General features: G+C 68.2%; 87 protein-coding genes and 1 tRNA gene (1 of these 88 running past the window's edge). 55 read left to right on the top strand and 33 right to left on the bottom strand.

What is annotated here, in order from left to right; all coding sequences use genetic code 11:
• The 10 genes from AB7878_RS06070 to lpxC all read left to right on the top strand — a co-directional run.
• On the top strand, nt 1–662 hold the 3' end of the coding sequence (locus AB7878_RS06070; protein WP_369493496.1) for a UDP-N-acetylmuramoyl-tripeptide--D-alanyl-D-alanine ligase. 721 nt of this gene lie to the left of the window's left edge; 662 of the gene's 1,383 nt are visible here — the last part of the coding sequence; the start codon falls outside the window, past its left edge; the stop codon is at nt 660–662.
• A complete protein-coding gene (mraY, locus tag AB7878_RS06065) occupies nt 652–1,752 on the top strand; it encodes a phospho-N-acetylmuramoyl-pentapeptide-transferase (RefSeq protein ID WP_369493495.1) in 1,101 nt (366 codons plus the stop codon). The genes AB7878_RS06070 and mraY overlap by 11 nt, the downstream gene beginning before the upstream one ends.
• Before the next feature lies 1 nt (nt 1,753).
• Nucleotides 1,754–2,992, top strand: a complete 1,239-nt coding sequence (ftsW, locus tag AB7878_RS06060) for a putative lipid II flippase FtsW (protein WP_369493494.1) — start codon at nt 1,754–1,756, stop codon at nt 2,990–2,992.
• Nucleotides 2,989–4,065 carry an undecaprenyldiphospho-muramoylpentapeptide beta-N-acetylglucosaminyltransferase gene (gene murG / locus AB7878_RS06055; protein WP_369493493.1) on the top strand — a complete coding sequence of 359 codons (1,077 nt, stop codon included), beginning with the start codon at nt 2,989–2,991 and terminating at the stop codon, nt 4,063–4,065. The genes ftsW and murG overlap by 4 nt, the downstream gene beginning before the upstream one ends.
• The gene (gene murC / locus AB7878_RS06050; RefSeq protein WP_369493492.1) at nt 4,062–5,507 is read left to right on the top strand and encodes a UDP-N-acetylmuramate--L-alanine ligase; all 1,446 of its coding nucleotides are present in this window, start codon (nt 4,062–4,064) and stop codon (nt 5,505–5,507) included. Before murG ends, murC begins: the two co-directional genes overlap by 4 nt.
• Nucleotides 5,507–6,475, top strand: a complete 969-nt coding sequence (locus tag AB7878_RS06045; protein ID WP_369493491.1) for a D-alanine--D-alanine ligase — start codon at nt 5,507–5,509, stop codon at nt 6,473–6,475. Before murC ends, AB7878_RS06045 begins: the two co-directional genes overlap by 1 nt.
• Entirely contained in the window at nt 6,472–7,212 is a 741-nt protein-coding gene (locus tag AB7878_RS06040) for a cell division protein FtsQ/DivIB (protein WP_369493490.1), read from the top strand. The genes AB7878_RS06045 and AB7878_RS06040 overlap by 4 nt, the downstream gene beginning before the upstream one ends.
• 13 nt (nt 7,213–7,225) lie before the next feature.
• Nucleotides 7,226–8,464: a cell division protein FtsA gene (ftsA, locus tag AB7878_RS06035; RefSeq protein WP_369495727.1), complete on the top strand. Its 1,239-nt coding sequence runs from the start codon at nt 7,226–7,228 to the stop codon at nt 8,462–8,464.
• Between the two features lie 268 nt (nt 8,465–8,732).
• Nucleotides 8,733–9,911, top strand: a complete 1,179-nt coding sequence (gene ftsZ, locus AB7878_RS06030; protein ID WP_369493489.1) for a cell division protein FtsZ — start codon at nt 8,733–8,735, stop codon at nt 9,909–9,911.
• A 446-nt stretch (nt 9,912–10,357) separates the two neighbouring features.
• On the top strand, nt 10,358–11,272 hold the full coding sequence (lpxC, locus tag AB7878_RS06025) for a UDP-3-O-acyl-N-acetylglucosamine deacetylase (protein ID WP_077482741.1): 915 nt from the start codon (nt 10,358–10,360) through the stop codon (nt 11,270–11,272).
• Nucleotides 11,273–11,423: 151 nt separating this feature from the next.
• Here the strand turns inward: lpxC and AB7878_RS06020 are convergent, their stop codons facing one another.
• Nucleotides 11,424–11,879, bottom strand: a complete 456-nt coding sequence (locus AB7878_RS06020; protein WP_369493488.1) for a DciA family protein — start codon at nt 11,877–11,879, stop codon at nt 11,424–11,426.
• A gap of 203 nt (nt 11,880–12,082) precedes the next feature.
• Here AB7878_RS06020 and secA point away from each other — a divergent pair, with 203 nt between their 5' ends.
• Nucleotides 12,083–14,806: a preprotein translocase subunit SecA gene (secA, locus tag AB7878_RS06015; protein WP_369493487.1), complete on the top strand. Its 2,724-nt coding sequence runs from the start codon at nt 12,083–12,085 to the stop codon at nt 14,804–14,806.
• Nucleotides 14,807–15,052: 246 nt separating this feature from the next.
• Here secA and AB7878_RS06010 read toward each other — a convergent pair whose 3' ends face one another.
• From AB7878_RS06010 to AB7878_RS05970, 9 genes are all read right to left on the bottom strand, one after another.
• Nucleotides 15,053–15,904, bottom strand: coding sequence for a symmetrical bis(5'-nucleosyl)-tetraphosphatase (locus AB7878_RS06010; protein ID WP_369493486.1), 852 nt, complete (start codon nt 15,902–15,904; stop codon nt 15,053–15,055).
• Nucleotides 15,905–15,918: 14 nt separating this feature from the next.
• The gene (gene apaG, locus AB7878_RS06005) at nt 15,919–16,302 is read right to left on the bottom strand and encodes a Co2+/Mg2+ efflux facilitator ApaG/CorD (RefSeq protein WP_369493485.1); all 384 of its coding nucleotides are present in this window, start codon (nt 16,300–16,302) and stop codon (nt 15,919–15,921) included.
• Between the two features lie 52 nt (nt 16,303–16,354).
• Nucleotides 16,355–17,143 carry a 16S rRNA (adenine(1518)-N(6)/adenine(1519)-N(6))-dimethyltransferase RsmA gene (gene rsmA, locus AB7878_RS06000; RefSeq protein WP_369493484.1) on the bottom strand — a complete coding sequence of 263 codons (789 nt, stop codon included), beginning with the start codon at nt 17,141–17,143 and terminating at the stop codon, nt 16,355–16,357.
• Nucleotides 17,144–17,208: 65 nt separating this feature from the next.
• The gene (gene pdxA, locus AB7878_RS05995) at nt 17,209–18,207 is read right to left on the bottom strand and encodes a 4-hydroxythreonine-4-phosphate dehydrogenase PdxA (RefSeq protein ID WP_369493483.1); all 999 of its coding nucleotides are present in this window, start codon (nt 18,205–18,207) and stop codon (nt 17,209–17,211) included.
• A gap of 15 nt (nt 18,208–18,222) precedes the next feature.
• Complete coding sequence (locus tag AB7878_RS05990; RefSeq protein ID WP_369493482.1) at nt 18,223–19,575, bottom strand: peptidylprolyl isomerase; 1,353 nt, start codon at nt 19,573–19,575, stop codon at nt 18,223–18,225.
• Nucleotides 19,576–19,606: 31 nt separating this feature from the next.
• A complete protein-coding gene (locus tag AB7878_RS05985) occupies nt 19,607–22,060 on the bottom strand; it encodes an LPS-assembly protein LptD (protein ID WP_369493481.1) in 2,454 nt (817 codons plus the stop codon).
• A 232-nt stretch (nt 22,061–22,292) separates the two neighbouring features.
• Complete coding sequence (locus tag AB7878_RS05980; protein ID WP_369495726.1) at nt 22,293–23,213, bottom strand: histone deacetylase family protein; 921 nt, start codon at nt 23,211–23,213, stop codon at nt 22,293–22,295.
• A gap of 12 nt (nt 23,214–23,225) precedes the next feature.
• The gene (locus AB7878_RS05975) at nt 23,226–23,798 is read right to left on the bottom strand and encodes a cob(I)yrinic acid a,c-diamide adenosyltransferase (RefSeq protein ID WP_369493480.1); all 573 of its coding nucleotides are present in this window, start codon (nt 23,796–23,798) and stop codon (nt 23,226–23,228) included.
• A gap of 1 nt (nt 23,799) precedes the next feature.
• Nucleotides 23,800–24,399, bottom strand: coding sequence for a hypothetical protein (locus AB7878_RS05970; RefSeq protein WP_369493479.1), 600 nt, complete (start codon nt 24,397–24,399; stop codon nt 23,800–23,802).
• Between the two features lie 98 nt (nt 24,400–24,497).
• Here AB7878_RS05970 and ubiH point away from each other — a divergent pair, with 98 nt between their 5' ends.
• From ubiH to AB7878_RS05955, 3 genes are all read left to right on the top strand, one after another.
• Entirely contained in the window at nt 24,498–25,721 is a 1,224-nt protein-coding gene (gene ubiH / locus AB7878_RS05965) for a 2-octaprenyl-6-methoxyphenyl hydroxylase (protein ID WP_369493478.1), read from the top strand.
• Complete coding sequence (locus tag AB7878_RS05960) at nt 25,718–26,926, top strand: UbiH/UbiF/VisC/COQ6 family ubiquinone biosynthesis hydroxylase (protein WP_369493477.1); 1,209 nt, start codon at nt 25,718–25,720, stop codon at nt 26,924–26,926. The genes ubiH and AB7878_RS05960 overlap by 4 nt, the downstream gene beginning before the upstream one ends.
• Nucleotides 26,927–27,012: 86 nt before the next feature.
• On the top strand, nt 27,013–27,807 hold the full coding sequence (locus tag AB7878_RS05955; protein ID WP_369493476.1) for a dienelactone hydrolase family protein: 795 nt from the start codon (nt 27,013–27,015) through the stop codon (nt 27,805–27,807).
• Between the two features lie 694 nt (nt 27,808–28,501).
• On the opposite strand, the gene AB7878_RS05950 is transcribed toward AB7878_RS05955, so the two are convergent.
• Nucleotides 28,502–30,166: an APC family permease gene (locus AB7878_RS05950; RefSeq protein WP_369493475.1), complete on the bottom strand. Its 1,665-nt coding sequence runs from the start codon at nt 30,164–30,166 to the stop codon at nt 28,502–28,504.
• Between the two features lie 362 nt (nt 30,167–30,528).
• Nucleotides 30,529–31,911, bottom strand: coding sequence for an L-serine ammonia-lyase (locus AB7878_RS05945; protein ID WP_369493474.1), 1,383 nt, complete (start codon nt 31,909–31,911; stop codon nt 30,529–30,531).
• Nucleotides 31,912–31,985: 74 nt separating this feature from the next.
• Here AB7878_RS05945 and AB7878_RS05940 point away from each other — a divergent pair, with 74 nt between their 5' ends.
• Complete coding sequence (locus tag AB7878_RS05940; protein WP_369493473.1) at nt 31,986–32,216, top strand: glutaredoxin family protein; 231 nt, start codon at nt 31,986–31,988, stop codon at nt 32,214–32,216.
• 68 nt (nt 32,217–32,284) lie between these two features.
• On the opposite strand, the gene AB7878_RS05935 is transcribed toward AB7878_RS05940, so the two are convergent.
• The 3 genes from AB7878_RS05935 to AB7878_RS05925 are packed head-to-tail and all read right to left on the bottom strand — an operon-like array spanning nt 32,285 to nt 34,031.
• A complete protein-coding gene (locus AB7878_RS05935; RefSeq protein WP_369493472.1) occupies nt 32,285–32,842 on the bottom strand; it encodes a YceI family protein in 558 nt (185 codons plus the stop codon).
• Nucleotides 32,839–33,411, bottom strand: a complete 573-nt coding sequence (locus AB7878_RS05930; RefSeq protein ID WP_369493471.1) for a cytochrome b — start codon at nt 33,409–33,411, stop codon at nt 32,839–32,841. The genes AB7878_RS05935 and AB7878_RS05930 overlap by 4 nt, the downstream gene beginning before the upstream one ends.
• Nucleotides 33,408–34,031 (bottom strand): YceI family protein, encoded by a 624-nt coding sequence (locus AB7878_RS05925; protein WP_369493470.1) that lies wholly within the window; start codon nt 34,029–34,031, stop codon nt 33,408–33,410. The genes AB7878_RS05930 and AB7878_RS05925 overlap by 4 nt, the downstream gene beginning before the upstream one ends.
• A gap of 182 nt (nt 34,032–34,213) precedes the next feature.
• Here AB7878_RS05925 and AB7878_RS05920 point away from each other — a divergent pair, with 182 nt between their 5' ends.
• Together AB7878_RS05920 and AB7878_RS05915 are read left to right on the top strand one after the other, a co-directional pair.
• The gene (locus AB7878_RS05920; RefSeq protein ID WP_369493469.1) at nt 34,214–37,795 is read left to right on the top strand and encodes a hybrid sensor histidine kinase/response regulator; all 3,582 of its coding nucleotides are present in this window, start codon (nt 34,214–34,216) and stop codon (nt 37,793–37,795) included.
• 169 nt (nt 37,796–37,964) lie between these two features.
• Entirely contained in the window at nt 37,965–41,546 is a 3,582-nt protein-coding gene (locus tag AB7878_RS05915; RefSeq protein WP_369493468.1) for a hybrid sensor histidine kinase/response regulator, read from the top strand.
• 5 nt (nt 41,547–41,551) lie between these two features.
• Here AB7878_RS05915 and AB7878_RS05910 read toward each other — a convergent pair whose 3' ends face one another.
• Nucleotides 41,552–41,974, bottom strand: a complete 423-nt coding sequence (locus AB7878_RS05910) for a DNA polymerase III subunit chi (protein ID WP_369495725.1) — start codon at nt 41,972–41,974, stop codon at nt 41,552–41,554.
• A gap of 158 nt (nt 41,975–42,132) precedes the next feature.
• Nucleotides 42,133–43,620 carry a leucyl aminopeptidase gene (locus tag AB7878_RS05905; RefSeq protein WP_369493467.1) on the bottom strand — a complete coding sequence of 496 codons (1,488 nt, stop codon included), beginning with the start codon at nt 43,618–43,620 and terminating at the stop codon, nt 42,133–42,135.
• Between the two features lie 95 nt (nt 43,621–43,715).
• Between AB7878_RS05905 and lptF the strand changes: the two genes are divergently transcribed.
• The 4 genes from lptF (at nt 43,716) to recQ (ending at nt 49,665) form a co-directional block, all read left to right on the top strand.
• Nucleotides 43,716–44,828, top strand: coding sequence for an LPS export ABC transporter permease LptF (lptF, locus tag AB7878_RS05900; RefSeq protein WP_369493466.1), 1,113 nt, complete (start codon nt 43,716–43,718; stop codon nt 44,826–44,828).
• Nucleotides 44,825–45,919 carry an LPS export ABC transporter permease LptG gene (gene lptG, locus AB7878_RS05895; RefSeq protein ID WP_369493465.1) on the top strand — a complete coding sequence of 365 codons (1,095 nt, stop codon included), beginning with the start codon at nt 44,825–44,827 and terminating at the stop codon, nt 45,917–45,919. The genes lptF and lptG overlap by 4 nt, the downstream gene beginning before the upstream one ends.
• A 107-nt stretch (nt 45,920–46,026) precedes the next feature.
• Nucleotides 46,027–47,046, top strand: a complete 1,020-nt coding sequence (gene ltaE, locus AB7878_RS05890) for a low-specificity L-threonine aldolase (protein WP_369493464.1) — start codon at nt 46,027–46,029, stop codon at nt 47,044–47,046.
• 804 nt (nt 47,047–47,850) lie between these two features.
• Entirely contained in the window at nt 47,851–49,665 is a 1,815-nt protein-coding gene (recQ, locus tag AB7878_RS05885) for a DNA helicase RecQ (RefSeq protein WP_369493463.1), read from the top strand.
• 149 nt (nt 49,666–49,814) lie between these two features.
• Here recQ and AB7878_RS05880 read toward each other — a convergent pair whose 3' ends face one another.
• Nucleotides 49,815–50,072 (bottom strand): hypothetical protein, encoded by a 258-nt coding sequence (locus AB7878_RS05880; protein WP_369493462.1) that lies wholly within the window; start codon nt 50,070–50,072, stop codon nt 49,815–49,817.
• A 484-nt stretch (nt 50,073–50,556) separates the two neighbouring features.
• Between AB7878_RS05880 and AB7878_RS05875 the strand changes: the two genes are divergently transcribed.
• Nucleotides 50,557–52,107, top strand: a complete 1,551-nt coding sequence (locus AB7878_RS05875; protein ID WP_369493461.1) for an MASE1 domain-containing protein — start codon at nt 50,557–50,559, stop codon at nt 52,105–52,107.
• A gap of 24 nt (nt 52,108–52,131) precedes the next feature.
• Here the strand turns inward: AB7878_RS05875 and AB7878_RS05870 are convergent, their stop codons facing one another.
• From AB7878_RS05870 to ftsY, 6 genes are all read right to left on the bottom strand, one after another.
• Nucleotides 52,132–52,593, bottom strand: a complete 462-nt coding sequence (locus tag AB7878_RS05870; RefSeq protein WP_369493460.1) for a hypothetical protein — start codon at nt 52,591–52,593, stop codon at nt 52,132–52,134.
• 193 nt (nt 52,594–52,786) lie between these two features.
• Nucleotides 52,787–52,862 (bottom strand) — tRNA-Phe (locus AB7878_RS05865).
• Nucleotides 52,863–52,943: 81 nt separating this feature from the next.
• Nucleotides 52,944–53,222 carry an oxidative damage protection protein gene (locus AB7878_RS05860; protein WP_369493459.1) on the bottom strand — a complete coding sequence of 93 codons (279 nt, stop codon included), beginning with the start codon at nt 53,220–53,222 and terminating at the stop codon, nt 52,944–52,946.
• Entirely contained in the window at nt 53,219–54,265 is a 1,047-nt protein-coding gene (gene mutY, locus AB7878_RS05855; RefSeq protein ID WP_369493458.1) for an A/G-specific adenine glycosylase, read from the bottom strand. Before mutY ends, AB7878_RS05860 begins: the two co-directional genes overlap by 4 nt.
• A complete protein-coding gene (locus tag AB7878_RS05850) occupies nt 54,262–55,368 on the bottom strand; it encodes an AsmA family protein (RefSeq protein ID WP_369493457.1) in 1,107 nt (368 codons plus the stop codon). Before AB7878_RS05850 ends, mutY begins: the two co-directional genes overlap by 4 nt.
• A gap of 23 nt (nt 55,369–55,391) precedes the next feature.
• Nucleotides 55,392–56,471, bottom strand: coding sequence for a signal recognition particle-docking protein FtsY (gene ftsY, locus AB7878_RS05845; RefSeq protein ID WP_369493456.1), 1,080 nt, complete (start codon nt 56,469–56,471; stop codon nt 55,392–55,394).
• 77 nt (nt 56,472–56,548) lie between these two features.
• Between ftsY and rsmD the strand changes: the two genes are divergently transcribed.
• The 8 genes from rsmD to bla all read left to right on the top strand — a co-directional run bounded on the left by rsmD (nt 56,549) and on the right by bla (nt 63,419).
• Nucleotides 56,549–57,118, top strand: coding sequence for a 16S rRNA (guanine(966)-N(2))-methyltransferase RsmD (rsmD, locus tag AB7878_RS05840; RefSeq protein ID WP_369493455.1), 570 nt, complete (start codon nt 56,549–56,551; stop codon nt 57,116–57,118).
• 30 nt (nt 57,119–57,148) lie between these two features.
• The gene (gene coaD / locus AB7878_RS05835) at nt 57,149–57,703 is read left to right on the top strand and encodes a pantetheine-phosphate adenylyltransferase (protein ID WP_369493454.1); all 555 of its coding nucleotides are present in this window, start codon (nt 57,149–57,151) and stop codon (nt 57,701–57,703) included.
• Complete coding sequence (locus AB7878_RS05830; protein WP_369493453.1) at nt 57,696–58,202, top strand: hypothetical protein; 507 nt, start codon at nt 57,696–57,698, stop codon at nt 58,200–58,202. Before coaD ends, AB7878_RS05830 begins: the two co-directional genes overlap by 8 nt.
• Nucleotides 58,203–58,312: 110 nt before the next feature.
• Entirely contained in the window at nt 58,313–58,573 is a 261-nt protein-coding gene (locus AB7878_RS05825) for a YfhL family 4Fe-4S dicluster ferredoxin (RefSeq protein ID WP_369493452.1), read from the top strand.
• 21 nt (nt 58,574–58,594) lie between these two features.
• Complete coding sequence (ggt, locus tag AB7878_RS05820; protein WP_369493451.1) at nt 58,595–60,319, top strand: gamma-glutamyltransferase; 1,725 nt, start codon at nt 58,595–58,597, stop codon at nt 60,317–60,319.
• Between the two features lie 193 nt (nt 60,320–60,512).
• Entirely contained in the window at nt 60,513–61,379 is an 867-nt protein-coding gene (locus AB7878_RS05815; protein ID WP_369493450.1) for an MBL fold metallo-hydrolase, read from the top strand.
• Complete coding sequence (locus tag AB7878_RS05810) at nt 61,376–62,437, top strand: TMEM43 family protein (RefSeq protein WP_369493449.1); 1,062 nt, start codon at nt 61,376–61,378, stop codon at nt 62,435–62,437. Before AB7878_RS05815 ends, AB7878_RS05810 begins: the two co-directional genes overlap by 4 nt.
• Before the next feature lie 94 nt (nt 62,438–62,531).
• Nucleotides 62,532–63,419 carry a subclass B3 metallo-beta-lactamase gene (gene bla / locus AB7878_RS05805; RefSeq protein ID WP_369493448.1) on the top strand — a complete coding sequence of 296 codons (888 nt, stop codon included), beginning with the start codon at nt 62,532–62,534 and terminating at the stop codon, nt 63,417–63,419.
• 1 nt (nt 63,420) lies between these two features.
• On the opposite strand, the gene AB7878_RS05800 is transcribed toward bla, so the two are convergent.
• Together AB7878_RS05800 and AB7878_RS05795 are read right to left on the bottom strand one after the other, a co-directional pair.
• The gene (locus tag AB7878_RS05800; protein ID WP_369493447.1) at nt 63,421–63,987 is read right to left on the bottom strand and encodes an NUDIX hydrolase; all 567 of its coding nucleotides are present in this window, start codon (nt 63,985–63,987) and stop codon (nt 63,421–63,423) included.
• Nucleotides 63,987–64,988, bottom strand: a complete 1,002-nt coding sequence (locus AB7878_RS05795) for a polyprenyl synthetase family protein (RefSeq protein ID WP_369493446.1) — start codon at nt 64,986–64,988, stop codon at nt 63,987–63,989. Before AB7878_RS05795 ends, AB7878_RS05800 begins: the two co-directional genes overlap by 1 nt.
• 134 nt (nt 64,989–65,122) lie before the next feature.
• Here AB7878_RS05795 and AB7878_RS05790 point away from each other — a divergent pair, with 134 nt between their 5' ends.
• From AB7878_RS05790 to AB7878_RS05695, 20 genes are all read left to right on the top strand, one after another.
• A complete protein-coding gene (locus tag AB7878_RS05790) occupies nt 65,123–66,118 on the top strand; it encodes a VTT domain-containing protein (protein ID WP_369493445.1) in 996 nt (331 codons plus the stop codon).
• A gap of 334 nt (nt 66,119–66,452) precedes the next feature.
• Nucleotides 66,453–66,545: a K(+)-transporting ATPase subunit F gene (kdpF, locus tag AB7878_RS05785; RefSeq protein WP_369493444.1), complete on the top strand. Its 93-nt coding sequence runs from the start codon at nt 66,453–66,455 to the stop codon at nt 66,543–66,545.
• Nucleotides 66,542–68,356, top strand: coding sequence for a potassium-transporting ATPase subunit KdpA (gene kdpA, locus AB7878_RS05780; RefSeq protein WP_369493443.1), 1,815 nt, complete (start codon nt 66,542–66,544; stop codon nt 68,354–68,356). Before kdpF ends, kdpA begins: the two co-directional genes overlap by 4 nt.
• A gap of 33 nt (nt 68,357–68,389) precedes the next feature.
• Nucleotides 68,390–70,477 carry a potassium-transporting ATPase subunit KdpB gene (kdpB, locus tag AB7878_RS05775; protein WP_369493442.1) on the top strand — a complete coding sequence of 696 codons (2,088 nt, stop codon included), beginning with the start codon at nt 68,390–68,392 and terminating at the stop codon, nt 70,475–70,477.
• A 112-nt stretch (nt 70,478–70,589) separates the two neighbouring features.
• A complete protein-coding gene (locus AB7878_RS05770; protein WP_369493441.1) occupies nt 70,590–70,796 on the top strand; it encodes a hypothetical protein in 207 nt (68 codons plus the stop codon).
• An 82-nt stretch (nt 70,797–70,878) separates the two neighbouring features.
• Complete coding sequence (locus AB7878_RS05765) at nt 70,879–72,366, top strand: outer membrane beta-barrel protein (RefSeq protein ID WP_369493440.1); 1,488 nt, start codon at nt 70,879–70,881, stop codon at nt 72,364–72,366.
• Nucleotides 72,367–72,376: 10 nt separating this feature from the next.
• Complete coding sequence (kdpC, locus tag AB7878_RS05760) at nt 72,377–72,979, top strand: potassium-transporting ATPase subunit KdpC (RefSeq protein WP_369493439.1); 603 nt, start codon at nt 72,377–72,379, stop codon at nt 72,977–72,979.
• Entirely contained in the window at nt 72,976–75,648 is a 2,673-nt protein-coding gene (locus tag AB7878_RS05755) for an ATP-binding protein (RefSeq protein WP_369493438.1), read from the top strand. The genes kdpC and AB7878_RS05755 overlap by 4 nt, the downstream gene beginning before the upstream one ends.
• Nucleotides 75,645–76,334: a response regulator gene (locus tag AB7878_RS05750; RefSeq protein ID WP_369493437.1), complete on the top strand. Its 690-nt coding sequence runs from the start codon at nt 75,645–75,647 to the stop codon at nt 76,332–76,334. Before AB7878_RS05755 ends, AB7878_RS05750 begins: the two co-directional genes overlap by 4 nt.
• 400 nt (nt 76,335–76,734) lie before the next feature.
• On the top strand, nt 76,735–79,344 hold the full coding sequence (gene acnD, locus AB7878_RS05745) for a Fe/S-dependent 2-methylisocitrate dehydratase AcnD (RefSeq protein WP_369493436.1): 2,610 nt from the start codon (nt 76,735–76,737) through the stop codon (nt 79,342–79,344).
• A complete protein-coding gene (locus tag AB7878_RS05740) occupies nt 79,341–79,925 on the top strand; it encodes a 2'-5' RNA ligase family protein (protein WP_369493435.1) in 585 nt (194 codons plus the stop codon). The genes acnD and AB7878_RS05740 overlap by 4 nt, the downstream gene beginning before the upstream one ends.
• Nucleotides 79,926–79,954: 29 nt before the next feature.
• Entirely contained in the window at nt 79,955–81,139 is a 1,185-nt protein-coding gene (prpF, locus tag AB7878_RS05735) for a 2-methylaconitate cis-trans isomerase PrpF (RefSeq protein WP_369493434.1), read from the top strand.
• Nucleotides 81,140–81,449: 310 nt separating this feature from the next.
• Nucleotides 81,450–81,962, top strand: coding sequence for a single-stranded DNA-binding protein (gene ssb / locus AB7878_RS05730; protein WP_369493433.1), 513 nt, complete (start codon nt 81,450–81,452; stop codon nt 81,960–81,962).
• A gap of 142 nt (nt 81,963–82,104) precedes the next feature.
• Nucleotides 82,105–84,066 carry a serine hydrolase domain-containing protein gene (locus AB7878_RS05725; RefSeq protein WP_369493432.1) on the top strand — a complete coding sequence of 654 codons (1,962 nt, stop codon included), beginning with the start codon at nt 82,105–82,107 and terminating at the stop codon, nt 84,064–84,066.
• Nucleotides 84,067–84,439: 373 nt separating this feature from the next.
• Nucleotides 84,440–87,010, top strand: coding sequence for a beta-mannosidase (locus AB7878_RS05720; protein ID WP_369495724.1), 2,571 nt, complete (start codon nt 84,440–84,442; stop codon nt 87,008–87,010).
• Nucleotides 87,011–87,033: 23 nt separating this feature from the next.
• Nucleotides 87,034–89,601 (top strand): glycoside hydrolase family 3 C-terminal domain-containing protein, encoded by a 2,568-nt coding sequence (locus AB7878_RS05715; RefSeq protein ID WP_439653821.1) that lies wholly within the window; start codon nt 87,034–87,036, stop codon nt 89,599–89,601.
• Nucleotides 89,598–91,049 (top strand): glycoside hydrolase family 125 protein, encoded by a 1,452-nt coding sequence (locus tag AB7878_RS05710; protein WP_369493430.1) that lies wholly within the window; start codon nt 89,598–89,600, stop codon nt 91,047–91,049. The genes AB7878_RS05715 and AB7878_RS05710 overlap by 4 nt, the downstream gene beginning before the upstream one ends.
• A gap of 157 nt (nt 91,050–91,206) precedes the next feature.
• Nucleotides 91,207–93,654, top strand: a complete 2,448-nt coding sequence (locus tag AB7878_RS05705) for a GH92 family glycosyl hydrolase (RefSeq protein WP_369493429.1) — start codon at nt 91,207–91,209, stop codon at nt 93,652–93,654.
• A 258-nt stretch (nt 93,655–93,912) separates the two neighbouring features.
• Entirely contained in the window at nt 93,913–95,274 is a 1,362-nt protein-coding gene (locus AB7878_RS05700) for an alpha-L-fucosidase (protein WP_369493428.1), read from the top strand.
• A 353-nt stretch (nt 95,275–95,627) separates the two neighbouring features.
• Nucleotides 95,628–98,618 (top strand): TonB-dependent receptor plug domain-containing protein, encoded by a 2,991-nt coding sequence (locus AB7878_RS05695; RefSeq protein ID WP_369493427.1) that lies wholly within the window; start codon nt 95,628–95,630, stop codon nt 98,616–98,618.
• A gap of 169 nt (nt 98,619–98,787) precedes the next feature.
• Here the strand turns inward: AB7878_RS05695 and AB7878_RS05690 are convergent, their stop codons facing one another.
• From AB7878_RS05690 to AB7878_RS05675, 4 genes are read right to left on the bottom strand one after another with little or no spacing between them, the layout of a single operon-like run.
• The gene (locus AB7878_RS05690; protein ID WP_369493426.1) at nt 98,788–100,026 is read right to left on the bottom strand and encodes an AGE family epimerase/isomerase; all 1,239 of its coding nucleotides are present in this window, start codon (nt 100,024–100,026) and stop codon (nt 98,788–98,790) included.
• 11 nt (nt 100,027–100,037) lie between these two features.
• The gene (locus AB7878_RS05685; protein WP_369493425.1) at nt 100,038–101,012 is read right to left on the bottom strand and encodes a carbohydrate kinase family protein; all 975 of its coding nucleotides are present in this window, start codon (nt 101,010–101,012) and stop codon (nt 100,038–100,040) included.
• A 9-nt stretch (nt 101,013–101,021) separates the two neighbouring features.
• Nucleotides 101,022–102,341: an L-fucose:H+ symporter permease gene (gene fucP / locus AB7878_RS05680; protein ID WP_369493424.1), complete on the bottom strand. Its 1,320-nt coding sequence runs from the start codon at nt 102,339–102,341 to the stop codon at nt 101,022–101,024.
• A 29-nt stretch (nt 102,342–102,370) separates the two neighbouring features.
• Nucleotides 102,371–103,429 carry a LacI family DNA-binding transcriptional regulator gene (locus AB7878_RS05675; RefSeq protein ID WP_369493423.1) on the bottom strand — a complete coding sequence of 353 codons (1,059 nt, stop codon included), beginning with the start codon at nt 103,427–103,429 and terminating at the stop codon, nt 102,371–102,373.
• 146 nt (nt 103,430–103,575) lie between these two features.
• On the opposite strand from AB7878_RS05675, the gene AB7878_RS05670 reads away from it, so the two are divergent.
• The 4 genes from AB7878_RS05670 (at nt 103,576) to AB7878_RS05655 (ending at nt 110,050) form a co-directional block, all read left to right on the top strand.
• Nucleotides 103,576–105,924 (top strand): GH92 family glycosyl hydrolase, encoded by a 2,349-nt coding sequence (locus AB7878_RS05670; protein WP_369493422.1) that lies wholly within the window; start codon nt 103,576–103,578, stop codon nt 105,922–105,924.
• 114 nt (nt 105,925–106,038) lie between these two features.
• On the top strand, nt 106,039–107,835 hold the full coding sequence (locus tag AB7878_RS05665; protein ID WP_369493421.1) for a sensor histidine kinase: 1,797 nt from the start codon (nt 106,039–106,041) through the stop codon (nt 107,833–107,835).
• On the top strand, nt 107,832–108,278 hold the full coding sequence (locus tag AB7878_RS05660; RefSeq protein ID WP_369493420.1) for a response regulator: 447 nt from the start codon (nt 107,832–107,834) through the stop codon (nt 108,276–108,278). Before AB7878_RS05665 ends, AB7878_RS05660 begins: the two co-directional genes overlap by 4 nt.
• Nucleotides 108,279–108,487: 209 nt before the next feature.
• Complete coding sequence (locus AB7878_RS05655; RefSeq protein ID WP_369493419.1) at nt 108,488–110,050, top strand: hybrid sensor histidine kinase/response regulator; 1,563 nt, start codon at nt 108,488–108,490, stop codon at nt 110,048–110,050.
• A 564-nt stretch (nt 110,051–110,614) separates the two neighbouring features.
• Here AB7878_RS05655 and AB7878_RS05650 read toward each other — a convergent pair.
• The 3 genes from AB7878_RS05650 to AB7878_RS05640 form a co-directional block, all read right to left on the bottom strand.
• On the bottom strand, nt 110,615–110,803 hold the full coding sequence (locus AB7878_RS05650) for a hypothetical protein (RefSeq protein ID WP_369493418.1): 189 nt from the start codon (nt 110,801–110,803) through the stop codon (nt 110,615–110,617).
• A 72-nt stretch (nt 110,804–110,875) separates the two neighbouring features.
• Nucleotides 110,876–111,325 carry a GFA family protein gene (locus AB7878_RS05645; RefSeq protein ID WP_369493417.1) on the bottom strand — a complete coding sequence of 150 codons (450 nt, stop codon included), beginning with the start codon at nt 111,323–111,325 and terminating at the stop codon, nt 110,876–110,878.
• 73 nt (nt 111,326–111,398) lie between these two features.
• Nucleotides 111,399–111,980 (bottom strand): class I SAM-dependent methyltransferase, encoded by a 582-nt coding sequence (locus tag AB7878_RS05640; protein ID WP_369493416.1) that lies wholly within the window; start codon nt 111,978–111,980, stop codon nt 111,399–111,401.
• A 668-nt stretch (nt 111,981–112,648) separates the two neighbouring features.
• Here AB7878_RS05640 and AB7878_RS05635 point away from each other — a divergent pair.
• Nucleotides 112,649–113,728 (top strand): IS110 family RNA-guided transposase, encoded by a 1,080-nt coding sequence (locus AB7878_RS05635; RefSeq protein WP_369492740.1) that lies wholly within the window; start codon nt 112,649–112,651, stop codon nt 113,726–113,728.
• Nucleotides 113,729–115,343 lie beyond the last annotated feature (1,615 nt).

The following is a 115,343-nucleotide window of genomic DNA, read 5'->3' as shown; positions in this document are numbered from 1 at the left end:
ACAAGGCCGACGTGGGCGCCGATATCGTGGAGCAGCGCGCGGACGGTTCGCGCTTCGTGCTGAGCACGCCGGAAGGCGACGCCGAGGTGAATCTCGCGCTGCCCGGTCGCCACAACGTGGCGAACGCGCTGGCGGCGGCTTCCATCGCGCTGGCGCTGGACGTGCCGCTGGCCACCATCGTGGCGGGACTGGAACAGGCGCGTGCGGTCGCCGGTCGCCTGCGCCGCGTGATCTTGCCCGGCGGCGTCACGCTGATCGACGACAGCTACAACGCCAACCCCAGCTCGATGGCCGCGGCGATAGCCACGCTGGCGCTGGCCGACGGCGAACGCTGGCTGGCGCTGGGCGACATGGCCGAGCTGGGCGCCGACGCCCGCGCGCTGCATGCCGGCGTGGGCGCGAAGGCGCGCGAACGCGGCATCGAGCGGCTGTTCGCCGTTGGTCCGCTGGGTGCGGCAACGGTCGAGGCGTTCGGCACGGGTGGTGAGCACTACGCCGACAAGGCCGCGCTGATCGCCGCGCTGAAAGCCGGCCTGCACGGTGGCGTGACCTGCCTGGTCAAGGGCTCGCACTCCGCGGGCATGGACGAAGTGGTGCGGGCGCTGGAAGGCGCGTCCGAACATGCCGTCACGAAGCCGGAGGGCGCATCCGATGCTGCTTGAACTCGCGGACTGGATGGCGCGGCACTTCACCACGCTGCACCTGTTCCAGTACATCACCTTCCGCACCATCATGGCCGCGCTCACCGCGCTGGCGGTGTCGCTGCTGCTGGGCCCCGCGTTGATCCGCAAGCTGGCGGCGCTGAAGGCGGGCCAGGTGGTGCGCAGCGACGGTCCGCAGACGCATCTGTCCAAGGCCGGCACGCCGACCATGGGCGGCGTGATGATCCTGCTCGCGGTCACCGTCGCCACGCTGCTGTGGGCCGACCTGCACAATCGCTACGTGTGGGTGGTGCTGGCGGTGATGCTGGCGTTCGGCGTGATCGGTTTCTACGACGACTACCGCAAGCTGGTGCTGAAGGACAGCCGCGGCCTCGCCTCGCGCTGGAAGTATTTCTGGCAGTCGGTGTTCGGCCTGTGCGCGGCGCTGTTCCTGTTCTTCACCGCGCCGCACGCGGTCGGCAACGCGCCGGTGGCGGAGACCGCGCTGTACGTGCCGCTGTTCAAGCACGTGGCGATTCCGCTGGGCGCGTTCTTCGTGGTGGTGGCGTATTTCATCGTGGTGGGCTTCTCCAATGCGGTGAACCTCACCGACGGCCTCGACGGCCTCGCGATCATGCCCACCGTGCTGGTCTCCGGCGCGCTGGGCGTGTTCGCCTACCTCGCCGGCAACAAGCTGTTCTCCGAATACCTGGGCATTCCCTCGATCCCCGGTGCGGGCGAGCTGGCCATCTACTGCGGCGCGTTGGCCGGTGCCGGGCTGGGCTTCCTGTGGTTCAACACCTACCCGGCGCAGGTGTTCATGGGCGACGTGGGTGCGCTGGCGATCGGCGCCGCGCTGGGCTGCATCGCGGTGATCGTGCGCCAGGAGATCGTGTTGCTGGTGATGGGCGGTGTGTTCGTGCTGGAGACCGCCTCGGTGATGATCCAGGTGGCCAGCTTCAAGCTCACCGGCAAGCGCGTGTTCCGCATGGCGCCGATCCACCACCACTTCGAGCTCAAGGGCTGGCCCGAGCCGCGGGTGATCGTGCGCTTCTGGATCATCAGCGTCGTGCTGGTGCTGATCGGCCTCGCCACGTTGAAGGTGCGCTGAGATGTTCGGCTTCGGTCCATCGCAGGCGATCAAGCGGCAGGGGCCACGCGGCAGCTACGACCTGTGGCTGCTGGTCGCGCTGGTCGGCCTGGCCAGCATCGGCGTGGTGATGGTGACCTCCAGCTCGATCGCGGTGGCCGACAGCAGCCATGTGGGCGCGTTCTATTACCTGAAGAAGGACCTGCTGTTCCTGGCGCTGGGCGCGGTGGCGGCCGGCATGGCGATGCGCACCGAGCTGAAGCTGCTTGAGAAGTACGCGTTCCACCTGATGCTGATCGCCTTCGTGCTGCTGCTGGCGGTGTTCGTGCCGCACCTGGGCATGCGCATCAACGGCGCGCACCGTTGGCTGAACCTGGTGGTGACCAGCTTCCAGCCGGTGGAGGCGGTAAAACTCATTCTGGTGGTCTACCTCGCCAGCTACCTGGTGCGCCACCGCGACAGCATCGAGACGAAGTTCCTCGGCCTGATCAAGCCGATCGCGGTGGCCGGCATCATCGTGCTGCTGCTGCTGGCGCAGCCCGACTTCGGTTCGGCCACGCTGGTGATCTCGGTGACCATCGCGATGGTCTGGCTGGGTGGCGCGCGGCCGATCTACCTGTTCGTGATGGGCTTGCCGCTGATGCCGCTGCTGGTGATCGCGGCGACCGGCGAGAGCTACCGCGTGAAGCGGCTCACCTCGTTCATGAATCCGTGGGAACACCCGTTCACCGACGGCTTCCAGCTCACCCAGTCGCTGATGGCGATCGGCCGCGGCGAGTGGACCGGCGTGGGCCTGGGTTCCAGCGTGCTGAAGCTGTCCTACCTGCCCGAGGCGCACACCGACTTCATCTTCGCGGTGATCGGCGAGGAGCTGGGTCTGGTCGGCGTGATGCTGGTGATGGGCCTGTTCGCGCTGGCGGTGGGGCGCGGCCTGTATCTGGGCCTCAAAGGGGTCGAGGTGGGCCAGCGCTTCGCCGGCTACGTCGCGTTCGGCATCTCGCTGATGCTGGCGATGCAGGCGATCGTCTCGGTGGGCGTGAACCTCGGTGCATTGCCGACCAAGGGCCTCACCCTGCCGCTGATCAGCTACGGCGGTTCGTCAATGGTGCTGACCTGCGCGATGGCCGGTGTGCTGCTGCGCGCCACCTGGGAGATCAATCGCGCGCTGGACGCGCGGCAGATGGCCAAGCGCATGCCGGAGGCGGTGGCGGCGCCGGACGTGAACGACGCGGTGCGTCCGCGCGAGGCGGCGGTGGCATGAATACCGCGCAGCGTCCCGTGCTGATCATGGCCGGTGGCACTGGCGGCCACATCTTCCCCGGCCTCGCCGTGGCCGAGACACTGCGCGCGCAAGGCGTGCCGGTGGCTTGGCTGGGCGCGGTGGGCGGCATGGAGACGAAGGTGGTGCCGGCGCACGGCATCGAGCTGCACGCCATCCGCGTGGGCGGTTTGCGCGGCAAGGGCTGGAAGACGCGCCTCACGGCGCCGCTGATGCTGGTGCGCGCGCTGCTGTCCGCGTTCGGCGTGCTGCGCAAGCTCAAGCCGCGCAGCGTGCTGTCTATGGGCGGCTATGTGGCCGGCCCCGGCGGTCTGGCCGCCCGCCTGCTGCATCGCCCGTTGCTGGTGCACGAGCAGAACCGCGTGGCCGGTTTCACCAACCGCAAGCTCGCCGCGCATGCGCAGCGCGTGCTGGCCGGTTTCGCCGACGCGCTGCCGAACGCGGAGTGGGTGGGCAACCCGGTGCGCGGCGCAATCGCTGCGCTGGGGTCGCCGGCGCAGCGTTTTGCGGGTCGAGCAGGCCATGCGCGCCTGCTGGTGCTGGGAGGCAGCCTCGGCGCGCGCGCACTGAACCTCACGCTGCCGCAGGCGCTGGCGTTGCTGCCGCCGGAGCGTCGCCCGGAGGTGCTGCACCAGTGCGGCAACCGCGGCCTCGACGAGGCACGCGCGGCATACGCGAAGGCCGGCATCGAGGCGCAGGTGGTGCCCTTCATCGAGGACATGGCGGGCACCTACGGCTGGGCCGACCTCGCGGTCTGCCGCGCCGGCGCGCTGACCCTGGCCGAGCTCACCGCGGCCGGGCTGGGCGCGGTGCTGGTGCCGTTCCCGCACGCGGTGGACGACCACCAGACCCGCAATGCCGAGGCGCTGGTCGCCGCCGGCGCCGCCGAACTGATACAGGAACGCGATTTGAACGTGGAACAACTTGCGCAGCGCCTGGACGCGCTGCTGGCCGACCGCGTGCGCCTGCTCGCGATGGCCGAAGCCGCCCGCACGCTGGCCAAGCCCGACGCGGCCGACGTGATTGCCCGCGCCTGCCTGGAGGTGGCCGCATGACCCCGCGTCGCCTGCTCGCGCACGAAGACCTGATGACCACATTCCGCCGCGTGCATTTCATCGGCATCGGCGGCGTGGGCATGAGCGGCATCGCCGAGGTGCTGCACAACCTGGGTTATGCGGTGTCGGGTTCGGACAAGGCGAACTCGCCCACCGCGCAGCGTCTCGCGCGGCTGGGACTGGTGGTGCACACGGGCCACGACGCCGCGAACGTGGGTGACGCCGACGTGGTGGTGACTTCCAGCGCGATCAAGCCGGACAATCCCGAGCTGCTCGCCGCGCGCGCCGCGCGCATCCCGGTGATCCCGCGTGCGGAGATGCTGGGCGAACTGATGCGCTTCCGCCGTGGCATCGCGATCGCCGGCACGCACGGCAAGACCACGACGACCAGCCTGGTCGCCAGCGTGCTGGCCGAGGCGAACTACGACCCCACCTTCGTGATCGGCGGCCAGCTCAATGCGGCCGGCGCGAACGCGCGGCTGGGCACCGGCCAGTATCTGGTCGCCGAGGCCGACGAGTCGGACGGCTCCTTCCTGCTGCTGTCGCCGGTGATCGCCGCGGTCACCAACGTCGACGCCGATCATCTGGAGAACTACCACGGCGACTTCGCCGAGGTGAAGAAGGCCTTCGCCGATTTCCTGCACCGGCTGCCGTTCTACGGCCTCGCCGTGCTGTGCGTGGATGACGCGGAAGTGGCCGAGCTGGCGAAGACCACCACGCGCCGCGTGATGACCTACGGCATCGCCACGGCGGACGCCGACGTGCGCGCCTCCAACGTGTCGCAGCACGGTTTCGAGATGCACTTCGACCTGCACCTGCCGGGCCGCGCCGAGGCGCTGCCGGTGACGCTGAACCTGCCAGGGCGGCACAACGTGCTCAACGCACTGGCCGCCGCCAGCATCGGCTGGCAGCTTGGCGTGGGTGCGGAGGCGATCGCCCGCGCGCTGGCGAGCTTCCAGGGCGTGGGCCGGCGTTTCCATCGCCGTGGCGAGATCGCGCTGGATCACGGCACGGCCCTGCTGGTGGACGATTACGGCCACCACCCCAGCGAGTTGGCCGCGGTGTTCGCCGCGGCGCGCGGCGGCTGGCCGGAACGGCGGCTGGTGGTGGGCTTCCAGCCGCATCGCTACAGCCGCACGCGCGACTTGCTGGACGACTTCGCGAACGTGCTGGCCGAGGCCGACGTGCTGGTGCTCACCGAGGTGTACCCGGCCGGCGAGGCGCCGATCGCCGGCGCCGACGGCCGCGCGCTGGCGCGTGCGGTGCGCGCGCGCGGCAAGGTCGACCCGGTGCTGGTCGAGCATCCGCGCGAACTCAAGGACACCTTGCCGACGCTGCTGCGCGACGGCGACCTGCTGCTGCTGCTCGGCGCCGGCGACATCGGCGCGGCGGCGGTGGAACTCGCGCAGCTGGGCCAACTGAAGACCAAAGGAGCCGCCTGATGGCCGTCACGACGAATCCTGCCTCGCGCATCTCGAACCCCGCAGACTTCGGCCGCGTCGCCGTGGTGATGGGCGGCAGCTCGGCGGAGCGCGAGGTCTCGCTGGATTCCGGTCGCAACGTGCTGGCCGCGCTCAAGGCGCGCGGCGTGGACGCGCACGCGATCGACGGCATCCCGGCGCTGCTCGACGCGCTGCGCGCCGGCCACTTCGCACGCGTGTTCAACATCCTGCACGGCCAGCACGGCGGCGGCGAGGACGGCGTGCTGCAGGGCGCGCTGGAATCGCTCAACGTGCCGTACACCGGCTCGGGCGTGCTCGGCTCGGCGCTGTCGATGGACAAGCCGCGTTCCAAGCGCGTGTGGCAGTCGCTGGGCCTGCCCACGCCGAAGTTCGTGGCGCTGGCGCGCGGCGCCGACGCCGCAGCGGTGCACGCGGCGGCGCGCACGATCGGCTTTCCGTTGATCGTGAAGCCGGCCTGCGAAGGCTCCAGCGTGGGCGTCACCCGCGTGTTCGAGGAGACGCAGCTGGACAGCGCGGTCGAGCTGGCGGCGAAGTACCCCGGCGACCTGCTGATGGAAACCCTGATCGAGGGCGACGAGCTGACCGTCGGCATCCTCGGTCGCGAGGTGCTGCCCTCCATCCACATCGTGCCGAAGGGCGCGTTCTACGATTACAACGCGAAGTACATCGCCGAGGACACGCAGTACCTGTGCCCCGGCCTGCAAGGCGATGCCGAAAGCGGGCTGCGCGCGCTGGCGCTGCAGGCGTTCGACGCGCTGGGCTGCGCCGGCTGGGGCCGGGTCGACGTGATGCGCGACCGCCAGGGCCGCAACTGGCTGCTGGAAGTGAACACCGCGCCGGGCATGACCTCGCACTCGCTGGTGCCCAAGGCGGCCCGCGCCGCCGGCGTCGACTACGAGACGCTGTGCTGGCGCGTGCTCGAGACGAGCTTCCGGGAGGGTGCATGAGGGGAAGCGTCCGCCTCGTCGCCTGGTGCCTCGCCATCGCCCTGGTGGCGCTGCCGGTCGTCGGCGTGCTGCACGGCTGGTTCGCCGCCGGTCGCTGGCCGGTGACGCAGCTCACGGTGCAGGGCGAGTTCCGGCACGTGAACATGGACGAGATCCGCGCCGCCGTGCTGCCGCGGCTGGGCAAGGGCTTCTTCGCGCTGAACCTCGACAGCGTTCAGCAGGCGGTGGCGGCGCTGCCGTGGGTGGAATCGGTGGAGGCGCGCAAGCGCTGGCCGGACACCTTGCAGCTGCGCGTGATCGAGCGCCAGCCGTTCGCGCGCTGGAACGACAAGCAGCTGATCAGCCGGCAGGGCAAGGTGTTCGACGCGCCGATCGGCGTCGCCGATGCCGCCACGCTGCCGGACCTCGAAGGGCCGGACGACCGCCTCGCCGAGGTGGTGAGCTTCTACGCCGACGTGCGCAAGGCCTTCGCCGGCACGCATCTCGCGATCAACGGCGTGGCGCTCACCGCGCGTGGCAGCTGGAGCGTCACCACGGCGAACGGCGCGCGCATCGTGATCGGCGACCGCGATCTCGCCGGCGCACGGCTGCGCCGCTTCCTCGATGTCTATCCGCAATTGATGGCCGGCCACGACGAGGGTTTCGTCTACGCCGACCTGCGCTACACCAACGGGTTCGCCGTGCGCTGGCCGCAACCGGCACCCGCCGCCAAGACCAACGTGACGCGCCGCTCATGAGGACGCCATGCATATGAAGACGCGCAACGACAAGCAGCTGGTGGTCGGCCTCGATATCGGCACCTCCAAGGTGACCGCGATCGTGGGCGAGTACGAGCCGGGCGAGCCGATCACCGTGATCGGCATCGGCACCCATGTGTCGCGCGGCATGCGCAAGGGCATGGTGGTGGACATCGAATCCACCGTGCACTCGATCCAGCGCGCGGTGGAGGAGGCCGAGCTGATGGCCGGCTGCGACATCCGCTCGGTCTGCGCCTCGATCTCCGGCAGCCACCTGGAAACCCGCAACTCGCACGGCAACGCGGCGATCCGCGACCGCGAAGTGACGCCGGGCGACCTGGAGCAGGTGCTGGAGGCGGCCAGCGCGGTGGCGATTCCGGCCGACCACAAGGTGCTCTACAAGGAGCCGCAGGAATACCGCATCGACGGCCAGGACGGCATCCGCTCGCCGGTCGGCATGAGCGGCGTGCGGCTGGAGGCGAACGTGCACCTGGTCACCGGCGCGGCCGCGGCGGTGCAGAACATCACCAAGTCGATCCAGCGCTGCGGGTTGTCGGTGGACGAGCTGGTGCCCTCGGCGCTGGCCAGCGCGAAGGCGGTGCTCACCGACGACGAGCGCGAGCTGGGCGTGTGCCTGGTCGACATCGGTGCCGGCACCACCGACATCGCGATCTACACCCAGGGCTCGATCCGCTACACCGCCTCGCTGCCGATCGGCGGCGACCAGGTCACCGGCGACATCGCCTACGGCGTGCACACGCCGACCGCGCATGCCGAGGAGATCAAGATCAAGTACGCCTGCGCGCAGACCGGGCTGGCGCACGCCGAGGAAACCATCCAGGTGCCCAGCGTGGGCGACCGCCCGCCGCGCCGGCTGGCGCGGCAGGCGCTGGCGCAGAGCGTGCAGGCGCGCTACGAGGAAATCTTCGAGATGGTGCAGGACAAGCTGCGCAGCTCGGGCTATGACAGCCTGGTGGCGGCCGGCGTGGTGCTCACCGGCGGCGCCTCGAAGATGGAGGGCGCGCTGGAGCTGGCCGAGGAGATCTTCCACAAGATGGTGCGCCTGGGCGTGCCGCAGGAGATCAGCGGCCTCGGCGAAGTGATCAGCAGCCCGTTGCACGCCACCGGCGTGGGCCTGCTGCTGCACGGCTCGCGCCACAACGCACCGGTGCGCGGTGGTGCCGGCCCGGCGCTCGGCAACGTCGGCGGCCTGCTCGGCAAGTGGCGCAGCTGGCTTACGAAGAACTTCTGACCGGGTGCCTCGCGAAATGCGAAGCGCCCGGCAGACCCATGGATGGGTTTGCCCGTGATCAGGCATTTGAATGCCTGATCGCGGAGGCCAGTCCGGACATGCGCCGGACTGGCCGACCCGAACGACTGCCAGGACGGCAGTCGCTCGAGCAACGGAATACGGCGGCGCAGGAGGCGCAGCCACGGGCGGCGGGATGTCCGCCCACCACCACGGAGCGACAGGAGTCGCCACCCGCGGTTACAACGACAACAACTCTGGAGGACGGGAAATGTTCGAGCTGATCGAGAAACTTGCACCAAACGCAGTCATCAAGGTCATCGGCGTGGGCGGCGGCGGCGGCAATGCCGTGGCACACATGATCAACGCCAACATCGAGGGCGTGGAGTTCGTCGTCGCCAACACCGATGCGCAGGCGATGACCAGCTGCAACTCGCGTACCCATCTGCAGTTGGGTTCCAACGTCACCAAGGGCCTGGGCGCGGGCGCCAATCCCGAAGTCGGCCGCCAGGCCGCGCTGGAGGACCGCGAGCGCATCGAGGCGATGCTGGAAGGCGCCGACATGGTGTTCATCACCGCCGGCATGGGCGGCGGCACCGGCACCGGTGCGGCGCCGGTGGTGGCCCAGTTGGCCAAGGAGAAGGGCATCCTCACCGTGGCGGTGGTCACCAAGCCGTTCCCGTTCGAGGGCCGCCGCCGCATGCAGGTGGCGATGAAGGGCATCGAGGACCTCAGCCAGCACGTCGACTCGCTGATCACCGTGCCGAACGAGAAGCTGCTCAGCGTGCTGGGCCGCGAGGTCACCCTGATCAACGCGTTCAAGGCCGCCAACAACGTGCTGCAGGGTGCCGTGCAGGGCATCGCCGACCTGATCACCGCGCCGGGCCTGATCAATGTGGACTTCGCCGACGTGCGCACCGTGATGAGCGAGATGGGCCTGGCGATGATGGGCACCGGCACCGCCAGCGGCGACGACCGCGCCCAGGCCGCGGCCGAGGAGGCGATCAAGAACCCGCTGCTGGAGGACGTCAACCTCAACGGCGCCTGCGGCATCCTAGTCAACGTCACCGCCGGTCCCAACCTCACCATGCGCGAATTCGACGAGATCGGGCGCATCATCCACGACTTCGCCAGCGAGGACGCCACCGTGGTGATCGGCACCTCGCTCGACGCCGAGCTGAAGGACGAGGTGCGCGTCACCGTGGTCGCCACCGGCCTCAACCGCGCCCCCGCCTCGCGCAACGTGCGCATCGTGGAGCAGAAGCAGGTCGAGATGCGCCAGCGCCCGCGTCCGGTGGTGCTGCGCACCGGTACCGGCAACGAGGTGGTGGACTATGCCCAGCCGGAACCGTCGATCAGCGCCAATCCGCGCAGCGAGGCTCCGGCCCGCCAGGACAGCGGGCTGGAATACCTGGACATTCCGGCCTTCCTGCGCCGCCAGGCCGACTGAGGTCGTCGACGCCTGAACCGCACGTCCCGTGCTTGTTAAGAAGGAGTGGAACAAAACACCTGTCCAACGGGTCATTGCAGAAACATGAAGGGTGGACTCGGGTCTGTTGCCGCAGTGCGCAGCCGCGCCGGTCAGCGAATGACCGTCTGGCGCGTTCGGGCCTGGAATCCGCAAGACGATGCGTCAGGGAGGGCGCATGACCGGCTGCTTGGGCGAAAGCCCGGATGGCCGATCCGTTACCCCGGTGCCGGAATCCCGTCCCGGCCCGGGGTATCGTGTCGCCCCGCTCGCCTGGCGAGCGGACCATGTTCACGGGTGTGCCTTCCGGGATGAAGGGCGCATGAAGGCTCGACCAGACTGTACGGTACGGTTTGCTATTGCAGCTGGTTAAAACTGTGTTAGCATCCGACCCCTGATTGGCTGCTACTTGGCAGGTACCAACGACAATGATCAAGCAGCGCACGCTCAAGAACATCATCCGCGCCACCGGCGTGGGCCTGCACACCGGCGACAAGGTGTACATGACTCTGCGCCCCGCGGCGCCCAACACCGGCATCGTGTTCCGCCGCACGGACCTCAATCCGCCGGTGGACATCCGTGCGCGGCAGGACAACGTCGGCGACACCCGCCTCTCCACCACGCTGGTGAACGGCGAGGTGCGCGTTGCCACGGTCGAGCACCTGCTGTCGGCGATGGCCGGCCTCGGCATCGACAACGCCTACGTGGATCTGTCGGCGCCGGAGGTTCCCATCATGGATGGGAGTGCCGGCCCGTTCGTGTTCCTGCTGCAGTCCGCCGGCATCGAGGAACAGAACGTGGCCAAGCGCTTCATCCGGATCAAGAAACCGGTGAAGGTGCAGGAAGGCGACAAGTGGGCCAGTTTCGAACCGTTCGAGGGCTTCAAGGTCGGCTTCTCGATCGAGTTCAACCATCCGATCATCAGCAAGCGCACCTCGCGCGCCGAGATCGACTTCTCCACCACCTCGTTCGTGAAGGAAGTGAGCCGCGCGCGCACGTTCGGCTTCATGCGCGACATCGAGATGCTGCGCGAACACAACCTCGCGCTGGGCGGCTCGATGGACAACGCCGTGGTGCTGGACGACTACCGCGTGCTCAACGAGGACGGCCTCCGTTACGAGGATGAGTTCGTCAAGCACAAGATCCTCGACGCGATCGGCGACCTCTACCTGCTCGGCCACAGCTTGATCGGCGCCTACCACGCACACAAGTCCGGCCACGAGCTCAACAACAAGCTGCTGCGCACCCTGATGGCGGACGCCACGGCTTGGGAAGAAGTCAGCTACCAGGACGATCCGGCCACCTCGCCGATCTCCTACGCCCATCCCGCCCAGGCGATCTGATCGCGCATAGCGCGGCCGTCAGCGGGCAAGAAACAGAAAGCCGCCGCATCCCACGATGCGGCGGCTTTTTTCGGCTTTCTTGGATGTGCAGCGATTGATGGCTGCCCGTTTGATCCAGGCGATCAGGGATGATCGCGAAGACGTTGCCGATTCAGCGAGGTGATTCGTCGGGTTTGGCCAGAGCGGCCAGCTTGCCGAACAGCTCCTGCCATTCGGGATCGGCCGCGGCGGCAGCCGCAGCGCGCAGATGGGTCGCGGCCGCGGGCGACAGCGTACGTGTGCGCTCGGGTTCCAGCTCGATCCGCGGCAGCGGGCTCACCTTGACGCCAAGGGTCTCGGCGCGGATGTCGAGGTGGCGGGCGGTCGCGAGAATCTGCGCCTGCAGCAGGCGCAGCCGCGTGGCCCAGGCGGGCGTGGAGGCGAGGAACAGCAGCCGCCCGCCGCGCAGGTTGGCGAAGCGCACCTCGCCGCGCAGCGGCATCGGCAAGGTCTGGCGCAGCGCACGATCCAGTGCATCCAGCGCGGCGGCCTTGCCGGCCAGCGTGGCGAAGGATCCGCAGGCGCCGAGTGCTTGCGGGCCGCGAGGGCGCGAGGCGGCGCGGGACATGGTCCGACGGCTCCGGGTAGGGTCGATGTGTCGATGATACCTGCCGCAGGCCGCGCGCGCCGCTCTTGAATCCGCGTGCCGGCGCCGCCATCCCGGGAGATCGCCGGCGCCTTCGTCATGCCTGCCGTCCGGGCCCGTGTAGTAATATGCCCGTTTGGTTCGCGCCAACGCGCGGCCCTTTGTCCTTGTCATCCGGAAGATCGATGCTCAATCGTGCCCTCACCAGCATTTTCGGCAGCCGCAACGAGCGCGTGCTGCGCCAGTTGTCGCGGACCGTGGCGCGCATCAATGCGCTGGAGCCCGAGTTCGAGAAGCTGGACGACGAGGCATTGCGCGGCAAGACCGAGGCGTTCAAGCAGCGTGTCGCCGCGGGCGAGTCGCTGGACAAGCTGCTGCCCGAAGCCTTCGCTGTGGTGCGCGAGGGCGCCAAGCGCGTGCTCGGCATGCGCCATTACGACGTGCAGCTGATCGGCGGCATGGTGCTGCACCAGGGCAAGATCGCCGAGATGCGCACCGGCGAGGGCAAGACCCTGGTGGCGACGCTGCCGGTGTACCTCAACGCGCTGGCCGGCAAGGGCGTGCACGTGGTCACCGTGAACGATTATCTAGCCCGCCGCGACTCGGCGCAGATGGGCAAGCTGTACAGCTTCCTCGGCCTCAGCACCGACGTGGTGTGGCCGGGCATGGACCATGCCGACAAGCACAAGGCCTACGCCGCCGACATCACCTACGGCACCAACAACGAGTTCGGCTTCGACTACCTGCGCGACAACATGGCGCTCAGCAAGGAGCAGCGCTACCAGCGCGGCCTCAACTACGCCATCGTCGACGAGGTGGACTCGATCCTGATCGACGAGGCGCGCACGCCGCTGATCATCTCCGGCCCGGCCGAGGATTCGCCGCAGCTGTACCTCGCGGTGAACAAGGTCGTGCCGCGCATGATCCGCCAGCAGGAGGAAGAGGGCGCCGGCGACTACTGGGTGGACGAGAAGCAGAAGCAGGTGCACCTGTCCGAGGACGGCATGCAGCATGCCGACGAGCTGCTGCGCGAAGCCGGCGTGATCAGCGCGGACAGCGGCTTGTACGACTCGAAGAACCTCGCCGTGGTGCACCACCTCAACGCCGCGCTGCGCGCCAACGCGATCTACCAGCGCGACGTGGACTACATCGTGCGCGACGGCGAGGTCATCATCGTCGACGAGTTCACCGGCCGCACCCTGCCGGGCCGGCGCTGGTCGGATGGCCTGCACCAGGCGGTGGAAGCGAAGGAAGGCGTGCCGATCCAGCGCGAGAACCAGACGCTGGCCACGGTGACGTTCCAGAACCTGTTCCGCATGTACAAGAAGCTGTCCGGCATGACCGGCACGGCCGACACCGAGGCGTTCGAGTTCCAGAGCATCTACGGCTTGGAGGTGGTGGTGATTCCCACCCACAAGCCGATGATCCGCAAGGACAACGCCGACCTGGTCTTCCTCGGCCAGCAGGCCAAGTACAACTCGGTGATCGAAGACATCAAGGACTGCCACAAGCGCGGCCAGCCGGTGCTGGTGGGCACCACCTCGATCGAGGTGTCCGAGTTGCTGTCGGAACAGCTGCGCAAGGCCAAGGTCGCGCACGAGGTGCTGAACGCGAAGCAGCACGAGCGCGAGGCGCACATCGTGGCCCAGGCCGGCGCGCCGGGGCAGGTGACGATCGCCACCAACATGGCCGGCCGTGGCACCGACATCGTGCTCGGCGGCAGCCTGGAGGCGGCGCTGTCCGCGCTGCCGGCGGAAGCCACCGAGGTCGACCGCGCCCGCGTCAAGGCCGACTGGAAGAAGCTGCACGAGCAGGTGCTGGCCGCCGGCGGCCTGCACATCATCGGCACCGAGCGCCACGAGTCGCGCCGCATCGACAACCAGCTGCGTGGCCGTTCCGGCCGCCAGGGCGATCCGGGTTCCTCGCGCTTCTACCTGTCGCTGGAGGACAACCTGCTGCGCATCTTCGGCGGCGAGGGCCTGATCCGCTGGATGAAGCGCTTCGGCATGAAGGAAAACGACGCGCTCGAAGACCGCATGATCAGCCGCCAGATCGAGAAGGCGCAGCGCAAGGTCGAGCAGCACAACTTCGACATCCGCAAGCACCTGCTCGAATTCGACGACGTCGCCAACGACCAGCGCAAGGTGATCTACCGCCAGCGCGACGAGTTGCTGGAAGGCGAGGACGTCTCCGCCACCGTGGCCGACATCCGCCACGACGTGGTCGAGAGCATCGTGCGCGAGCACGTGCCACCGGACAGCATCGACGAGCAGTGGGACGTCCCCGGACTCGACCGCGAGCTGGAAGGCAAGTTCGGCCTGGCGCAGGACCTGCCGCGCTGGCTCGAACAGCAGAGCGAGATCGACGCGACGATGATCCTCGAACACGTGCGCGGCGGCGTGGACGAGCTGTTCCAGGCCAAGGAGGCGCAGATCGGCGCCGAAACCATGCGGGCGCTCGAGAAGCACATCATGCTGACCGTGGTCGACAACGCCTGGAAGGAACACTTGGCGAACATGGACTACCTGCGCCAGGGCATCTACCTGGTGGGCTATGCCCAGCAGGATCCCAAGCAGGCGTTCAAGCGCGAGTCGTTCCGGCTGTTCTCCGACATGCTCGACCGCATCAAGGCCGAGGTGGTGCAGATGCTGGCGCGCATCCGCATCCGCAGCGAGGAGGAAGTCGCCGCGATGGAGGCCGAGCAGCAGCGTCTCGCCGAACGCCTGCAGCGGCAGATGCTGGCCAGTGGCGGCGGCGCGCCCGATGCGGCGCTGGATGCCGATCCCGCCAGCGTGGCCGCCGGCGCCATGCACCTGCAGCAGCCCGACACGCCGCGCGTGGGCCGCAACGAACCCTGTCCCTGCGGCTCGGGCAAGAAGTACAAGCACTGCCACGGGCAGCTGGCCTGAGGCCACGGGTCGTGAAACCGCAGGAGCGCGCTGGCGCGCGATGGAGCCTTTTGCGAAAGGCATCCGTTGCGCGTCAGCGCGTTTTTGCAGGTGCGGGCTTTGGACTGAAACGGCAGTCAAAAGCTCATCTTGTTGGTGTCAGGGAAAGCGCTTCCTGCACTTTCCCTGACTCGCCCAGGCCTTGCCTGGGCTCCGCCCCGCGTTCGCGGGGCGTGCGATCCATCCATGGATCGCCGGCGGCGGCTTTCAGTCGCCGCCGCCGGGCGGCCGCTTGCGGTGCGGCTCGGCGTCCACGGTGATGTACTGCGGCTCTTCGCTGTCCAGCCGCAGCGCGGTGAGCTGGCCACCCCACACGCAGCCGGTGTCGATCGCGTAGACGCCCAAGCCGGCGAAACGACCCAGCGCCGACCAGTGGCCGCAGACGATGCGCGTCTCGCGCCGGCGCATGCCGGGGACCTCGAACCAGGGATACAGGCCCGGTCGCTGGGTGCCGGGCTCGCCCTTGCCCTCGAAGTCGATGCGGCCGTTGACGTCGCAGTAGCGCATGCGGGTGAGCAGGTTGATCGTGGCGCGGTGGCGGTCCAGCCCCTGCAGGCGGCTGGACCAGCCGGCGGGACGGTTGCCGAACAGATTCCGGAGGATGCGCGGATGGCGCGGGCTGGAGAGCTCGCGCTCCACCTCCTGCGCGGCCTTCTGCGCCTGGCGCAGCGTCCACTGCGGCGCGAGTCCGGCGTGGATCATGGTCCAGCCGAGCTGCTCGTCGTGGTGCAGCAGCCTTTGCGAACGCAGCCATTCGAACAGCACCGGTGCGTCGTCGGCGAACAGCACCTCGCGCAATTCGGGGTTCACCTTGGCCTGGGCCTCCGGCTTGCGCAACGCAATCGCCAGCAGGCTGAGGTCGTGGTTGCCCAGAGTGACGACGCTCTGCTCGCGCAGGCCGTGGATCAGCCGCAGCGTGGCCAGCGACTCGCCGCCGCGGTTGACCAGATCGCCGCAGAACCACAGCCGGTCGGTCGCCGGGTCGAAGCGGAGCTTGTCCAGCAGGCGTTGCAGTTCCGGGTAGCAGCCCTGCACGTCGCCGATTGCATAGGTGGCCATCCGTGTGCCGTCCGTCAGTGCAAGGTGCGCGGGATGGCGAGCGTGAAGCGCGGGATCGGCGCCTCGAAGCGGGTACCGTCGTCGGCCAGCATCAGGTAGCTGCCGCCCATGGTGCCCACCGGAGTCTCCAGCACCGCGCCGGAGGTGTATTCGAAGTTGTCGCCCGGGCGCATCCAGGGCTGCTCGCCCACCACGCCGTCGCCGCGCACTTCCTCCACCTTGCCGTTGGCGTCGGTGATCACCCAGTGCCGGGTCAGCAGTTGCGCGGGCACGCTGCCCGCGTTGTGCAGCGTGATGGTGTAGGCGAACACGTAGCGGTTGTCGTCGGGGCGGGACTGGTCGGGGACGAAACGCGTCCGCACCTGCACATCGATCGTGTAGGGATGGTTTTCGCTCATGTGCCGATTGTAAGGCTTGCGGCGTCGCGCGTCGCCCGTGCGCCGGCGGGATTCAGCGCGCGGCGAGGCGCTTGGCGAGGCGCACGAAATCCCCGGGCGCCAGCGTCTCGGCGCGTGCGCGGGGATCGACGTCGGCGCTGCGGATCGCCTCGGCGTCCAGCAGCTGCCGCAGCGCGTTGGAGAGCGTCTTGCGGCGCTGGCCGAAGGCGGCCTTCACCACCGCGTGCAGCAGCTCGGGATCGGCATCGTGGCGTTCGTGCGGCGCCAGCGGCACCAGCCGCACCACCGCCGAGTCCACCTTGGGCGGCGGCCGGAACGCTTCCGGCGGCACCTCGAACAGCGGCACCACGCGGCAGGCCAGCTGCAGCATCACCGACAGCCGGCCGTACACCTTGCTGCCGGGTTCCGCGGCCATGCGGTCCACCACCTCCTTCTGCAGCATGAAGTGCATGTCCTCGATCGCCGCGGCGTGCTCCACGCAATGGAACAGGATCGGACTGGAGATGTAGTACGGCAGGTTGCCGGCGATGCGCAGGCGTTCCACGCCATGGCGGTGCGCCAGCGCGGCCAGATCCACCTTCAACACGTCGGCATGGATCACGGCGAGTTCGCCCACCTCCGCCGCGCGCGCCTTCAGCGCGGGGATCAGGTCGGTGTCCAGCTCGATCGCGGTGAGCGAGCCGGCCGCGGCCAGCAGCGGCAGGGTGAGCGCGCCCTCGCCGGGGCCGATCTCGACCAGGAAGTCGCCGGCGCGCGGCGCGATCGCGCGCACGATGTCGTCGATGTAGCGCCGGTCGTGCAGGAAGTGCTGGCCGAAGCTTTTCTTGGGGCGAGCGTTCATGGGGCAGCAGTGAGTGGAGAGAAGTGAGGAGTGAGAGCGGCAGTCTTGCAGGTTTTACTCACTTCTCACGCCTGTTCACTCTCTTTTCGCCGGCGTGCTGCCAGCGTCAAGGCCAGCTTGGCGGCAGCGATCAGGCTGGCGGGATCGGCGCGCCCCGTGCCGGCCAGATCCAGCGCGGTGCCGTGGTCGACCGAGGTACGGATGAAGGGCAGGCCGAGCGTGAGGTTGACGGTGCGGTCGAAGGCTTCGCTCTTCAGCACCGGCAGCGCCTGGTCGTGGTACATCGCCAGCACCGCGTCGTAGCGCGCACGCTGCGCGGGCACGAAGGCGGTGTCGGCGGGCAGTGGGCCGAGCAACTGCATGCCTTCGGCGCGCAGTGTGTCCAGCAGCGGGATGATCGTGTCCAGTTCCTCGCGGCCCAGGTGGCCGCCTTCGCCGGCATGCGGGTTGAGGCCCAGTACGGCGATGCGCGGCGCGGCGATGCCGAACTTTGCCTGCAGTTCGGCGTGCACGATGCGCAGCGTGCGCTCCAGTGCGGTGCGGGTGATCGCGGCGGGCACCGCGCTCAAGGGCAGGTGCGTGGTGGCCAGCGCCACGCGCAGCTCGGGGCTGGCCAGCATCATCACCACGTCGGTGCGGGTGCGTTCGGCGAAGTATTCGGTGTGGCCGCTGAAGCGGACGCCGGCCTCGTTGATCGAGGCCTTCTGCAGCGGCGCGGTGACCACGGCGGCGTAGCGGCGGGCCAGGCAGCCGTCGGCGGCCTCGGCGAGGGTGGTGAGCACGTGCCGTGCGTTGCGCGGGTCGGGTTGGCCGGGGATTTCCGTGGCAGCCAGCGGGATGTGGTGCACGCGCAGGCTGCCGGCTTCACGGTGCTCGCGCGGCGTGCCATCGTCGTCGTCGAGGGTGATGGAAAGCCCGCAGCGGGCGGCGGCGCGGGCGAGCAGAGCGCGGTCGGTGATCGCCACCAGGTCGGCCGCCAGCTCGGTGGCGGCCAGTCGCGCGATCAGTTCCGGACCGATCCCGGCCGGCTCACCGGCGGTGACGGCGAGCCGTGGCAGCGCCATGCCGGCGGCTCCCGGTCAGGAGGCTGCCGGCGTATTGGTGTCGTCGCGCAGCGCGGGCACCAGCACGTTGATGAAGGCATTCGCGCGCAGGTCGCGCAGGAAGTCGTCGTAGGCCTGCTCGGCCTTGCGGTTGCCGATCGCCTGGCGTGCCTGGTCGCGTTCCATCTGGGTGGTGAGGTCGCTCTGGCGGGTGCCCAGGAGCTGCAGGATGTCCCAGCCGTTGCCGGTCTGGAACGGCTGCGAGACCTGGTTCTCCTTCAGCTGGGCGAGCTGCTGCGCGATCGCGCTGCCCCAGGCGTCCTTGGCGAACCAGCCCATGTCGCCGCCGAGGTTGGCGGTGGTGTCGTCCTTGGAATTGTCCTTCGCCAGCTTGGCGAAGTCCGAGTGCTTGGTGGTGAGCTGCTCGTACAGCTCCTGCGCCTTCTGCTGCGCCTGCTCGGGCGTCATCAGTTCGCTCGGCTTGAGCAGGATCTGCCGTGCGTGGTACTCGGTGACGATCTGCTTGGACGGCTCGCGCTGGCCGATCAGCTTGATGATGTGGAAGCCGGTGGGGCCGCGCAGCGCGGGGCTGACGTCGCCGGGCTTCATGTTGGCCACCGTGTCGGCAAAGGCCGGCGGGATCTCGTCCATGCGGCGCCAGCCGAGGTCGCCACCGTCCAGCGCGTCGGATGCGTCGGAGTAGCGGATCGCCGCGGCATTGAAGTCCATGCCGCCCTTGATCGCGTTGATCGCCGCCTCGGCCTTGGTGGCGGCGGCCTGGATCGCGGCGGCGTCGGCGCCGGAGGGGATGCTGATCTGGATGTGCGCCAGGTGCACCTCGCCGGCCTTGTAGCTTGGGCTGGCAAGCAGGTTGTCGATCTCGCTGTCGGTGACCGAGACCTGGTCGTGCACCACGCTCTGGTGAAGTTGCTGCACGGTGAGCTGGTCGGCCAGCTGCTGGCGGAACGCGCCGAAATCCTCGCCGCTGCGCTGCACCTCGGCGCGCAACTGGTCGGGGCTCATCTTGTTCTGCTGCGCCACCTCGGCCACCGCCTGGTCGACCTGGGCGTCGGAGACATGCACGCCCTGGTCGTCGGCCTTCTGCAGCTGCAGCTTCATCAGGATCAGACGGTCCAGCACCTGCTGCTGCAGCACGTTCATCGGCGGCAGCTGGCCGGGCTGGCTGGCGTACTGTTGCTGGATCGAGCGCACGGCGTTGTCGAGCTCGCTTTGCAGGATCACGTCCTCGTTCACCACCGCGACGATGCGGTCCAGCGACTGGGTCTGGCCGGCCGGTGCGGCGTTGGTGCCGGCACTGGGCAACAGCTGGGCCTGCGCGGGCAGCGCGAGCACGAGGGCGGGCAGGAGCAGGGCGAGGAATCGCTTCATCAGGGAGCAGCCGGAGGATGGATACAGCGGTTTATTGATAGCCGAGAATATCACGGTGCAGCAGCGGGTCGATCTGGCCGCCGGTCGAGCCGAGGCCCTTGAAGACGACTTCGAACATGATGGCGTTGTCGCGCAGGTTGGTCTGGCCCGGCGTCGTGGGCGGCGCGACGCCGTAGTAACCCTGGTTCACGTAGCTGCGGTCGACCAGCCGCAGGGTGACGCAACAACTGTCGTATTCGATGCCGGCCAGCGCCTCGATCGTGCCCTTCAGCGGGTTGGCCACGCCCTTGACCGGTTCCGCATACGTCCACGCGCCGATCAGGCGCCAGCGCTCGGACAGCGGGTAGACCGCCGAGACGCTGTATTGTTCCATCAGCCCGCGGCGGTAGCGGTAGGCGAAGTTGACCACCCCGTCCAGGCCCAGCCGCCCCTGCAGCTGCAGCATCGCCATGTCGGTGCGGCGGGTGTTCGGGCTCCACTGGTAGGAGCTGCTGGCGCGCCAGCGGTCGCTGAGCTGCAGGTCCAGTTGCGCCACGTAGGACGAGCCGGACCAGTCGGTGGCCGGGGAAGACGTGTTCGCGCCGTTCGGCATCTGCACCCGCTGCGGGGTGAAGTAGCGGATCTGGCCGAAGCTGGCCGACAAGCGCTCCACGCCGCCGTCGTCCAGCAGGCGGGTGGTGACCGCCGCGGTGAGGTTGTTCGCGTTCATCTGGCGATCGGCGCCGGAGAACTGGTTGGTCGAGAACAGCTGCCAGTAGTCGAACGACATCAGGCTGGTGTCGAACAGCGGCAGGTTGTTCTGGTCGCGGTACGGCACGTACAGGTAGTACAGCCGCGGCTCCAGCGTCTGCGTGTAGTCGTGGCCGAACAGCGACGTATCGCGATCGAACACCAGCCCGCTGTCCAGGCTGACGATCGGCAGCGAGCGGCTCGGCGACCTCTGCGTGAACGGGGTCGTTGTGCCGCTGCCCAGCAGGCCGTAGTAGCCGTAGTTCTGGTAGCCGTTGCTGAGCTGGTAATCGGTGTAGCGCCAGGCCACGCGGGGGCGCACGAACCAGCCCGGTGCGCCGAAATCCGCGGCGGCGAACGGTTCGATGTCCTCGCGGCTGCCTTCCACGGCCCCCGGCTTGCGGAACGCCACGAACTGGTTGGTCATGCCGAATTCCAGCCAGCGGTTCAGCGGCAGATCCACGTTGAAATTGGCGTTCGGCAACTGCCGGTAGGGCAGCGACGCGTCGGTGAGGAACGGGTTCATGTTCTGGTAGGCGGTGCCGCCCACCGAGGCGTTCCACAGCGCATCGCCCCACTTGCCGCCGCCGGCGACATTGGCGGTGGACGCGAGGCTGTAGACCGGCGCGCCACCGAACTGGTTGCCGAAGTCGTAATAGAAGTTGTTGTCCGAGCTGCGGTCGATCGAGGTGCTGAAGTTCCAGCTTCCCCACAGGTGGGTGGTGTCGTTGATGGTGTAGCGGTAGCGGTTCGTGCCCGCGGTATTGGCGGTGGTGCCGGGATCGGTGGGGCCGTGATCGTTCGGCAGGTACTGCACGTCCAGCGTGCCGCTGCTGCCCGGCAGCAGGTAGCGGAATTCGGTGTCCAGCATGAAGCCGCGGGTGCTGTAGACGCGCGGATCCAGCGTGGCGTCGTAGTTCGGCGCCAAGTTCAGGTAGTACGGCGTGCTGAGGAAATAGCCCGAGCGGCTGCTGTGGCCGAAGGTCGGGTACAGGAAGCCGGTCATGCGCCGGTTGTCCACCGGGAAACTGAACCAGGGCAGGTAGATCAGCGGCACGCTGCCGACGCGGAAGGTGGCGTTGCGCGCCACGCCGCGACCGGTTTCCTTGTCGACGCTGATCGACTTGCCGCGGAACTCCCACAGATGGTGGCCCACGTCGCAGGTGGAATAGGTGGCCTGCGAGTAGCGGGTGCGGTCGGCGTCGAACATCTGCGCCTTGCTGGCCGTGCCGTTGCCGCGCGAATCCAGCATCTGGTAACGCACGTCGTCGGCGATGCCGGTGCTGGCGTCGTTGTTGCCGCGGGCGCGGCTGGCGGCCAGCAGCTGGCCGGCATCCTGGTAGCGCACGTTGCCGCGCGCGTCGTAGTCGGTGGTGTCGTCGTTGTAGTCGGCCGTGTCCGCCTGCAGCCGTTGATCGGCGCGTTCCATGCGCACGTCGCCGGCGAGGTGGTACACGGTCTGGTTGGAGCTGTCCACGTGCTGCGCAGTCACGTAGGTGTTGCTGGTGTCGCGCAGGCTGCTGTCGCGGCTCAACGCGGGGTCGTAGAACTCCAGCATCGCGTTGGGACGGCACATCGCGTAGTTGTACGGGCGCGGCGCGCAGTGGAAGGAACCCAGCGGGCAGACCTGCTCTCTGCCGTCCAGCGAACTCTTGCGGTGCTGCCCCAGGCTGCTGCCCATGGCTTCGACCGGGACGCCGACCAGGGCAAGCGCGGCGGCGACCGCCAGCAGGCGTCGTGGGGGGAGCTTGCGCATCACAATGGGAGCCCTGCGGTCGTGAGGCTCGTAAAACTAGCAGAAACACCCTGGATCAGGCAGGCATGGGGCCTGCGCGGTGCAGGCGAGGATTCAGTGATGAACGAGCCCGGGCGGGTCGGTGCGAGGCGGAATGGCAGGCCGGGCGCGACGGCCGCACGCCTCAATCTTTACTTTTGCGATCGTCCGTGATCGCGAGAATCGAACGGGCGGCCATCCGTGGCCGCACTCTTCAATCCAGCATCGCCTCGACATGCGCTGCCGTGCTGGCCGCCAGCGCGGCGAGGTCGTAGCCGCCTTCCAGCGTGGAGACCAGACGGCCGTCGGCGTGCCGGTTCGCCAGCTCGACCAGCTTGGCGGTGATCCAGGCGTAGTCCTCGCTGCCCAGGCAGAGGTCGGCCAGCGGGTCGCGCTGGTGCGCGTCGAAGCCGGCCGAGACCAGTACCAGTTGCGGTTTGAACGCGTGCAGCCGCGGCAGCAGGTCGCCCTCCCACAGTTCGCGGAACAGGTAGGGGCCGTCGCCGGCCGACAACGGCCGGTTGAGGATGTTGCCCGCGCCGCGTTCATCCGGGCCGCCGCTGCCCGGGTACAGCGGCATCTGGTGGCTGGAGGCGAACAGCACGCGGGGCTCACGCCAGAAGATGTCCTGCGTGCCGTTGCCGTGGTGCACATCGAAGTCGGCGATCGCCACGCGCTGCAAGCCGTGTGCCGCCAGCGCGTGTGCAGCGGCCACCGCCACATTGTTGAACAGACAGAAGCCCATCGCCTGCTCGCGCGTGGCGTGGTGGCCGGGCGGGCGTACCGCGCAGAAGGCGCGGCGCACGTGGCCGCCGTCGAGCACGGTGTCGACCGCCGCCACCGCGGCGCCGGCGGCACGCAGCGCAGCCTCGGCGGAGCCGGGCGAGAGCACGGTGTCCTCGTCCAGCCGCTGCACCTGACCCACCGGTATGGCGGTGAGGATGCGATCGACGTGGTTGACGTCGTGCACGCGCAACAGCTGCTCGCGGCTGGCGCGTGGCGCCTCGACGCGATCCAGCGCGGCGTAGCGGTCGTGGTCGAGTACGCGCAGCACGGCGGCGAGCCGCGCCGGCGATTCGGGGTGACCGGGGCCGTTGTCGTGCTGCAGACAGGCCGGGTGGGTGTACAGCCGCAGCATGCGGCGGCTTCAGCCGGCGGCGGGCTTGCGCCGCCGCTCGTGCTGCCACAGCACCTCGCCGTGGCCGCCGGCGCGGGCGAGCACGCGGCAGAGCACGAACAGCAGGTCGGACAGGCGGTTGAGGTAGTGCTGCGCCTGTGGCCGCACCTCGGGTTCCGCGTGGCGCAGGGTGATGACTTCGCGCTCGGCACGACGGCACACGGTGCGCGCGAGATGGCAGCAGGCCGCCGCCATGCCGCCGCCGGGCAGGATGAATTCCTTCAGCGGCGGCAACGGTTCGTTGAACGCGTCCAGCACGGTTTCCAGTCGCGCGACGTCGGCGTCCTCGATCATCGCCATGCCAGGAATGCACAGCTCCCCGCCCAAGTCGAACAGCTCATGCTGGATCTGGGTCAGCGCCTCGCGCACCGCCGCGTCCACACCCTCGCAGGCCAGCACCATGCCGATCGTGCTGTTGAGCTCGTCCACCGTGCCGTAGGCGGCCACGCGCGGCGAGTCCTTGGCCACGCGCGAACCGTCGCCGAGACCGGTGCTGCCGTCGTCACCGGTGCGGGTGTAGATCCTGGAGAGACGGTTGCCCACGTCAGTGCTTGGCGTGAGCACCGCGCTGCGACAGGCGCGACAGCTGGGTCGCCAGTGCATGCACCACCGCGCCCAGCCCCACGTAGAGGGCGGTGCCGGTGAGGAACGGCAGGTACCAGTCGCCGAGATTGCCGAACCACGCGCCGAAGCTGCGCGGCGCCGGCACGCTGGCGCTGATCCAGTAGAAGCTGCCGTTGGAGATCAGGTAGCAGGCGCCCTCGGCGACCAGCAGCGCGGCAACGGCGAGGCCGAGCGTGCGCAGGTTCAGGCCCGACTGGCGTTTGGCCAGCCAGCTGCCGCCCAGCCACAGCGCGCCGTAGGACGGTGCCAGGAACCAGTAGGCCGGCGACACGCAGTAGTGGCTCCAGAAATCGATGCCCTGGCCGGAGATCACCAGGTAGTCCACCAGCACGGCCTCGGCCAGCAGCAGCGGGAAGGCCCAGCGACCTTGGCCGCGCAGCCAGAAACCGGCGAGGAAGAACACACCCCACGAGGCATCCCACAGCGCGTGGTGCAGCAGCGAGGGATGGAAGCGGGTGACGCCCATCACCAGGGCCAAGCCCAGGAGGATGGCCAGGCGTCGGGTCGTTGAGGTTGCCATGTGTACTCCGTGCAGCTCGGCGGGATTCAGGCGCGCAGTTTATCCCAATGTGGCCGGCCCGATGCGTCGGCGGCTCGCCGGCGCGTATCATCCGGCGCATGAATCCCCCCACATCTCCTGCCGGTGATGGCGTGCTGATCGTCGGCGGTGGCCTGGTCGGCGCCAGCCTCGCCATTGCGCTGGACGCCGCCGGCATCAAGGCCACCCTGGTCGAGGCCGCCGCCCCGCGCATAGACGCCCAGCCCAGCTACGACGAGCGCAACCTCGCGCTGGCCCGCGCCACCGTCAACGGCCTTGCCGCGATCGGCGTGTGGCCGCATGCCGCAGCGCAGGCCACGGCTATCCGCCACATCCACGTCAGTCGCGCCGGCGAGTTCGGCAGCGCGCGCATCGATGCGGCGAAGCACGGCGTCGACGCGCTGGGCTGGACCCTGCCTGCACGCGAACTGGGTGCGGCCCTGCTGCGTCGGCTGGATACCTGCACGCGGCTGACCCGGCTCGCGCCCGCGAAACTGGAATCACTGGAGGCACAGCCGCAGGGCTGGCGCGCCCGCATCCGCACGGCGGATGGCGAGTGTGTCATCGATGCCGCGCTGTTGGTGGGGGCCGACGGCACCGAATCCTTCGTGCGCAGCCAACTTGGCATAGAGGCCGTTCGATACGACTACGAGCAGACCTTGTTCGTGGCTACCGTCACGCCCGAGCGGGCGCATGCGAATCGCGCTTTCGAGCGTTTTTCCGACGAAGGTCCGGTGGCCTTGCTGCCGCTGGCCGAAGGGCGCTGCGGCCTGGTGCTCACCGTGCCCGCGGAAGCGGCCGACGAAGTCGCCGCGCTGGACGATGCCGGCTTCCTCGCGCTGGCGCAGCAGCGCTTCGGCTGGCGACTCGGACGACTGTCGCGGCCCGGCAAGCGCCATCCCTACGCGATCCATCGCGTGGCCGCGCAGCGGCTTACCGGTCCGCGCGCGGTGCTGGTGGGCAATGCGGCGCAGACCGTGCACCCGATCGGCGCGCAAGGCTTCAACCTCGGCCTGCGCGATGCACTGACGCTGGCCGAACTGGTGGCTGCCGCGGACGATCCCGGTGCGCCGGAATTGCTGGAACGCCATGCCGCGCGCCGCGTGCCCGATCGCGAAGGCACCATGGCGATGAGCCACGGCCTGGTGCGCCTCGCCTGCCTCGAACGGCCCGCGCTCGCGCCGCTGCGCTCGCTGGCGCTGCTGGCGCATGATCGTCTGGCGCCGCTGCAGGATCGCCTGGCCCGGCACGGCATGGGTTTCCGCGGCGAACCGCCGCGCGCGGTGCTGGAGCGCCTGCCATGAGCGTCTCGCATTACACCCACGCACCGCGCCGAGGCCCCGCGCTGGACGTTGCCGTGGTCGGCGGCGGCATGGCGGGAGCGGCTGCGGCACTGGCGCTGGCCCGCGCCGGTTTCGCCGCCGCCCTGTTGGAGGCGCGTGCGCCACAGCCCTGGGATGCCGCCGACGAGGTGGATCTGCGTGTGGTGGGCCTGGCGCCCTCGTCCGTCGCCTTGCTGGACGACTTGGGCGTATGGACGTCCATACGGGAATCGCGTTCCGGTCCCTACGCGCACATGCATGTGTGGGACAGCGAGAACGGTGCGGCCATCGATTTCGATGCCGCCGACGAAGGCCGCGACCTGCTCGGCCACATCGTCGAGAACAACCTGGTGCAATGGACGCTTTGGAACGCACTGGACGCGGCTGGCGTGCGCCGCCCGTGCCCGGCCGAAGTGCGAGCCTGCGAAGCGCGCGAGGATCGCGTGACGCTGGAGCTGGCCAACGGCGAAAGCCTGTCCGCGCGCCTCGTGGTGGCCGCCGATGGCGCCGCCTCGCCGCTACGCGACATGATGGGCATCGCCACCCGTGATCGTGACTACGTGCAGCGCGCGGTGGTGGCGCACGTGGCCACCGAGCGGCCGCATCAGCAGACGGCATGGCAGCGCTTTCTTCCGACCGGACCGCTGGCGCTGCTGCCGCTGGCCGACGGGCGCAGCTCCGTCGTGTGGTCGCTGCCCGAGGCCGAGGCGCAGCGCGTGCTGACCCTGGACGACGCGGCTTTTCTGCAGGAGCTGGGCGTGGCCAGCGACTTCCGCCTGGGCCGCATCCTGTCCACCACGAAGCGAGCTGCCTTCCCGCTCAGGCTGCAACTGGCCGAGACCTATCAGGCCGAACGCTTCGTGCTCTTGGGCGATGCCGCGCATGCGGTACATCCGCTGGCGGGGCAGGGCGTGAACCTGGGCTTGCGCGACGTGGCCGAGCTGCGTGACGTGCTGGCTGCCGCGCGCGACGCGGGCGGCGACTTCGCCGCGGCGCACGTGCTGCGCCGCTACGCGCGTCGTCGGCGCAGCGCCGACACGCTGGATGCGCACGGCTTCGACGCGCTGGCGCGCATCTACGCCTGGCAGTCGCCGCCGCTGGTCGCCGCGCGCGCCTTGGGCATACGCCTGTTCGACCGGCTGGCGCCGCTGAAGCGGCGCATCGCGCGGCACGCCGCCGGGCTCTGATGTTTTTCTTTTGCGTTCGTCCGTGAACGCGAAAGTCAAACGGGCGGCCATCCTTGGCCGCACTCTTCACGAGGGAGGGTTCCGCCATGCGTTACATCCGTTGTCTCGCTGCACTCCTGCTCGCCAGCTTCGCCTTCGCCGCGCAGGCGAAGATGGTGCATCGCCCGGTGGAATGGACGCAGGGCGGTACCCGCTTCCACAGCGTGCTGGTCTACGACGACGCCAGCAGCGCGAAGCGCCCGGGCCTGGTGATGGTGCCGAACTGGTTCGGCGTGAACGAGGAGGCGGTGAAGAAAGCCGAGATGATCGCGGGCAAGGACTACGTGATCCTGCTCACCGACATGTACGGCGCGAACCTGCGCCCGCAGCTGGACAACGCCGAACAGGCGCAAGCGGCCGTCAAGCCGCTGTACGCGAACCGCGCGCTGATGCGATCGCGCATCAACGAGGCGCTGACGCAGCTCAAGGCGCAGGCGAAGGACGCGCCGATCGACACCGCGAAACTCGCCGCCATCGGCTTCTGCTTCGGCGGCGCGGCCGTGCTCGATCTTGCGCGCAGCGGTGCAGACGTGGCAGCGGTGGTGTCCTTCCACGGCGATCTTTCCACCGACGATGCATCGATGGCGAAGCACATCAAGGCCCGCGTGCTGGCGATGAACGGCGCCGACGACACGTGGACGATGAAGGACGCCGACAAGTTCATGGACGAGATGCGCCAGAGTCCCGCCGACTGGCAGTTCGTGGTGCTGGGGCACGCGGTGCACTGCTTCACCGAGGTGGGCGAAAACTCGCCGGGCTGCAAGTACGACGCGAAGGTGGCGGCACGCTCGTACGGGTTGATGCATGCGTGGTTGCGGGAGGCGTTTGCGGGGCGCGATTGATCACGGCATGAATCCCCTCGCCCGCTTGCGGGAGAGGGGTTGGGGGAGAGGGGCTCTTCTGCTCTCCGCCTGCAAGATTCAGAGCGGTTTCGACCGCCTGACGGCGGCCGAGTTACTTTTCTCTTGCGTGGCCAAGAGAAAAGTAACCAAAAGAGAAGGCCATCCCGAGGCGGCGCTTGCCGGGCTCCTGCCCGGCAAGTCCGTGAGGCGGGGCCGGGCTTTTCGAGCGGGCATCCTGCCCGCGCGAAAAGGCGAGCCCATCCATGGGTTCGCCCACTGCGCGGCCTAGTCGTCCCCGCCTCACCGTCGCCCAGGGGCCCCGGAAGAGCAGGCGCGCATCGTGCGCGCCAGAAGCCGCAGCGCTGCGCTGCGCGCTGTTGCTGTTGCTTCTGCGCGCTGGGAGCGCGCTGCTCTACCCGGGGCCCCTATGGCGCGGCGGGCGGGTGGAGGAAAGTCCGCAGGATGGCTCGCAGGGATGCGAGCCAGTTTTTCGCCGGGACAGGAGTCCCGTCGAAAAACCCCGGAATCCGCCCGTGCACCCGGAAGGCAGGATGCCTGGAGGGCGCGCCATCGGGGTGCCCCTCTCTTTGGTTACTTTCTCTCGGGCATGCGAGAGAAAGTGACTCGGGCGCCGACAGGCGCTCGAAACCGCTTTTGCAAGTTCAGCGCGGCTGGTTTTCCGCCAAGAAGACGGTCAGTGCCTCGCGAGGCGCTCCGCCTCGAACTCATCCGGCGGCACCACCGGCGCATCCGGATGCGAGGCAGCCTCAAGCTCGGCGGCTTCCACCGACGGCGTGCGCCAGCCCGACTTCACGCCCCACAGATAGAACACCAAGCCGATTACGCCGACTACCGCCAGATCCCAGCCGTAGGGCAGGTAGCCCTTGCCGCCGAAGGTGGTGCTGCCGGCCCAGGAGACGAAGGCGATCGCGGGCAGGTAGGCGACCAGCCACCAGGCGCCCTTCATCTGGCGACCGAAGTCGTGCCAGCCGGCCTTGGCCTGGTAATAGAAGTACACCGGCAGCGCCACGACCATCAGCAGGATGATCTCGCCGGTGAGTGGCCACTTGGCCCAGTACAGCAACTCGGTGGACATCACGAAGGCGATGCCGGCGAGCACGGGCAGGCCGGCGAGGCGCAGCGGGCGGTGCAGGCCGGGGGCGGTGCGGCGCAGCGTCATCACGCTGACCGGGCCGGTGAGGTAGGAGATGATCGTGGCCACCGAGATCACCGCGGCCAGCGTGCCCCAGCCGCGGAAGAAGAACAGGAACAGGAAGGACACCACCAGGTTCACCCACATCGCCGGGCGCGGCACGCCCCACTTGGGATGCACGCGGCCGAGGATCTTAGGCAGCGTGCCGTTGCGCTCCATGCCGTAGAGCATGCGCGCGGTGGTGGCGGTGTAGGTCATGCCGGTGCCGCTGGGGCTGATCACCGCGTCGATGAACAGCAGCGTGGCCAGCCACTGCAGGCCGAGGATGATCGCGAGGTCGGCGAACGGCGAGCTGAAGTTGATGCCGTGCCAGCCCACGTTGGCAAGCATCTCGCGTGGCACCGCGCCGATGAAGGACACCTGCAGCAGCACGTAGATCACCGTGGCCAGCAGGATCGAGCAGACGATCGCGAACGGAATGCTCTTGCCCGGGTTGCGCGCCTCGCCGGCGAGGTTCACCGGGCTCTGGAAGCCGTTGAAGCTGAACACGATGCCGGCGATCGCCACCGCCGTGAGCACAGAGGCGAAGTCGATGGCGTGCACCTCGCCATGGATGCCGACGCTGAAGTTCTCGGGGTGGAAGCCGCTGGCGATCAGCAGCACCGCGGTGAGCGCGGGGATCACCAGCTTGAACAGGGTGATCGCGGTGTTCGAGCGCGCGAACAGCTTCACGCTCCAGAAATTCAGCAGGAAGTACGCGATCACCAGCACCGCGGCGATGGCGAGGCCTGCCGTGCTCAACTCGCCGTGGCCGCCGGGCGCCTGGTGGTAGAGATCCTTCGCCCAAGCCCACTTCCACGAAGACATGTACTGCGCCGAGGCTTCGGCTTCCACCGAGATCACCGAGACGATCGCGATCCAGTTCGCCCACGCCGCGATGAAGCCCACCAGCGAACCATGCGAGTAGTGGCCGTAGCGCACCATGCCGCCGGATTCGGGGAACATCGCCCCGAGTTCTGCATAGGTCAGCGCGATGAACAGGATGATCACCGCGCCGATCACCCAGGCCCAGATCGCGCCGGGGCCGGCGATCTGCGCCGCGCGCCAGGCGCCGAACAGCCAGCCGGAGCCGATGATCGAACCCAGACCGGTGAGCATCAGGGCGAACGGGCCGACGTCGCGGCGGATCGAGCTGCTGGAAGACATGGAAACTCCTGGAGCGCGGGCCGCGCATCCCCGAAAGGAGTCGATGGTTGCAGACGCGGGCCCCTGGTGTCACCCGCCACAGGTCACGCGGGGCCTCTCTTCCTGCTCCGAAGTTAAGCGCCTCGCTGGAATGACGAGCAAGAAAGTCGCTTAACTTCGGGACATTGGGGTCTCTCTCCTCCCCCGAACGGCTTCATCGTCTGGGGCAGATGGTTCAATCGCGGCTCAGCACTCGATCACGTTCACGGCGAGGCCGCCGCGCGAGGTCGAGGCCGGATCGACATGCGTTGAAGCGCATGTTGATCCGGGCGAGGGCGAGCCGTGAACCGGCGAGCGGTGAAATGGCAGAGTCGACCTCGCGCCTAACACTCGATGACGTTCACTGCGAGGCCGCCGCGCGAGGTCTCCTTGTACTTGTCCTTCATGTCGCGGCCGGTGTCGCGCATGGTCTTGATGACCTTGTCCAGGCTGACGCGGTGCTTGCCGTCGCTCTTCAGCGCCATGCGGCTGGCGTTGATCGCCTTCACCGAACCCATCGCGTTGCGTTCGATGCAGGGGATCTGCACCAGGCCGCCGATCGGGTCGCAGGTGAGGCCGAGGTTGTGTTCCATGCCGATCTCGGCGGCGTTTTCCACTTGGTGGATGCTGCCGCCCAGTGCGGCGGTGAGGCCGCCGGCGGCCATCGAGCAGGCCACGCCCACCTCGCCCTGGCAGCCGACCTCGGCGCCGGAGATCGAGGCGTTCTCCTTGTACAGGATGCCGATCGCGGCCGCGGTGAGCAGGTAGTCGATGATGCCGTTCTCGTCAGCCTTGGGGCAGAAGCGCAGGTAGTAGTGGCCGACCGCGGGCACGATGCCGGCGGCGCCGTTGGTGGGCGCGGTGACCACGCGGCCGCCGGCGGCGTTCTCCTCGTTCACCGCCAGCGCGTACAGGTTCACCCAGTCGAGGATGGTCAGCGGATCCTTCAGCGCGGCCTCGGGCGCGTTGCGCAACTCCTCGGCCATCGCCGGCGCGCGGCGCGTTACATGCAGGCCGCCAGGCAGGGTGCCGGGCGAGCGCAGGCCGCGCGCGACGCAGTCGGCCATAGCCTTCCAGATCGTCAGCAGGCCGGCGCGGGTCTCGGCTTCGGGGCGCCACACGGCCTCGTTCGCCATCATCAGCTGGGCGATGGTCAGTCCGTGTTTCTCGCACAGCGCCAGCATCTGGTCGCCGGTGGAGAACGGGTAGGGCTGCTCGGTGGTGTCGGCGACGATGCGGTCCTCCGCCGCCTCGTCGGTGTTCACCACGAAGCCGCCGCCCACCGAGTAGTAGTCGCGCGTGGCCAGCTCGTTGCCGTCGGCGTCGTAGGCGGAGAAGCGCATGCCGTTGGTGTGGAACGGCAGCTTCTGGCGCTTGTTGAACACCAGGTCGGCCTTTTCGTCGAACGCGATCTCGCGCTTGCCGAGCAGGCGCAGCCGCCGCGTGGTGCGGATGCGCTTGAGCGTCTCGGGGATCTGGTCGGGATCGACCGTGTCCGGGTGCGCGCCCTCGAAGCCCAGCAGTACGGCCTTGTCGGTACCGTGACCGCGGCCGGTCATCGCCAGCGAGCCGTACAGCTCGGCGCGCACGCGCGTCACGCGGTCCAGCACGCCTTTCTCCTCCAGCCAGCGCTCGGCGAAGCGCGCCGCCGCGCGCATCGGCCCCACCGTATGGGAGGAGGACGGCCCGATGCCGATCTTGAACAGGTCGAATACGCTGACGGCCATGAGTGTGCTGCGATAGGTGGGTAACCCGTTATTCTACGCGGCGCCCCTGTCTTTGGCAGTCCATTCGCACACGCATGCCCGACCTGATCCTGTACCAGCGTGACTACTGCCACCTGTGCGATCTCGCGCTGGCCGTACTGGCCGAAGCGCGCGCGCCGGAATTCGACAGCGTGTGGGTGGACGATGCGCCGGCGCTGGAGGCGCGCTACGGCACGCGCGTGCCGGTGCTGCGCGATCTGCGCGACGGGCGCGAACTGGACTGGCCGTTCGACGCGGCGGCGGTGCAGGCCTTTTTAATCAGGTAAACGCCTGCGCGCAGCGCACGCATTCGCCTCCTCCCCTGCATGCAGGGGAGGATTGAGGTGGGGTCACCCTATTTCGCCACCAGCACCAGGTGCGCGTGCACCTTCACGTCGGCACCGATCACCGAGGTGTCGGCGTAGTCGCCCCCGCCCACGCCGAAGTCCAGCCGCTTGAGCGAGCCGCTCACGTCAAGCGTGGCGTTCCTGCCCTGCGGCTTGAAATCCACCGTCAGGCTCACCGGCTTGGTCACGCCGCGCAGGGTGAGCTGGCCGTCGGCGACCACCTTGCCACCCACGTTGCGGAAACCGGTGCTGACGAAGTGCGCGCTGGGGTACTGCGCCACGTCGAAGAAATCCTTGCCGGGCAGCGCGCCCTGCTGATCCTTGTCGCTCACCGCGACGCTGGCCGTGGTCACGGTCACGTCGAACTTCGACTGCGCGAGCTGGGCGGGGTCGTAGCTGATCGCGGCGTGCCATTGCTTGAAGCTGCCGTCGAAACTCGCGCCCTGGAAGCTGCCGGTGAAGCCCAGCGTGCTGGCGGGCTGCACCGTGTAGTCGGCGGCCAGCGTGGCGCCGGGCAGGGCGAGCGCCAGCAGCAGGCCGGCGCGAAGGCGGTGGATCTTGGTCATGGGCGTTCTCCCTTGTCGTTGTGCAGTTTGCCGAACGGCAGCATCCGCCTCAGCACGTCGTCGCCGTCGAACACGTGGTGCTTCAGCGCAGCGCCCACGTGCCCCACCAGCACCAGCACGAGGAACCAGAACAGGTACTCGTGCACCGCGTGCGAGAAATGGCGCAGCGCATCGTCCTTCGCACCCAGGCCCGGCAGGTTGAACAGCTTGAAGAACTGCAGAGGCTTGCCGGTCACCGTGTTGAACCACCAGCCGCTCACCGGGATGGCCAGCGCCAGCAGGTACAGCAGCGCGTGGGTGGCGCGCGCGGCCCATTGCTGCCAGCGCGGCGCGGGCAGCTCGCGTGGCCGGCCGTCCGGCCAGCGCCAGGCCAGGCGCAGCAGCATCAGTGCCAGCACGGTGAGGCCGATCGACTTGTGCAGCGCCAGCCAGTTGATCTTCTGCATCGGGTTCGATGCCAGGTCCATGCACAGGCCGAACACGCCGTTGCCGAGGATGGCCAGCGCCACGATCCAGTGGAAGGACTTGGCGATACCGCCCCAGTGGCGGTCGTCGCTGCGCAGCTTCATGGGGTGTCCTTGGCGGCAGGGGTGTCGTTGGAAGCATGGTCGTCGCGGATCGCTTCCAGTTCCATCCACACCGACACCTGATGGCCGATCGAGTTCGGAAAGGCGGTGATGCCGAAGTCGGTGCGGTCGAGGCTGGCGGTGGCCGAGATGCCGGCGACGGCGTGCAGGCCGTACAGCGTGCGCGCCACGCGATTGAGTCGGAACGGAATGGCCAGCGGTCGGCTCACGCCGTGCAGGGTCAGCGTGCCGTGCAGTACGCCGTGGTCCGCGTCGGTGCGTTCCACCGAATGGCTGACGAAATGCGCCTCGCGGTAGTGCGCGCAATCCAGCAGGGCGTGCCCGCAGACCGCCTTGTCCCAGCCGGCGTCGCCCATGTCCACGCCGGCGAGGTCGATGTCGAGTTCCGTGCCCGCATGGCCCAGGTCGTCCGGATCGAGGCGCAACCAGCCGCGGGCGATGTGCAGCCGCCCGAACGGCCGCGAATAGCCGTCGTGGTCGATGCTGAAGACGATCTGGCTGTGCACGGTGTCGTAGCGGTACTCGTGCGTGCCGGCGAACGCGGCCATGGCCGGTACGGCCAGCAACAGCAACAACCAGCGTGTGGGGCGCGCGCGGGACATGCGGCGAAGTCTGGACGATCGCCGATTCCGGCGCCAGCGGCGATGCCGGAACGCAGCGTTCGCGCCGCGGATCGATGCCGCGGCGACAGCCGGGCGCGCTCGCGCGGGTATCGTCGTTTTGGCATGATGCGGCGAGGGGCAGGGGATACACCATGTTTGCATCACTCGTGTTGGGAGCCGTCTTGTCCGCTGCCATGCCGTTGGCCGCCGGCGGCGGCGCGGGGCAGGCAGGCGCCGCGGCGGCGAGCGCCGCACCAGGCACGGGCCTGCTGCCCACGCCGCAGTTCAGGCACTACGACACCGGCGACGGCTTGCCCAGTTCGGCGATCAATGCCGTGGTGCAGGATGAGCGCGGCTTCATGTGGTTCGGCGGTTCCGGCGGCCTGGTGCGCTACGACGGCGTGGAGTTCAAGGCCTACGCGCACACGCCCGGCGACGCGGATACCTTGTCCTCGAATGACATCACCCAACTGGTATGCGCCACGGACGGGCGACTGTGGATCGCCACGGGCGATGCCGGGCTGGATCGGCTCGATCCGGCCACCGGCCATTTCGAGCACTGGCGCCACGATCCGAAGCGTCCGGACAGCCTGTCCGGCGACGCGGTGCTGGCGCTTGCGCGCGATCGCGACGGCAGCCTGTGGGTGGGCACCCGCGAGGGGCTCGACCACTTGTCGGCGGACGGCCGCCAGGTGCAGCACGTGCCCTACCTGCAGGCCGCGGGTGGCGGTTCCGGCAACAGCAGCCGGGACAGGATGGTCGGCGCGCTGAAGGTCGACGACGACGGCGTGCTGTGGATCGGCACCTGGTCGGGATTGCTGCTGAAGCGGCTGCCGGACGGCAGCATCCGGCAGGTCGAGGTCGTGCACGGCCAAGACAAGCCCGACCAGATCTGGCGCATCAACGGCAGCGGCAAGGACCTGCGCATCGGTACGCGGCTGGGCCTGCTGCACGTGGACGCCGACGGCGTGGCGCGGCCGATGTTCAGCGCCGCGCAGATGAAACCGGAATACGTCTTCGACAGCACGCGCGACCACACCGGACGCCTGTGGATGGTGACGCTGCACGGCGTGGTGATGGACGACCCGCGCACCGGCATCCATCGCTTCCACAGCCAGCCGCTGGTGCTGGGCGGCTTGCCGGGCGAGTGGACCTGGCGCGTCGTCGCGGATCGCGAAGGCGGCCTGTGGTTCACCTTCTACGACGGCGGCATCGCCTACCTGGCGCCCGGCTGGGAGGGCTTCTCGCGCTACACGCACGTGCCCGACGATCCCGCCAGCCTGCGCGATACGCTGGCCTCCGTGGTGGCGCCCAGCGCGGACGGCAAGCTGTGGGTGGGCGAGCGCGGCAAGATCGACAAGCTGGATCCGCTTACCGGCGAGGTCCGGCACGTGGTCGATGGCGTGAACACCGAAGTGATCTCGATGGTCGACGACGGCAGCAGCCTGTGGTTCACCGTGCGCGGGGCGCTGCAGCGATTCAAGGACGGCAAGCTCACGACGATCGATCCGGAGCACCGCCAGTTCAGCCGGCCCGAAGTGCTGGTGCTGGGCGACGACGGCGCGTTGTACCTGACGGTGGCGAAGTATGGCGTGGTCCGGATCGATACCCGGACGCTGCAGGTGACGCCGGTGCCGATGCCGGCGGACGCGAAGGACGTCGACCTGCGGGTGTCGGGCCTGGACTGGCACGACGGCGCGCTCTGGTATGCGAGCGGTGCAGGCCTGATGCGCTGGAGCCCCGCCAGCCAGCGCATGGAATTCGTGCCCGGCATCCCCCGGGGCGAAGACGTGCTTGCCTTCACCTCGATCGGGCCGACGTTCTGGCTGGTGCGCGGCGACGGGCTGGAGCATTACCACTGGGAAGGCGACCGGGCCGTGCGCGATCGCCTGGTGGGGACGGCGCAGGGTTGGAAAAATCCGGTGACGCTCGGCATGCATGTGGACCGGCTCGGGCGCCTGTGGATCTTCAGCCAGGTCGGGTTGTGGCGCTACGACCCGCGCGACGGCGGCTTCAAGCACTTCGGTGCGCAGGACGGCCTGGTCAACAACGAATTCCTCAGCGGCCCGGTGCGGCCGGTGCCCGGCGGGCCGCTGTTTGCCCCCACGCAAGGCGGCGTGATCGGCTTCAACCCCATGCAGCTGCATGAGCGGCCGGCGGTGCCGTCGCCGGCGGTGACTGCCCTCGACGTGCGCGGCAGCCGGGGCATGCGGGCCTTGCCGACCAACCAGCGCGACATCGGCCTGGTCTGGAACGACCGCGACTTGCGCATCGGCGTGCGCGCGCTTTCCTTCGTCAATCCGCGGGCGAACCGCTACCGCTTCCGGTTGGACGGGGTGGACGACGACTGGGTCGACACGGGCAACAGCGGCGACCGCGAATTCGTGGGCATGCATGCCGGCGACTACACCTTGCATGTCGAGGCGGCCGGCGCCTACGGCGGGTGGGGCCGCCTGACGCAGCCGCTGCACATCCACGTGCAGGCGCCGCCGTGGCTGCGCTGGTGGGCGTGGCTGCTGTACGCGCTGGCGCTGGCGGCGGTGGTGGGCTGGATCATGTGGGCGTGGCGGCGGCGACTGGCGCAGCGCCACCGGATCGAGCTGATCGAGCAGCGGCGCGCGCTGGCCGAGCAGGCCAGCGCGGCGAAGACGCAGTTCCTCGCCACGCTGAGCCACGAGATCCGCACGCCGATGACCGGCGTGATGGGCATGGCCGAGCTGCTCTTGAACACGCCGCTGGACCCGAAGCAGCAGGACTACACGCGGGCGATGCAACGCTCCGGCAGCATGCTGCTGAAGCTGCTCAACGACGCGCTGGACCTGGTGCGCATCGACGCCGGGCGGCTGGAGCTGGAGCCGGCGCCGTTCGACCCGCGTCAGCTGGTCGAGGACGTGGCGCAGCTGGAGCAGGGCCAGGCCTGGAGCAAGGGCCTGCGCTTCGTGGTGGAGATCGCCGACGACCTGCCGGCGCAGGCGATCGGCGACGCGGTGCGCGTCAAGCAGGTGCTGCTGAACCTCGCGAACAATGCGCTGAAGTTCACCGCGCACGGCAGCGTGACGCTGCGTGCCGCGCGCGGCGGCGACGCTCTCTTGTTCAGCGTCATCGACACCGGCCCGGGCATTCCCGAAGGCAGCCAGGCGCGGCTGTTCCAGCGCTTCGAGCAGGAAGAGAGCCCGCAGCGCCGCGCCGGCAGCGGGCTGGGCCTGGCGATCTGTCGCGAGCTGGTGGAGATGATGGGCGGCAGCATCGAGCTGCAATCGCGGCTGGGGCACGGCAGCAGTTTCCTGGTGCGCCTGCCGTTGATCGAGGTGGGCCACGCCGCGGATGAACAAGCCTCACCATCACCCGCGGATGAACATCCGCTGCGCCTGCTGCTGGTGGAGGACGACCCGATCGTGGCGGCCGTCATCACCGGGTTGTTGCAGCAGCAGGGCCATGCGGCCTGCCACGTGGCGAACGGCTTGCTGGCCTTGGCCGAGCTGGAGCGGAACCGCTACGACGCGGTGCTGCTGGACCTGGACCTGCCGGGGGTGGACGGTTTCCAGGTGGCGCGGCTGATCCGCCAGCGCGAGGCGGGAAAGCACCTGCCGATCGTGGCGGTGACGGCCCGCTCGGGCGAGACGGACGAGGCGCACGCGCGCGAGGCGGGCATGGACGGCTTCCTGCGCAAGCCGCTCAGCGGCGAGCAGCTGGCGGCGATGCTGGCGCGCGTGCTGCGTGCGACGGGCGACGAGGAGGATGCCGAGGCGGTTGCGGCCGGGTAGGGCGCATTCCGCGCCGCTTTCGCGCGCCGGGGTGCGTGAAAGCGGCCCCCGCATTCGCTTCCCCGGCTTCGTTTTGGCATGATCCGCGGACGAAACGGTGCAGGCCGTGCGGGGTCGCCGCGCCTGCCCGGGCGCCGCCATGCAGGGGAACGTGATGGGTTGCAGGCCGATGCTGTCGGCAGGTTTGTCCGGCCTGCTCCTGCTCATCGCGGTGCCCGCGTCCGCGAAGGCGACCGCCCCGCCGGCTCCCGCCGTGGCGGCGGTGCCCATGGTCACGCCGCAGTTCCGCCGCTACGGCGTGCCCGATGGCTTGCCCAGTTCCAATGTCTACGCCGTGGTGCAGGATCACGCCGGGGCGATCTGGTTCGGCACCAAGGGCGGCATCGCGCGCTACGACGGCGTGCATTTCAAGGTGTTCCGCCACGTGGCGAACGATCCGGGTTCGCTGTACGACAACGGCGTCGCCGCGCTGCTGGTGGATGACCACAACCGCCTGTGGGCGGGTGGCCTCAATGGGGGACTGAACCGCTACGACGCGGCCACCGGCAAGTTCGAGCACTGGGGACACGACCCTGACGATCCCGCCAGCCTCGCCAGCGACCGCACCTGGTCGCTCGCGCAGACGCCGGACGGCACGCTGTGGGTGGGCACGGGGCAAGGGCTGGACCGCATGCGGCCGGATGGCCGCGGCTTCGAGCACGTGAGCTACCAGGCGCCCGGCGGCAAGGCCGAGAGCTTCGGCCTGGTCGGCGCGCTCTATGTCGATGCCCGCGGCCAGCTGTGGATCGGCAGCGACCTCGGCGTGTTCCGCCGCGATGCGCAGGGGCAGGTGCACCCGGTGCTGGCCGCCGATCCGCGGCAGTCGATGTCGGCCTGGAGCATCGGCGGGAATGGCGACGAGGTGCGCATCGCTACCATCCGTGGCCTGATGGTGGTGGGGTCGGACGGCCTGGCACGGCATTTCGGCGGCAGCACGATTCCCGCCACCAACGTGATGGCCAGCGTGCGCGACGATGCCGGGCGGCTGTGGGTCGGCACGCAGCGCGGGCTGTTCATGCAGCCGCGTGCGGACGCCCCGGTGATGCCGGTGACCAACCAGCCCGCGTTGAACGGCGACCTGCCCGGCACCTGGGTATGGCAGATGCTGGTCGATCGCGCCGGGGGACTGTGGTTCGCGCTGTTCGACGGCGGCATCGGCTACCTGGCGCCGGGCTGGGACAGCTTCAGCCGCTTCACCCACATTCCGGACGATCCGGCCAGCTTGCGCGACTCGATCGCCACCACCATGGCGCGCGGCAAGGACGGTCGCCATGTCTGGGTGGGCGAGCGTGCCGGCCGGGTGGACCGGCTCGACCCCGTCACCGGGCAGGTGGAGCACAGCTACTCGGATCTCGGCGGCGACGTGGTCGGCATGACCGAGGACGCGCGCGGACGCCTGTGGGTGGTGGTGCAGGGGGCGATCGAGGTGTGCGACGACCCGCGCCGTCCCTGCATGCGCGTCGATCCCGCGGGCAGCAGCGGCATGCGGCGTCCGCTGGAGGTGGAGCCGGGTCCGGACGACAAGATGTATGCGCGCACCTTCGGCGAAGGCATCTTCCGCATCGATCCGGACACGCTGGCGGTGAGTCCGGTGGCGATGGATCAGGCCAACGAGAAGGTGCGCTGGGGCAGCCAGATGACGCTGCACGATGGCGTGTTCTGGTACGCCAGCGACGGCGGCATGATGCGGCTGGACGGCGCGCGCGACCGCTTCGTGATGGCGCCGGGGCCGCCGAAGGGGCAGAGCGTGGATGCGTTCGCGTTCACCCCGCACGGCATCTGGATGGCCAATGCGAACGGCATGACGCACTACCGCATCGAAGGCGACGGCAAGCTGGTGCGCGAGCGCACGGTGGAAGCGGCGCACGGCTGGCCGTCGATCAACGTGGTGGACCTCAAGGTGGATACCGGGGGCCGGGTCTGGGTGTTCGGTCACGACGGCCTGTGGCGCTTCGACCCGGCGAACGGGCGTTTCCGTTCCTTCGGCCTGCAGGACGGGCTTGCCAACGGCGAGTTCTCGCGCGGCTACGCCCTCATGCCCAGCGGTTACCTGTATGCACCGACCCTGGGCGGCGTGGTGGCCTTCGATCCGGACCGGATCGGCGTGCAGAAGACGGTGCCGCCACTGGCGATCACCGGCATCAGCGTTCGCCGGCACGGCACGCAGCAGGCGCTGCCGATCGGCGCCGGGGTGGTGAAGGTGGGCTGGCGCGACCGCCAGCTGGACATCCGGGCGCGCGTGTACTCGTACCTCGATCCCGCGGACAACCACTATCGCTTCTTCCTGCACGGCTTCGATCCCGGCTGGGTGGACGTGGGCAACCAGGGCGAGCGCGACCTCTCCGGCCTGGGCAGCGGCGACTACACGCTGGACGTGATGGCGACGGGCGCGGAGGGTGTGTGGTCGCATCTGGCGCAGCCACTGCGCATCCACGTGCAGGCGCCGCCGTGGCTGCGCTGGTGGGCGTGGCTGCTGTACGCGCTGGCGCTGGCGGCGGTGGTGGGCTGGATCATGTGGGCGTGGCGGCGGCGGCTGGCGCAGCGCCACCGGATCGAGCTGATCGAGCAGCGGCGCGCGCTGGCCGAGCAGGCCAGCGCGGCGAAGACGCAGTTCCTCGCCACGCTGAGCCACGAGATCCGCACGCCGATGACCGGCGTGATGGGCATGGCCGAGCTGCTCTTGAACACGCCGCTGGACCCGAAGCAGCAGGACTACACGCGGGCGATGCAACGCTCCGGCAGCATGCTGCTGAAGCTGCTCAACGACGCGCTGGACCTGGTGCGCATCGACGCCGGGCGGCTGGAGCTGGAGCCGGCGCCGTTCGACCCGCGTCAGCTGGTCGAGGACGTGGCGCAGCTGGAGCAGGGCCAGGCCTGGAGCAAGGGCCTGCGCTTCGTGGTGGAGATCGCCGACGACCTGCCGGCGCAGGCGATCGGCGACGCGGTGCGCGTCAAGCAGGTGCTGCTGAACCTCGCGAACAATGCGCTGAAGTTCACCGCGCACGGCAGCGTGACGCTGCGTGCCGCGCGCGGCGGCGACGCTCTCTTGTTCAGCGTCATCGACACCGGCCCGGGCATTCCCGAAGGCAGCCAGGCGCGGCTGTTCCAGCGCTTCGAGCAGGAAGAGAGCCCGCAGCGCCGCGCCGGCAGCGGGTTGGGCCTGGCGATCTGCCGCGAGCTGGTGGAGATGATGGGCGGCAGCATCGAGCTGCAATCGCGGCTGGGGCACGGCAGCAGTTTTCTGGTGCGCCTGCCGTTGATCGAGGTGGGCCACGCCGCGGATGAACAAGCCTCGCCATCACCCGCTGATGAACATCCGCTGCGCCTGCTGCTGGTGGAGGACGACCCGATCGTGGCGGCCGTCATCACCGGCCTGTTGCAGCAGCAGGGCCATATGGCCTGCCACGTGGCGAACGGCTTGCTGGCCTTGGCCGAGCTGGAGCGGAACCGTTACGACGCGGTGCTGCTGGACCTGGACCTGCCGGGCGTGGACGGTTTCCAGGTGGCGCGGTTGATCCGCCAGCGCGAGGCGGGAAAGCACCTGCCGATCGTGGCGGTGACGGCCCGCTCGGGCGAGACGGACGAGGCGCACGCGCGTGAGGCGGGCATGGACGGCTTCCTGCGCAAGCCGCTCAGTGGCGAGCAACTGGCGGCGATGCTGGCTTGGGTGTTGCGCGGAGCGGGCGGGGGCGAGCTGGCGATGGCCGGCTGAGCCGCTTACATGTCGTTCTTGTGCAGCTCGAAGCCGCGACGCTTGTATTCGCTCCAGCGTTCGCGCGATCCCGTGCGCTCCGCCTCGTCGGCCGGCACCACTTCCAGCACGCGCTGGAACTGGCCGCCGGCGCAGCCCTCGCGCAGGTTGATGACCAGCGGGCGATCCGGCGTGTCCACGCCCGGCGGCACGATCAGCACCGCGGTACCTGCATCGTCGTCGTCGCCGGCGAGCTGGTGCGGGATGAAGGCATCCTCGTCGAACGCCCACAGCAATTCGTCGATCGCCTCGGCCTGCGCGTGGTCGCGGGTGAGGATCAGCGTGGGCTGCTGCGCCGCGAACGCGCGCTTCACCAGCTCGCATACCAGGAGCAGCGGCTGTTCGCGGAAGCGCGGCTTGTCGATCAGGTAGAAGTCGGCGCGGGGCATGGTGTATTCGCTCTTGCTCGTCATTCCGGCCGGAATCCAGTAGTGACGATATTCGGTTGTTGCCTCGCCGCTCAACCGGAAACCGGGATGACTGGATGACCAGCTTCGCTGTTGTGAAGCTCCTCCGGCCTGCGCCGGAATGACGGTGCTCCGGAAGTTTACGCGCCGCGGTCGATCAGCCACTGTGCCAGCAGCGCCACCGGGCGACCGGTGGCGAGGCCCTTGCGGCCCTCGTCCCAGGCCGTGCCGGCGATGTCCAGATGCGCCCAGCGCTGGCCTTCGGCGAAGCGCGACAGGAAGCAGGCGGCGGTGATCGCGCCGGCGCTCTTGCCGCCGATGTTGGCGACGTCGGCGAAGCCGGAGTCGAGCTGCACCTGGTAGTCGTCCCACAGCGGCATGCGCCACGCACGGTCCAGCGCGTGCTCGCCCGCGGCGAGCAGCTCGGCGGCAAGGTCGTCGTGTTTGCTGAACAGGCCGCTGGCGTGCTTGCCCAGCGCGATCACGCAGGCGCCGGTGAGCGTGGCGGCGTCGACCATCGCCTGCGGCTGGAACGTCCGCGCGGTCCAGGTCAGCGCGTCGCACAGGATCAGCCGGCCCTCGGCATCGGTGTTGAGCACCTCGATGGTGAGGCCGGACAGGCTGGTGAGCACGTCGCCAGGGCGGTAGCTGTCGCCGTCGGGCATGTTCTCGGCCGAAGGCACCACGCAGACCAGGTTCTGCCCGACGCCCATCTTCACCGCGGCGACGAAGGCGCCGAGCACGCCGGCCGCGCCGCCCATGTCGAACTTCATCTCCTCCATGCCGGGGCCGGGCTTGAGGCTGATGCCGCCGGTGTCGAAGGTGATGCCCTTGCCGACGAAGGCATAGGGCGCAACGCCCTCGGCGCCGCCGTGGTACTGCAGCGCGATCAGCTTCGGCTTGTTCGCCGAGCCGCGACCCACCGCGAGCAGCGAACCGAAGCCGAGCTTCTCCATCTCCACGTGGTCGAGCACGCGGCAATCGACCTTGTCGTGCGCGTCGGCAAAGGCCTGCGCCTGCGCGGCGATGTAGGCGGGCGTGCAGATGTTCGGCGGCAGGTTGGCCAGTTCGCGCGCGAAGCGCACGCCCTCGGCGATGCCGCGGGCCTGCGTCAGGCCGGCTTCCGCATCGGCGCCCGCGGCGAAGGCGAGCGCGGCCAGTTCCGGCTGCGCGCTCTTCTCGCGCGGCTTGAACGTGGCGGTGTAGCGGTAGGCGGCGTGGTCGGCGGACAGCGCGGCGGTGCGCACGCGCCAGGCGGCGTCGCGGTCCGGCACGTCCGCCTCGGCGAGGTACGACACCGCTTCGTTCACGGGCAGCCTGCCCAGCGCGCGGGCGGCCTCGATCGCCACCTTCTGGTAGCGCGCCGCGTCGAAACCCTTCTGCGTGCCCAGGCCCACCACCAGCACGCGCTTCGCCGCGATGCCGATCGGCGCGTAGAGCAGCGTGCTGCTGCCGGCCTTGCCGCTGATGTCGCCGCTCTCCACCTGGCGCTTGATCGCTCCACCGGTGGCACCGTCCACGCGGGCGGCCGCGCTGGTCAGCACGCCCTGTTCGTACACGCCCACCAGAATGCAGGCAGTGTCGGCGGTTTCGGGGGCAGCGGTGGTCAGGCTGAACTGGAGGGTCATCGGGCGTTCCTGCGTGGGCGCGGCCAGCGGCGAACCGGCTAAACTGGCGGTTCGCCGGCGGGGTCGGCGTTGACGGAAGCCCACAAGTTTATCGCATGCTGAGCATTCTCGACCGCTATTTCCTGCGCGAGCTGGCGCAGACCGTGGCCGCCACCGTGGTGGTGCTGATGGTGATCGTCGCCGGCACCGCGTTCGCCGCCGTGCTGCAGCAGGTGGCCAAGGGCAGCTTTCCGGCCAGCGTGATGTTCCAGGTGTTGAGCCTGCGCACCTTGGGAGGGCTCACCAACATGCTGCCGCTGGCCAGCATGATCGGCGTGCTGATGGCGCTGGGCCGGATGTACCGCGAAAGCGAGATGCACGTGCTGATGTCTTCCGGCATGGGGCCGAACGGGCTGCTGCGGCCGATGGCGATACTCGCCGTGGCGCTGGTGCTGCTCACCGCGGTGGTGTCGCTGTGGCTGGGGCCGTGGGCGGCGCGCACCAGCGATGCGATGGTGACCGCGGCGAACCGTTCGGTGGTCGCTGCTGGCCTCGACGCCGGCCGCTTCACCGAATTGCCGGGCAAGGGCGGCATCATCTTCGTCGACACGCTGAGCCAGGACGGTACCCGGCTGGGCCGCAGCTTCGTGTCCACCCAGCGCACCAGCAAGGATGGCCAGCTGCACGTCAAGCTGGTCACCGCCAGCAATGGCCAGCTGTATCAGGAGAGCAACGGCGCGAACCGCTACATCGCGTTCCGCGACGGCTGGCAGTACGACATCCCGCTGGGTGCGGACAGCTGGCGGCGCATGCAGTACCAGCGCAACGATACCTCGCTCTCCAACGTGACCAGCGACGACGACGAGGATCCCGTCGAGAGCATGTCCACGCTGGATCTCGCGCGCTCCACCAGTCCGGTCGCCCTTGCCGAGCTGGCCTGGCGCACCAACGCGCCGGCGCTGACCCTGGTGATGCTGATGCTGGCGTTGCCGCTGTCGCGGCAGAGCCCGCGCGAACCGCGCTACGGCCGCCTGATGCTGGCGATGCTGAGCTTCTACCTGTACTACCTGCTGCTGGCGCTGGGGCGGGCGCAGATCGGCAAGGGCCACTGGCACCACGAGACGGCGCTGTGGCTGCTGCACGTGCTGATGCTGGCGTTCGCCGCGTGGCTGTGGCGGAAGCAGTACGCGCCGCGCAAGCCGCGCAACGAGAAGGCGCTGACGGCATGACGCTCACGATCAAGCGCGTGGACAAGCTGGTCGCGCTCAGCGTGCTTGGTTCGCTGATCGGCGTATGGCTGGTGCTCACCGGCTTCGACGCGGTCACCCAGTTCCTGCGCCAGCTCGCCAACGTGGGCAAGAACGGTTTCACGCTGATGAATGCGACGGTATACGTGCTGGTGACGACGCCACGCCGCGCCTACGAGATGTTCGGTAACGCGGCGCTGATCGGCGGCCTGCTGGGCCTGGGCGGTCTCGCCGCCACCGGCGAGCTCACCGCGCTGCGCGCCGCCGGCATGTCGCGCCTGCGCATCGCCGCCTCGGCCACCGGAGTGATCGCGGTGCTGATCGTGGGCGTGGTGATCCTGGGCGAAACCGCCGCGCCCTGGGGCGACCAGCTCGCGCAGACCATGCAGTTGCGCATGAAGTCCGGCAACATCGGCGCCACCGGCAGCGGGCTGTGGGCGCGCGACGGCGACCGCATCATCAACGCGCGCGGCAGCGTGGTGCGCCGGGTGGGCGATCACGACGCGGTGCAGCTCACCGACGTGCGCGTGTTCACGCTCACTTCCGACGGCCAGCTCAGCCGCTTCGACTGGGCCAAGACCGCCGACCACGACGGCCACGAGTGGATCCTGCACGACGTGCGCAGCACCACGCTGGACGCCACCGGCACGCACAGCAGCAGCGCGGCCAGCGAGCAGTGGCAATCCAGCCTCAACCCGCAGGTGCTGGCGCAATCGGTGATCCAGCCGCAGTACCTGTCGATGCGCGACCTGCGCCGCAGCATGCGCTATCTCGAGCGCAACGGCGAAAGCCCCGGCGTGTACGCAGTGGCGTTCTGGGGCCGCGCGCTGTACGCGCTCAACGTGCTGGTGCTGGTGCTGTGCGCGATGCCGTTCGCGTTCGGCGCGATGCGCTCGGGCGGCCTCGGCAAGCGCATCTTCATCGGCATGCTGCTGGCGATCGCCTGGTACTTCCTGCAGAAGGCGATGGTGAATTTCGGCACCGTCTACGGCATGCCGCCGCTGCTCGCCAACCTGCTGCCCGCGACCTTGCTGGCGCTGGTGGCGTGGCTGTATTTCCGCAAGCACGCCTGACTGGATTCCGCGGTCAAGCGCTTGGGTGCCTGGCCGCGCGCGGTACATCCCGGTGCCGCGAGCGGGTTGGGTGGAACGTTTCCGTGATTGATTCGGAGTAGCGAACGATGAACGTAGTCGACCTGCGCAGCGACACCGTGACCCGCCCCACGCCGGCGATGCGTGCCGCGATGCTGGACGCCGAAGTGGGCGACGACGTCTACGGCGAGGACCCCACCGTCAACGCGCTGCAGAAGCGCATGGCCGGCGAGCTCGGTTTCGAGGATGCGCTGTTCGTGCCCAGCGGCACGCAGAGCAACCTGCTCGCGCTGATGAGCCACTGCGAGCGCGGCGACGAATACCTCGTCGGCATGGACGCGCACACCTACAAGTTCGAGGGCGGCGGCGCCGCGGTATTGGGCTCGATCCAGCCGCAACCCATCGTGCAGGACGAGGACGGCACGCTGCCGCTCCCGCGCATCGCCGCGGCGATCAAGCCGGTCGATCCGCACTTCGCGCGCACGAAACTGCTCGCGCTGGAAAACACCTGGCACGGCCGCGTGCTGCCGCTGGATTACCTCGAAGCCGCACACGACTTCGCCCGCGAGCACGGGCTGGCTCTGCACCTGGACGGCGCGCGTCTCTACAACGCGGCCGTGGCAAGCGGTGTATCGGCGCGCGCCATCGCGCAGCATTTCGACAGCGTGTCGATCTGCCTGTCCAAGGGCCTGGGCGCCCCGGTGGGTTCGGTGCTGGCGGGTTCCGCGCCGCTGATCGAGAAGGCGCGCCGCTGGCGCAAGGTCGCCGGCGGTGGCTGGCGCCAGGCCGGCATGCTCGCCGCCGCGGGCCTGCACGCACTCGATCACCACGTGGCGCGGTTGGCCGACGACCATCGTCGCGCGGCCTACCTCGCCGGCTGCCTGCGCGAGATTGCCGGCGTGAGCCTGCTCGGCCAGCACACCAACATGGTCTTCGTCGACGTGCCGACCGGGCGCCTGCGCGCACTGGACGCGCACCTCCGCGCGGCGGACATCCGCATCAGCATCGGCTACCTGCCCACGCTGCGGCTGGTGACGCATCTGGATGTGGACGATGCGGGCGTCGAGCGGGTGGCGGAGGCGTTCCGCGCTTTCTTCGCGCGCGGGTGAGGTGGTTTTCCCTGGCTGCTAGTGCGCGCGACGGGGCGGTTTCATTCATTTGGTGGTGGCCGAGTTGATTGCTATCGACGGGTGATCGCGCAACGCGCAAGGTTCAAAGCGGTTTCGAGCCGCTGCCGCGTCCCGAGTCACTTTCTCTCGCGTGCCCGAGAGAAAGTAACCAAAGAGAGGGGCACCCCGATGGCGCGCCCTCCGGGCATCCTGCCCTGCGGGTGCGCGGGCGGGTTCCGGGGTTTTCCGACGGCACCTCCGTGTGCCGGCGGAAAACTGGCTCGCATCCATGCGAGCCATCCTGCGGACTTTCCTCCACCCGCCCGCCGCGCCATAGGGGCCCCGGGTAAAGCAGCGCGCTCCCGGCGCGCACTCGGACGCAGCCGCGAAGCGGCTGCGAGAACAAGAGCAGCCGCGCAGCGAGCCTTGCCTTTGATTCGGCTTTTCGAGGAGTGCGCGCAGGATGCGCGCCGCTCTTCCGGGGCCCTTGGGCGGCGGTGAGGTGGGGACGAGGAGGCCGCGCAGCGGGCGAGCCCATGGATGGGCTCGCCTTTTCGCGCGGGCAGGAGCCCGCTCGAAAAGCCCGGCCCCGCCTCACGGACTTGCCGGGCAGGACGCCCGGCAAGCGCCAACCGGGGTGCTATTTCTCTTTGGTTACTTTCTCTTTGAGCACGCAAAGAGAAAGTAACTCGGGCGCCGACAGGCGCACGAAACCGCTTTGTTTTCCGTGCCAACGCGCCAGAGTTCCCTCAATGCGCCGAGTGGCTCCGCGAGCCACACTCCTCATTTGCTAGCATTCCCCGAATGCATTCCACGCCTGTCGACATCCTCCAAAGCGTTTTCGGCTATTCGAGCTTCCGCGGCCAGCAGCAAGCCATCGTCGAGCATGTGGCCGAGGGCGGCGACGCACTGGTGCTGATGCCGACCGGCGGCGGCAAGTCGCTGTGCTACCAGATCCCCGCGCTGCTGCGGCAAGGCACCGGCATCGTGGTGTCGCCATTGATCGCGTTGATGCAGGACCAGGTGGATGCGCTGCGAGCGGCGGGCGTGGCGGCGGCCTACCTCAACTCCAGCCTCGACGCGGCGTCGCAGCGCGAGGTGGAGCGGCAACTGCTGGCGGGCGAGCTGAACCTGCTTTACGTGGCGCCGGAGCGCCTGCTCACCGGGCGCTTCCTCGGCTTGCTGGAGCAGACCGAGGTGGCGCTGTTCGCGATCGACGAGGCGCACTGCGTGTCGCAGTGGGGGCACGATTTCCGCCCCGAGTATCGCGAGCTCACCGTGCTGCACGGGCGCTTCCCGCAGGTGCCGCGCATCGCGCTCACCGCCACCGCCGATCCGCGCACGCGCGAGGAGATCGTGGAGCGGCTGGCGCTGGGCGAGGCACGCCAGTTCGTTTCCAGTTTCGACCGGCCGAACATCGGCTACCGCGTGATGCTGAAGCACAACCCGCGCACGCAGCTGATGCAGTTCCTCGACGGCCATCGCGGCGAGGCCGGCATCGTGTACGCGCTCAGCCGCAAGAAGGTGGACGACACCGCCGCGTGGCTGGCCGAGGCCGGCATCGAGGCGCTTCCGTACCATGCCGGCCTCGACGCGGCCACACGGGCAAGGAACCAGCAGCGCTTCCTGCGCGAGGACGGCGTGGTGATGGTGGCCACCGTCGCGTTCGGCATGGGCATCGACAAGCCCGACGTGCGCTTCGTGGCGCACCTGGATCTGCCGCGCAGCATGGAAGGCTATTACCAGGAAACCGGCCGCGGCGGCCGCGATGGCCTGCCCGCCGAGGCGTGGATGATCTACGGCCTCGCCGACGTGGTGACGATGAGCCAGATGATCGCGCAGTCCGAATCCGCGGACGAGCGCAAGCGCATCGAGCGGCAGAAGCTGGAATCGCTGCTGGCTTACGCCGAGGCCACGCGCTGCCGGCGCGAGCTGCTGCTGGGCGCGTTCGGCGAGGACTACCACGGCCCCTGCGGCCATTGCGACAACTGCGTGGAGCCGCCGAAGACCTGGGACGCCACCGTACCCGCGCAGAAGGCGCTGTCGGCGGTGTACCGCAGCGGCCAGCGCTTCGGTGCCGGCCACGTCATCGACATCCTGCGCGGCGTGGACAACGAGCGCATGAGCCAGCTCGACCACGACAAGCTCAGCACCTTCGGCATCGGCGCCGACCTGGACGAGAAGGGCTGGCGCTCCGTGTTCCGCCAGCTGCTCGCCGCCGGCCTGCTCGCCACCGACGCAGAAGGCTACGGCACGCTGCGGCTCACCGCGGCCAGCCGTGACGTGCTGCTGGGCAAGCAGGAAGTGCGGCTGCGCGAAGACGCGAAGCCCGTGCGTTCCGCGCGCCGTCGCCGCGACAGCCAGTTGGTCACTGGAGCCAACCTCGGCATCGAGGCCTACGAGCAGCCGCTGTGGGATGCGCTGCGCGCCCTGCGCACGCAACTGGCGCGCCAGCAGGGCGTGCCGCCCTACGTGGTGTTCCACGACGCCACCTTGCTGGCGATGCTGCGCGCGATGCCGGCCAACGAAAGCGAGCTGGCCGGGGTCAGCGGCGTGGGCGAGGCCAAGCTCGCGCGCTACGGACGCGATTTCCTCGCGGTGATCAACGCGGTCGACTGAATCGCTGCGTCGGCGTGCCCGTGCGCGTCATCGGATGCCCTTTAATGGGAGTCGTTGCGCGTCCGCCAGGGGCTTCCGCTGCACGAAGCCTCCCGCATCGCCAGCCTCGTCAGCGGCATCGTGCCGGCCGCCGTCCGGATCACCGCGGCTCAGCCGGCCAGCAGCCAGTCGTCGTCGTTGACGCCGACCTGCGCCAGCCGTGCCGGCGGTTCACCCAGATAACGCCAGTGCTCCAGTGCTGCCGGCAGGCGGGCCCGCGGGCAGCTCGCGTGCAGGTAGGCCAGCGCCGCGGCCACGTCGTCGTGCCGCGCCAATTCGCAATCCCCCAGCAGGCTGCGCCAGCGCCGCCCGTGCCGCACGATGCGGAACAAGCCGAACTTCGAGGGGGCAACGTATTGCGCCGGCATGGCCGCGGCCTCGGGAGACGGGACGGGCAGTCTGGACGGCGCAGATGGCCCGCCGATGATCCGCGGGTGGCAGCGGGGTGACAGCCGGCGATGGCGCAACGGCCGTCGCGATGGCATTGCGTCGCGCGGGTTGGCTGGGGCTGCTTCCTTGTATGCCCTGCGGCGGATTGGAACGTTCCACGAAGGCGCGTCTTCGGGGCATGCACGCCTCTAGCCTCGGGACGGCAGACTTGGCGACCGGGTGGCAAACTGGCATTGCTCTTGCTTGAACATTGTCGATACGGCGAACCCGGACCCGTGCCGGGGCTGGCATGGCCCACAATCCGGTTCTATGCTTGTTCGGGTTGCGCCGCGGGACAGTGGTTCAGCACAAGCACTGCGATGATGGTGGCGTGATCGGGTCTTCGGGGCAGGGGTCAAGGATCGAGCGGGGGGCGCAATGCGCGTTGGATCGTGGTCGGGGGCCGTGTTGCGGCAAGCCTTGGTGGCCGGTGTCTACCTGGCCGCGCTGTTCCTGTTTCGCACGATTTCCATCCAGCACTGGTACATCCTGACCGGTTTTCACCTCGTGGTGCTGATGCTTGTTCAGTACCGCTACTGGCCGGCGCTTTTCGTCGCAGACACGGCCTGCTTGGCCTACATCAGTTACGCCTATCTCGATCAATATGGCCTGTACTGGGCCATGCTTAATGTGATTCCAGCGTTTGTTTATGAGGCTCCCGTAGTGTGGTGGGCTCGGGAGCGCTGGCGGCTGTTCTCGAGCCGGAGAACGATCAACATTCCGATCTTCGTGCTGTGTGCCTTGATCGTTGCCATCGTTTCGACGGCTGAAGCGATTGGCCAAGTGCAGTTTGCGACGCTTCCACCCGGTTATGTCATCCACTACGGTGAGGTGACGGCACGCATGGTGCTGGGCAATTTCATGGGCGTGCTTACGGTGGCGCCAGTTACGCTGGTGGTCTACCAGAGTTTCGCGGCCGCAAATTTCCGGTGGCGGCGCTGGTTGCCGGCACTGCTGGAGAGCCGCTTCCTGATCGAAGGTGCGCTGGGGGTATTTCCGCTCATCGCGTTCCTGGTCTGGCTGGGCGACCACAATCCCCAGATCCGAGCCATGGTGCAGATGGCCATGTTCCTGCCGGTCATCTTCATGGCCTTCCGGCACGGTTGGCAGGGGGCGGCGGTGGCCGGCACCTTGGCCAGCCTGGGAATCGTGACGCTGATGCCGGCAACTGAGGACCCGGCCACCCTGCAGGCCGAGACCTTGGTGGCCATGGCCATTTCCACCATGCTGCTGGTGGGGGGGCGCATGACAGCGCTGATGCAGCGGGTGGAACAGGAGCGTTTCGATTCGCGCATGGCCATGGCCTTGGCGCATCGCAATGCGGCCCAGGGCGAAGCCCAGCTGCGCGTCACGGCGCAGGCGCTGGATCAGCTCGGCCAGTCGATCCAAGGCGCTTTCAAGCTGGTGCTCGGGCGCCTGCGCTACCTGCAGCCGGTGACAGACGACTCCAGCTATCGTCGGCATGTCGAGAGCGCACAGGAGCAGCTTTTCCTGCTGACCGACAGCCTGAGCCCCGCCGTGCTGCGCGAGCATGGCCTGCCCGGGGCCTTGAACCAAGGGGCCTTGGCCCGCGTTCTGCACGAGGCCGGTATCAGGTACTGGTGTGACTTGCGCGGGTCCGTGAGCAACTTTCCGCGCGAGCTGAGCCTGGTCGTTTATCGCGTGGTGTGCGAAGCGATCTCAGAGGCTTGTCTGACACACGAGCCCGCGGATGTGCTGGTGAAGATCCGCTGCGGCACCAAGGGCCGGGCATGGGCGGTCGTGATGATCGACATTCGCTGGAATCCGGCACGATCCCTGCACGTGGACTGGGTGACCTTGCGGCAGCGCCTGCGCATCAGCGCCACAGGCTTGGGACGTGAGGCCATCGCAGATCGGGCCGCCACGTATGGCGGCCGGCTGCGCGAGCGCACCATGCCCGATGGCAAGCGGGTGGTGGTCTCATTCCTGGAGCCGAACCGCCCCCGCACCTGACATGGGGTGGTTCGGCTGCGAGCCTTACTGGATACCCTTCATGCTGCACGTGACCGGATCTGGACAGAGTCCCGGGGCAGCCGCGGCATTGAGGCGCATGGTGCCGTCACTCAGCGGCGTGGCCGTTACCGCCGTGGTGCCGTCGTTGTAGACCGTGGCGGGTGAGGCCGTGGCGGCGGCGGTCGTGGGTGCACTGGCCGGCTGGCTGGGCGTGACGACTTGCTGGGCGAATCGACCGATCGGCAGCGTGATGAACTGGCCCCCTGCGGTGCCGACACTGCCGAGCACGTTGCCGTTGAGATCGTTGACCTGGATGTATTCGACGCCGCCCATGGCAAACACATACACGTGGAAATTCGGGTTGGTACTGACGTCCTGGGCATTCGGCCAGGCTTGGCCGAGACCGGTGGCGGGAGTGGCCGCGAAGGCAGCCCCGGTGGCTATGGCAAACGACGCCGCGAAGATTGCACGAGTCAACATGCGCATGGTGGACCCCTTGATTGATGGAGGGCGATCTGCCCGAGCCGAAGCTACCACTACCGTAACAGGCCAAACGCATCCTGAGTTGGCAGTCCGCATGCGACGAGTGACGTCACCGCCGTGGCCATCGCCGCACAGGAGCGGGCGGTGGGGGGCGAAAAACGAAGCGCGCCACATGGGCGCGCCTGATGCATGACGATGGTGGCCGGGGACGGAATCGAACCGCCGACACGGGGATTTTCAATCCCCTGCTCTACCAACTGAGCTACCCGGCCAAGTGCCTTGCCAGCAGGACGGGCGTTGCGCGCGTCGGTGTGGCGTGGAGCCGTGCATTAGACCGAATGCATGGCTTGCCGTCAAGACTGCAGGTCGGGCGGGGTGAAGCCGGCGGCCTGGTCGACTTCGCCGCCGAACAGGAATTTCTCCATCTGCTCGGCGAGGTATTTGCGCGCCTTCGGGTCGAGCGGATTGAGCCGGTATTCGTTGATCAGCATGGTCTGGTGGGCCAGCCATTGCTGCCATGCGGGCCTGGAGATCTCGGCGTAGATGCGCTGGCCCAGCGGGCCCGGCCAAGGTGCGAAGTCGAGGCCCTCGGCGTCGATGCCGAGTTTGGCGCAGTGGATGGTACGGCTCATGCGGTGGTTCCTTCGATCTGTTGCAGCAGCTTGCGTACCGGTGCGGGCAGGCCGAGCGCGGCCAGCTCGCCGGTGCCGCACCAGCGCAGGGCGGGATTGTCGGCGATGCCGCGTGGTGCTGTCGCGCCGTCGAACAGCAGCGGCTCGACGCGCAGCTTGTAGTGGCTGAATACGTGGACGAATGGCGCGAGCGCCTGTGCGTCGTCGATGTGCGCATGTCGCTTGGCATCGCGCCACGCGCTGTCGATGTCGGCGGCTTCGGGCAGGCTCCACAGGCCGGACCACACGCCTTGCGGGCCGCGCCGTTCCAGCAGTACGCGGCCGTGCGCGTCGCGCAGGATCAGCATCACGGTCGCGCGCACGGGCGTGGCTTTCGTCGGCTTCGGCGACGGCAGCTGCGCGACGAGGCCGTCGCGCCGGGCGACGCAGCCCGCGGCGAGCGGGCAGGCCTCGCAGCGCGGCTTGCCGCGCGTGCACACGGTGGCACCCAGATCCATGATCGCCTGGGTGTAGTCGGCCACGCGCGCGGCCGGGGTGTGCTCATCGGCATGACGCCACAGCTGCTTCTCCACCGCACTCGTGCCGGGATGGCCGTGGATGCCGTGGTAGCGCGCCAGCACGCGTTTCACGTTGCCGTCGAGGATGGAAAAACGCAGGCCGTGCGCCTGGGCGAGGATCGCGCCGGCGGTGGAGCGGCCGATGCCAGGCAGGGCGGCGAGCGCGTCGAAGTCGCGCGGCAGCTCGCCGCCATGGCGCTCCACGCAGAGCTGCGCGGCACGATGCAGGAAGCGCGCGCGTCGGTAATAGCCGAGGCCCGACCACAGCGCGAGCACCTGGTCCTCCGGTGCGGCGGCGAGTGCGCGCAGGTCGGGCAGGGCGGCGACGAAGCGCTCGAAGTAGCCGACCACGGTGACCACCTGGGTCTGCTGCAGCATGATCTCGGACAGCCACACGCGGTAGGCGTCGCGTGGATGTTGCCAGGGCAGGTCGTGGCGGCCGTGGCGGTCGAACCAGGCCAGCAGGGCATCGGCGAACGGCTTCACTTCGACTTGCCGCCCGGCTTGCCGCCTGCGCCAGGCTTGGCCGGTGCGGCGGCGGGCTTCGCCACCGTGCCGGCCACGGCGGGGGCGTCGTCACCGGCCTGCACGCTGAGTCCCTCGATGGCGAGGTTGCCGACCCGCAGCTTCGCCACCTGCAGCGTGCCGCTGCCGGGCGGCACGCTGGGCAGCGGCCCGGCCTGCCGGTCGGCCGGTGCGTTGAGGGTGCTCCACCAGTGCGCCAGCGCCAGCGGCGGCAGGCGCAGGTCGGCGTGATTGTCCGGGCCGTCCAGCTTCAGGTGCAGCAGCAGCGGGTCGGTCTGGTTGGCCGGCGTGAGCGCCAGCGCGATGTCGTAGCTGCCGCTGTCGACCTGGTCGAGCTTGCCGCCGAGCTGCGCGGCCGCATCCGCCGCGCCGTGCCAGCGGGCGTTGCCGCTCAGCGCGAGCGTGGTGCCGCTGCCCTGCGACAGGTGCAGCTGGATGTGGTCCAGCTGCATCGCGTTGCCCTGCATGCGGGGGGTGGCGGTGAGCCGCAGCTGCAGCGGCGCGCCCGCGGCCGTGGTGGCCGACATGCTGAGCGGGAATTCCTGGCCGGGCGCGAGCGTGCCGGCCGAGAGCGTCACGTTGTTGAGCAGCAGCTGGTCGCCGCGCACCACGCTGCCGTGCTCGATGCTGATGCCGGCATCGATGCGCGGGATCGCCGGGGCGGCATTGGCCGGCTGCGGCGGCAAGGTGGCCAGCCAGTCCTGCAGCGCGTCCAGGTCCACTCGCGGCGCATCCACTTCCATCTGCGCGATCGCGGTGGGGCCGCCGAGCAGGGTGCGCCAAGGCAGCACCAGCCGGCCGCGCGAGGCGAGCAGGATCGGGCTGTCCGCGCCCTCGGCATTGAGCGTGATGCCGCGCAGATCCAGCGCCGGGCGCGGGAACAAGGTGGGGCTGGCGGGGCTGGCGAGGTTCAGCACCAGGCCGGCATCGTGCGCCTGCTCCTGCAGCATCGCGGTGAAGCGATCGGGTTGCAGCAGCAGGTAGACCACGATCAGCACCGCGAACAGCGCGGCGAACGCCAGCGCGCCGACACCGATCAGCAACCGCCGCAGTCCGCGTGTCATGTCAGCTCCGCACCGGTCCGCGCTCAGTCATGGCCGGCGGGCAGCAGGCCGTCGACGAAGGCGGCGGCGTCGAATTCGCGCAGGTCGGTGGCGGTTTCGCCCAGGCCCACGAAACGGATCGGCAGGCCGAACTCGCGCGCCAGCGCGAACACCACGCCGCCCTTGGCGGTGCCGTCGAGCTTGGTGACCACCAGGCCGGTGACGCCGACGATCTGGCGGAACTGGCGCAGCTGGTTCACCGCGTTCTGGCCGGTGGTGCCGTCGATCACCATCAGCACCTCGTGCGGCGCCTCGGGGTCGAGCTTCTTCAGCACGCGGGCGATCTTGCCCAGCTCGTCCATCAGGCCGCCCTGGGTATGCAGGCGGCCGGCGGTGTCGGCCACCAGCACGTCGGCGCCGCGCGAACGGGCGGCCTGCAGCGCGTCGAAGATCACGCTGGCGGCGTCGGCATCCTGGCCTTGCGAGATCACCGGCACGCCGTTGCGCTCGCCCCAGGTCTTGAGCTGTTCCACCGCCGCGGCGCGGAAGGTGTCGCCCGCGGCCAGCAGCACGTTGCGGCCCTCGTCGCGCCAGCGGCGTGCGAGTTTTCCGATCGTGGTGGTCTTGCCCACGCCGTTGATGCCCACCGTGAGCACCACGAAAGGCTTGCGGCCGACCGGTTCCAGCGGCTGCTGCACGGGCCTCAGCAGGGCGACCAGCGCCTCGCGCAGCGCCTCGCGCAAGGCCATCGCGTCGGCGAACTCGCGCTTGTGCATGCGCCGGCGCAGGTCTTCCACCAGCGCGGTGCTGGCTTCCACGCCCACGTCGGCGGTGATCAGGGTGGTTTCCAGCTCGTCCAGCAGCTCGTCGTCGAGCTTGGGATGGCGCTGGAACAGGTTGCCCAGGCCGCGCCCAAGTGCGCTGCCTGCGAGGCGCTCGCGCCAGCCGCGCTTGCCCGCTGCCGCTTCGGGCGTTTCGACGACGGCGGGTGCGGCGACTTCGGCGACGGCCTCGATCGCTGCCGGAACAGGGGTCGCCGCGTCCAGCGGCATGTCCGCGGCCGGCGCCCCGGCGGGAGGCGCCGGTGGGGTTTCGGCGGGCTTCTTCTTCCAGAACTTGAGCATTGCGGGGACGATTCAAAGACAATGGGCGGCATGCTAACACCGCTACCCGTACCGGCCGCTGAGTCGCGGCAAGCCCGATGAACAGCCGCCCCGGACGCATCCGCATCATCGGCGGCAGCCTGCGCAACTCGCGCTTGGAGGTGCCCGGGCAGCCCGGTTTGCGGCCCACGCCGGAGCGGGTGCGCGAGACGCTGTTCAACTGGCTGGCGCCGATGATCGAAGGCGCGCGCGTGCTGGACCTGTGCGCGGGCACCGGCGCGCTGGGCATCGAGGCGCTGTCGCGCGGCGCCGCCGGCGCCTGCTTTGTCGAGCCGGATGCGCTGGCAGCACGGGCGCTGCGCGACAACCTCGCCCGGCTCAAGGTGGTGGGCGGCGAGGTGGCGGCAGTCGATGCGCAGGCCTTCCTGCGCAGCGCGGCGCGGGCCTTCGACCTGGTGTTCCTCGATCCGCCGTTCGCACTGGATCTGTGGAGCGCGCTGGCCGGGCGCCTGGAACAAGGCGGCTGGCTGGCCGCGCGGGCGTGGATCTACGTGGAGTCGCCGCGCGAGGCGATTCCCGCCGTGCCGGCGAACTGGACGCTGCACCGCGAGGGGCGGGCTGGCGAGGTGCGCTTTGCGCTCTACCGGCGCGCGCTTCCGTTAAGCTAGGGCCTGTTTCCGCTGCCGTTCCCGTCCTTCGTGAACAAATCTTCCGGCAATCCCCGCCTGGCCGTGTACCCGGGCACCTTCGATCCGATCACCAACGGCCATGCCGACCTGGTGGCGCGCGCCGCACCGCTGTTCGATCACGTGGTGGTCGCGGTGGCCGACAGTTCGAGCAAGGGGCCGGGTTTCAGCCTCAACGAGCGCATCGCGCTGGCGCGGCTGGCGCTGGCCGACCTGCGCAACGTGGAGGTGCGCGGCTTCGACAGCCTGCTGGCCGATTTCGTGGCCGAGATCGGCGCCGGCGTGATCATCCGCGGGCTGCGCGCGGTGTCGGACTTCGAGTACGAATTCCAGCTGGCCAGCATGAACCGGCATCTGATCCCGCAGGCGGAGACGCTGTTTCTCACCCCGGCGGAGCAATACAGCTTCATTTCCTCGTCGCTGGTGCGCGAGATCGGCCGTCTCGGCGGCGATATCTCCGGTTTCGTGCATCCGGCGGTGCAACAGGCCATGCGTCAGCGCTGGCACAAGGGCCGCAGCAGCGGCCTTCCCAAGCAACCCGAAACAGAAGGTGACCATCATGCGTAAGTTCGCTCTCATCGCCGCCATCGCGCTGACCGCCGGCCTGGCGCTCGCCGGCTGCTCCAAGCATGCCGACGAGCAGGACCAGGCCTCCGCCCAGCAGGCCAAGGCGGTTACCAAGCCCACCGACGTCAACGACACCAAGGCCTGGCAGGCCTACCTCGGCCCGCTGGTGCAGAAGAACCTGCAGGGCATGGCCGCGCAGCAGCCCTACGTCTACTTCATTACGCCGGGCCAGACCGACGACGGCAAGGCGATGAACGATCGCCAGTTGCAGAACGTGCAGGACACCGTGGCCCGCGGCGTGTTGCCGGGCAACCTGCTGGCCTTTGTCGGCCCGGTGTCGGCCACCACTGCCGATTTGGCCGTGGCGGCATTCAAGGACGCCAAGCCCGGCACCTTCAAGGACGTGATCGTGCTGTTCATCGGCGACAAGGCCGACGAGCAGCGCGTCGAGGACGTGATCAAGCCGACCGGCGCCACGTTCCGTTTCGTGCAGATGTAAAGACAGGAGCGAGTAGTGAGAAGTGAGGAGTGAGAGAAAGCCGAGTGCGCGGCAAGCTCTTGCTCTCTCTCACTTCTCACTCTTCTTCACTCACTCCTCAGTTTGCCCCCATGTCCCTGAAGATCCTCGACACCTGCGTCAACTGCGACGTCTGCGAACCGGTCTGCCCGAACAAGGCGATCTCGCTGGGCGAGGAGTACTACGTGATCGATCCGGCGCTGTGCACCGAGTGCGTGGGCCATCACGACGAGCCGCAGTGCGTGGAGGTGTGCCCGGTCGAATGCATCATCGTCGACCCCGAGCGCACCGAGTCGCACGAAACGCTCGAACTCAAGTACCGCCACCTGATGGGATCGGGCACCGCCGCTTGAACTAGCCAAGGAGTTCGCCGCATGAAGTTCCAGATGCACGGTCGCGTGTTGTTGCTGAGCCTGCTGCTGACCAGCGGCGCGGCGTTTGCCGCCGATGGCGCGCCGAAGACCGCGCCGGCCACGGCCCCCGCGCCGCAGGCACAGCGTCCCGGCCACGCCGGCATCGCCAGCGCGAACTTCCTCGCCACCAATGCCGGCTTCGAGGTGCTGGCCAAGGGCGGCAACGCGTTCGATGCGGCGGTGGCGGTGGCCTCCACGCTGTCGGTGGTGGAGCCGGAGAGTTCCGGCATCGGCGGCGGCTTCATGGCCACGCTGCACATCGCCAAGACCGGCGAGAACGTGTTCATCGATGCGCGCGAGACCGCGCCGATGGCGGTGAACCCCAAGGATTACCTCAACCCCGACGGCACGCCGAACCGCGATGCGGCGCTGAAGGGCCCGCTCTCCGCCGGCATCCCCGGCGAGCCGGCTGGCCTGGTGTTGCTGGCGAAGAAGTTCGGCAAGCTGCCGCTCAGCGTGTCGCTGGCGCCCGCCATCCGCACCGCGCGCGACGGCTTCAAGCCCGATCCGCGCCTGCTGCACTCGATCGCCGAGGAGCAGAAGAACCTCGAGCGCTGGCCCGCTTCCGTCGCGAAGTACCTGCCCGGCGGCAAGCCGCCGGTGGCGGGCGAGATCTGGCGCGATCCGGACCAGGCGCGCACCTGGGAGCTGATCGCCCAGCAGGGCGATGCCGGCTTCTACCGCGGCGAGACGGCGCAGAAGCTGGTGGACGCGGTGCGCGCTGCCGGCGGCAACTGGACGCTTGAGGATCTGGCGAACTACCGCGCCAAGGAGCGCACGCCGATCACGATCGACTACCAGGGTTACAAGATCGTCACCGCGCCGCCGCCGTCCTCCGGTGGCGTGGCGATCGCCGAGATCCTCAACATCCTGCGCGGTTACGACCTCGCGAAGATGGATCCGGCGCATCGCGCGCACTACATCATCGAGGCGATGCGTCGCGCGTTCCGCGACCACAACGACTACCTCGGCGATCCCGACTTCGTGAAGATGCCGCTGGACATGCTGCTGTCGCCGTACTACGCCGACGGCCTGCGCCAGAGCATCCTGGCCGACCAGGCCACGCCCTCGTCGATGTTGCCGCATGGGCCGGCGCATGATCCGGGCATGCACACCACGCATTTCTCGATCATCGACAAGGACGGCAACATGGTGGGGATCACCTCCACCGTGAACTACATACTCGGCTCCACCTTCGTCGCCAAGGGCACCGGCGTGCTGCTCAACGACGAGATGGACGATTTCGCGCTGGTGCCGAACAAGCCGAACGTCTACGGCCTGCTCGGCAGCAAGGCGAACGCGCCGGTGGGCGGCAAGCGCATGCTGTCCTCGATGTCGCCCAGCCTCGTGGTCGGCAAGGACCGCAGCGCGGTGATCGGCTCGCCCGGCGGCTCCACCATCATCACCCAGGTGCTGGAAGGCATCCTGCATTTCATCGACGGCCAGAGCGCGCAGCAGATCGTGGCCGACAAGCGCTTCCACCACCAGTTCCTGCCCGACGAGGTCTTCGTGGAGGACGGCGTGTTCGACGCCGCCACCAGCGAGCAACTCAGGAAGATGGGCTACACGCTGAAGCCGCGGGAGCCCTGGGGCTTCATGAACGTGGTCACCTGGGACCACCGCGACAACAAGCTCGACGCCGCCAGCGATCCGCGCCGGCCGTCGGGGTTGGGCAAGGTGGAGTAGCGCTGGCACCGTTCGCCCTGAGCGTAGGCCTGCAAGGCCGAAGTCGAAGGGTGATCGACTACGGGCGCATCGACTCCGCTTGCTATCGCAAGCTACGCTCAGCGCGAACGGGTTTTAAGCTGAGCTTCGTCGGTAATCGGGCGACCAGTTGCGGTGGTTCGATCCTGGGCTCAGGAACAGGCAGGTTGGTGTCGTGGAACTCTTCTCGCTACTCGGCAACTCGCAGCAACTCGACGGCGGCGCCATGTTCGGCAATGCGCCGAAGGCGATGTGGTCTCGCTGGATCGCGCCGGACGAGCAGAACCGCATCCCGCTGGCCTGCCGCTGCCTGCTGGTGAAGGGGCTCGCGGTGAATGGCGTGCCGGGTCGCAATGTGTTGTTCGAGACCGGCATCGGCGCGTTCTTCGAACCCTCGCTGCGCGAGCGCTACGGCGTGGTGGAGGATCGCCACGTGCTGCTCGATTCGCTGGCCGCAACAGGCGTCACGCACGAAGACATCCATGCGGTGGTGCTGTCGCACCTGCACTTCGACCATGCCGGCGGCTTGCTGGCGGCGTGGCAGGAAGGTCAGTCGCCGCGGCTGCTGTTCCCCAACGCCACGTTCGTCGTTGGCGCGGCGCATTGGCAGCGCGCACTGAAGCCGCATCCGCGCGACCGCGCTTCGTTCATTCCGGAATTGCCGCAGCTGCTCGTGGACAGCGGCCGGCTGGAGCTGGTCGAGGGCGAGCATGCGCAGGCGCTGGGCGAAGCGGTGCGCTTTCACTATTCGGACGGCCATACGCCGGGCCTGATGCTGGCCGAAGTCGGCGGCGTGGTGTTCTGCGCCGACCTGATTCCCGGCCGCGCCTGGGTGCATGTGCCGATCACCATGGGCTATGACCGCTACCCCGAGAAGCTGATCGACGAGAAGCGCGCGTTCCTCGACGACAAGCTGGCGCGCGGCGTGCGACTGTTCTTCACCCACGACCACGCCTGCGCCGCGGCGCGCGTGCAGCGCGACGAACGCGGCCGCTACGGCTGCGCGGACGAACTGCCTGAACTGCGCGGAAGTCTCGGATGATGTCCTTCGGCCGCATCACTGCCTTGCGCGGCCCGGCGGCCATCGCGGTCGGCCTGGCGGCGCTGGTAGCGGGCATCGTGCTGGCGGCGTGGACCGAGCGCAGCCTGGGCAACTACCAGCTGGCGTTGCAGCTGCATGGCGGCGGGGTGGTCGACCTCGGCCACAGCATGGAGCCGCAAGATGGCCTGCAGGGCCGGATGGTGCGCATCAGCGGCACGCCGCGGGTGGTGGAGGCGCCCTACGACTCCGACTTCAACCAGCAGGCGGTCACGCCGGTGCTGTCGCGTCACGTGCAGATGTTCCAGTGGCGCGAACTGCGCCTGGGCAGCAACGTGACCTATGAGCTGGACTGGGCGGACACGCCGCAGGACTCCAGCCGCTTCGCGCAACCGCAGGGTCACGCCAATCCGGGGCCGTTCCCGCTCGCCGGCGAGCGCTTCGATGCCGGCAGCGTGGAGCTGGGAGGCTACAAGCTGGACACCGCGCTGGTGCATGCCTTGCCGGGCAGCGAGCCCGTCGCGCCCGACGCGAAGACACTGCCGGCGAACCTTGCCGCCAGTTTTTCCCTGCACGACGGCGCGCTGGTCACCAGCGCCAGGCCGGGCGATCCGCGCCTCGGCGACATGCGCGTGAGCTGGAGCGCGGTGCCGCTGCAGGAAGTGACGGTGATCGCCCGTGTCGACGGCAATCGCCTGGTGGCGGTGCCGAACGCGGACGACGGCAAGGGCTACGAGGTCAACGTGGGCGACAGCGCGTTGCTGGACATGCGCCCCGACATGGCGGCGCAGCCGACCCTGGTCTGGCCGCGGCGCATCCTCGCGGTGCTGCTCGCGGTGCTGGGCATGGGCCTGCTGTTGCGGCAGCGGGACGCGACGCGCATCGACCCGCGGCTGGCCCTGGGTGGTGGCTTGCTCGTGGTGGGCGTGTTCGCCGCCATGCCATGGCTGGGCAGCAGTACGGCAGCCGCCATCGCCTGGTTCGTCGTCGCGCTGGCCGGGCTGGCGCTGCTGGTGTGGTGGCATCGCGCGTCACGCCCGCGCCACCATCAGCACCACTGAATCGCCGATCGCGATCGGGGAAATGTCAGGATCGCGCCCGCGGCGGGCCCGCGGCAGCGGTGATGCTGCGCATCCGCTTCCACGGAGATTCTCCATGCCCTTGCGTTTGCTGACCGGCGCCGCCGTGGCGCTGGGCCTGATCCTGCCGGTTGCCCATGCGGCGCAGCCTGCGCCGGGCATCGACCACCGCCAGTGGAACGCGCCGCAAAAACCGTTCCGCATCTACGGCAACACCTGGTACGTGGGGCCGTACGGGCTGACTTCGCTGCTGGTGGATACCGGGCAAGGCCTGGCGCTGTTCGACGGCGACCTGCCCGAGTCCGCGCCGCTGATCGAGGCGCATATCCGCGCACTGGGCTTCCGCGTGCGCGACGTGAAGTGGATCCTCAACTCGCACGCCCATTCCGATCATGCCGGCGGCATAGCCGCGCTGCAGGCCGCCAGCGGCGCGCAGGTGCTGGCGAGCCGGGAGGGCGCGCGCGAGCTGGAGCTCGGCGGCGCCTACCGCGCCGATCCGCAATATGGTTCGGCCCCCCGATACACGCCGTTGAAGAACGTGCGCGTGGTCCGCGATGGCGAAACCCTGCAACTCGGCCATGTGGCGATCACCGCGCACTACACCCCCGGCCACACACCGGGCAGCACCTCGTGGACCTGGGAGTCCTGCGCGGGCCAGCGCTGCCTGCATATCGCCTACGCCGACAGCCTCAGTGCCATCGCCGCGCCGGGCTACCGCTTCACCGACCATTCCGCCTACGTGGCCGGTTTTCGCGAAGGCATCGCCACCGTGGCCGCACTCCCCTGTGACATCCTGCTCACCCCGCATCCCGACGCCAGCGGCTTCTGGGAAAAAGTGGCGAAGCGCAAATCGCCGACAGACGTGGCGCCGCTGGTCGACGCGAATGCCTGCCGCGATTACGCGGCCGCAGCGGCGAAGAACCTGGACGCGCGGCTGGCGCAGGAGCGCGCCGCGTCACGGTGAATCAGACGGCGGGGCCGTGCTCCAGCAACCACAATCCGGCGAACAGCTTGGGATCGATGGAATATCCCTCGGCGGCGCGCGCGAACAGCCATGCTCCCGCGTCGCGTCGCGGCACCTCGTGCACCACGATGTTCTCGCTGGCATCGCCCCCACCCGCGCCCACCTTCACCAGGTCGAACGCACGCACGTAGGCGATCATCTCGGTGCTCATGCCGGCCGAGGACGGCCCCTGGTGCAGGAAGGCCACGCGTGCGCAGCGCCAGCCGGTTTCCTCTTCCAGCTCGCGCTGCGCGGCCAGCAGCATGTCTTCGTCTTCCTGTCCGGCGAGGTCGCCGATCAGTCCGGCCGGCATCTCGATCGTGCGTGCCCGGACCGCCACGCGGTACTGCTCCACGAACAGCACGCGATCGTCGGGTGTCACCGCGATCACGATCGCCGCGCCGCCGGGGTTGTTGCGCTCGACGTACTCCCAGCGTCCACGCTTGCGCAGGCTGAGCCAGCGGCCTTGATAGAGGGTTTCTTCCGGCGCATCGGCGTCGGCGGGCGCGAGATGGTCGCGAGGGTTCATCAGTACGTGCGCTGCACCGAGTAGTCCGCCAGCGTGGCCAGCGCGTCGCGGTACGGCGAGGCGGGGATCGCGGACAGCGCCTCGTGCGCGGCCATGGCATGCGTCTCGGCGCGCGCGCGGGTGCGCTCCAGCGCGCCGGAGTCGCGGATCGCGGCGACGATGCGCTCCAGCGAATCCAGCCCGCCGTGCTCGATCGCGTGGCGCAGCGAGGCGACCTGTTCCGGCGTGGCGCTCTGCAGCGCGTAGATCAGCGGCAGGGTGGGCTTGCCCTCGGCGAGGTCGTCGCCGATGTTCTTGCCGAGCGTGTCGGCGTCGCTGGTGTAGTCGAGCAGGTCGTCGGCGATCTGGAACGCGTAGCCCAGCTCCATGCCGTAGCGGCGCAACGCGGAAACCTGCTCCGCGGGCAGGCCGCCGAGCAGGGCGCCCAGCTCGGTGGCGGCGGCGAACAGCACCGCGGTCTTGCGCTCGATTACCGCGAGATAGTCCGCCTCGCCGACGTCGGCGTTGCCGATATTGAGCAGTTGCAGCACCTCGCCCTCGGCGATGGTGTTGGTGGTGTCGGCGAGGATGCGCATCACGCGCATGTCGTCCAGTTCCACCATCAGCTGGAACGAGCGCGAGTAGAGGAAGTCGCCCACCAGCACGCTGGCGGCGTTGCCCCACAGCGCGTTCGCGGTCTGCCGGCCGCGGCGCAGGCCGGATTCGTCCACCACGTCGTCGTGCAGCAGGGTGGAGGTGTGGATGAATTCGATCACCGCGGCCAGCTTCACGTGCTGCTCGCCGCGATAGCCCGCGGCGCGTGCGGCCAGCGCGTGCAGCATCGGCCGCAGCCGCTTGCCGCCGCCGGCGATGATGTGCTCGGCGATCTGGTTGATCAGAACCACGTCGGAAGCCAGCCGCGCGCGGATCAGCGCGTCGATGCGCCGCATGTCGGCGTCGGCGAGCGCGCGCACGGTGGCGAAGTCGGCGGGGCGGGGGGCGTCGGCAGGGATCGAGTTCATGGGCGGGCTGTCGGCAGGTCTGTCGATTATAGAGGCAGCCTGCCGCGAACCTGCAGCCGCAGGGTGATTGCAAGTTGTGATGGCCGGCCCAATGATGGTGCGACCGCCCAAGGCTGCCGCGGGATACCGTTCCGATGGCTCACCAGATCATTGCGCTGTTTGCCGAATACGGCCTGTTGCTGGTGTTCCTGAACGTGCTGGCGGCGCAGGCGGGCGTGCCGGTGCCGGCGGTGCCCACCCTGGTCGTGGCTGGCGCACTGGCCGCGGGCGGCCGCCTGCCGCTGGCCGGCGTGGTGGCGGTGGCGCTGCTCGCCTGCCTGCTCGGCGACCTGGCCTGGTACCTGGCCGGGCGGCGCCATGGCGCGCGGGTGATGCGCACGCTCTGCCGCATCTCGCTGTCGCCGGATTCCTGCGTGAAGCAATCGGAGCTGCGCTTCCAGCGCTGGCGCGGCCGGGTGCTGCTGGTCGCCAAGTTCGTGCCGGGGCTGTCGACGCTGGCCCCGCCGCTGGTTGGTGCGATGGGCATGCCGCTGCGGCGCTTCCTGCTGCTCGACGGCCTGGGCGCGCTGCTCTGGGCCGGGGTGGCGCTCATGCTCGGCTACGCCTTCGCGGGCGAGATCGACCGGGTGCTGCAGGCCGTCGCCGATGCCGGCACGCTGGCGCTGGAGGCGGCGCTGCTGCTGCTCGTGGTCTACGTGCTCGGCCGCTGGTGGCGGCGCGCGCGCCTGCTGCGCTCGTTGCGGATGGCCCGCATCGAGGTCGCGGAACTGGCCGACGCGGTCGCGGCGGGCCGCGCACCGGTGGTGATCGACGTGCGCTCGGTGGTGGCCCGGCAACTGGACGAGCGCCTCATTCCCGGTGCCCTGCTCGCCGATCCCGCCGACCTCGTGGCGGCCGTCGCCGCGTTGCCGTTCGAGCGCGAGCTGGTGGTCTATTGCAACTGCCCGAACGAGGTATCCGCCGCGCACGCGGCGAGGGCGCTGGCGGCGCGCGGCTACCGGCACGTGCGACCGTTGCGGGGCGGGCTGGATGCCTGGGAGGCGGCCGGTCATGCGGTGCAGCGGCTGGTCGCCGCGGACGCGGGCGGCGCCGGGCAGGGCGTGGATAGCGTCGCACCGGGCACGGTCTGACATCGTTCCGGTGTTTCCGGGTCGGCGGGCCACGTCCGCGGGACGTGCCGTCCGCGCCAGCCGGCGGCGATCCGGAAAATTTACGCGTTGTATATGCGGGCAGCGCCGATCGCTACCCCTTTCTTATGCAGCGCTGCCTACAGTGCGCGGCATCGTTTCCATGAGTCGCCGCCGATGGACCTGGTCTACCTCTTGTTCCTGTTCGTGCTGAGCGCGGCCGTGCTCGGCTTCCTGCTGATCTGCGACCGGCTGAGCCCGCGCAAGTAGCCCGCGTCGCCGCGTTGCGCGGCGTCGTCCCCAGCCGTCCTCGCCTCGCCTTGCGGGAGTACCCGTCATGCATTTCGCCTACGTGATCGCCGCCGTCATCGCGGTGCTGCTGATCGGCTACCTGTGTGTAGCCCTGCTGAAACCGGAGTGGTTTGAATGACCGTCAACGATTTCATCCAGATCGGCCTGTATCTGGTCGTCCTGCTGTTGCTGCTCAAGCCGATGGGCAGTTACATGACGCTGGTGTTCTCCGAAGCGCCGAACCGGGTGACGCGCGTGGGTGGCGGCATCGAGCGCCTGCTGTATCGCCTGTGCGGCATCCGCAGCGACGAGGACATGGGCTGGAAGCGCTACGCGCTGGCCATGCTGCTGTTCAACGTGCTTGGCGCGCTGGCCGTGTACCTGCTGCAGCGCCTGCAGCTGTGGCTGCCGCTGAACCCGCAGCATTTCGGCAACGTCGCGCCGGATTCGGCGATGAACACCGCGATCAGCTTCGCCACCAATACGAACTGGCAGGGCTACGCCGGCGAATCGACGATGAGCTACCTGACCCAGATGCTGGGCCTGGCGGTGCAGAACTTCCTCTCCGCGGCGACCGGCATCGCGGTGCTGGTGGCGGTGGTGCGCGGCTTCGTGCGCCGCGGCGCGGGCGCGCTCGGCAATTTCTGGGTCGACCTGACCCGCGCCACGCTGTACGTGCTGCTGCCGATCTCGCTGGTGATCGCGCTGCTGCTGGCCTCGCAGGGTGTGGTGCAGAACTTCAAGCCGTATGTGGACGTGCCGGTGGTGCAGACCAGCACGTATGCCAATCCGGTGACCGATGCGGCCGGCAATCCGGTCAAGGACGCCGCCGGCAATCCCGAGACCAAACCCGCGCAGCTCACCACGCAGACCTTGCCGATGGGGCCGGCGGCCTCGCAGGTGGCGATCAAGATGCTCGGCACCAACGGCGGCGGTTTCTTCAATGCGAACTCGGCGCATCCGTACGAAAACCCCACGCCGCTGTCGAACTTCATCGAGATGCTGGCGATCTTCCTGATCCCCGGCGGGCTGTGCGTGATGTTCGGCCAGATGGTCGGCGACCGCCGGCAGGGCTGGGCGATCCTCGCCACCATGCTGGTGATCTTCGTCCCGCTGACGGTGGGCCTGGTCGCCGCCGAGCAGGCTGGCAATCCGGCATTGCATGGCCTGGTGGCGCAGCACGTGGTGGACCAGCATGCCTCCGCACTGCAGGCCGGCGGCAACATGGAAGGCAAGGAAACCCGCTTCGGCATCGCCGCCAGCGGCCTGTTCGCGGCGATCACCACGGCGGCCTCGTGCGGTGCGGTGAATGCGATGCACGATTCGCTCACCCCGCTGGGCGGACTGGTGCCGATGTGGCTGATCCAGCTGGGCGAGGTGATCTTCGGCGGCGTCGGTTCGGGCTTGTACGGCATGCTCGCGTTCGCCGTGGTGGCAGTGTTCATCGCCGGGCTGATGGTGGGGCGCACGCCGGAGTACCTGGGCAAGAAGATCGAGGCCTACGAGATGAAGATGGCCAGCCTCGCGGTGCTGCTGCCGTGCGCGCTGGTGGTGATCGGCACGGCCATCGCGGTGATGCTGCCGGCCGGCGTGGCGGGTATCGCCAACCCCGGCGCGCACGGTTTCAGCGAGATCCTCTACGCGGTCAGCTCGGCTTCCAACAACAACGGCAGCGCGTTCGCCGGACTCTCCGCGAACACGCCGTTCTGGAATGTATTGCTGGGCGTGTGCATGTTCCTCGCGCGCTACCCGCTGGCGATCGCGATGCTGGCGCTGGCCGGTTCGCTCGCGACCAAGCGCCATGTGCCCGAGTCGGCCGGCACGCTGCCCACGCACACGCCGCTGTTCGTCGCCCTGCTGGCCTGCGTGGTGATCGTGATCGGTGCGCTCACCTTCCTGCCGGCGCTGGCCCTGGGGCCGATCGCCGAATACCTGATGTCGGCCCACTGATCCATTCGCGGATCCATTCGAGAACTTGATTCCATGACTTCGCAAACGCATGCAGTGAGCGCTGATTCCATTCGGAATTTCAACCGCGAGCTGGTTCTCGCGGCGATGGCCGATTCGTTCCGCAAGCTGTCGCCGCGGCTGCAGTTCAAGAACCCGGTGATGTTCGTGGTGTTCGTGTGCAGCGTGCTGACCACGCTGCTGTGGGTGCAGGCACTCGCGGGCCACGGCGAGGCGCCGACCGGTTTCATCTTCTGGGTCAGCCTGTGGCTGTGGTTCACCCTGCTGTTCGCGAACTTCGCGGAGGCGCTGGCGGAAGGCCGCGGCAAGGCGCAGGCCGACGCGCTGCGCGGCTCGCGCAAGGACGTGATCGCCAAGAAACTGGCCAGACCCGAGCGCGAGGCGGCGATCACGTTCACCCCATCGGCCGAATTGCGCACCGGTCACCACGTGCTGGTGGAAGCGGGCGAGCAAATTCCCGGCGACGGCGAAGTGGTGATCGGCGCGGCGAGCGTGGACGAGAGTGCAATCACCGGCGAATCCGCACCGGTGATCCGCGAGTCCGGCGGCGACCGCAGCGCGGTCACCGGCGGCACGCGGGTGCTGTCGGATTGGCTGGTGGTGCGCATCACCAGCAATCCGGGCGAGAGCTTCCTCGACCGCATGATCGCGATGGTGGAAGGCTCCAAGCGGCGCAAGACGCCGAACGAGATCGCGCTGACCATCCTGCTGGCGAAGTTCACCCTGATCTTCCTGCTCGCCTGCGCCACCTTGCTGCCGTATTCGATCTACAGCGTGCAGGCGGCGGGCATCGGCCATCCGATCACGCTGACCGTGCTGGTCGCGCTGCTGGTGTGCCTGATTCCCACCACGATCGGCGCGCTGCTGTCGGCGATCGGCATCGCCGGCATGGACCGGATGATCCGCGCCAACGTGATCGCCACCTCCGGCCGCGCGGTCGAGGCGGCCGGCGACGTCGACGTGCTGCTGCTGGACAAGACCGGCACGATCACCCTGGGCAACCGCCAGGCGGTGGCGTTCCATCCGGCGCCGGGCGTGGCGGAGGGCATCCTCGCCGAAGCGGCGCAGCTCGCCTCGCTGGCCGACGAGACGCCGGAAGGGCGCAGCATCGTGGTGCTGGCGAAGCAGCAGTTCGATCTGCGCGGGCAGCCGCTGGAGGCCCTGGGCGCGCAGTTCGTGCCGTTCACCGCGCAGACCCGGATGAGCGGCGTGGATCTCGGCGCGCGGCAGATCCGCAAGGGCGCGCTGGATGCCGTGGAGAAACACCTGGAGGCGCAGAACAGCCACCTGCCGCCGCTGGTCAAGCGCATGGCCGAGGACATCGCGCGCCGCGGCGCCACCCCGTTGATCGTCACCGAGGGCGCCCGCGCGCTGGGCGTGATCGAGCTGAAGGACATCGTCAAGGGCGGCATCAAGGAGCGCTTCGCGGAGATGCGCCGGATGGGCATCAAGACCGTGATGATCACCGGCGACAACCCGCTCACTGCCGCAGCCATTGCCGCGGAAGCCGGCGTCGACGACTTCCTCGCCGAGGCCACGCCCGAAGCCAAGCTCAAGCTGATCCGCAGCATTCAGGCCGAGAACCGCTTGGTGGCGATGTGCGGCGACGGCACCAACGATGCGCCGGCGCTGGCCCAGGCCGACGTGGCGGTGGCGATGAACACCGGTACGCAGGCGGCGAAGGAAGCCGGCAACATGGTCGATCTCGATTCCAACCCGACCAAGCTGATCGAGGTGGTGGAGATCGGCAAGCAGATGCTGATCACCCGCGGCTCGCTGACCACGTTCTCGATCGCCAACGACGTCGCGAAGTACTTCGCGATCATCCCGGCCGCGTTCGCGACGACCTATCCCGCGCTCGATGCGCTCAACGTGATGCATCTGGCGACACCGCAGAGCGCGATCCTGTCGGCGGTGATCTTCAACGCGCTGATCATCATCTTCCTGATCCCGCTGGCCTTGAAGGGCGTGAAGTACCGCGCGTTGGGCGCCGGTGCGCTGCTGCGCCGCAACCTGCTGGTCTACGGCCTCGGCGGCGTGATCGTGCCGTTCATCGGCATCAAGCTGATCGACTTGTTGCTGGTGCTGTGCGGACTGGCCTGATTTCTTTTGCCCGTCATTCCGGCGAAGGCCGGAATCCAGTTGCCTTGTTGTACCGGGGAGCCTGGATCCCGGCCTGCGCCGGGATGACGACTCCACTTCATGGAGCTCTGTCATGCAAACACTGAAGCTTTCGCTTTCGCTGCCCGACGACGCGCATCCGGACATGGAGCTGCGCGTATCGACCAACGACACCGAGTACGACGTGGTGATCGCCATGCCGGCACGCGCACCGGCTGGAGCCGGCGTGGTGGCCGATGCCGGGGCCGCGGCGAACCGCGAAGAAAACGAATACGTGCTGGGCGGCTACGCCGGCATCTGACATGACGGCCGCGTTGCGGCGGCCTCGACGATTCGACTACTGCCGAAAGCGGCCGTTGCGGGCCGATGCAACAAGGAAAGCCATGTCACACAAGAAGATTCTCCCGCTGGCACTGCTGCTGGCGATGCTGCCGGCAGGGCGTGCGCTGGCTGACGCCGCCGCCACGGCCGCGCCGCTGGTCGCCGACCCGCAGAGCGTGATCGCGCCGCCGCCGCCCTTGGCGGAAAGCGGCAATTGTTCCGCCGGGTTCCTGTCGCGCGTGGCCGCGGCGTACCGCGAGGACGCGCAGCCGGCCGACCCGAATGCGCCGGCGCCGAAGCGCCGCGCCATGGATGCGCCGTTCGACTCGCCGCCGTTCCCCAACTCGGAATGGCAGATGGGTGGCGTCCCTGCACCGATCGGCGTGCCGGACACCAACTCCACTTATCCGCTGGAGAAGGCATTGGGCTGCACCAGGCTCGGCCAGTGGATGCAGCGCAACCGCATCGAGGTTTTCGGCTGGGTGACCCCGGCGGCGAATCTCAGTTCGTCGAGTTTCTCGAACTATCCGCTTTCCTACAACACCCGCCCGAATCGCGCGGAGCTGGATCAGTTCGTCACCAACATCATGCGTGTGGAAGATACGGTTCAAACGGACCATGTCGACTGGGGTTTCGATATCTCCAACCTGTATGGCTACGACTACCACTACACGGTGACCAGGGGCGTGTTCAGCAATCAGCTGCTGAACCATCCCGCGCCGGGCCAGCCGCTCAACGGCAAGATCTATGGCGACGACCCGATGCTGTTCTACGGCGATATCTATATCCCGTGGGTGGCGGAGGGCATGGTCGTCCGCATCGGTCGCTGGTTGTCGCTGCCGGATATCGAAGCCCAGTTCTCGCCGCAGAACTACCTGATGACCCACTCGATCCTGTACACGGTCGATCCGTATACGCAGACCGGCGTCATGACGACGACGCGGCTGAGCCGCCAATGGACCATCCAGATCGGTGTCAACGCCAGCAACGACGTCGCGCCCTGGAATTCCGCGGCGCGTCCGTCGCTGCAGGCCTGTGTGCGCTGGGTGTCGGCCGACAACAACGACATGCTTTACCCCTGCATCAACAACTGGAACAAGTCCGATTACAACTACAACAACGTGCAGATGTACGTGGCGACCTGGGGCCATCGCTTCAACCAGCATTTCCACATGCTGACCGAGGCCTATCGCATGTACGGCCGCAACATTCCGGGCTTTGGCCCGGGCGGCACCCCCGGCGTCGCCGGCTCCTCGCCGTTTGCCGGCACGGCGGGTGCCTTTGGTGTCGTGAACTACCTGAACCTCGAACTGGACTCCAACAATATGCTGTCGATCCGCAACGAGTTCTACGACGACGAGAAGGGCCAGCGCACCGGCTATGCCACGCGCTACAGCAGCCACACCATCGGCCTCACGCACTGGGTCACGCAGGATCTGGAGATCCAGCCGGAGCTGCGCTACGAGCATTCCTATGACGTGAATGCCTACGACGGCGGCAAGAAGGACTACCAGGCCGTCGCCCTCCTCGATGCGATCATCCACTACTGAGGTGTCGACCATGGGCAGGATGTTGCGCAATGCCGCGATGCTGTTGTTGCTGATGACGGTGATCACCGGCATCGCCTATCCGCTGCTGGTCACCGGGCTGGCGCAGGCGGTCTTCCCGGTACAGGCGAACGGCAGCCTGTTGGCGAAGGACGGCAAGCCAATCGGCTCCGCGCTGATCGGCCAGCCGTTCACTGCATCGAAGTACTTCTGGGGTCGGCCGTCGGCCACCGCGCCGCAGGCCTACAACGGCACTGCGTCCAACGGGTCCAACCTCGGGCCGACCAACCCGGCCCTGGCCGACGCGGTGAGGCAGCGCATCGCCGCGTTGCAGGCGGCCGATCCCGGCAACACCGCGCCGATCCCGGTGGAGCTGGTCACCGCCTCCGGCAGCGGCCTCGACCCGGAGATCAGCCCGGCGGCGGCGCAATACCAGTTGGCCCGCGTGGCCCGCGCACGCGGCCTGCCGTTGGCCGAAGTGCAGGCGCTGGTGGCGCGCTGCACGCGCGGCCGCCAGCTCGGCGTGCTGGGCGAGCCACGGGTGAACGTGCTCGAACTCAATCTGGCGCTGGACGCGCTCCCGGAGCACCACGTTGGCGCTAACGTAGGCGCATGACCGACGCCACCCGCGACGCCCGCGCCGATGCCTTGCTCGATGCCGTCAACGGCGAGCGGCAGCGACGCCTGAAGATCTTCCTCGGCGCCGCACCGGGCGTGGGCAAGACCTGGGCGATGCTGTCGGCCGCGCGCGAGCTGAAGAAACAGGGCGTGGACGTGGTGGTGGGCCTGGTGGAAACCCACGGCCGCGTGGAGACCGCGGCGCTGCTGGAGGGGCTGGAGGTACTGCCGCGGCGGCGGGTGAACTACCGCGACCGCGAGTTCGAGGAATTCGACCTGGACGCCGCGCTGGCGCGCAAGCCGGCGGTGCTGCTGGTGGATGAACTGGCGCACACCAATCTCCCCGGCGGCCGCCACGAGCGGCGCTGGCAGGACATCGCCGAACTGCTCGACGCCGGCATCGAGGTCTATACCGCGCTCAACGTGCAGCACCTGGAAAGCCTCAACGACCAGGTGCAGCGCATCACCGGCATCACCGTGCGCGAGCGCGTGCCCGATGCCTTCCTCGACCGCGCACGCGACATCGTGCTGGTGGACCTGCCACCGCGCGAACTGATCCAGCGGCTCAAGCAGGGCAAGGTCTACGTGCCGGAAACCGCCGCGGCGGCGCTGGATGCGTTTTTCTCCCCCACCAACCTTGCCGCGCTGCGCGAGCTGTCGGTGGACACCGTGGCCGGCCATGTCGAGAGCGACCTGCGCGGCAGCATGCTGGCGCGTGGCACGGCGATGCCGGTGCGCCGCCGCGTGCTGGCGGCGATCGACGGCCACGCACAGAGCGAATACCTGGTGCGCGTGGCGCGACGTATCGCCGAACGGCGTGGCGCGCCCTGGAGCGTGGTGTTCGTGGACAGGGGTGCGCAACTGGACGCCGCGCGGCGCGAACAGCTGGAGAGCGCGTTGCGGTTGGCACGGCGGCTGGGCGGCGACACGGCAGTGCTGCGTGGCCACACCGTCGCCGACGAGCTGCTGGCGTACGCCGATCGCGAGGGCGCCGGCCAGATCATCCTCGGCCGTACCCGCGAGCGCCTGTTCGCACGCATGGTGGGCCGCTCGCTCACCCAGCAGCTGTTGCGCCGCGGCGCGCACCTGGAGCTCACCATCGTCGCCACGCCGGCCGAGCGTGCGGCCTCGCGCCGGCGCCTGCGGCTGGTGCCGCCGGGCGGCTTCGGCCGGCGCGGCGAATACACCTACGCCACGCTGGCCACACTGGGTGCGCTGGTGCTGGCCTTCGTCGGCCAGCGCTACCTGTCGGTGGCCAACCTGTCGCTGATCTTCCTCACCGCCGTGCTGGTGGTGGCGGTGCGCACGCGCATGGCGGTGGCCGTCTACACGGCCATCCTCTGCTTCGTCTCCTACAACTTCTTCTTCGCCCCGCCGGTCTATTCGCTGGAGATCTCCAGCCCCGACGACGTGCTGGCGGTATGCCTGTTCCTGCTGGCCGCGCTGGTGTGCAGCCGGCTGGCCACGCGGCTGGCGCAGCAGGTGGAGTCGCTGCGTGCCGCGCACGTGCAGGCGCGCGCGCTGCTGCTGCTGGGCCAGCGGCTGGCCGCAAGCACCGATGCCGCCGGTATCCGCACGGTGGGCGCCGCGGCGCTGGCGCAGGCCTTGCCCTGCGAGGCCGCGCTACTGGCGCGCGACGCCGCCGGCGCATTGCAGCCGATGGCGGCGGAGCCGCACGACCTGCCCCTGCTGCCGCAGGACCTGGCCGCCGCCGACTGGTGCGAGCGTCATGCCACGCCGGCGGGCCGCTACACCGACACCTTGAACGCCGCGCCTTGCTGGCTGCTGCCGCTGGGCAGCGAGGAACAGCGGCTGGGCGTCGCCGCGCTGCGCTTTCCCGCCGATGCAGGCGAGCCCGATCCGGATCGCCGCAGCCTGGCGCTGGCGATGGTGCAGGACATCGGCCAGGCGCTGGCCCGTGCCCGGCTGGCCGAGGAACTGGAGGGCGCGCGCGTGCAGGGCGAGACCGAACGCCTGCGCAGCGCGCTGCTGTCCTCGGTGTCGCACGACCTGCGCTCGCCGCTGTCCTCGATGATCGGCGCGGCCGGCACCCTGGTCGACTACGAGGAGCGTTTGCCGCCAACCGAGCGCCGCGAACTGCTGGAGGCCATCCTTGGCGAGGGCCAGCGGCTGGATCGCTACATCCAGAACCTGCTGGACATGACCCGGCTCGGCCACGGCACGCTCAAGCTCAACCGCGACTGGGTGGATGTGGCCGAGATCGTCGCCGCCGCGGTGACGCGCCTGCGCAAGCTGTTCCCCGCGGTGCGGGTGGACACCGCGTTGCCGCCGGACACCGTGCTGCTCTACGTGCATCCCGCGCTGATCGAGCAGGCACTGTTCAACATCCTGGAGAACGCCGCGCGCTTCTCGCCGCCGGATCAGCCGGTCACGGTGAGCGTCCACGGCGAGGGCGGACGCCTGCTGCTGGACGTGGGCGACCGCGGCCCCGGCATCCCCGAGGACGAGCGCGCGCGCATCTTCGACATGTTCTATTCGGTGTCGCGCGGCGACCGCGCCACGCAAGGCACCGGACTCGGGCTGGCGATCTGCCGCGGCATGATCGGCGCGCACGGCGGCAGCGTGGAGGCCTTGCCGCGCGCGGGCGGCGGCACCACCATCCGCATCAGCCTGCCGCTGCCCGACGTGCCCACCGAATCCGCATGAACGCCTCCCCCCGCATCCTGGTGATCGACGACGAAGCGCAGATCCGCCGCTTCCTCGACATCGGCCTGCGCGCCGAGGGCTACCAGGTGCTGCTCGCCGCCAACGCCGCGGACGGCCTGGCGCAGGCCGCCACCGGCAGCCCGGACCTGGTGATCCTCGACCTTGGCCTGCCCGACCGCGACGGCCACGAAGTGCTGGCCGAGTTGCGTCAGTGGAGCCGCGTGCCGGTGCTGATGCTCACCGTGCGCGACGCCGAGACCGAGAAGGTGCGCGCACTGGATGCCGGCGCCAACGACTACGTGACCAAGCCGTTCGGCATCCAGGAACTGATGGCGCGTCTGCGCGCGCTGCTGCGCCAGCGCCCGGCCGGCGAGCCGGAAGCGCCGCCGCGCTGGAACGACGGCCGGCTCAGCGTGGATCTCGGCCGCCGCGAAGTGCGACTGGATGGCGCCGAACTGGCGCTGACCCGCAAGGAATACGCCGTGCTGGCGCTGTTGCTGCGCCACGTTGGCCGCGTGGTCACCCAGCCGCAGCTGCTGCGCGAGGTGTGGGGTCCCAGCCACGTGGCCGACAGCCAGTACCTGCGCATCGTGATCGGCAAGCTGCGCCAGAAACTGGGCGACGACCCGGCCCAGCCGCGCTGGCTGAAGACCGAGCCGGGTGTGGGCTATCGCTTTCTGGGCTGAGCGGCTCGGTCTTCAGATTGCCCAAGGCATGCCCGGCCGCGACATGTTCGGGCTGGTGTTGCGTACATGGCGGTACCCGCGTGCGGCAGTGGCGTGGTGCTGTCCCTGTCTGTCGCGCCGCGCCGGGTACATGGTGCAAATCGCGCGACTGGACCGAAGCCCGCCTGGTCCCGGGCAGTGACGACGGGACGCCGACCGATGTCCGGTGTCTGCCCTGGACCGCGGCGCTTGCCTGCCCGCGCCCCACATTGCCGGATGCGCACCTCGTGCGCCTTGCGGTCGCCGTCGATGCCGCCCTGCAGGGCAGTCAAGCCGGGGTTCTCAAGGGAGGGGCTTCCACCCGCTAAAATACGCCGTCGACACGCCAGCCGGGCGTTCATTCCCAAGGTTCCCGATATCCATGAATACTGCCTACCGCCAACCCCTTCCCGGCGCGTCGCTGGATTATTTCGATGCGCGCGCCGCCGTGGAGGCGATCCGGCCAGGCGCCTATGACGCGCTGCCGTACACCTCGCGCGTGCTTGCCGAGAACCTGGTGCGCCGTTGCGATCCGGCAATCCTCGTCGAGTCGCTGAAGCAGCTCATCGAGCGCAAGCGCGAGCGCGATTTCCCGTGGTTCCCGGCGCGCGTGGTGTGCCACGACATCCTCGGCCAGACGGCGCTGGTGGATCTGGCCGGCCTGCGTGACGCCATCGCCGACCGCGGCGGCGATCCGGCCAAGGTGAATCCGGTTGTGCCGGTGCAGTTGATCGTCGACCACTCGCTGGCGGTGGAATGCGGCGGTTTCGACCCGGATGCGTTCGCGAAGAACCGCGCGATCGAGGATCGCCGCAACGAGGACCGTTTCCACTTCATCGAGTGGACCAAGCAGGCGTTCGAGAACGTCGACGTGATCCCTCCGGGCAACGGCATCATGCACCAGATCAACCTGGAGAAGATGTCGCCGGTGATCCAGGTACGCCACGATGAGAACGGCAAGGGCGTGGCCTATCCCGATACCTGTGTGGGCACCGACAGCCACACGCCGCACGTGGATGCGCTCGGCGTGATCGCCGTGGGCGTGGGCGGCCTGGAGGCGGAGAGCGTAATGCTCGGCCGCGCCTCGTGGATGCGCCTGCCGGACATCGTGGGCGTCGAGCTCACCGGCAAGCACCAGCCCGGCATCACCGCCACCGACATCGTGCTTGAGCTCACCGAGTTCCTGCGCAAGCAGAAGGTGGTCGGCGCGTACCTGGAATTCCGCGGCGAAGGCGCGGCCAGCCTCACGCTGGGTGATCGTGCGACCATCTCCAACATGGCGCCGGAATACGGCGCCACCGCCGCGATGTTCTTCATCGACGGCCAGACCATCGACTACCTGCGCCTCACCGGCCGCAGCGACGAGCAGGTCAAGCTGGTGGAGACCTACGCCAAGGCCGCCGGCCTGTGGGCCGACACGCTGGCCCATGCGCAGTACGAACGCACGCTGACGTTCGATCTGTCCTCAGTGGTGCGCAACATGGCCGGCCCGTCCAATCCGCACAAGCGCCTGCCCACGTCCGATCTCGCCGCGCGCGGCATCGCCGGCGAGTGGAAGGAGCAGCCGGGCCACATGCCCGATGGCGCGGTGATCATCGCCGCCATCACCAGCTGCACCAACACCAGCAACCCGCGCAACGTGATCGCGGCCGCACTGCTTGCGCGCAATGCGAACAAGCGCGGCCTCACGCGCAAGCCGTGGGTGAAGAGCTCGCTCGCGCCCGGCTCCAAGGCCGTGCAGTTGTATCTGGAAGAAGCGAACCTGCTGCCGGAGCTGGAGAAGCTCGGCTTCGGCATCGTGGCGTTCGCCTGCACCACCTGCAACGGCATGTCCGGCGCGCTCGATCCGGCGATCCAGCAGGAGATCATCGATCGCGACCTGTACGCCACTGCCGTGCTGTCCGGCAACCGCAACTTCGACGGCCGCATCCATCCGTATGCGAAGCAGGCGTTCCTGGCCTCGCCGCCGCTGGTGGTGGCCTACGCCATCGCCGGCACCATCCGCTTCGACATCGAGCAGGACGTGCTCGGCATCGACGCCAACGGCCAGCCGGTGACGCTCAAGGACATCTGGCCCAGCGACGAGGAGATCGACGCGATCGTGTCCTCCAGCGTGAAGCCGGAGCAGTTCCGCAAGATCTACGAGCCGATGTTCGCGCGTACCGGCCGCACCGGCACCCGCGCCACGCCGCTGTACGCCTGGCGTGCGCAGAGCACCTACATCCGCTGCCCGCCGTACTGGGAGGGCGCGCTCGCGGGCGAGCGCACGCTCACGGGCATGCGTCCGCTGGCGGTGCTCGGCGACAACATCACCACCGACCATCTGTCGCCGTCGAACGCGATCCTGCCCGACAGCGCCGCGGGCGAGTACCTCGCGAAGATGGGCCTGCCGGAAGAGGACTTCAATTCGTACGCGACCCATCGCGGCGACCACCTCACCGCGCAGCGCGCCACCTTCGCCAACCCCACGCTGCTCAACGAGATGGCCGTGGTCGACGGTGAAGTGAAGAAGGGTTCGCTGGCACGCGTGGAGCCGGAAGGCAAGGTCATGCGCATGTGGGAAGCGATCGAGACCTACATGGGTCGCAAGCAGCCGTTGATCGTGATCGCGGGCGCCGACTACGGCCAGGGCTCGTCGCGCGACTGGGCGGCGAAGGGCGTGCGGCTGGCGGGCGTCGAGGCGATTGTCGCCGAGGGGTTCGAGCGGATTCATCGCACCAACCTGATCGGCATGGGCGTGCTGCCGCTGGAGTTCAAGCCGGGCACGAACCGCAAGACGCTGGGCATCAATGGCAGCGAAACCTTCGACGTGATCGGTGCGCGTACGCCACGCGCGGATCTCACCCTGGTCATCCATCGCAGGAACGGCGAGCGCGTCGAGGTGCCGGTGACCTGCCGTCTGGACACTGCCGAGGAGGTGTCGATCTATGAGGCGGGCGGCGTGCTGCAGCGCTTCGCGCAGGATTTCCTCGAATCGTCGCAGGCGGCATGAGCCGGATTGCGGAGCGTCGTTTGTTCTTCATGGCCATGCCTCCGCCGGCATGGGTGGATGACACGCGCGCTCTGCTGGTACGGCTTGGGCTGGACAAGCGTCTGCGAAGCGCGCTGTTTGCACCGGCGAATTGGCATCAGTCGTTTTCCGAGCGCATTTTTTCACCGACCGAGGAAGAATGCGCTGCGTTGCTGCAGGTTGGCTCAGCCGTTTCCGCATCCTCGTGCACGCTGCATTTCAACCGCATCGACGGACCGGCCGACATGCCAGGCCGGATTCATTGGACGATGCGTGCGCGTGGCGTGCCGAAAGCGTTTGCCGCCTTGTTGCAGGAGGTTCGTGACCACCTTGGCCATGCAGGATTCGGTCGCATCGCCACTGGCGTGACGCCGCACATGACCTTGAGCTATTGCGCGCACGATACGCTGGACAAGATCGTGCTCGATCCGCCCGTCGCATGGACCATCGACGAGTTGTGTCTCGCCATCGGTGGCGGCAATCCGTACCGCTACGACATCATCGGCCGCTGGCCATTGCTGCCTGAAATTGATCCACCCGCCACGCAGCCTGGCCTGTTTTGAGGCGGCGGCGAGCCCTTCCGGAGATTCCCATGTCGCATGTTGCACAAATCCGCATTCCCGCCACCTACCTGCGCGGCGGCACCAGCAAGGGCGTGTTCTTCCGCCTGCAGGACCTGCCCGAGGCGGCGCAGGTGCCCGGCGCGGCGCGCGATGCGCTGCTGCAGCGCGTGATCGGCAGCCCCGATCCCTACGGCAAGCAGATCGACGGCATGGGTGGCGCCACCTCCAGCACCAGCAAGACGGTGATCGTGTCCAGAAGCACGCGACCGGACCACGACGTGGATTACCTGTTCGGCCAGGTGGCGATCGACAAAGCGTTCGTCGACTGGAGCGGCAACTGCGGCAACCTGTCGGCGGCGGTCGGTCCGTTCGCCATCGCCGGTGGCCTGGTTGATCCCGCGCGCGTGCCGCGCGAAGGCATCGCCACCGTGCGCATCTGGCAGGCGAACATCGGCAAGACCATCATTGCGCACGTGCCGATGACCGCTGGCGCGGTGCAGGAAACCGGCGATTTCGAGCTGGATGGCGTGACGTTCCCGGCAGCCGAAGTGCAACTGGAATTCATGGACCCGGCGGCCGAAGAAGAGGGCGCCGGCGGCGCGATGTTCCCCACCGGCAACCTGGTCGACGACCTGGACGTGCCGGGTGTCGGCACGCTCAGGGCGACCATGATCAACGCCGGCATCCCGACGATCTTTGTCGAGGCCGCCGCGATCGGCTACACCGGCACCGAGCTGCAGGACGCCATCAACGGCGACGCGAGGGCGCTCGCGATGTTCGAGACCATTCGCGCGCATGGCGCGCTGCGCATGGGCCTGATCGAATCGCTGGCCGGGATCGCCACCCGCCAGCACACGCCCAAGGTGGCTTTCGTCGCCCGGCCGGCGGATTACGTCGCATCGAGCGGCAAGCCCGTGCAGGCGGGCGACATCGACCTGCTCGTGCGCGCGATGTCGATGGGCAAGCTGCATCACGCCATGATGGGGACGGCGGCGGTGGCCATCGGCACCGCCGCGGCCATTCCGGGCACGCTGGTGAATATCGCCGCGGGCGGCGGCGAGCGGAAGGCGGTGCGCTTCGGCCATCCGTCGGGAACGCTGCGGGTGGGTGCCGAGGCGGTGCTGGCTGACGGTACGTGGACCGTCACCAAGGCGGTCATGAGCCGTAGCGCGCGCGTGCTGATGGAAGGCTGGGTGCGCGTGCCTGCGGGGTGAGGCCGCCGGAGGGGCGCCGACCCGATCCGGCGGTGGCGACCTGGCCCGGCGCATCGACTAGCGCTTCCGGAGCGGCTCCGCCCGTCCACGGGTCGACGGGCCAAACGGGCCTGCACCGCGCGGCCTTCACGGCGGCGCGCGGTGGACCGGCTTTTGGCAGGAAAACGTGCAGCCGGATCGTCCGGGACCGACAGCGCCCCGCGGCGCCGGCCGCGTGCTTCCGGCCGGCGACAGGGTAAGATGCCACCCTCTACCAACCCCGGCCGCAATCCAACCTCACGTGCGGCTGGCTCAACCAGGAAGCGAATCCATGGCACGCGGCATCAACAAGGTCATTCTGGTCGGCAACCTCGGCAACGATCCGGAGGTGCGTTACACCGGCAGCGGCACCGCGATCGCCACGCTGAGCGTGGCCACTTCCGAAAGCTGGACCGACAAGCAGAGCGGCGAGCGCCAGGAACGCACCGAGTGGCACCGCGTGAAGATGTTCGGCAAATTGGCGGAGATCGCCGGTGAATACCTGAAGAAGGGCCGGCAGGTCTACATCGAAGGCTCGCTGCGTACCGAGAAGTACACCGACAAGAGCGGCGTGGAGAAGTACTCCACCGACATCGTCGCCAGCGACATGCAGATGCTCGGCGGTCCCGGCGGTGGCGAAGGCGGCGCGGGTGGTGGCGGCGGCTTCCAGCGCGAGCGCCCGCAAGGTGGCCAGCGCCAGCAGGGTGGCGGCAGCTACGGCAACCAGCCGCGTGGCGGCGGCGCCCCGGCGCCGTCGGCGCCCGCCAACAGTGGCGGCTTCGAGGACGACGACATTCCGTTCTAGGAGTTTCGCGACCTTGCCCGATCCGAAGGCCCGCCGCGATGGCGGGCTTTCGCATTTGCGGCGCTCGTTGCCGAAGCCCGTTCACGAAATCCGAGGGTGCGCCACGGCAGGATGGGCGCTCGTGCCGTCGTGGAACCGGGCCATGAATCGCTTGCCGCAATTTGTCCTCTGCCTGCTGCTGTCGATGTTCGTGACGGCGGCGACGGCGCAGATCGAGATTCGTCCGCTGGCGGAACAGGCGCCGCCAAAGCCGGTGCCGCTGGGTGCGCATCAGCTGACGGCGGATGATGCCGGTGCATGGCTGGACGGTCTGATGCCGTACGGCCTGGCGAAAAACGACCTCGTCGGCGCGGTGGTGGTGGTCGTCAAGGATGGCCAGGTGCTGCTGGCGAAGGGTTATGGCCATGCGGACGTGGCGACGGGCCAGCCGGTGGATCCGGCCACGACCCTGTTCCGGGTGGGCTCGATCTCCAAGCTGTTCACCTGGACCGCGGTGATGCAGCTGGTCGAGCAGGGCAAGCTCGATCTCGATGCGGACGTGAACCGCTACCTCGATTTCAGGATACCGCCGCGCGACGGCCAGCCGGTGACGCTGCGCGAGCTGATGACGCACACGCCGGGTTTCGAGGAGACGATCAGGAACCTGTTCGCGTCCGATGCGCAGCACTTGCTCGGCAACGCGGCGTGGGTGAAGGAGTGGGTGCCCGGGCGGATCTATCCGCCGGGCCTGGTGCCGGCGTATTCCAACTACGGCGCGGCGCTGGCGGGCTACATCGTGCAGCGCGTGTCGGGCCAGCCGTTCGACGATTACGTCGAGGGGCACATCCTGCAGCCGCTGGGCATGCAGTACGCAACGTTCCGCCAGCCGTTGCCGGCCGCGCTGGCGCCCCACATGGCGAAGGGCTACGCGCAGGCCGGCGCGCCGGCGAAGTCGTTCGAGCTGGTCAACGCGGCGGCGGCCGGTGCGCTGTCGGCCAGCGGCGAGGCGATGGCGCGCTTCATGCTTGCTCAACTGCAGAACGGGAGCTACAACGGTGCGCAGATCCTTGCACCGGCCACGCTGCGCGAGATGTTCGATTACCGTCGCGCAGCGGTGCCCGGCCTGCCCGCGATGGCGCTGGGCTTCTATCACATGGATCGCAACGGCCAGGACATCCTCGGTCACGCCGGCGACACCCAGTGGTTCCACAGCGAACTGGCGCTGTTCCCGCAGCAGGGCGTGGGCGTATTCGTGGCCATCGACGGCGCGGGCAACGGCGGCCTGCGCAAGCAGCTGCTGGACGGTTTCACCGACCGCTATTTCCCGGCGCCGCCGGAAGTGGCGCAACCCGCCTTGGCGAGCGCGCGCAAGGATGGCGCCTTGCTGGTGGGGCGCTACGCGAACAGCCGCGCCTCGGCGTCGAACTTCATGGCGATGCTCGGCCTGTTCTCGCAGGTGCGTGTCGAGCAGGCGGCCAACGGCGAACTGGTGACACCGGATTTCCACAACCTCGCGGGCCAGCCGCGTCACTGGCGCGAAGTGGCGCCGTTCCTGTGGCGCGCGGCGGATGGCCACGAGCTGCTCGGCGCGCGGGTGGAGCAGGGCCGGGTACGCTGGATCTCGATCGACGCGGTTTCGCCGGTGATGGTGTTCCTGCCGGTGCCGGCCTGGCGATCGGCGGCATGGAACCTGCCGCTGCTGGCCATCATCGTGCTGGTGTTCGCGCTCGCGGCGCTGTTGTGGCCGGTGGCCGCGCTGGTGCGGCGTGCCTGCGGCAAACCGTTCGCGCTCACGGGGCGGGCGCGACTCTGGTATCGGCTGAGTCGCGTGGCGGCGATCCTGCAGCTGCTGTTATGCGCTGGCTGGGCCGGCGTGCTGGCGCGCCTCGATGCGAACGTCGCGGGCATGGACAGCGGCTTCGACGGCCGGCTGCGCTTGATCCAACTGGTCGGCGTGCTGGCGGTCCTCGGCATCGCAGCGGCGGCTATGAACGCCTGGCATGCGTGGCGCGTGCCGGGCGGCTGGTGGCGCAAGCTCAACAGCGTGGCCCTGCTCGTGGCCTGCCTCGCCACGCTGTGGTTTGTCGCCAGCCTGCATCTGCTGGGCCTGCACTTGAACTATTGAGCGGGCTCGCGGCGCCCGCGATCACGTCAGGCGACGGTATGCTTTGGATCGGTTGAAGCGGTCATGGGATGTCGCTCCACGACTTCGTGCCCGATTTATTGCAGTGCGGCATGCGCCATGCCCGGGTCGGTGTTAGCGTCCACATGGATCGATCTAAATCGATGACGACAACGGCCGTGACGGCGCCGCGACCGGGCGCCATGCGGCGTTCCCGGCAGGCGGGCGAGACGAGGGGCGGGCGATGGCAAATCGGATGGCGCGGCGCACGGTGGATGCAACCACGAAGCGCTGCACGCATGGACGGGCAGGCGACTTGGGGCGCTGGCTGACGAGTGCATTGCTGGTGCTGGCGTTGGTCGCGCCGTTGCCTGGCATGGCGGCCCCGCTGGCGACGCAGTCGCTGGACGCCGGCTGGCAGTTCCGGCTCGCGCCCGGCGACCGCCATGCCGCCGAGCATCCGCAAGCCGCGCAATGGCTGCCGGCGACCGTGCCCGGCACGGTGCAGACCGATCTGATGGCCGCGAAGCTGGTCGCCGATCCCTATGCCGGCGACAACGAGGCGAAGATCCAGTGGGTGGGCTTGGCCGACTGGCAGTACCGCAGCAGCTTCACCGTGGATGCGGCCACCTTGGCGCGCCGGCACGTCGAGCTGGTGTTCGACGGGCTGGACACGTTCGCCGACGTCACGCTCAACGGTCACAAGCTGCTCGCCGCCGACAACATGTTCCGCCGCTGGCGTGTACCGGCGAAGGCATGGCTGCACGCGGGCGCGAACACGCTGGAAGTCACCCTGCATTCGCCGATCGCGCGGCTGCAGCCCTGGCTGCTGAAGCAGCCGTATGCCTTGCCGGGCGAGTTCGACTCGGCCTTCGGCGACGAACCCGAAGGCAAGCAGACGGCGAACTACGTGCGCAAGGCCGCTTACCAGTACGGCTGGGACTGGGGTCCGCGCATCGTCACCGAGGGCATCTGGCAGAACGTGAAGCTGGAGAGCTGGGACACGCTGCGCCTCGCCGGTTTCCATGTCGCGCAGCCCAGGGTCGATGCCGATGTGGCGCAGCTGCAGGCGCAGTTGCATGTCGTCGCTGATGCGGCAGGCAAAGCACAGGTGACGCTGCGCTGGCGCGCGCCGGACGGTGGCACGCAATCGCTGCGGCGCGACGTGGCACTCAAGGCCGGCGACAACGAAGTGTCCCTGCCGTTCGAGATCGCGCATCCGCAACGCTGGTGGCCGGTGGGATACGGCAAGCCGAACCTGTACGACTTCCATGTCGATGTCGCGGTGGACGGCAAGACCGTGGCCAGCGCGGATCGCGAGACCGGTCTGCGCAGCGTCGAGCTGCTGCGCGAGAAGGACCAGTGGGGCAGGAGCTTCGCGTTCGTGGTGAACGGCGTGACTATCTTCGCGAAGGGCGCGAACTTCATCCCGATGGACAGCTTCCCGAACCGCGTCACGCCGGCGCGCATCGCCGACCTGTTGCAGTCGGCGCGCGACGCGAACATGAACATGCTGCGTGTCTGGGGCGGCGGCTATTACCTCGAGGATGCGTTCTACGCCGAGGCCGACAAGCTGGGCCTGATGGTGTGGCAGGACTTCATGTTCGGCGGCGCGATCCCGCCCTACGATGCGGCCTTCCGCGACAACACGCGCGCCGAGGCGATCCAGCAGGTGGATCGCCTGCGCGACCACCCGTCCATCGTGCTCTGGTGCGGCAACAACGAGGTCGAGACCGCGTGGGAGTCCTGGGGCACCAGCCTGGATTTCAAGAAGGCGCAGGGCAAGGCCGAGAGCGCACGCGTCGAGCAGGGCATGCGCGAACTGTTCGACCACACGCTGCGCGACGTGGTCGCATCGCAGTCGCCCGACGTGCCGTACTGGCCGAGCACGCCGAGCAGTGACTACGACACGAAGGCCAACGTGCTCGACAACGGCGACTACCACTACTGGAACGTGTGGTCGGGCGACGCGCTGCCGGCCAGCGCTTACCTCGACGTGACGCCGCGCTTCCAGTCCGAATACGGCCTGCAATCCCTCCCGTCGATGGCGACGCTGCGCAGCGTGCTCGATCCGTCCGATCTCGCCATCGATTCGCCCGTGCTGCGCGCGCACCAGAAATTCGACAAGGGCAAGGGCAACCAGCGTCTCTTGATGTACGTGGAGCGTGAGTACGGCAAGCCGAAGGACTTCGCCGCGTTGGTGTACCTCAGCCAGGTGATGCAGGCCGAAGGCATCCAGCTCGCCGCCGAGCACCTGCGCGCCGCGCGGCCGCAGAGCATGGGCTCGCTGTACTGGCAGCTCGACGATGTGTGGCCGGGTGTCACCTGGTCCAGCGTGGATTACTACGGCCGCTGGAAGGCGCTGCAATACCACGCGAAGCGTTTCTACGCGCCGTTGCGCGTGGTGGCGATCCGCAAGGATGGCCGCACGCAGGTGTCGCTGGTCTCCGATCGCACCGTGCCGCTGGCCGCCGAGCTGCGCGTGCGTGTGCTGGACATGGACGGCAAGACCGTGTGGGAACACACGCAGCCCGCACAGGTGGCGGCGCTGGCCAGCACGCCGGCCGGCGACTACACCGACGCGCAGCTGCTGCACGGCGCCGATCCGCATCGCACGGTGGCGGTGTTCGAGTTGCTGGATCACGGCAAGCCGCTCAGCCGCCATCTCGTGTATTTCGGGCCGGCGAAGGATCTGGCTCTGCCCGATCCGGACCTGCGTGCGGAGCTTTTCGCCGATGGCCGCAGCCTCACGGTGAGCGCGAAGAACTTCGCGCGCGAGGTGTGGGTCGACTTCGGCGATCTCGATGCGAGTTTGTCCGACGATGCCTTCGATCTGCTGCCGGGTGAACGGGTGACACTGCAAGTGGACAGCAAGGCCGACGCCGCCGCGCTGCGCAAAGCCTTGCAGCTGCGCAGCCTGTACGGCGCCACGGTGGCCACGCCGTGACAACAGCCGCCGCCCGCACCGCGTTGTTCGCGTTGCTGCTGGCGGCGGTGGGCGTGGCGCAGGCGCAGGATGCGTCCGCACGCGCGAAGGCGTTGGTGGCGCAGATGACGCTGACGGAGAAGGTGGCGCAGCTGCAGAACGACGCGCCGGCGATTCCTCGCCTGGGCGTGCCCGCCTACGACTGGTGGAACGAAGGCCTGCACGGCGATGCCCGCAACGGCCATGCCACCGTGTTCCCGCAGGCGATCGGCCTGGCCGCGAGCTGGGATGCGCCGCTGCTCGAAGCGGTGGGCACGGCGATCTCGGTGGAGGCCCGCGCGAAGTTCAATGCGGTCGGCGCAGGCCATGCGCATGCACGCTACCAGGGCCTGACGATCTGGTCGCCGAACATCAACATCGACCGCGACCCGCGCTGGGGCCGTGGCCAGGAAACCTACGGCGAGGATCCGACCCTCACCGGCCGCCTCGCCGTGGCCTTCGTGCGCGGCATCCAGGGCGACGACCCGCGGCATCCGCGCGCGATCGCCACGCCCAAGCACTTCGTGGCGCACAGCGGCCCGGAGCCCGGCCGCGACAGCTTCGATGCGAAGGTCACGCCGCACGACCTGGAGGACAGCTACCTGCCGGCCTTCCGTGCCACGGTCGTCGAGGGCGGCGCCGGTTCGCTGATGTGTTCCTACAACGCCTTGAACGGCGTGCCGATGTGCGCGAACGCCGCGCTGCTGAACACGCGCCTGCGCAAGGACTGGGGCTTCAAAGGCTACGTGGTGTCCGACTGCGACGCGGTGGGCGACATCGCCGCGTTCCATCACTACAAGCCCGACGACGCACAGGCCGCCGCGGCCGCGCTGCGCGCCGGTACCGATCTCGACTGCGGCCACACCTACGCCAGCCTCGCCAAGTCGGTGCAGCAGGGCGTGGCGGCCGAGTCCGCGCTGGACACGGCGCTGCTGCGCCTGTTCACCGCGCGCTATCGGCTCGGCGAACTCGGTGGCGGCGACGATCCGTATGCGCATATCGGCGCCAGCGAGATCGACAGCCCGGTGCATCGCGCGCTGGCCTTGCGCGCGGCGCAGGAATCGCTGGTGCTGCTGAAGAACGCGCAAGACATGCTGCCGCTGCGCCCCGGCCTGCGCCTCGCGGTGATCGGCCCGGATGCGGACACGCTGGAGACGCTGGAGGCGAACTACCACGGTACCGCGCGCGCGTCGGTGACGCCGTTGCAGGGCTTGCGCACGCGCTTCGGCGCCGACCGCGTGAGCTATGCGCAAGGCGCGCCGGTGGCTGCCGGCGTGCCGATACCGGTACCGGAGACCGCGCTGCGCACGGCGAGTGGCGCCGTCGGCCTCAGCGGCGCGTACTACGCGGACACCGATTTCCGCGGTACGCCGCAACTCACGCGCACCGATCGCGTGATCGACTTCGACTGGGATCGCGTGGCGCCGGCCGCCGGCCTCGATGCCGGCCATTACGCGGTGCGCTGGAGCGGCGAACTGCTGCCGCCGGGGTCGGGTGACTACGTGCTGGCCGTGCACGTGGATCGCTGCTTCGACTGCGAAGCGCACGATGCGGTGCGCCTGTACCTCGACGGCAAGCCGGTGCTCGTCGACGCCGGCGACGACAAGAACATGCAGGCGAAGCTGCATTTCGCCGACGCGCGGCCGCATGCCTTGCGCCTGGAGCTGTTGCACCGCAGCCGCGACCAGGGCGTGCGCCTGCAATGGCTGGCGCCCGCCGCGGCGCAACTCGCCGAGGTCGACCGCACGCTGCGCGCGGCCGATGCGGTGATTGCCTTCGTGGGCCTGTCCCCGGACGTGGAAGGCGAGGCGCTGAAGATCGACGTGCCGGGCTTCGACGGCGGCGACCGCACCGATCTCGCGCTGCCGGCACCGCAACGCGCGCTGCTGGAACGCGCCGCCGCCTCCGGCAAGCCGCTGATCGTGGTGCTGATGTCCGGCGGTGCGGTGGCGCTGGACTGGGCGCAGCAGCACGCCGACGCGATCCTCGCCGCGTGGTATCCGGGGCAGGCCGGCGGCACCGCGATCGCGCAGGCGCTGGCCGGCGACATCAACCCCGGCGGCCGCCTGCCGGTGACGTTCTATCGCTCGGTGCATGACCTGCCGCCATTCGCCAGTTACGCAATGGTCGGGCGCACCTACCGTTATTTCCGCGGCACGCCGCTGTATCCGTTCGGCTACGGGCTGAGCTACACGCATTTTGCTTACGCCGCGCCCACGTTGTCGGCGAGTGCGCTGAAGGCGGGCGGTACGCTGCAGGTGAGCGCTGAACTGCGCAATGCCGGCTCGCGTGCCGGTGACGAGGTAGTACAGGCGTATCTGAACGTGCCGCCCTCGCCGCAGGCGCCGCGGCACGTGCTGGTGGGCTTCCAGCGCGTGCACCTCGCGCCAGGCGAAAGCCGGCGCGTGGACTTCATACTCTCAGCGCGCGACGTGAGTAGCGTCGACGCGGCTGGCACGCGCGTGGTCGAGCCCGGCCGTTATCGAGTCTTCATCGGCGGCGGTCAGCCCGGCGATGCCGCGGGCGTCGCCATTCCGTTCACCATCGACGGCCGCGGGGTACTGGCACCATGACATTCGACACGCTTACCCGTCGCGACCTGCTCAAGCTGATTGGCGGCAGCGCGGCGGCGCTGGCGATGCCGGGCCTTGCGCTGGCGGCAACGGCGCCAGCCGCGCGCTTCACCTGCCATCGTCCACCCGTGGCGAAGCGCAAGTTCAGCAGCGCGGCAGTGGAGGCGGAGATCGCCCGCGTGCAGGCGAAGATCGGCGATCCCGAGCTGGCCTGGATGTTCGGCAACTGCTATCCGAACACGCTGGACACCACGGTGCAGATGGACACGCTGCACGGCAAGCCGGATACCTTCGTCATCACCGGCGACATCGACGCGATGTGGCTGCGCGATTCCTCGGCGCAGGTGTGGCCCTACCTGCCGCTGGCCGCGAAGGACGAGTCCCTGCGCCGGCTGTACCGCGGCCTGATCCGCCGCCAGGCGCTGTGCATCGCTATCGATCCGTACGCGAACGCCTTCCTGCCCGATCCGCGAGGCAAGACCACGTTGGAGTGGGCGCAGCACGACCTCACCGACATGAAACCCGGCGTGGCCGAGCGCAAGTGGGAGATCGATTCGCTGTGCTGGCCGATACGCATCGCCCACGGCTACTGGAAGGCCACCGGCGACCGCGCGCCGTTCGACGACGACTGGCGTGGCGCGATGCACCTGGTGCTGGCGACGTTCCGCGCGCAGCAGCGCAAGCATGGGCCGGGGCCGTACCACTTCCAGCGCGCGTCGGCGGTGCCCACCGACACCGTGCCGCTGGGCGGCTACGGCAATCCGGCGAAGCCGGTGGGGCTGATCTGGTCGATGTTCCGGCCTTCGGACGATGCCTGCATCTATCCGTTGTTCGTGCCGGCGAACGCCTACGCCGTGGTCTCGCTGCGCCAGCTCGCGGAGATGTCGCGCGCGCTGCACGGCGACGCCGCGTTCGCCGTCGACTGCGAGGCGCTGGCGAGCGAAGTGCAGACGGCGCTGGAACAGCACGCCGTGATGCACGAGGGCGGTGAGGATTTCTGGGCCTACGAAGTGGACGGCTACGGCAACCAGTTGTTCATGGACGACGCCAACGTGCCCAGCCTGTTGTCGCTGCCGTACCTCGGCTTCTGCGCGCGCGACGACGCACGCTACCAGCGCACCCGCGCGCGGGCATGGGGCGGCCGCAATCCGTATTTCTTCCGCGGCAAGGCGGCGGAAGGCATCGGTGGGCCGCACGAGGGCCTGCGCATGATCTGGCCGATGTCGCTGATGGTGCGTGCGCTCACCAGCGACGACGCCGGCGAGATCCGCCAGTGCCTGCACTGGCTGAAGACCACGCACGCCGGCACCGGTTTCATGCACGAGGCGTTCGACCAGGACGATCCCGCCCATTTCACGCGGCCCTGGTTCGCCTGGGCCAACAGCCTGTTCGGCGAGCTGATCGTCCAGCTTGCCGCGCGACGACCGGCTGTGCTGCATCAGCCATGAAAACGAGTCCAACAACCGCTTTCCCGTGCGTCATTCCCGCGAAAGCGGGAATCCATTTCCGCCCTGGCTCCCACGGCCGGGTGGATTCCCGCTTTCGAGGGAATGACGCCCGGTTTCATTCGAGGCTTCGACGATCCCATCCACAGGAGAATCCGACATGGTGACCCGCAGACAATTCCTGCAAGGCGCGGCAGCGCTGACGCTGCTTGGTGGCCTCGATCCGCGCGGCACGCTCGCCGCGCCGCGCGGGCAAGGCAGCGCGGCGGCGCTGACCGGCATGGCGAAGAACGGCGTGTCGCGGTTCGTCGACGTGTTCGTGGGCACCGGCGGCCACGGCCACACCTATCCCGGAGCGTCGATGCCGTGGGGCATGGTGCAGCTGTCGCCCGACACCAACGACTTCGGCTGGGACGCCTGCTCGGGCTACCACCAGGCCGACGGCTCGATCATGGGCTTCTCGCACACCCATCTCTCCGGCACCGGCGCGAGCGACATGCTCGACGTGCTGGTGATGCCCGCGCAGGGCGAGGTGCTGCTCGATCCGGGCGCACGCGGCTTGCCGGAACACAACTACTACTCGAAGTTCGATGGCGCGGCGCACGGGCCGCACCTGACGACGGACATGGTGGCGCATCCGGGCAAGGGCTATCGCTCGCGCTACGACAAGGCCTCCGAGCAGGGCGTGCCCGGTTATTACCGCGTGCGCCTCACCGACCACGACATCCTCGCCGAGCTGACCGCCACGTTGCGCGCGGGCCTGCACCGCTACACCTTCGCCAAGGGCGGCAAGGCGCACCTGCTGGTCGACCTCGCGCACGGCTTCCACGACGATCCCAAGGTGCCGTGCAAGGTGTCGGACGCCTCGCTGAAACTGGTCGGCAAGGACACCCTGGTCGGCGGCCGCCGCGTGCACCAGTGGGCGAACGGGCGGCACATCTATTTCGCGATGAAGTTGTCGCGGCCATTCACGCAGGCCACGCTGTACAACGAGAACCAGCCGCTGCCCAGCGGCACGGCCGAGGCGAAGGGCACGCATCTCAAGGCCGCCCTGCACCTGGACGACGCGGCGAAGGCGCCGCTGCTGGTGAAGGTGGGCATCTCCGGCGTGGACGTGGCCGGCGCGCTGCGCAACCTGGAATCCGACCTGCCCGCCTGGGACTTCGAGCGCGTGCGGCAGGCCGCGGCGGACAGCTGGGAAAGCGAGCTGTCGCGCATCCGCATCGACACGCCGTCGGCGCCGGTGAAGCGCACGTTCTACAGCGCGCTGTACCACACCATGCTGGCGCCCACCCTGTTCGGCGACGTGGATGGCCGTTACCGCGGCATGGACCTCGCCGTGCACCAGTTGCCGCAAGGCCAGCACAACTACAGCACCTATTCGCTGTGGGATACCTACCGCGCACTGCACCCGCTGTACACGCTGGTCCAGCCCGACAAGGTGCCGGACATCGTCAATGGCCTGGTGCGCATGGCGGCGGAGAGCCCCGAGGGCCCGCCGGTGTGGCCGCTGCAGGGCGTGGAGACCGGCACCATGATCGGCTACCACTCCGCCGTGGTGATCGCCGAGGCGCAGGCCAAGGGCTTCGCCGGCGTCGACTACGCGAAGGCGTGGCCGATCTTCCGCAAGCGTGCCTTCGACGACGATTACCGCGGCCTGCCGTGGTACCGCAAGCTGGGCTTCATCCCGGCCGACAAGGAATGGGAGGCGGTGAGCAAGACGCTGGAATACGCCTACGACGATTGGGCGCTGGCGGACATGGCTGAGCGCCTCGGCGCGAAGGACGACGCGGAGAAACTGCGCTCGCGCTCGCGCAACTACCGCCACGTGTTCGACGAGAAGCTCGCCTTCATGCGCCCGCGCGACAGCAGCGGCAAGTGGATCGAGCCGTTCGACCCGCGCGAGATGGGGCATTGGGACAAGTGGCGCGACTTCACCGAGTCGAACCCGTGGGAGGCCACCTTCCTCAACCAGCACGACCTGTACGGCTACATGCCGATGTTCGGCGGCGTGGTCGCGTTCGAGCGCAAGCTGGACGAACTGTTCACCACCAGCTCCGCACTGCCCGCCGACGCGCCGCCGGACATCGCCGGCATGATCGGCCAGTACGCGCACGGCAACGAGCCCAGCCATCATGTGGCCTACCTCTATGCCTACACCGGCGCGCACTGGAAGACGCAGTCGCGCGTGCGCATGCTGCTGGAAACCATGTATCCGCCGGCGCCGGACGGCCTCGCCGGCAACGAGGACTGCGGCCAGATGAGCGCGTGGTACATCCTGAGCGCGCTGGGCCTGTACGCGGTCGATCCGGTGAGCACGAACTACGTGTTCGGCAGTCCGCTGCTGGATCGCGCCGAGGTGGATGTGGGCCAGGGCCGGAAGCTCGTCGTCGAGGCGAAGGGCAACGGTCCGGGCAAGGCCTACATCCAGTCGGTGACCTGGAACGGCAAACCGTGGACGAAGAGCTGGATCAGCCACGCCGAACTCGCCGCCGGCGGCACGCTGGCGTTCGAGATGGGCGCCACGCCGAACAAGAAGTTCGGCGCCGCGCCGGAGGATAGGCCGCCTTCGTTCGGCCACGCTGCTACTGCCGCGGACAAGGCTTGAGAACGTGCATTCTCGGTTGAGCAACGAAACCAGGCGACTCGAATTCGCGCAAATGCCGATGGGTGAGCCCCTCTCCCTCCGGGAGAGGGTGCCGACAGGCGGGAGAGGGTTCGGGCGGATCGAAGGGCTGCGGCAAGACCGAACCCTCTCCCCCGCCCCCTCTCCCGGAGGGAGAGGGGAGAAAGGCAACCGTGGAATATTCCATGCAGCAGGGCGTTTTCGCGTGAACGACGTGCGGGAGATGAGCTGGTGATTCACATGAAACGATTCGGTCTGCTACTTGCGTGCGCACTCGTCAGCCTCGCTGCGCACGCGGCGGCGCCGGCTGCCGCGGCGGCAGCGGCAGCCACGGAAACCGCGCCCAACGAAGCGCAGCGCATGCAATGGTTCGCCGACGCGAAGTTCGGCATCTTCATCCACTGGGGCATCTACGCGGTGGACGGCATCGACGAGTCGTGGTCGTTCTTCGACGGCTACGTCAGCCACGACCACTACATGCAGCAGCTCAAGGGCTTCACCGCGGCGGACTACCACCCGCAGGCCTGGGCCGACCTGATCCGCGAAAGCGGCGCGCGCTACGCGGTGCTCACCGCGAAGCACCACGATGGCGTGGCGCTGTGGGATACCGCGCAAGGCCTCAACGTGGTGAAGGACACGCCGGCGAAGCGCGACCTGGTCGGGCCGTTCGTGCAGGCGCTGCGCAAGGACGGCATCAAGGTGGGCCTGTACTTCTCGCTGATCGACTGGTCGTACAAGGACTACCCCGGCTTCACCAAGACCGAGTCGCGCTACGACGCCAAGGCCGACCCCGCTCGCTGGGATCGCTTCGTGACGTACTACCAAGGCCAGTTGAAGGACTTGTCGCGGCGCTACAACCCGGATCTCTACTGGTTCGACGGCGACTGGGAGCACAGCGCCGAGGAGTGGCACGCGAAGCAGGATCGCGAGATGCTGCTGGCGCGCAACCCCATGGCCATAATCAACTCGCGCCTCGCCGGCTACGGCGACTACGCCACGCCGGAGCAGGGCGTGCCGATCACGCCGCCGCCCCAGAAATACTGGGAGCTGTGCCTGACCATGAACAACTCCTGGGGCTGGCAGCCGAACGACCAGCACTTCAAGAGCGCGAACCAGCTGATCCGCATCCTCGCCGACACCGTCGGCATGGGCGGCAACCTGCTGCTCGACATCGGCCCGCGCGCCGACGGCACGATCCCGCAGCAGGAGGTCGACACGCTGAAACAGATCGGCCGCTGGACGCACAAGCACGCGGAGGCGATCTACGGCAGCCAGGCCGGTATCCCCAAGGACTACTACGCCGGTTCCAGCACGCTGTCCAAGGACGGCAGCACGCTGTACCTGTTCGTGGATGGACGTCCGAACGGGCCGGTGCTGGTGAAGGGCCTGATGAACCGGGTGCTGCACGCACGTGTGGTCGGCAACGGCACCACGCTCGATACCCAGGTGGTGGGCAAGCCGTACTGGAGCAAGGTGCCGGGCCTGCTCTACATCGCCGTGCCGCCCGCCACGCTGGACCCCGAGGTCACCGTGCTGGCGCTCACCCTGGACGGGCCGGTGCGCCTGTTCCACGACGAAGTAAAGCCGATCGAGAGCAACTGAGCCGCAGTGGACGGCGGATGGCGATGCCGCGGAGCCATCCGCCGGCAGCCTGCCCGATGGAAGTGACCGCCATATTGCAATGCCGCTTGCAACGTTCATGGGCGAGTGATAGTTTCATATATAAATCGATCTAAACTTTACGTAACGCCTGCCTGTGCAGTATTCGCAGGGAATTACGAGTGGTTTGCGGGTCTGTGCAAGTCGTGACTCGCTGAGGTTTCATCGTTTATTGACACGATCCAATCGATCGAGGCAGCGAAGCCGAATCGACAAAGGGCTGGGGATTCAGGGGTGTCTCGCCAGCCACGCGGCAACGGTCACTAACTACAAACATGTTTGAGGGAGGGGTTTCCATGCGTCATGCCATCGCATTGCGTCGCAACGCACTCGTGAGTGCGCTTTCCATTGCCCTGCTGTCGCCGCTGGTCGCCTACGGGCAGACGGCGTCCTCGACGGGCGATCAGTCGGCTCCGACGCCGGCTCCCAGCCAGAACAAGGCGGTGAACCTGAAGGCGGTGACGGTCACCGGCTCGATGATCCCGCGCGTGCAGATCGAGGGCGATGCGCCCGTGGTCACCATCACCGGCGCGGAGATCAAGAAGCAGGGCTTCACCACCATGTGGGAATTCCTGGACTCGCTGCCGCAGATGGGCCCGCAGGTGCAGGATTCCGCTTCGTGGGGTGCCACCGCAGTCAACGCGCGCCCGCTCAACCTTCGCGGCCTGGGTCCTGGCTTCAGCCTGTTGATGATCGACGGCGTCCGCGTGGTGGATTACCCGCAGCCGTTGTACGCGAAAAGCAACTTCCAGAACCCCAGCAACATCCCCACCGGCATGATCGATCGTGTCGAAATCCTCGCCTCCGGCGCCTCGTCGATCTACGGTTCGGACGCGGTGGCAGGCGTGGTCAACGTGATCCTGAAGAAGAACTACCAGGGTGACGAATTGCAGGTGACCGGCGGTGGCGCGCAGCATGGTGGCCGCGCCTATGGCGACATCAATTTCTTCGGCGGCAAGTCCGGCGAAAACTGGCACATCCTCTACAACGTGGAGAAATCCAACCGCTCGCCGATGTGGGGCATGGATCGTCCGTATCAGGATTCGGAATCCGATGCGGGTTATGGTGCCTGGAATCCGAATGCCCGCATGTTCGGTTACCCGGACAGCCCCGCGCTCTTCGCGACGGACGGCAATGGCAACTACATCACGCCGCCCGCCGGTACCTGCGACAAGTTCAGCAACTCGCAGCTCTACCATGCACACACTGTCAGCACCAATGGCACCCAGATCACCGGTGTGACCGACAACGGCTACTACTGCAAGCAGCCCGCACTGTTCCAGAACTGGGTGCTGACGGGGGGCAGCCGCAGCAACAACGGCTACGTGGCCGGAGAGTACGATTTCAAGAACGGCCTGCAACTCTACGGTTCGGCAGCCCTGTACGACTCGGTGGGCACTTCCAACACCCAGATGTGGGGCATAGGTACGGGCAAGTTCTACGACCAGACCACGGGGCAGATCATCAACAATGCCGCCCGTCAGTTCACCGTGCAGGAAACGGGTACCTCGATGAATACCCATGACCGCGAGCAGAACTGGAACATCACCACCGGCGTGCGCGGCACCGTGTTCGACGGCAACTTCAACTGGGATTTGAGCCTCAATACCCAGAAGTACATCGTGCATGAGGACTACACGGCCTTCAATCAGCAGGCCGCGAACAATTTCTTCCTCGGCCCGCAATTGGGCTCTACTGCCGACGGTACGCCCATCTACGCCATGAACTGGCAGCAGTGGTGGAACCCGATGACGCCGCAGCAGTACAGTCAGTTTGCGGTCAATGGCCAGGACAGCGCATCGTCGTGGCTGGACCAGGCGCAGTTCCGCATCAACGGTGACCTGTTCAAGTTGCCGTGGGTGGACCAGTCGGTGGGCTGGGCGGCGGTGTTGGAAGCCGCGCACAATGGCTTCCAGCTTTCGCCCGACGCGCGCGCATCGAATTCGGCGACGTTCGTGAATCCGTTCTATTCGGACAACACCGGTGGCGGCAACCGCCAGCGCTACTCGCTGGGCACGGAGTTCCGCGTGCCGGTCCTGGATTCGCTGACCTGGACCATCTCCGGCCGCCTGGACAAGTACAACGACCACAGCCGCGCCGACGTGGCCCGCACCTGGGGCACCGGTCTCGAATGGCGCCCCTTGGACAGCCTGCTGATCCGCGGCAGCTACGGCACCAACTTCAAGGCGCCGGACATGCAGGCGGTGTACCAGACCGGCTCCACCGTGCCGGTGGGCATCTATAGGGATGACCTGACCTGCATCAACGCGCTCAAGGCAGGCGACACCAACAACACATGGTGCAACGGCAACATCCAGCGTCCGCAGTCGCAGTACTACACGTCGCTGACGGGTGGCAACAAGCTGCTGCTGCCGGAAACCGGTCACTCCTGGACCTACGGTTTCGTGTGGCAGGTGGCGGGCGTCGAGGGCTTGTCGGTATCCGCCGACTACTGGCACATGGGTGTGGACAACTCCATCCAGTACCTCGGCAACACCACCGTGTTGCAGGACGAGGCAGGTTGCCTTACCGGCTTGCAGGTCGTGGGCACCAGCACGCTGGAGCCATACACGGCGCATGGTGCGGGTTCGGCGTATTGCCAGATGGTGATCGGCATGGTCCAGCGCAATGCGGATGGCACCATCAATACGGTGCACTCCGGCCCGATCAACGAGGCTTCGCTGTACGTGAGCGGCGTGGACGCCTCGCTGGACTACAAGTGGCGCAGCGAGGATTACGGCGACTTCACCGCCAACATCGTCTATACCGACAACCTCTCGTACAAGCAGCGCGTGCTGGCTTCCGACCCGCTGTTGAACACCCGTTACAACAACGCGGCGAGCAGGGTCACGTGGATGGCCACCTGGCACAAGGGTGACTGGGACGCGTCGATCTCCGGCGTGCGTGTCGGCAGCGTGCGCGCCAACAACTACGGTGGCTGCAACGTGCTGGACAACGGCATCCAGCCGGGCATGGGCACGGCTACCGCGGCCAACGGCACCGTCTACAGCACCGGCGTCTGCACGGTGGCGTACAACGGCGGCACCCAAGTCGTGAACGACACCATGTACACGGGCCGTGTGCCGCCGTGGATCACCTGGAACGGCTCGGTCGGCTGGCAGATCAACCCGGAGACCAAGGTCACCTTCACCGTGTCCAACATCTTCGACAAGATGGGGGCGATCCCGTACTACTCCGGTGGCTTCGAGTTCGTCCCGACCAACCAGACCGCCGATGAATACACCGGCCGCGAAATGTTCCTGTCGTTCGATTACAAGTTCAACTGATCCCTCTCAGGTTGAGCTTGTTCCCCCAGCCCCGGCTTCGGCCGGGGCTTTTTTTGCGACCACCATCCTTGGCGGTCGCCCTTCGGGCCATCGCTGACGCGACGCGTGCAAATCGCCGGCACAAAAAAACGCGCCGCAGTGCGCGGCGCGCAGGGGAATGCTGTCGGGCTCAGGCTGCCGGGCCGTACAGCTGCAGCAGCTCGTGGCAGGCGCCCATGGTGTGGTAATCCACCTTGCCGGCGGGACTCTTCTCGTCGCTGTACTTGCGGTTGTCGACCGTGAGGATGCGATACCACGCGCCGTACTCGTGGTCGACGAAGTGCTGCCACGAGTAGGCCCACAGCTTGTCGTACCACGCGGCGTAGCCGGCGTCGCCGGTGCGTGCGTGCAGCAGGGCGGCGGCAGCCAGCGACTCGGCCTGCACCCAGAAGTACTTGTCGTCGTCGCACACTTGGCCGTCGGGCGCGAAGCCGTAGCACAGGCCGCCGTGCGCCTCGTCCCAGGCATGCTTCACCGCGGTGTCGAACAGGTGGCGGGCGGTCGGCAGCAGCCAGCGCTCCTCGCGGTTGCGTTCCAGCAGCAGCGGTTCGAGGATCAGCAGCAGCTTGGCCCACTCGGTCTGGTGGCCGGGCTGGAAGCCCCAGGGGCGGAACAGGTGCTTGGGGTTGTCGCGGTTGTAGTCCCAGTCGATGCGCCACTCGGCGTCGTAGTGTTCCCACACCAGGCCGTCGGCGAGCGCGGCCTGGCGGCGCGTCATGTGGTCGGCGAGCGTGAGTGCACGGTCGAGGTAGCGCGGCTCGTCGCTGGCCTGGTAGGCGGCCAGCATCGCCTCGCACATGTGCATGTTCGCGTTCTGGCCGCGGTAGCCGCTGAAGTGCCAGTCGGCGTCGGCCTCGTCGCGGTACAGGCCGGCCTCGGCGTCCCAGAACCGGCGTTCCAGCAGTTCCCACGTTTCGTCCATCCACGCGGCGGCTTCGGCGACGCCGGCCTTGCGTGCGCTGGCATAAGCCAGCAGCACGAAGGCGATGCCGTAGGCGTGGTTGGTGCGGTCTTCCGGCTGGCCGTCGCGTATCGTCCAAGCGTAGCCGCCGGTCTGCGGGTTGTGGTGCGCGTCGCGCAGGTAGCGCAGGCCGTGCTGCAGGGCGTCGCGGTATTCGGCGGCGAGCTGCGCGTCCGCGCCGAACTCCAGCGCGGCCATCGCGTAGTTGAAGACGAAGCGCGTGCTGCTCACCAGGTGGCGATGGCTGCGGTCGTAGATCGCGCCGTCGTCCTTGTAGTAGTGGAAGAAACCGCCGGCCGGGTCGATCGCGTGCGGGTGGTAGAACGCCATGGTGTCGGCGATGTGCCGACGCAGGAAGGCGGGCGAGCGGAAATCGGGCAGCGGCGTGGCGGGCAAGACATGACTCATGGATGCAGGACTCAGGCGTGGGATGCCATGAAGGCGTGGACTTCGTCGGTGGTCGGCAACGAGGCGAACGAGCCTTGCCGGGTCACCGCCAGCGCGCCGGCGGCGGCGGCATGGCGCAGGGTGGCGTGCAGGCGCGGCAGCATGCTGACCAGGTTGTCGAGTCCGGCGGCGCCGATTTCCTGCTCGGCCAGCTGCTGCAGCAGGCCGCCGACGAAGGCGTCGCCGGCCGCGGTGCTGTCCACCGCCGGCACGCGGTAGGCCGGCAGTTCGCCCTCGGCATCGGGGTGGAACCAGCGCAGGGGATTGGGGCCGTCGGTGACCACCAGCAGGCGCGTGTGGCCTTGCCACAGGCGTTCGAGCACGGCGGCTTCGCCGTCCACGGCCAGCCAGGCGAATTCCTCGGCGCTGAGCTTCACCAGGTCGGCCAGTTCCAGCGCCGGCCAGACCCGGGGGCGCGCATCCACGTCGAGCGGCCACAGCGCAGGGCGCAGGTTGAGGTCGAAGCTCACCAGCGCGCCGGCGGCATGCGCGCGGCGCATGCCCTCGCGCGTGGTTTCCGCGGCGTCGGGTTCGGTCATGCTGTTGGAGCAGACGTGGAACACCGCGGTATCGGCGAACGCATCGGCGCGGAAGTGTTCGGGACGGAACAGCAGGTCGGCCGAGGGCGGGCGATAGAAGCTGAAGCTGCGTTCGCCGTGAGCGTCCAGCGCCACGAAGGCCAGCGCGGTGTTCGCCTCGCCGGTGCGCGCCACGTCGCGGGTGTCCACGCCGGCGTGCTGCAGGCTGTCCAGCAGCAGGTCGCCGAACAGGTCGGTGCCCAGCATGCCGGCGAAGCGCGCGGTGCCGCCGAGCTTCGCCACCGCCACCGCCACGTTGGCGGGGGCGCCGCCGGCGAACGGCACGAAGGCGCGTGGGTAGCCGTGCGGATCGCGGCCCTCGGCGTGGAAATCGATCAGTGCTTCGCCGAAGCAGAGGATGGAATGCATGGGACGGGATTACCTTGGATCGGTAGCGATGTCGCGAACCTTCGAGCCGCGGCGACCGTAGAAAACGATGTAGGCGTAGCACAGCAGCGGCAGCACGAAGGCATGCTGGATGCCGATGTGGTCGGCCAGGAAGCCTTGCGCCAGCGGCACCAGCGCGCCGCCCACGATGGCCATGATCAGCAGGCTCGACGCCTTGTCGGTGAGCGGTCCCAGCCGCTCGATGCCGAGCGCGAAGATGGTGGGGAACATGATCGAGTTGAACAGGCCCACGGCGATGATGCTGACCATCGCCACGTCGCCATGGGTGAGCATGCTGGTCAGCACCAGCGCGCCGGCGATCAGGGCGAATGCCGCCAGCAACTTGCGCGGATCCAGCCACGCCAGCAGCGCCGAGCCGGCCAGCCGGCCGACCATCGCGCCGCCCCAGTACCACGCCACGTAGTGCGAGGCCTGCTGCTCGCTGATGTGGCCGATCTCCGGCTGCGACAGATAGTTCACCAGGAAGCTGCCGATCGACACCTCGGCGCCCACATAGAAGAAGATCGCCAGCACGCCGAACTTCACGTGCGGTTGGCGCAGCGCGTCGAGCAGGGTGTGCTTCTCGCGGTCGGCCTGCTCGGTGTTCTCGGCCAGCGCGGGCAGGCGGAACAGGCCCACGATCACCGCCAGCAGCACCAGCACCAGCGCCAGGCCGATGTACGGCCCCTGCACCGATTGCGCCTCGTGGGTGCGGTAGGCCAGTTGCTCCGCCGCCGGCAATGCCGTCACCTGCGCGCTGCCCAGCACGGTGTTGGAGAGGATCAGCCAGCCGCCGAACAACGGCGCCAGCGTGGTGCCCAGCGAGTTCAGTGCCTGCGCCAGGGTGAGTCGGCTGGAACCGGTGCGCGGCGGCCCGAGCAGGGCCACGTAGGGGTTGGCCGCCACCTGCAGCACGGTGATGCCGGTGGCCAGCACGAACAGCGCGCTGAGGAACAAGGGATAGCTGTGCCACTGCGCGGCGGGCCAGAACGCCGCCGCGCCCACGCCGGCGATGGCCAGCCCGGCCACCATACCGCGCTTGAAGCCCAGGTGCGCCACCAGCCGGCCCGAAGGCAGCGACATCAGGAAGTACGCGCCGAAGAAGGTGAACTGCACCAGCATCGCGCGGGTGTAGTTCAACTCGAACACCGCCTTGAGGTGCGGGATCAGGCTGTCGTTCAACGCGGTGAGGAAGCCCCACATGAAGAACACCGCGGTGGTCGCCGCCAGCGCGCCGGGGTAGTCGGTGTAACGGCCGCTGTCGGCGCCCGTGCCCGCGGTGGTGGTCGGTAGTGGTGCGGTGAAGGCCATGCGGTTCCCCTCTGTAGGAAGCTGTGCGCTCAGGCGCTGGGTGGCGGACAGCTGCTGCCGCGCACCACCAGTTGCACCGGGACCACGGTGCGTTGCGCCGGCGCCTGCGGGTCGCGCAGCCGCTGCAGCAGCAGTTCGGCGGCCTGGCGACCGCGCGCACGCGGCGTGGAGGCGAGCGTGGTGAGCGGCGGTGCGCTGAGTCCGGCTTCGGCGATGTCGTCGAAGCCGGTGACGGCGAAATCGCGGCCCGGCCGGATGCCGCGCTGGTACAGGCCCAGCATCAGGCCCAGCGCCACCGCGTCGTTGTAGCAGACCGCCGCGGTGGGTGCGGGCGCGTCGAAGAACAGCGCGCCGCATTGCGCCGCCGCGTCCACGCGGTTCGGCGCGCATTCGATGCGCCAGTGCGGTTCGATGGTCAGGCCCGCCGCCTTCATGGCCTCGACGTAGCCGGCGTGGCGCTGCTGGCAGGAGCTGGAGCTGGCGTGGCCGCCGAAGAACGCGATGCGCTGCTGGCCCAGCGCGATCAGGTGCTCGGTGGCCAGTCGCGCGCCGCGCTGGTTGTCCAGCATCAGCCGGTCCCAGGGCGCCTCGGGCGAGGCCTTGCCGCCGAGCTCGCGGTTGAACAGCACCATCGGCGTGCGCAAGCCGATCGTCCGCAGCACGCTGCCGGCGTCGCTGCCCTCGGCGGGCGAGAGGATGATGCCGGCCGGGTCGTGTTCGAGCAGCGAGGCGAGCACCGCCTGTTCGCGCGCGACCGATTCGCCGGTGCTGCCGAGCAGGGTGATGTAGCCGGCGCCGCCCAGCGCCTCGTCCACGCCCGTGGCAAACTCGGCGAAGAACGGATTGGCGAGGTCGTTCAGCACCAGTGCGATGCTGGACGAGGTGCGCCGGCGCAGGTTGGCGGCGGCGCGGTTGTACACGTACCCTTGCCGGCGCAGCTCTTCTTCCACCCGGGCACGGGTGAGCTTGTTCACCAAGGGGCTGCCGCGCAGCACCAGTGAGACCGTGGCGCGTGACACATCGCAGCCTGCGGCGATGTCGGCGAGGGTAACCTTGCGATTGGCGTGAGGCGTGCTGTCCGTGGCCATGCTCGTCGTCGTGGGCGATTGGAACGATCAAAATGTACCGGAAGCGTGCCGCGGATGCTTCCGCGTTGCAACATGCACCGGTGCGTGCCCCGGTGTTAGCGTCTGCAGCTTGGAACGATCCAAATTTTGATGCAAGGGGAAGGTCCATGAAGCAGCACGCTCCGCAGGCATGGCTGATGTTCGCGCTGGCCGCCAGCCTGGTCCTGTGCTCCACCGGCGCGGTGGCGGCGAACGGCCATGCGGCCGAGGTCGATCCGCGCATCGGCACCGGCGGCGACGGCCACACCTTCCCCGGCGCCACCGTGCCGTTCGGGATGATCCAGCTCTCGCCCGACACCGCGATGCCGGACTTCAAGCACGCCTACAAGTGGGCGGCCGGCTACCAGTACGGCGATCCCACCATCATGGGGTTCTCGCACACCCACTTCTCCGGCTCCGGTCATTCGGACCTGGGTGACGTGCTGGTGATGCCGATCGCGGGCGACGTGAAGCTGGACCCGGGCGATCCCGCGAAGCCGGGCAGCGGCTACCGCTCGCGCTTCAGCCACGCCAGCGAAGTGGAGCAGGCCGGCTACTACGCGGTGACGCTGTCCGACTACGGCGTGCGCGCGGAGCTGACCGCCTCGACGCGCATCGGCTGGCACCGCTACACCTTCCCCAAGGATCGGCCCGCGCACCTGCTGCTCGACCTGCGCCCCAGCATCTACGACTACCCCGGCAAGGTGCTGTGGTCGCGCCTGCGCGTGCGCGCCGACGGCACCGTCAGCGGCTGCCGCACCACCCGCGGCTGGGCGCCGGGGCGCGAGCTGTGTTTCGCGATGCGCTTCAACCGGCCGATGGTCTCGCGCACGCTGTACGACCGCGAGTCGGACGTGCTCTACAAGGGCTTCAAGGGCCCGGGCAACCAGCCCGAGGACCACGACGCCGAGAACGGTCGCGCGCTGGAAGGCGTGTTCGACTTCGGCAAGCTCGCCCAGCCGCTGCTGGTGAAGGTGGCGATCTCCCCGGTGAGCGAGGCGAACGCGATCGCGAACCTCGACCAGGACGGCAATGGCTGGGACTTCGACGCCCGCCGTGCCGACGCCACCGCGGCATGGAACAAGGCGCTGTCGGCGATCGACGTGTCCGGCACGCCGGACCAGCGCACCCAGTTCTACACCTCGCTCTACCACGCGATGCTGGCGCCCACGCTGAGCATGGACGTCAACGGCGAATACCGCGGCCCCGACCACCAGGTGCACAAGGCCCAGGACAAGCAAGGGGCTTTCGACTTCTATTCCAGCTGGTCGATGTGGGACGTGTACCGCGCCGAGGAACCGCTGATGGTGCTGCTGCGGCCCGACCTCAGCACGCAATTCATCCGCTCGCTGATCGCGGCGCAGCAGGACAGCCCGTTCGGCATCCTGCCGGTGTGGGCGTACCAGGGCCTGGAAACCTGGTGCATGATCGGCTACCACGCGGTGCCGGTGATCGCCGATGCGTACATCAAGGGCGTGCGCGGCTTCGACGCGGAGGCGGCGCTGAAGGCGATGGTGGCGAGCGCTACCTACGGCCCCTACGGCGACCTCGCCGACTACATGAAGCTGGGCTACGTGCCGATCGACAAGGAGCCCGAGGCCGCCTCCAAGACGCTGGAATACGCCTACGACGACTGGTCGCTGGCGCAGATGGCGAAGGCGATGGGCCGGCACGACACCTACGCCACGTTCGAAAAGCGCGCCGCGAACTGGCGCAATGCCTGGGATCCCGGCACCGGCTTTATGCGTGCGAAACTCGGCAACGGCCAGTTCCGCACCCCGTTCGATCCCACCTACGCCGGTTACGGCAGCGACTACACCGAAGGCAACGCCTGGCAGTACTCCTGGTATGTGCCGCAGGACGTGGCCGGCCTGGTCACGGCGATGGGCGGCGATGCGAAATTCGTCGCCAAGCTCGATGAACTGTTCGACGCCAAGGTCGATCCCGGCCACTTCAAGAACGTGGAGGACATCACTGGCCTGATCGGCTGGTACGCGCACGGCAACGAACCCAGCCACCACATCGCCTACCTGTACGACTACGCCGGCGCGCCGTGGAAGACGCAAGCCAGGCTGAAGCAGATCATGGACAGCCAGTACGCCGCGCGTCCCGATGGCCTGGCCGGCAACGACGACCTGGGCCAGATGTCGGCCTGGTACATCTTCACCGCGCTGGGCTTCTATCCGGTGACGCCGGCCAGCGACGAGTACGCGATCGGCAGGCCGTTCGTGCCCAAGGCGGCGATCCACCTGCCGAACGGCCGCACCTTCACCGTGGTGGCCGAGCATCTGGACGACGCGCATCCCTACGTCGGCGCGGTGACGCTGAACGGCAAGCCGCTGGACCGGGTCTACCTGCGCCACGGCGAGATCCTCGCCGGCGGCGAGCTGCGTTTCACGATGCAGGCCGAGCCGAACCGGCAGTGGGGCGCGGCGGTGGCGGCGCGGCCGGCGGCGATGAGCGCTTATCGGCCGTGAGCGGTCGCTGTGCCGGGCTGGTGGCTGGCGGCAAAACCTGCGCAGAATAGCCCGGTGCCCGGCCCGGCCCGGCCCGGGCGACGCCGCACGAGAGCCGCCGATGATGTCTGCCCAATGAAAGTCAAGGGTCTGCTGCGCTGGCGCGTCGCCGGTCTGCTGCTCGCGATGGTCGTCATCGTGGTGCTGCCGTATCTCGCCACGCGGGTGATGGCCGACGAGACGCAGCAGGCCAACCTCTGGCTCAACCACGCCAGCACGGTCAAGGCGCTCACCTACCGCATCGCCTACCTGATCCGCGACAGCGAGGCGGCGAGCTATCGCATTCTCGCCGGCGACGGCGACCCGTCGACCGAGCAGCGCGCCGGCGGCGCGAAGAGTCAGGTGCCGGCCCTGCTGGCGCAGCTGCGCGGCCTCACCCGCGACAACCCCGACCAGCAGGCGCGCATCGGTGCGCTGGAGAGCGTCACCAACGGCCGCATCATCCTGGTGGACCAGGCGCTCGTGCGGCTGCGCCAGGGCGATGCCGCCGGTGCGCGTCAGTCGCTGCGCGACACCGGCGACCTGTTCCACATGCACGAGTTGATCGACGGCATCGCGCAGACCGAGGACCGCCTGCTGGTCGACCGTACCCGCGACGTCGAGCAGCAGGTGAGTCGCGGCCAGTTCGTGCTCGGGCTCACCGCGCTGGCGCAGCTGGTGCTGCTGATCGTGGTGGTGATCTCCTCCGAGCGGCAGATCGGCAAGCGCCTGCTGGCGGAAACCCGCGAAGGCCGCGCGGTGCTGCGCTCGCAGATGATCGTGCAGGCGGTGCGCGAGCCGATCGCGCTGTTCGACGAACAGCTGCGCAGCCTGCTGGTGAACGCCGCCTTCAGCGAGCTGTACGGGCTGGACCCGAAGCACCACCGCGCGCTGCCGCTGCCGCAGATCGGCGACGGCGCCTGGAGCGACGGCGCGCTGCTGCAGCGGCTCAACGACGTGCTGCTGCGCAACCGCGAGCTGTGGGACTACGAGCTGGTGCAGCGCACCGTCGACGGCGTGGACCGCCACGTGGTGATCAACGCACGGCGCATCCAGCAGCAGGACAGCGACGCGCAGGCGCTGCTGCTCACGGTGAGCGACGTCACCGCGCGCGCGCTGGCCGAGCAGAAGGTCAACGAGCTGAACCACCAGCTGGAAGGCAAGGTCGCGCAGGTTTCCGACGTCAACCGCGAGCTGGAGGCGTTCAGCTACTCCGTCTCGCACGACCTGCGCGCGCCGCTGCGCCACATCGCCGGCTTCGCACGCAAGCTGCGCCAGCACCTGGGCGAGCGGGTGGACGACACCGGCAGTCACTACCTCGACGTGATCGGCAACTCGGCGCAGCGCATGGCGCAGCTGATCGACGACCTGCTGGTGTTCTCGCGCCTGGGTCGCGGCGCGCTGCGCCTGCAGCCGGTGGACATGCAGTCGCTGGCCGAGGAGGCGCGCGCATTGAGCGAGGCGGAGGCGCCGGGGCGGCGCATCAGCTGGTCGATCGCGCCGCTGCCGATCGTGGTCGGCGACGAGAACATGCTGCGCACGGTGTGGCAGAACCTGATCGGCAACGCGGTGAAGTACACCGGCCAGCGCGAAGTCGCGCATATCGCGGTGGACGTGCGGCGCGGCCGCAACGGCGACTACGAGTTCACCGTCAGCGACGACGGCGCCGGCTTCGACATGCAGTACGCCGACAAGCTCTTCGGCGTGTTCCAGCGCCTGCATCGCACTTCGGATTTCCCCGGCAACGGCATCGGCCTGGCCAACGTGCGGCGCATCCTCGCCCGCCATGGCGGCCGGGTCTGGGCCGAGGCCGAGCCGGAGCGCGGGGCGCGTTTCCACTTTTCACTGCCGGCGCGGGATCTGTCCGGCACATCAACCGAGAGAACCACATGATCAATCGCCACATCCGCACCATCCTGCTCGTCGAGGACAGCATGGCCGACGCCGAAATGTCGCTGGACGCGCTGCGCGAGGCGAACCTCGCCAACCCGGTGGTGCACCTCGAGGACGGCGTGGAGTGCATGGACTGGCTGCAGTGCCGTGGCGCCTGGGCCACGCGCGAGCCCGGCAACCCGGCGGTGGTGCTGCTGGACATCAAGATGCCGCGCATGGACGGCCTGGAAGTGCTCACCCGCATGCGCGCCGACGAGCACCTGCGGCGCATCCCGGTGGTGATCCTGTCCTCCTCGCGCGAGGAGAGCGACCTGGCGCGCAGCTGGGACCTCGGCGTCAACGCCTACGTGATCAAGCCGGTGGACGTCGACCAGTTCTTCACCGCGGTGCGCACGCTGGGGCAGTTCTGGGCGGTACTGAACCAGGCGCCCGAACAGGAGTGATGCGGAATCGCGATCGGCGATCAGGGGTTACCATGCCGACATTCCAGCGAGCCGCCTTGCCGCAGCCGCAGGCCGGTCGAGCGGGAATCCACGGGCGACGGAAGCCGCCGGATGACGAACAAAAACACCCGGCAAGGAAGCCGGCAGCATTTCGTTCCATTGAAATGCATAGCGTTTGAAGCGAGGCAGCAAGACGAGGGGAGGAGCCCATGCACGGTGCGCACGGCAGCGACACACGCCCGATCCGGGTGCTGCTGGTGGAGGACAACCGCAACGACGCCGAGCTGGCGTTGGCCGAGCTCGACGACGACGGGCTCGCGCACGAGGCGCGGGTGGTCGACGAGGAGGAGGCCTATCTCGTCGCGCTGCGCGAGTTCGTGCCCGACATCGTGCTGTCCGACCTCAGCCTGCCGAGCTTCTCCGGCCAGCGCGCGCTGGAGCTGCTGCGCCAGCGCGACCCGGACCTGCCCTTCATCTACGTCTCCGCCACGCTGGGCGAGGAGGCGGCGATCGAGGCGTTGCGCAACGGCGCCACCGACTACATCCTCAAGCAGAACCCCGCGCGCCTCGCCAGCGCGGTGCGCCGCGCGCTGGTCGAGGCCGCCGAGCGCCGCGCCAGCCAGCGCGCCCAGACCGAGCTGATCCGCGCCCAGCGCTTCGAGAGCCTGGCGATGCTCGCCGGCGGCCTCAGCCATGACCTGCGCAACCTGCTGCAGCCGCTGCTGCTGGCCGGCGACAGCCTGCGCGACCATGCCGAGGACCCGCAGCTGGCGCGGCTGGGCGAACTGGTGCGCGACTGCGGCAAGCGCGGGCTGGACATGGTGCAGTCGATGCTGTCCTTCGCCCGCGGCGCGCGTCGCGCCGAGCAGGTGCGCCTGGGCGGGCTGATGGACGCGCTGGGCCTGCTGCTGCAGGGCAGCGTGCCGCGCGCGATCCACATGGAGATCGCGGTCGACGCCCCCGAACTCACGTTCGCCGGCAATCACACCGAGCTGCAGCAATGCCTGCTCAACCTCTGCCTCAACGCGATCCAGGCGATGCCCGAAGGCGGCGAGCTGCGCATCGAGACCGCGCAGCAACGGCTCGACCCGGAGTTCTTCCTGTCCGGGGAGGAGCCGCATCCCGGTCGCCACCTGCGCCTCAGCGTGGCCGACAACGGCCCCGGCATGAGCCGCGAGGTGCTGGCGCGGCTGTTCGAACCGTTCTTCACCACCAAGGAGAACGGCACCGGCCTCGGCCTCGTGTCCTGCCGGCGCATCGTCACCAGCCACGGCGGCGTGATGCGGGTGGACAGCGTGCCCGGCCGCGGCACCCGCTTCGACCTGTACATCCCGCTGCAGGCTCCGGCGGCGGACGCCGCCGAGGCGAACGGCGACGACAGCGACAGCCTCGAAGGCGCCGCCGAGCAGGTGCTGGTGGTGGCCGAGGCGGCCAGTCAGCTGTCCCTGCTCAGCGACACGCTGGATGCGTGGGGCTACCAGGCCCATGCCAGCCAGAGCGGCACCGCCGCGCTGCAGTGGATCGGCGCGCACGGCCTGCCCGACCTGGTGCTGATGGACGCCGACATGAACCTGTTCACCGCCGTGCGCACGCTGGGCGCGTTGGTCGAGCAGGGCTACGACAGCGCGGTGGTGATGCTGGTACGTCCCGACGCGCCGCCGGACCTCGACGAACTCCCGCCGCTGCCGCGCCTGCACGTGCTCGACAAGCCGGTCACCACGCGGAAACTGCTGCGCACGCTGCGGTTGGCGCTGGTCAGCACCGCGGGCTGATGCCGCATGAAGCCCTCTCCCCTTCGGGGAGAGGGTTGGGGTGAGGGGCGGGTGCTCGCCTCAACGCTGCCGCAGTTGCGAGATTTTCCCTCTCCCACTTGTGGGAGAGGGGTAGGGGAGAGGGGCTTTTGCTTCGGCGCTGCCGCGAGCGATAGAGCGGTTTCGTGCGCCTGCCGGCGCCCGAGCTACTTTCTCTTTGCTTGTCCAAAGAGAAAGTAGCCAAAGAGAAACGACACCCCGATGGCGCGCCCTCCAGGCATCCTGCCCTGCGGGTGCGCGGGCGGGTTACGGGGTTTTCCGACGGCACATCCATGTACCGGCGAAAAACTGGCCGGCCTCCTGCCGGCCATTCTGCGGACTTTCCTCCACCCATCCGCCGTGCCATAGGGGCCCCGGGTAAAGCAGCGCGCTCCCGGCGCGTACTCGGACGCAGCCGCGTAGTGGCTGCGGAAGCGGCCCAGTCGTGTCGCGGAGAATTGCACTCTGACCAGTGTTTTCCTGACCCGTGTTTTCTACGGATTAGTTAGCCGCCAGCAACCATGAAAAGAGAACGCCAACCGCCACTTAGGATTTGGTGCGCAAGCCCCAGAGGCTCATTCCTCCGGCAACGAGAAACCCAATGCCGGAAGCCCAGATTGGAATGGTGACCCCACCTATCAGAATAGGGAAACCGAAGATCAATCTGGCAAGTTGCACTGCGGCGACCAAGCCAAAGATGAGTGTTGCGACTTTGTTGAAGGAGAGAGCAGACATGCGTGACCTCCTGTTTGCTGACGGCTAACGCTGGAGTCAAGCGGCGGCGAAGCCGCCCGCTTGGACGACTGGTTAGGTACCAGACACTACCAGCTGCACATTTGGCACCCAAACTCGCAGCCACCGTGAAACTTTCTCCTGCGGGCTCAGCAGCTGCGGTGATGCCGGCACGCGGGCACCGAGAAGCCCAAGCTCATCAAGGCAGCCGACATTGACAGCACCATATGTGCTGCCTTTGTGTTCGAAGGTAACAGCAACGAGGACGCCACACTGACCACATAGTTGGAAGCGAGCCAATTCCGAACCTTGGCGATAGGAATGCAGCGTTTTTGGTTTTGCGGCAACCACGCGTAGAGCACCCGAAGGATCCGAGATGTACGCCGCCCCATGCTTTTGGCAGAAGCTGCAATCGCACGCCCGAGGGCTAGTGCTTGCAAGGTCTCGGACTGTGGTGAATTCGACTCGAATGCTGCCGCAGTGACAGCCACCATGTAAGGTCGTTGATTGTTGGACTTGCGTCATATCTTCAACTGATGCCTAACGTGAAGTTGAGGTGCCTGCGCAGCTTTTCGCGCAGGTCGTCTCGAACGCAGGGTTAGCCGGCTGCATGGCGATAGACCTGAATGGAAAACTCTTTCCCCGACTCGAGCGCCAATGTTTTCTCCGACTCCAGCGTGAAACCAGATGATGCGGCACACTCAGCCAGATCTCCAGGGGGGATTAGGCGCATGAGCGGGGCAAGCACTTGAACACTTTGATACCGCGATTGTGACACCCCGTGCACATGCGCCGATGGCAGTTGAAGTACCGAAACCAAACGTGCGCCGGGACGACACACACGCGACAAATTGCCTAATGCCGCAGGAAGCGAGACATACTCGAACACTAGGGCTGCGTAAATAAGTTCGACGGGGTCGAATTGCAACGGACAAGCCTGAATGTCAGCAACATGAAATTCGAGGCCAGCAATACGCCCGAGGTAACGAGATGAAGCAGAAGCGATATAGCTTGGGTTGATGTCAACGCCAATCACGCGCTTCGTTGTAGAGGGAATTCTGTCGAAGCCGTTGCCGCCGGCACAGCCGATAACTGCAACGGACTCCGGTGAGAACTGGAGCAAAGCGTTCGAGAATTGGGCAGCCAACATTTCAGCCTGAGCAATTGTTGGCAGCGACATGTGGGACTCATAGTCCGAGAGCGGAATTTCAAGCCAGGGATTATTCATAAGACGGCTAACGCTGGAGTTAAGCGGCGGCGTAGCCGTCCGCCTTGAACGAGGTGTTAGAGACTGTTCGTCGGCCCAACTATTTTCGGCGCCAAGGATGATGAGATTCGGCGCCTAGGTAATGTTAGTGGCTCGTTGTTGATGTTGGTGGTGCCAGCAGAATACTTTACCTCTAGCGTTCGATTGTCCTGCCAGAGTACAGATGCGCTTGACTTGTCAGTATTATTCCAAGAGATTGCAAGAGACTCGTCTTTAAGGTCGTGACAGCTACCTTGTGTGTTCGAGTGGACAATTGCGGTACTCAGATGACGTCCCACATCCGCACTGCAGCCGCATACTCGAGTGATTGCTTTGTACTTTCCGTCAGGAGATGGAACCGTACTAATGAGATCGGGCTTGCATCCAAAGAACGAATTGTAAGCATCTGAGCAGGCCAGCAGGCTAGTCAATATAAGGGCGGCAAGGGCAAGGCGTGCGATATTCTTCATGGGCTCTAACGCTGGAGTTAAGCGGCGGCGAAGCCGTCCGCCTTGAACGAGTAAAAAGAGACTTCCTCCCCTTACGGCCTCGAAGGCCATGATGGTGTTGCGACACAACCGTCAGCAGAAGAGGAAGTCTCCATGAGCACTATAACCCTGGGTGTGGACTTGGCGAAGAGCGTGTTTTCGGCGTGCGAGATGGACGGCGCCGGCCACGTGCGGCGGCGGCAGGATCTGCGTCGCGATGCGTTTATCGCGTGGCTGCCGCAGCTGCCGGCGGGCACGGTGGTGGCGATGGAGGCATGCAGCGGGGCACACCATTGGGCGCGGCGCTGCCAGGCGTACGGCTTGCAGCCGAAGATCATGGCCGCCCAGTTCGTCAAACCGTTCCGCAAGAGCTCGCGCAGCAAGAACGATCGCGCCGACGCCGAGGCGATTGCCACCGCGGCGCGCCAGGGCAACATGCGCTTCGTGCCGGTCAAGGACATCGACCAGCAGGTGCGCCTGTCGTGGCATCGGGTGCGCGAGGGCTACAAGGCCGAATCGCTCGCCATCGGCAATCGCATCCGTGGCCTGCTCGCCGAGTTCGGCGTGATCGTGGCGCAGAGCGATCGGGCGCTGCGTCGACGGTTGGCGGACCTGGATGCGCAGCTCGCACTGCCCGCCGAGTTCAAGGAGTTGCTGCGTGACCTGGCCGATCACTGGACGCAGGTGCGCCTGCACTTCGACGCGTGCGATGCACGCATCGAAGCCCACGCGCGTCAGGACGCGCGGTGCGTGCAGTTGCGCGCCATGGTGGGCATCGGCCCGATCACCGCCGATGCGGCGGTGGCCACGGTGGGCAACGCCCGCGAGTTCAAACAGGGGCGGCAGATGTCCGCGTGGCTCGGCTTGGTGCCCACGCAACATTCCAGCGGCGGGCATGCGCAACTGGGTGGCATCAGCTGCCGCGGCGATGCCTACCTGCGCACGCTGCTGATCCAGGGCGCCCGCAGCAGCCTGCAGCGGGCCAAGGCCGTGGCCACGGAGAAAGCCACCCCGGAACAGCTGTGGATACGCTCACTCGATGGGCGCCTGCCCTTCGGCAAGGTGATCGTGGCCATCGCCAACAAGCACGCCCGGCAGATCTGGGCGGTACTGGCGCACGACGTGGACTACGACCCGCACGCGTGCCTGAACCATCCGATGCACCGGCAAAGCCACGCGAGGCACATGGCCTAGAAGAAGTTTCGCTCCATCGTCAGCGCGACACGGTAGACAACAGGTCAGACCACCCCGGAGAGAACCTGGCTAACTGGATGGACGTCCAAACGGCGCTTCGGCCGATCCCCGATCCCCGGACAGTCCGATGAACGAAAGAGGTCTTCGGGTGCGGTTTATACAGAGGTCCGAGTCGGCCACATCGGCTCAACAAGACCGGTTACGGAAATGCCGTCTGACACTCGTTGCAGCACGCACAGCACTGACGCGCAGCACGTAGAAAACAGGACAACACCATGACCAGCAGTGGCCCGAAAGCTCAGGGCAAAAGCATCATGCGCCCGGGCTTGATCGGAAGTCTCTTACGGAGATGTTAGACCTAGCACCCGATGTACGAATCTTTTGGATCTGGCCAATTTTCCATGAGGTCAGCGAAAACCTGCGCGACCCAGCTTTGGTCATGCGCAGCTTGGAACCCAACATAGTTGTTCCTAGCACTCCAAGTCTCGAAGCGAAACGCCAAGCCTTCTATGTCACGTGACCCCGTTACGTCAGATAAGTACGCAATGCCTTGCTTTGTAACCCGTAGCTGCCAGTTCTGGGTGTCCAAGACTGAGCCAATGAGCTTGGCAACATTTTCACGCGTGAATTGGGTTGGGTCGTTGAGGTCGATTGTAAGCATGTCTGGGCAGGTCTAACGCTAGAGTTAAGCGGCGGCGAAGCCGTCCGCCTTGAACGAAATGTTAGACGTTTACAGATGCCACCGATCTTTGATAGCAAGCTTAATTGTCTGGTCTGGATCTTCGCCAAGAGACACAATTTTTTGCCGAAGAACTTCTATGTGCCACCAAGGGCAGCTCGGATCACCACAGGGCCGATCTGGATCATCATGGTGCTCAAACTCCAGATGGAAGCAAAGCCAGTGCATCCGCTCGAAAACTTCGTAGGACGCAGCATTCTTTTCAACGGGAAGGTTGCAACGAACACAGATGAGCGGTTCCTGGGACACGATGGATTCCATGACGTCTAACGCTTATTAGACCCCGGATCGGGGCATATGCAAGCCATGCTCCATCGCCGAAGCTCCAGCGTCAAGCGAGGAAATTCTTCGTGCAGGCAACGGTTTGGCCTTCCTCCTGGGGCCGGAGGTCGAGGACATGCCGGTGTGCATATCACGCAAAACAGGGGGCATAAGTCTTATCACCCCGAAAACGCCGATATGCACGAGGGGGCCTCGGGATGGCAGCGGCGCATGGCTGCAGGCTGGCGGCACACTGGCTTCTGGTGCGCAGGATGCGCGCCTGCTTTTCCGGGGTCCCTGGGCGGCGGTGAGGTGGGGACGATCAGGCCGCGCGGTGGGCGAGCCCATGGATGGGTTCGCCTTTTCGCGCGGGCAGGCGACGGCATGGACGCCGGAGTTGAGGCAACGCAGGAGCGGTTGCCCGAGCCCGCTCGAAAAGCCCGGCACCGCCTCACGGACGTTCCGTCCATGGATGGACGGAACGCGCCAACCGGGGTGTCGTTTCCTCTTGGCTACTTCTCCTTGACTCCGGGCATCCTGCCCTCCGCCCTTCAGGCCAGCTTCGCTGTTCGCCGCTGCTCCTGCGGCGGCGTGGACAAGCAAAAGAGAAGTCAC

It is taken from the genome of Rhodanobacter humi (assembly GCF_041107455.1).
Classification (GTDB): domain Bacteria; phylum Pseudomonadota; class Gammaproteobacteria; order Xanthomonadales; family Rhodanobacteraceae; genus Rhodanobacter_A.
The sequence above is the reverse complement of the archived record's forward strand: the minus strand, read 5'-3'. Positions and strand labels throughout refer to the sequence as shown.

Excerpts from the sequence above, each read along its gene's own strand:
- ubiH (WP_369493478.1), top strand. The coding sequence starts at position 24,498 with ATGAATCCCCCCACATCTCCTGCCGGTGATGGCGTGCTGATCGTCGGC.
- recQ (WP_369493463.1), top strand. The coding sequence starts at position 47,851 with ATGCATTCCACGCCTGTCGACATCCTCCAAAGCGTTTTCGGCTATTCG.
- AB7878_RS06010 (WP_369493486.1), bottom strand. The coding sequence starts at position 15,904 with ATGGCCACCTATGCAATCGGCGACGTGCAGGGCTGCTACCCGGAACTG.
- AB7878_RS05650 (WP_369493418.1), bottom strand. The coding sequence starts at position 110,803 with ATGTCTGCTCTCTCCTTCAACAAAGTCGCAACACTCATCTTTGGCTTG.
- rsmA (WP_369493484.1), bottom strand. The coding sequence starts at position 17,143 with ATGAACGCTCGCCCCAAGAAAAGCTTCGGCCAGCACTTCCTGCACGAC.
- AB7878_RS05910 (WP_369495725.1), bottom strand. The coding sequence starts at position 41,974 with ATGCCCCGCGCCGACTTCTACCTGATCGACAAGCCGCGCTTCCGCGAA.
- AB7878_RS05705 (WP_369493429.1), top strand. The coding sequence starts at position 91,207 with ATGGTGACCCGCAGACAATTCCTGCAAGGCGCGGCAGCGCTGACGCTG.
- AB7878_RS05935 (WP_369493472.1), bottom strand. The coding sequence starts at position 32,842 with ATGACCAAGATCCACCGCCTTCGCGCCGGCCTGCTGCTGGCGCTCGCC.
- AB7878_RS05905 (WP_369493467.1), bottom strand. The coding sequence starts at position 43,620 with ATGACCCTCCAGTTCAGCCTGACCACCGCTGCCCCCGAAACCGCCGAC.
- AB7878_RS05695 (WP_369493427.1), top strand. The coding sequence starts at position 95,628 with ATGCGTCATGCCATCGCATTGCGTCGCAACGCACTCGTGAGTGCGCTT.
- ggt (WP_369493451.1), top strand. The coding sequence starts at position 58,595 with ATGAAGTTCCAGATGCACGGTCGCGTGTTGTTGCTGAGCCTGCTGCTG.
- AB7878_RS05685 (WP_369493425.1), bottom strand. The coding sequence starts at position 101,012 with ATGCATTCCATCCTCTGCTTCGGCGAAGCACTGATCGATTTCCACGCC.
- AB7878_RS05915 (WP_369493468.1), top strand. The coding sequence starts at position 37,965 with ATGCTGTCGGCAGGTTTGTCCGGCCTGCTCCTGCTCATCGCGGTGCCC.
- ftsW (WP_369493494.1), top strand. The coding sequence starts at position 1,754 with ATGTTCGGCTTCGGTCCATCGCAGGCGATCAAGCGGCAGGGGCCACGC.
- AB7878_RS05765 (WP_369493440.1), top strand. The coding sequence starts at position 70,879 with ATGTCACACAAGAAGATTCTCCCGCTGGCACTGCTGCTGGCGATGCTG.
- AB7878_RS05950 (WP_369493475.1), bottom strand. The coding sequence starts at position 30,166 with ATGTCTTCCAGCAGCTCGATCCGCCGCGACGTCGGCCCGTTCGCCCTG.
- AB7878_RS05925 (WP_369493470.1), bottom strand. The coding sequence starts at position 34,031 with ATGTCCCGCGCGCGCCCCACACGCTGGTTGTTGCTGTTGCTGGCCGTA.
- AB7878_RS05725 (WP_369493432.1), top strand. The coding sequence starts at position 82,105 with ATGAATCGCTTGCCGCAATTTGTCCTCTGCCTGCTGCTGTCGATGTTC.
- AB7878_RS05825 (WP_369493452.1), top strand. The coding sequence starts at position 58,313 with ATGTCCCTGAAGATCCTCGACACCTGCGTCAACTGCGACGTCTGCGAA.
- AB7878_RS05635 (WP_369492740.1), top strand. The coding sequence starts at position 112,649 with ATGAGCACTATAACCCTGGGTGTGGACTTGGCGAAGAGCGTGTTTTCG.
- pdxA (WP_369493483.1), bottom strand. The coding sequence starts at position 18,207 with ATGGCGCTGCCACGGCTCGCCGTCACCGCCGGTGAGCCGGCCGGGATC.
- AB7878_RS05755 (WP_369493438.1), top strand. The coding sequence starts at position 72,976 with ATGACCGACGCCACCCGCGACGCCCGCGCCGATGCCTTGCTCGATGCC.
- AB7878_RS05790 (WP_369493445.1), top strand. The coding sequence starts at position 65,123 with ATGGCTCACCAGATCATTGCGCTGTTTGCCGAATACGGCCTGTTGCTG.
- kdpC (WP_369493439.1), top strand. The coding sequence starts at position 72,377 with ATGGGCAGGATGTTGCGCAATGCCGCGATGCTGTTGTTGCTGATGACG.
- lptF (WP_369493466.1), top strand. The coding sequence starts at position 43,716 with ATGCTGAGCATTCTCGACCGCTATTTCCTGCGCGAGCTGGCGCAGACC.
- apaG (WP_369493485.1), bottom strand. The coding sequence starts at position 16,302 with ATGAGCGAAAACCATCCCTACACGATCGATGTGCAGGTGCGGACGCGT.
- AB7878_RS05930 (WP_369493471.1), bottom strand. The coding sequence starts at position 33,411 with ATGAAGCTGCGCAGCGACGACCGCCACTGGGGCGGTATCGCCAAGTCC.
- prpF (WP_369493434.1), top strand. The coding sequence starts at position 79,955 with ATGTCGCATGTTGCACAAATCCGCATTCCCGCCACCTACCTGCGCGGC.
- rsmD (WP_369493455.1), top strand. The coding sequence starts at position 56,549 with ATGAACAGCCGCCCCGGACGCATCCGCATCATCGGCGGCAGCCTGCGC.
- acnD (WP_369493436.1), top strand. The coding sequence starts at position 76,735 with ATGAATACTGCCTACCGCCAACCCCTTCCCGGCGCGTCGCTGGATTAT.
- lptG (WP_369493465.1), top strand. The coding sequence starts at position 44,825 with ATGACGCTCACGATCAAGCGCGTGGACAAGCTGGTCGCGCTCAGCGTG.
- bla (WP_369493448.1), top strand. The coding sequence starts at position 62,532 with ATGCCCTTGCGTTTGCTGACCGGCGCCGCCGTGGCGCTGGGCCTGATC.
- ftsA (WP_369495727.1), top strand. The coding sequence starts at position 7,226 with ATGAAGACGCGCAACGACAAGCAGCTGGTGGTCGGCCTCGATATCGGC.
- AB7878_RS05750 (WP_369493437.1), top strand. The coding sequence starts at position 75,645 with ATGAACGCCTCCCCCCGCATCCTGGTGATCGACGACGAAGCGCAGATC.
- AB7878_RS05945 (WP_369493474.1), bottom strand. The coding sequence starts at position 31,911 with ATGGCCGTCAGCGTATTCGACCTGTTCAAGATCGGCATCGGGCCGTCC.
- AB7878_RS05640 (WP_369493416.1), bottom strand. The coding sequence starts at position 111,980 with ATGTCGCTGCCAACAATTGCTCAGGCTGAAATGTTGGCTGCCCAATTC.
- AB7878_RS05830 (WP_369493453.1), top strand. The coding sequence starts at position 57,696 with ATGCGTAAGTTCGCTCTCATCGCCGCCATCGCGCTGACCGCCGGCCTG.
- AB7878_RS05740 (WP_369493435.1), top strand. The coding sequence starts at position 79,341 with ATGAGCCGGATTGCGGAGCGTCGTTTGTTCTTCATGGCCATGCCTCCG.
- AB7878_RS05655 (WP_369493419.1), top strand. The coding sequence starts at position 108,488 with ATGCACGGTGCGCACGGCAGCGACACACGCCCGATCCGGGTGCTGCTG.
- AB7878_RS05990 (WP_369493482.1), bottom strand. The coding sequence starts at position 19,575 with ATGAAGCGATTCCTCGCCCTGCTCCTGCCCGCCCTCGTGCTCGCGCTG.
- kdpA (WP_369493443.1), top strand. The coding sequence starts at position 66,542 with ATGACCGTCAACGATTTCATCCAGATCGGCCTGTATCTGGTCGTCCTG.
- AB7878_RS05810 (WP_369493449.1), top strand. The coding sequence starts at position 61,376 with ATGATGTCCTTCGGCCGCATCACTGCCTTGCGCGGCCCGGCGGCCATC.
- AB7878_RS05960 (WP_369493477.1), top strand. The coding sequence starts at position 25,718 with ATGAGCGTCTCGCATTACACCCACGCACCGCGCCGAGGCCCCGCGCTG.
- ftsY (WP_369493456.1), bottom strand. The coding sequence starts at position 56,471 with ATGCTCAAGTTCTGGAAGAAGAAGCCCGCCGAAACCCCACCGGCGCCT.
- AB7878_RS05665 (WP_369493421.1), top strand. The coding sequence starts at position 106,039 with ATGAAAGTCAAGGGTCTGCTGCGCTGGCGCGTCGCCGGTCTGCTGCTC.
- AB7878_RS05940 (WP_369493473.1), top strand. The coding sequence starts at position 31,986 with ATGCCCGACCTGATCCTGTACCAGCGTGACTACTGCCACCTGTGCGAT.
- AB7878_RS05700 (WP_369493428.1), top strand. The coding sequence starts at position 93,913 with ATGAAACGATTCGGTCTGCTACTTGCGTGCGCACTCGTCAGCCTCGCT.
- AB7878_RS05710 (WP_369493430.1), top strand. The coding sequence starts at position 89,598 with ATGACATTCGACACGCTTACCCGTCGCGACCTGCTCAAGCTGATTGGC.
- ltaE (WP_369493464.1), top strand. The coding sequence starts at position 46,027 with ATGAACGTAGTCGACCTGCGCAGCGACACCGTGACCCGCCCCACGCCG.
- kdpF (WP_369493444.1), top strand. The coding sequence starts at position 66,453 with ATGCATTTCGCCTACGTGATCGCCGCCGTCATCGCGGTGCTGCTGATC.
- AB7878_RS05720 (WP_369495724.1), top strand. The coding sequence starts at position 84,440 with ATGGCGGCCCCGCTGGCGACGCAGTCGCTGGACGCCGGCTGGCAGTTC.
- AB7878_RS05795 (WP_369493446.1), bottom strand. The coding sequence starts at position 64,988 with ATGAACTCGATCCCTGCCGACGCCCCCCGCCCCGCCGACTTCGCCACC.
- AB7878_RS05955 (WP_369493476.1), top strand. The coding sequence starts at position 27,013 with ATGCGTTACATCCGTTGTCTCGCTGCACTCCTGCTCGCCAGCTTCGCC.
- AB7878_RS05880 (WP_369493462.1), bottom strand. The coding sequence starts at position 50,072 with ATGCCGGCGCAATACGTTGCCCCCTCGAAGTTCGGCTTGTTCCGCATC.
- secA (WP_369493487.1), top strand. The coding sequence starts at position 12,083 with ATGCTCAATCGTGCCCTCACCAGCATTTTCGGCAGCCGCAACGAGCGC.
- ssb (WP_369493433.1), top strand. The coding sequence starts at position 81,450 with ATGGCACGCGGCATCAACAAGGTCATTCTGGTCGGCAACCTCGGCAAC.
- AB7878_RS05870 (WP_369493460.1), bottom strand. The coding sequence starts at position 52,593 with ATGCGCATGTTGACTCGTGCAATCTTCGCGGCGTCGTTTGCCATAGCC.
- AB7878_RS05860 (WP_369493459.1), bottom strand. The coding sequence starts at position 53,222 with ATGAGCCGTACCATCCACTGCGCCAAACTCGGCATCGACGCCGAGGGC.
- AB7878_RS05850 (WP_369493457.1), bottom strand. The coding sequence starts at position 55,368 with ATGACACGCGGACTGCGGCGGTTGCTGATCGGTGTCGGCGCGCTGGCG.
- murC (WP_369493492.1), top strand. The coding sequence starts at position 4,062 with ATGACCCCGCGTCGCCTGCTCGCGCACGAAGACCTGATGACCACATTC.
- ftsZ (WP_369493489.1), top strand. The coding sequence starts at position 8,733 with ATGTTCGAGCTGATCGAGAAACTTGCACCAAACGCAGTCATCAAGGTC.
- AB7878_RS05675 (WP_369493423.1), bottom strand. The coding sequence starts at position 103,429 with ATGGCCACGGACAGCACGCCTCACGCCAATCGCAAGGTTACCCTCGCC.
- AB7878_RS05985 (WP_369493481.1), bottom strand. The coding sequence starts at position 22,060 with ATGCGCAAGCTCCCCCCACGACGCCTGCTGGCGGTCGCCGCCGCGCTT.
- AB7878_RS06040 (WP_369493490.1), top strand. The coding sequence starts at position 6,472 with ATGAGGGGAAGCGTCCGCCTCGTCGCCTGGTGCCTCGCCATCGCCCTG.
- murG (WP_369493493.1), top strand. The coding sequence starts at position 2,989 with ATGAATACCGCGCAGCGTCCCGTGCTGATCATGGCCGGTGGCACTGGC.
- mraY (WP_369493495.1), top strand. The coding sequence starts at position 652 with ATGCTGCTTGAACTCGCGGACTGGATGGCGCGGCACTTCACCACGCTG.
- AB7878_RS05645 (WP_369493417.1), bottom strand. The coding sequence starts at position 111,325 with ATGACGCAAGTCCAACAATCAACGACCTTACATGGTGGCTGTCACTGC.
- AB7878_RS05770 (WP_369493441.1), top strand. The coding sequence starts at position 70,590 with ATGCAAACACTGAAGCTTTCGCTTTCGCTGCCCGACGACGCGCATCCG.
- fucP (WP_369493424.1), bottom strand. The coding sequence starts at position 102,341 with ATGGCCTTCACCGCACCACTACCGACCACCACCGCGGGCACGGGCGCC.
- AB7878_RS06020 (WP_369493488.1), bottom strand. The coding sequence starts at position 11,879 with ATGTCCCGCGCCGCCTCGCGCCCTCGCGGCCCGCAAGCACTCGGCGCC.
- AB7878_RS05970 (WP_369493479.1), bottom strand. The coding sequence starts at position 24,399 with ATGGCAACCTCAACGACCCGACGCCTGGCCATCCTCCTGGGCTTGGCC.
- kdpB (WP_369493442.1), top strand. The coding sequence starts at position 68,390 with ATGACTTCGCAAACGCATGCAGTGAGCGCTGATTCCATTCGGAATTTC.
- AB7878_RS05690 (WP_369493426.1), bottom strand. The coding sequence starts at position 100,026 with ATGAGTCATGTCTTGCCCGCCACGCCGCTGCCCGATTTCCGCTCGCCC.
- lpxC (WP_077482741.1), top strand. The coding sequence starts at position 10,358 with ATGATCAAGCAGCGCACGCTCAAGAACATCATCCGCGCCACCGGCGTG.
- AB7878_RS06045 (WP_369493491.1), top strand. The coding sequence starts at position 5,507 with ATGGCCGTCACGACGAATCCTGCCTCGCGCATCTCGAACCCCGCAGAC.
- AB7878_RS05660 (WP_369493420.1), top strand. The coding sequence starts at position 107,832 with ATGATCAATCGCCACATCCGCACCATCCTGCTCGTCGAGGACAGCATG.
- AB7878_RS05800 (WP_369493447.1), bottom strand. The coding sequence starts at position 63,987 with ATGAACCCTCGCGACCATCTCGCGCCCGCCGACGCCGATGCGCCGGAA.
- AB7878_RS05670 (WP_369493422.1), top strand. The coding sequence starts at position 103,576 with ATGAAGCAGCACGCTCCGCAGGCATGGCTGATGTTCGCGCTGGCCGCC.